100 protein-coding genes and 1 tRNA gene (2 of these 101 running past the window's edge) are annotated in these 115343 nt (G+C 34.5%); 27 read left to right on the top strand and 74 right to left on the bottom strand.

Annotated elements, in window-relative coordinates:
* The 9 genes from ACEN2F_RS02675 to truA form a co-directional block, all read right to left on the bottom strand.
* Positions 1–1020, bottom strand: partial view of a nucleoid-associated protein gene (locus ACEN2F_RS02675; RefSeq protein WP_441735707.1) — the 5' portion only. 39 nt of this gene lie to the left of the window's left edge; the window shows 1020 of its 1059 coding nt (coding positions 1–1020); its start codon is at positions 1018–1020; its stop codon lies off the left edge, out of view.
* 90 nt (positions 1021–1110) lie between these two features.
* Positions 1111–1650, bottom strand: a complete 540-nt coding sequence (locus tag ACEN2F_RS02670) for an IS1096 element passenger TnpR family protein (protein WP_441735705.1) — start codon at positions 1648–1650, stop codon at positions 1111–1113.
* A gap of 140 nt (positions 1651–1790) precedes the next feature.
* The gene (locus ACEN2F_RS02665; protein ID WP_441735702.1) at positions 1791–2399 is read right to left on the bottom strand and encodes an HPP family protein; all 609 of its coding nucleotides are present in this window, start codon (positions 2397–2399) and stop codon (positions 1791–1793) included.
* A 6-nt stretch (positions 2400–2405) separates the two neighbouring features.
* Positions 2406–3686, bottom strand: coding sequence for a chloride channel protein (locus ACEN2F_RS02660; protein ID WP_441735701.1), 1281 nt, complete (start codon positions 3684–3686; stop codon positions 2406–2408).
* A gap of 889 nt (positions 3687–4575) precedes the next feature.
* On the bottom strand, positions 4576–5490 hold the full coding sequence (cysK, locus tag ACEN2F_RS02655) for a cysteine synthase A (protein WP_441735699.1): 915 nt from the start codon (positions 5488–5490) through the stop codon (positions 4576–4578).
* A 5-nt stretch (positions 5491–5495) separates the two neighbouring features.
* Positions 5496–6332: a serine O-acetyltransferase gene (locus tag ACEN2F_RS02650; protein ID WP_441735697.1), complete on the bottom strand. Its 837-nt coding sequence runs from the start codon at positions 6330–6332 to the stop codon at positions 5496–5498.
* Between the two features lie 250 nt (positions 6333–6582).
* Positions 6583–7971, bottom strand: coding sequence for a dihydrolipoyl dehydrogenase (lpdA, locus tag ACEN2F_RS02645; RefSeq protein ID WP_441735695.1), 1389 nt, complete (start codon positions 7969–7971; stop codon positions 6583–6585).
* A 297-nt stretch (positions 7972–8268) separates the two neighbouring features.
* Entirely contained in the window at positions 8269–10023 is a 1755-nt protein-coding gene (locus ACEN2F_RS02640) for an ABC transporter ATP-binding protein (RefSeq protein WP_441735933.1), read from the bottom strand.
* Between the two features lie 84 nt (positions 10024–10107).
* Entirely contained in the window at positions 10108–10863 is a 756-nt protein-coding gene (gene truA, locus ACEN2F_RS02635) for a tRNA pseudouridine(38-40) synthase TruA (RefSeq protein WP_441735692.1), read from the bottom strand.
* Positions 10864–11157: 294 nt separating this feature from the next.
* On the opposite strand from truA, the gene ACEN2F_RS02630 reads away from it, so the two are divergent.
* The gene (locus ACEN2F_RS02630) at positions 11158–11655 is read left to right on the top strand and encodes a metallophosphoesterase family protein (RefSeq protein WP_441735689.1); all 498 of its coding nucleotides are present in this window, start codon (positions 11158–11160) and stop codon (positions 11653–11655) included.
* Here the strand turns inward: ACEN2F_RS02630 and ACEN2F_RS02625 are convergent.
* The 3 genes from ACEN2F_RS02625 to ACEN2F_RS02615 form a co-directional block, all read right to left on the bottom strand.
* Positions 11630–13357, bottom strand: a complete 1728-nt coding sequence (locus ACEN2F_RS02625) for a tetratricopeptide repeat-containing sensor histidine kinase (RefSeq protein ID WP_441735688.1) — start codon at positions 13355–13357, stop codon at positions 11630–11632. The genes ACEN2F_RS02630 and ACEN2F_RS02625 overlap by 26 nt on opposite strands.
* Before the next feature lie 120 nt (positions 13358–13477).
* The gene (locus ACEN2F_RS02620) at positions 13478–14140 is read right to left on the bottom strand and encodes a response regulator (protein WP_441735685.1); all 663 of its coding nucleotides are present in this window, start codon (positions 14138–14140) and stop codon (positions 13478–13480) included.
* A gap of 141 nt (positions 14141–14281) precedes the next feature.
* A complete protein-coding gene (locus ACEN2F_RS02615; RefSeq protein WP_441735683.1) occupies positions 14282–14695 on the bottom strand; it encodes a DUF4293 domain-containing protein in 414 nt (137 codons plus the stop codon).
* Positions 14696–14876: 181 nt separating this feature from the next.
* On the opposite strand from ACEN2F_RS02615, the gene rho reads away from it, so the two are divergent.
* A complete protein-coding gene (gene rho, locus ACEN2F_RS02610) occupies positions 14877–16625 on the top strand; it encodes a transcription termination factor Rho (protein ID WP_441735680.1) in 1749 nt (582 codons plus the stop codon).
* Between the two features lie 124 nt (positions 16626–16749).
* On the opposite strand, the gene ACEN2F_RS02605 is transcribed toward rho, so the two are convergent.
* The 3 genes from ACEN2F_RS02605 to ACEN2F_RS02595 form a co-directional block, all read right to left on the bottom strand.
* Entirely contained in the window at positions 16750–18006 is a 1257-nt protein-coding gene (locus tag ACEN2F_RS02605; protein WP_441735678.1) for an RsmB/NOP family class I SAM-dependent RNA methyltransferase, read from the bottom strand.
* A gap of 138 nt (positions 18007–18144) precedes the next feature.
* Positions 18145–20106, bottom strand: coding sequence for a KUP/HAK/KT family potassium transporter (locus tag ACEN2F_RS02600; RefSeq protein WP_441735675.1), 1962 nt, complete (start codon positions 20104–20106; stop codon positions 18145–18147).
* Between the two features lie 117 nt (positions 20107–20223).
* Positions 20224–21549, bottom strand: coding sequence for a hypothetical protein (locus tag ACEN2F_RS02595; RefSeq protein WP_441735672.1), 1326 nt, complete (start codon positions 21547–21549; stop codon positions 20224–20226).
* Between the two features lie 421 nt (positions 21550–21970).
* On the opposite strand from ACEN2F_RS02595, the gene ACEN2F_RS02590 reads away from it, so the two are divergent.
* Positions 21971–22729: an oxidoreductase gene (locus ACEN2F_RS02590; protein WP_441735670.1), complete on the top strand. Its 759-nt coding sequence runs from the start codon at positions 21971–21973 to the stop codon at positions 22727–22729.
* 69 nt (positions 22730–22798) lie between these two features.
* Here the strand turns inward: ACEN2F_RS02590 and ACEN2F_RS02585 are convergent, their stop codons facing one another.
* From ACEN2F_RS02585 to ACEN2F_RS02565, 5 genes are all read right to left on the bottom strand, one after another.
* Positions 22799–23257, bottom strand: coding sequence for a sensor of ECF-type sigma factor (locus ACEN2F_RS02585; RefSeq protein WP_441735667.1), 459 nt, complete (start codon positions 23255–23257; stop codon positions 22799–22801).
* A gap of 15 nt (positions 23258–23272) precedes the next feature.
* On the bottom strand, positions 23273–23695 hold the full coding sequence (locus ACEN2F_RS02580; protein ID WP_441735665.1) for a hypothetical protein: 423 nt from the start codon (positions 23693–23695) through the stop codon (positions 23273–23275).
* Between the two features lie 33 nt (positions 23696–23728).
* On the bottom strand, positions 23729–24271 hold the full coding sequence (locus tag ACEN2F_RS02575; RefSeq protein ID WP_441735663.1) for an RNA polymerase sigma factor: 543 nt from the start codon (positions 24269–24271) through the stop codon (positions 23729–23731).
* Positions 24272–24335: 64 nt separating this feature from the next.
* A complete protein-coding gene (locus ACEN2F_RS02570) occupies positions 24336–25457 on the bottom strand; it encodes an SRPBCC family protein (protein WP_441735660.1) in 1122 nt (373 codons plus the stop codon).
* Positions 25458–26069: 612 nt separating this feature from the next.
* Entirely contained in the window at positions 26070–27845 is a 1776-nt protein-coding gene (locus ACEN2F_RS02565; protein ID WP_441735657.1) for an AMP-dependent synthetase/ligase, read from the bottom strand.
* A gap of 256 nt (positions 27846–28101) precedes the next feature.
* Here ACEN2F_RS02565 and ACEN2F_RS02560 point away from each other — a divergent pair, with 256 nt between their 5' ends.
* Both ACEN2F_RS02560 and ACEN2F_RS02555 read left to right on the top strand, forming a co-directional pair.
* The gene (locus tag ACEN2F_RS02560) at positions 28102–28401 is read left to right on the top strand and encodes a hypothetical protein (protein WP_441735655.1); all 300 of its coding nucleotides are present in this window, start codon (positions 28102–28104) and stop codon (positions 28399–28401) included.
* Between the two features lie 4 nt (positions 28402–28405).
* A complete protein-coding gene (locus tag ACEN2F_RS02555; RefSeq protein ID WP_441735654.1) occupies positions 28406–28633 on the top strand; it encodes a hypothetical protein in 228 nt (75 codons plus the stop codon).
* Positions 28634–28928: 295 nt separating this feature from the next.
* On the opposite strand, the gene ACEN2F_RS02550 is transcribed toward ACEN2F_RS02555, so the two are convergent.
* The 6 genes from ACEN2F_RS02550 to ACEN2F_RS02525 all read right to left on the bottom strand — a co-directional run bounded on the left by ACEN2F_RS02550 (position 28929) and on the right by ACEN2F_RS02525 (position 39495).
* Positions 28929–29840 carry a sterol desaturase family protein gene (locus ACEN2F_RS02550; protein WP_441735651.1) on the bottom strand — a complete coding sequence of 304 codons (912 nt, stop codon included), beginning with the start codon at positions 29838–29840 and terminating at the stop codon, positions 28929–28931.
* Between the two features lie 546 nt (positions 29841–30386).
* The gene (locus tag ACEN2F_RS02545; RefSeq protein WP_441735648.1) at positions 30387–30995 is read right to left on the bottom strand and encodes an SOUL family heme-binding protein; all 609 of its coding nucleotides are present in this window, start codon (positions 30993–30995) and stop codon (positions 30387–30389) included.
* A 489-nt stretch (positions 30996–31484) separates the two neighbouring features.
* Positions 31485–31970, bottom strand: coding sequence for a hypothetical protein (locus tag ACEN2F_RS02540; protein ID WP_441735645.1), 486 nt, complete (start codon positions 31968–31970; stop codon positions 31485–31487).
* 239 nt (positions 31971–32209) lie between these two features.
* Complete coding sequence (gene purL, locus ACEN2F_RS02535; protein ID WP_441735642.1) at positions 32210–35932, bottom strand: phosphoribosylformylglycinamidine synthase; 3723 nt, start codon at positions 35930–35932, stop codon at positions 32210–32212.
* Positions 35933–36037: 105 nt separating this feature from the next.
* Positions 36038–37807, bottom strand: coding sequence for an endonuclease (locus tag ACEN2F_RS02530; RefSeq protein ID WP_441735640.1), 1770 nt, complete (start codon positions 37805–37807; stop codon positions 36038–36040).
* A gap of 161 nt (positions 37808–37968) precedes the next feature.
* The gene (locus ACEN2F_RS02525) at positions 37969–39495 is read right to left on the bottom strand and encodes a hypothetical protein (protein ID WP_441735637.1); all 1527 of its coding nucleotides are present in this window, start codon (positions 39493–39495) and stop codon (positions 37969–37971) included.
* 115 nt (positions 39496–39610) lie between these two features.
* On the opposite strand from ACEN2F_RS02525, the gene ACEN2F_RS02520 reads away from it, so the two are divergent.
* The 4 genes from ACEN2F_RS02520 (at position 39611) to ACEN2F_RS02505 (ending at position 42042) form a co-directional block, all read left to right on the top strand.
* The gene (locus ACEN2F_RS02520; protein ID WP_441735634.1) at positions 39611–40048 is read left to right on the top strand and encodes a PaaI family thioesterase; all 438 of its coding nucleotides are present in this window, start codon (positions 39611–39613) and stop codon (positions 40046–40048) included.
* Positions 40048–41124, top strand: a complete 1077-nt coding sequence (locus tag ACEN2F_RS02515) for a chorismate-binding protein (protein WP_441735632.1) — start codon at positions 40048–40050, stop codon at positions 41122–41124. Before ACEN2F_RS02520 ends, ACEN2F_RS02515 begins: the two co-directional genes overlap by 1 nt.
* 51 nt (positions 41125–41175) lie before the next feature.
* On the top strand, positions 41176–41892 hold the full coding sequence (gene bshB1 / locus ACEN2F_RS02510; protein ID WP_441735629.1) for a bacillithiol biosynthesis deacetylase BshB1: 717 nt from the start codon (positions 41176–41178) through the stop codon (positions 41890–41892).
* Between the two features lie 74 nt (positions 41893–41966).
* Positions 41967–42042: transfer RNA gene (locus tag ACEN2F_RS02505), tRNA-His, on the top strand.
* 133 nt (positions 42043–42175) lie between these two features.
* Here the strand turns inward: ACEN2F_RS02505 and ACEN2F_RS02500 are convergent.
* Positions 42176–43381: an aminotransferase class I/II-fold pyridoxal phosphate-dependent enzyme gene (locus tag ACEN2F_RS02500; protein ID WP_441735626.1), complete on the bottom strand. Its 1206-nt coding sequence runs from the start codon at positions 43379–43381 to the stop codon at positions 42176–42178.
* Positions 43382–43666: 285 nt separating this feature from the next.
* Between ACEN2F_RS02500 and ACEN2F_RS02495 the strand changes: the two genes are divergently transcribed.
* The 3 genes from ACEN2F_RS02495 (at position 43667) to lpdA (ACEN2F_RS02485) (ending at position 46428) form a co-directional block, all read left to right on the top strand.
* Positions 43667–44125, top strand: a complete 459-nt coding sequence (locus ACEN2F_RS02495) for an Lrp/AsnC family transcriptional regulator (RefSeq protein WP_441735624.1) — start codon at positions 43667–43669, stop codon at positions 44123–44125.
* Positions 44126–44181: 56 nt separating this feature from the next.
* Positions 44182–44346 carry a hypothetical protein gene (locus ACEN2F_RS02490; RefSeq protein WP_441735621.1) on the top strand — a complete coding sequence of 55 codons (165 nt, stop codon included), beginning with the start codon at positions 44182–44184 and terminating at the stop codon, positions 44344–44346.
* Positions 44347–45024: 678 nt separating this feature from the next.
* Positions 45025–46428 carry a dihydrolipoyl dehydrogenase gene (gene lpdA, locus ACEN2F_RS02485; RefSeq protein ID WP_441735619.1) on the top strand — a complete coding sequence of 468 codons (1404 nt, stop codon included), beginning with the start codon at positions 45025–45027 and terminating at the stop codon, positions 46426–46428.
* Between the two features lie 73 nt (positions 46429–46501).
* Here lpdA (ACEN2F_RS02485) and ACEN2F_RS02480 read toward each other — a convergent pair whose 3' ends face one another.
* Both ACEN2F_RS02480 and ACEN2F_RS02475 read right to left on the bottom strand, forming a co-directional pair.
* The gene (locus ACEN2F_RS02480) at positions 46502–46882 is read right to left on the bottom strand and encodes a DoxX family membrane protein (RefSeq protein WP_441735616.1); all 381 of its coding nucleotides are present in this window, start codon (positions 46880–46882) and stop codon (positions 46502–46504) included.
* Between the two features lie 128 nt (positions 46883–47010).
* Positions 47011–47322, bottom strand: a complete 312-nt coding sequence (locus ACEN2F_RS02475) for a hypothetical protein (RefSeq protein ID WP_441735614.1) — start codon at positions 47320–47322, stop codon at positions 47011–47013.
* Between the two features lie 143 nt (positions 47323–47465).
* Here ACEN2F_RS02475 and ACEN2F_RS02470 point away from each other — a divergent pair, with 143 nt between their 5' ends.
* The 3 genes from ACEN2F_RS02470 to ACEN2F_RS02460 are packed head-to-tail and all read left to right on the top strand — an operon-like array spanning position 47466 to position 52126.
* Entirely contained in the window at positions 47466–48752 is a 1287-nt protein-coding gene (locus ACEN2F_RS02470; RefSeq protein ID WP_441735611.1) for an anthranilate synthase component I family protein, read from the top strand.
* Positions 48753–48779: 27 nt separating this feature from the next.
* Positions 48780–50090: a tRNA lysidine(34) synthetase TilS gene (gene tilS, locus ACEN2F_RS02465; RefSeq protein ID WP_441735608.1), complete on the top strand. Its 1311-nt coding sequence runs from the start codon at positions 48780–48782 to the stop codon at positions 50088–50090.
* Positions 50090–52126, top strand: a complete 2037-nt coding sequence (locus tag ACEN2F_RS02460) for a cytochrome c biogenesis protein CcdA (protein ID WP_441735605.1) — start codon at positions 50090–50092, stop codon at positions 52124–52126. Before tilS ends, ACEN2F_RS02460 begins: the two co-directional genes overlap by 1 nt.
* Before the next feature lie 169 nt (positions 52127–52295).
* Here ACEN2F_RS02460 and ACEN2F_RS02455 read toward each other — a convergent pair whose 3' ends face one another.
* The 5 genes from ACEN2F_RS02455 to ACEN2F_RS02435 are packed head-to-tail and all read right to left on the bottom strand — an operon-like array spanning position 52296 to position 57559.
* A complete protein-coding gene (locus ACEN2F_RS02455) occupies positions 52296–53369 on the bottom strand; it encodes an alanine/ornithine racemase family PLP-dependent enzyme (protein WP_441735602.1) in 1074 nt (357 codons plus the stop codon).
* Entirely contained in the window at positions 53369–54520 is a 1152-nt protein-coding gene (gene alr, locus ACEN2F_RS02450) for an alanine racemase (protein WP_441735599.1), read from the bottom strand. The genes ACEN2F_RS02455 and alr overlap by 1 nt, the downstream gene beginning before the upstream one ends.
* Positions 54510–55664, bottom strand: coding sequence for an amidohydrolase (locus ACEN2F_RS02445; RefSeq protein WP_441735596.1), 1155 nt, complete (start codon positions 55662–55664; stop codon positions 54510–54512). Before ACEN2F_RS02445 ends, alr begins: the two co-directional genes overlap by 11 nt.
* Positions 55665–55671: 7 nt before the next feature.
* Entirely contained in the window at positions 55672–56106 is a 435-nt protein-coding gene (locus ACEN2F_RS02440; RefSeq protein ID WP_441735593.1) for a GNAT family N-acetyltransferase, read from the bottom strand.
* Positions 56087–57559: a sodium:solute symporter family protein gene (locus ACEN2F_RS02435; protein WP_441735590.1), complete on the bottom strand. Its 1473-nt coding sequence runs from the start codon at positions 57557–57559 to the stop codon at positions 56087–56089. The genes ACEN2F_RS02440 and ACEN2F_RS02435 overlap by 20 nt, the downstream gene beginning before the upstream one ends.
* A 509-nt stretch (positions 57560–58068) precedes the next feature.
* On the opposite strand from ACEN2F_RS02435, the gene ACEN2F_RS02430 reads away from it, so the two are divergent.
* The gene (locus ACEN2F_RS02430) at positions 58069–59916 is read left to right on the top strand and encodes a CocE/NonD family hydrolase (RefSeq protein ID WP_441735587.1); all 1848 of its coding nucleotides are present in this window, start codon (positions 58069–58071) and stop codon (positions 59914–59916) included.
* Between the two features lie 415 nt (positions 59917–60331).
* On the opposite strand, the gene ACEN2F_RS02425 is transcribed toward ACEN2F_RS02430, so the two are convergent.
* The 4 genes from ACEN2F_RS02425 to ACEN2F_RS02410 all read right to left on the bottom strand — a co-directional run bounded on the left by ACEN2F_RS02425 (position 60332) and on the right by ACEN2F_RS02410 (position 66714).
* On the bottom strand, positions 60332–61648 hold the full coding sequence (locus ACEN2F_RS02425) for an ammonium transporter (RefSeq protein WP_441735584.1): 1317 nt from the start codon (positions 61646–61648) through the stop codon (positions 60332–60334).
* Between the two features lie 331 nt (positions 61649–61979).
* Positions 61980–62357, bottom strand: coding sequence for a PH domain-containing protein (locus ACEN2F_RS02420; protein WP_441735581.1), 378 nt, complete (start codon positions 62355–62357; stop codon positions 61980–61982).
* An 8-nt stretch (positions 62358–62365) separates the two neighbouring features.
* Positions 62366–63670 carry an amidohydrolase family protein gene (locus tag ACEN2F_RS02415; protein ID WP_441735578.1) on the bottom strand — a complete coding sequence of 435 codons (1305 nt, stop codon included), beginning with the start codon at positions 63668–63670 and terminating at the stop codon, positions 62366–62368.
* A 47-nt stretch (positions 63671–63717) separates the two neighbouring features.
* Positions 63718–66714, bottom strand: a complete 2997-nt coding sequence (locus ACEN2F_RS02410; protein ID WP_441735575.1) for an amidohydrolase family protein — start codon at positions 66712–66714, stop codon at positions 63718–63720.
* A 234-nt stretch (positions 66715–66948) separates the two neighbouring features.
* Here ACEN2F_RS02410 and ACEN2F_RS02405 point away from each other — a divergent pair, with 234 nt between their 5' ends.
* Positions 66949–68484 carry a YifB family Mg chelatase-like AAA ATPase gene (locus ACEN2F_RS02405; RefSeq protein ID WP_441735572.1) on the top strand — a complete coding sequence of 512 codons (1536 nt, stop codon included), beginning with the start codon at positions 66949–66951 and terminating at the stop codon, positions 68482–68484.
* Positions 68485–68639: 155 nt separating this feature from the next.
* Positions 68640–69356: a pseudouridine synthase gene (locus ACEN2F_RS02400; RefSeq protein ID WP_441735569.1), complete on the top strand. Its 717-nt coding sequence runs from the start codon at positions 68640–68642 to the stop codon at positions 69354–69356.
* A 156-nt stretch (positions 69357–69512) separates the two neighbouring features.
* Here the strand turns inward: ACEN2F_RS02400 and ACEN2F_RS02395 are convergent, their stop codons facing one another.
* The 12 genes from ACEN2F_RS02395 to panB form a co-directional block, all read right to left on the bottom strand.
* A complete protein-coding gene (locus tag ACEN2F_RS02395; protein WP_441735566.1) occupies positions 69513–70061 on the bottom strand; it encodes a helix-turn-helix domain-containing protein in 549 nt (182 codons plus the stop codon).
* A gap of 216 nt (positions 70062–70277) precedes the next feature.
* The gene (locus ACEN2F_RS02390) at positions 70278–70571 is read right to left on the bottom strand and encodes a hypothetical protein (protein ID WP_441735564.1); all 294 of its coding nucleotides are present in this window, start codon (positions 70569–70571) and stop codon (positions 70278–70280) included.
* A 239-nt stretch (positions 70572–70810) separates the two neighbouring features.
* Positions 70811–71515 (bottom strand): hypothetical protein, encoded by a 705-nt coding sequence (locus tag ACEN2F_RS02385; RefSeq protein ID WP_441735561.1) that lies wholly within the window; start codon positions 71513–71515, stop codon positions 70811–70813.
* Between the two features lie 514 nt (positions 71516–72029).
* Positions 72030–73319, bottom strand: coding sequence for a DEAD/DEAH box helicase (locus ACEN2F_RS02380; RefSeq protein ID WP_441735559.1), 1290 nt, complete (start codon positions 73317–73319; stop codon positions 72030–72032).
* Between the two features lie 220 nt (positions 73320–73539).
* On the bottom strand, positions 73540–74400 hold the full coding sequence (gene ypfJ / locus ACEN2F_RS02375; protein ID WP_441735556.1) for a KPN_02809 family neutral zinc metallopeptidase: 861 nt from the start codon (positions 74398–74400) through the stop codon (positions 73540–73542).
* A 66-nt stretch (positions 74401–74466) separates the two neighbouring features.
* Positions 74467–77808, bottom strand: a complete 3342-nt coding sequence (locus ACEN2F_RS02370) for a PAS domain S-box protein (RefSeq protein WP_441735554.1) — start codon at positions 77806–77808, stop codon at positions 74467–74469.
* A 794-nt stretch (positions 77809–78602) separates the two neighbouring features.
* Positions 78603–79385, bottom strand: a complete 783-nt coding sequence (locus ACEN2F_RS02365) for a hypothetical protein (protein WP_441735552.1) — start codon at positions 79383–79385, stop codon at positions 78603–78605.
* Positions 79386–79417: 32 nt separating this feature from the next.
* Positions 79418–80155, bottom strand: a complete 738-nt coding sequence (locus ACEN2F_RS02360; protein WP_441735550.1) for a nitroreductase family protein — start codon at positions 80153–80155, stop codon at positions 79418–79420.
* Positions 80146–81474 carry an aldehyde dehydrogenase gene (locus ACEN2F_RS02355; protein ID WP_441735547.1) on the bottom strand — a complete coding sequence of 443 codons (1329 nt, stop codon included), beginning with the start codon at positions 81472–81474 and terminating at the stop codon, positions 80146–80148. Before ACEN2F_RS02355 ends, ACEN2F_RS02360 begins: the two co-directional genes overlap by 10 nt.
* 13 nt (positions 81475–81487) lie before the next feature.
* On the bottom strand, positions 81488–82828 hold the full coding sequence (locus tag ACEN2F_RS02350; RefSeq protein WP_441735544.1) for a hypothetical protein: 1341 nt from the start codon (positions 82826–82828) through the stop codon (positions 81488–81490).
* A gap of 55 nt (positions 82829–82883) precedes the next feature.
* On the bottom strand, positions 82884–83573 hold the full coding sequence (locus ACEN2F_RS02345) for an RluA family pseudouridine synthase (protein ID WP_441735541.1): 690 nt from the start codon (positions 83571–83573) through the stop codon (positions 82884–82886).
* 31 nt (positions 83574–83604) lie between these two features.
* The gene (panB, locus tag ACEN2F_RS02340) at positions 83605–84423 is read right to left on the bottom strand and encodes a 3-methyl-2-oxobutanoate hydroxymethyltransferase (protein ID WP_126454705.1); all 819 of its coding nucleotides are present in this window, start codon (positions 84421–84423) and stop codon (positions 83605–83607) included.
* A 102-nt stretch (positions 84424–84525) separates the two neighbouring features.
* Here panB and ACEN2F_RS02335 point away from each other — a divergent pair, with 102 nt between their 5' ends.
* The gene (locus ACEN2F_RS02335; RefSeq protein ID WP_441735538.1) at positions 84526–84957 is read left to right on the top strand and encodes a nuclear transport factor 2 family protein; all 432 of its coding nucleotides are present in this window, start codon (positions 84526–84528) and stop codon (positions 84955–84957) included.
* 166 nt (positions 84958–85123) lie between these two features.
* Positions 85124–86170: a sensor histidine kinase gene (locus ACEN2F_RS02330; protein ID WP_441735535.1), complete on the top strand. Its 1047-nt coding sequence runs from the start codon at positions 85124–85126 to the stop codon at positions 86168–86170.
* Positions 86171–86437: 267 nt separating this feature from the next.
* Here the strand turns inward: ACEN2F_RS02330 and ACEN2F_RS02325 are convergent, their stop codons facing one another.
* The 3 genes from ACEN2F_RS02325 to ACEN2F_RS02315 are packed head-to-tail and all read right to left on the bottom strand — an operon-like array spanning position 86438 to position 87966.
* Positions 86438–86905: a PEGA domain-containing protein gene (locus tag ACEN2F_RS02325; RefSeq protein WP_441735532.1), complete on the bottom strand. Its 468-nt coding sequence runs from the start codon at positions 86903–86905 to the stop codon at positions 86438–86440.
* 13 nt (positions 86906–86918) lie between these two features.
* Entirely contained in the window at positions 86919–87302 is a 384-nt protein-coding gene (locus ACEN2F_RS02320; RefSeq protein ID WP_441735529.1) for a hypothetical protein, read from the bottom strand.
* A 43-nt stretch (positions 87303–87345) separates the two neighbouring features.
* Positions 87346–87966 carry a hypothetical protein gene (locus ACEN2F_RS02315; RefSeq protein ID WP_441735526.1) on the bottom strand — a complete coding sequence of 207 codons (621 nt, stop codon included), beginning with the start codon at positions 87964–87966 and terminating at the stop codon, positions 87346–87348.
* 239 nt (positions 87967–88205) lie between these two features.
* Here ACEN2F_RS02315 and ACEN2F_RS02310 point away from each other — a divergent pair, with 239 nt between their 5' ends.
* The gene (locus ACEN2F_RS02310; RefSeq protein ID WP_441735523.1) at positions 88206–88616 is read left to right on the top strand and encodes an OsmC family peroxiredoxin; all 411 of its coding nucleotides are present in this window, start codon (positions 88206–88208) and stop codon (positions 88614–88616) included.
* A gap of 78 nt (positions 88617–88694) precedes the next feature.
* Here ACEN2F_RS02310 and ACEN2F_RS02305 read toward each other — a convergent pair whose 3' ends face one another.
* Positions 88695–89405 (bottom strand): SGNH/GDSL hydrolase family protein, encoded by a 711-nt coding sequence (locus ACEN2F_RS02305; RefSeq protein WP_441735520.1) that lies wholly within the window; start codon positions 89403–89405, stop codon positions 88695–88697.
* Between the two features lie 99 nt (positions 89406–89504).
* Positions 89505–90392 (bottom strand): cysteine synthase CysM, encoded by an 888-nt coding sequence (gene cysM / locus ACEN2F_RS02300; RefSeq protein WP_441735517.1) that lies wholly within the window; start codon positions 90390–90392, stop codon positions 89505–89507.
* A 386-nt stretch (positions 90393–90778) separates the two neighbouring features.
* On the opposite strand from cysM, the gene ACEN2F_RS02295 reads away from it, so the two are divergent.
* Positions 90779–91477 (top strand): DUF1003 domain-containing protein, encoded by a 699-nt coding sequence (locus ACEN2F_RS02295; RefSeq protein WP_441735514.1) that lies wholly within the window; start codon positions 90779–90781, stop codon positions 91475–91477.
* A gap of 40 nt (positions 91478–91517) precedes the next feature.
* Here the strand turns inward: ACEN2F_RS02295 and ACEN2F_RS02290 are convergent, their stop codons facing one another.
* The gene (locus tag ACEN2F_RS02290; protein ID WP_441735511.1) at positions 91518–91793 is read right to left on the bottom strand and encodes a DUF2752 domain-containing protein; all 276 of its coding nucleotides are present in this window, start codon (positions 91791–91793) and stop codon (positions 91518–91520) included.
* Positions 91794–91893: 100 nt separating this feature from the next.
* Here ACEN2F_RS02290 and ACEN2F_RS02285 point away from each other — a divergent pair, with 100 nt between their 5' ends.
* Both ACEN2F_RS02285 and ACEN2F_RS02280 read left to right on the top strand, forming a co-directional pair.
* Positions 91894–92076: a hypothetical protein gene (locus ACEN2F_RS02285; protein WP_441735508.1), complete on the top strand. Its 183-nt coding sequence runs from the start codon at positions 91894–91896 to the stop codon at positions 92074–92076.
* A complete protein-coding gene (locus ACEN2F_RS02280; protein ID WP_441735506.1) occupies positions 92069–92620 on the top strand; it encodes a Smr/MutS family protein in 552 nt (183 codons plus the stop codon). The genes ACEN2F_RS02285 and ACEN2F_RS02280 overlap by 8 nt, the downstream gene beginning before the upstream one ends.
* A gap of 139 nt (positions 92621–92759) precedes the next feature.
* Here the strand turns inward: ACEN2F_RS02280 and ACEN2F_RS02275 are convergent, their stop codons facing one another.
* Positions 92760–93704, bottom strand: coding sequence for a hypothetical protein (locus tag ACEN2F_RS02275; RefSeq protein WP_441735503.1), 945 nt, complete (start codon positions 93702–93704; stop codon positions 92760–92762).
* Positions 93705–93908: 204 nt separating this feature from the next.
* Here ACEN2F_RS02275 and ACEN2F_RS02270 point away from each other — a divergent pair, with 204 nt between their 5' ends.
* Together ACEN2F_RS02270 and ACEN2F_RS02265 are read left to right on the top strand one after the other, a co-directional pair.
* The gene (locus ACEN2F_RS02270) at positions 93909–94808 is read left to right on the top strand and encodes an EamA family transporter (RefSeq protein WP_441735500.1); all 900 of its coding nucleotides are present in this window, start codon (positions 93909–93911) and stop codon (positions 94806–94808) included.
* A 41-nt stretch (positions 94809–94849) separates the two neighbouring features.
* Positions 94850–95974 (top strand): cysteine desulfurase family protein, encoded by a 1125-nt coding sequence (locus tag ACEN2F_RS02265; protein ID WP_441735497.1) that lies wholly within the window; start codon positions 94850–94852, stop codon positions 95972–95974.
* Positions 95975–95987: 13 nt separating this feature from the next.
* Here ACEN2F_RS02265 and ACEN2F_RS02260 read toward each other — a convergent pair whose 3' ends face one another.
* From ACEN2F_RS02260 to ACEN2F_RS02240, 5 genes are read right to left on the bottom strand one after another with little or no spacing between them, the layout of a single operon-like run.
* Positions 95988–98279, bottom strand: a complete 2292-nt coding sequence (locus ACEN2F_RS02260; RefSeq protein ID WP_441735495.1) for a glycosyltransferase — start codon at positions 98277–98279, stop codon at positions 95988–95990.
* Between the two features lie 11 nt (positions 98280–98290).
* Positions 98291–99328 (bottom strand): pesticidal protein Cry7Aa, encoded by a 1038-nt coding sequence (locus ACEN2F_RS02255; protein WP_441735492.1) that lies wholly within the window; start codon positions 99326–99328, stop codon positions 98291–98293.
* A gap of 44 nt (positions 99329–99372) precedes the next feature.
* Complete coding sequence (locus tag ACEN2F_RS02250) at positions 99373–100356, bottom strand: MlaD family protein (RefSeq protein ID WP_441735489.1); 984 nt, start codon at positions 100354–100356, stop codon at positions 99373–99375.
* Between the two features lie 7 nt (positions 100357–100363).
* The gene (locus ACEN2F_RS02245) at positions 100364–101116 is read right to left on the bottom strand and encodes an ABC transporter ATP-binding protein (RefSeq protein ID WP_441735486.1); all 753 of its coding nucleotides are present in this window, start codon (positions 101114–101116) and stop codon (positions 100364–100366) included.
* A gap of 5 nt (positions 101117–101121) precedes the next feature.
* Positions 101122–101904, bottom strand: coding sequence for an MlaE family ABC transporter permease (locus ACEN2F_RS02240; RefSeq protein WP_441735483.1), 783 nt, complete (start codon positions 101902–101904; stop codon positions 101122–101124).
* 78 nt (positions 101905–101982) lie between these two features.
* Between ACEN2F_RS02240 and ACEN2F_RS02235 the strand changes: the two genes are divergently transcribed.
* A complete protein-coding gene (locus tag ACEN2F_RS02235) occupies positions 101983–102165 on the top strand; it encodes a hypothetical protein (RefSeq protein WP_441735480.1) in 183 nt (60 codons plus the stop codon).
* 152 nt (positions 102166–102317) lie between these two features.
* Here ACEN2F_RS02235 and ACEN2F_RS02230 read toward each other — a convergent pair whose 3' ends face one another.
* The 12 genes from ACEN2F_RS02230 to ACEN2F_RS02175 all read right to left on the bottom strand — a co-directional run.
* Positions 102318–104918, bottom strand: a complete 2601-nt coding sequence (locus tag ACEN2F_RS02230; RefSeq protein ID WP_441735477.1) for a cation-translocating P-type ATPase — start codon at positions 104916–104918, stop codon at positions 102318–102320.
* A 4-nt stretch (positions 104919–104922) separates the two neighbouring features.
* The gene (locus ACEN2F_RS02225; RefSeq protein ID WP_441735474.1) at positions 104923–105921 is read right to left on the bottom strand and encodes a sodium:calcium antiporter; all 999 of its coding nucleotides are present in this window, start codon (positions 105919–105921) and stop codon (positions 104923–104925) included.
* 147 nt (positions 105922–106068) lie between these two features.
* The gene (locus tag ACEN2F_RS02220; protein WP_441735471.1) at positions 106069–106902 is read right to left on the bottom strand and encodes a universal stress protein; all 834 of its coding nucleotides are present in this window, start codon (positions 106900–106902) and stop codon (positions 106069–106071) included.
* Between the two features lie 166 nt (positions 106903–107068).
* Positions 107069–107356, bottom strand: a complete 288-nt coding sequence (locus ACEN2F_RS02215) for a chaperone modulator CbpM (protein WP_441735468.1) — start codon at positions 107354–107356, stop codon at positions 107069–107071.
* A 2-nt stretch (positions 107357–107358) separates the two neighbouring features.
* Positions 107359–108264 (bottom strand): DnaJ C-terminal domain-containing protein, encoded by a 906-nt coding sequence (locus tag ACEN2F_RS02210; RefSeq protein ID WP_441735465.1) that lies wholly within the window; start codon positions 108262–108264, stop codon positions 107359–107361.
* Between the two features lie 75 nt (positions 108265–108339).
* Positions 108340–108912 (bottom strand): YceI family protein, encoded by a 573-nt coding sequence (locus ACEN2F_RS02205; protein ID WP_441735463.1) that lies wholly within the window; start codon positions 108910–108912, stop codon positions 108340–108342.
* A 209-nt stretch (positions 108913–109121) separates the two neighbouring features.
* Positions 109122–110183, bottom strand: coding sequence for a reverse transcriptase domain-containing protein (locus ACEN2F_RS02200; protein ID WP_441735460.1), 1062 nt, complete (start codon positions 110181–110183; stop codon positions 109122–109124).
* A 491-nt stretch (positions 110184–110674) separates the two neighbouring features.
* Positions 110675–111829, bottom strand: coding sequence for a phospholipase D-like domain-containing protein (locus ACEN2F_RS02195; RefSeq protein ID WP_441735457.1), 1155 nt, complete (start codon positions 111827–111829; stop codon positions 110675–110677).
* Positions 111816–112919 (bottom strand): site-2 protease family protein, encoded by a 1104-nt coding sequence (locus ACEN2F_RS02190; RefSeq protein ID WP_441735455.1) that lies wholly within the window; start codon positions 112917–112919, stop codon positions 111816–111818. The genes ACEN2F_RS02195 and ACEN2F_RS02190 overlap by 14 nt, the downstream gene beginning before the upstream one ends.
* A gap of 66 nt (positions 112920–112985) precedes the next feature.
* Entirely contained in the window at positions 112986–113975 is a 990-nt protein-coding gene (locus ACEN2F_RS02185; protein WP_441735453.1) for an NAD(P)-dependent oxidoreductase, read from the bottom strand.
* A 1-nt stretch (position 113976) separates the two neighbouring features.
* The gene (locus tag ACEN2F_RS02180; protein ID WP_441735451.1) at positions 113977–114222 is read right to left on the bottom strand and encodes an acyl carrier protein; all 246 of its coding nucleotides are present in this window, start codon (positions 114220–114222) and stop codon (positions 113977–113979) included.
* Positions 114219–115343 carry the 3' portion of a dihydrolipoamide acetyltransferase family protein gene (locus ACEN2F_RS02175; protein WP_441735448.1) on the bottom strand. Its footprint extends 45 nt past the window's final position, so 1125 of the gene's 1170 nt are visible here — the last part of the coding sequence; its start codon lies off the right edge, out of view; the stop codon is at positions 114219–114221. Before ACEN2F_RS02175 ends, ACEN2F_RS02180 begins: the two co-directional genes overlap by 4 nt.

Here is a 115343-nt window from a genome sequence, read left to right as displayed (position 1 = left end):
ATACATTTGTTTTTCTTCATCCCATCCTTTTTCTACAAATTTCTCCGCACTTTCAGGATTGATAAAATCCATTTTGATTTGGATTCGTGTATCTAAATTAATAACATTTTTTATAGATTTACGAGCATCGGAAACCGCTGCATTTGCTATAGGAAACGAAGTTACGTCCTCAATGCTGTATTTTTCTCCTTTGTCAATTTTGTAATTCTTAAATTCTGGAATTAAATCTGGATTATCTAAAACTTCGTTCAAGAAATTTGTTTCTTCAAATTGATCATTTTTGGCAAAATAGTTCACGGAACGATTCATGAACATCACTTCTTCTTTCTTGTCTTCTGCAGGAAAAACAACATCTTTTGCAAAATTTTGACAGAATTTTAGATATTTTTTAGTGATAAAATTTTCATCCTCAAACGCATCAACAGATAGAAAATATTCTAACCAATATCTGGCATCATAACGATTACTGTCAACTGTAAGTATTTTGTAACCTTCTTCTTTTTTATAATTAAAAATGATGCAACCTTTATCCAGCTTATTCAAACTAACGCCTTGTTGTAAAATCATTTCTAAATGTGTTGCTTTTTCTTCAAATTGCAAAAAATCAGCTTGAATCTCACTTTTGAAAATCCCAATTGCATCTACTACATTATTATCAATGCTAACATTGGTTAAATAAGTAACATATACCTCACCATTTTTGATATGTGGATGATTGGATTGCTCAAATAAGTGTGTTGTTATTTTTTTAGAAACGTCATGAATGCTGGTGGGATTATCAAAAATTTCAGTTGCAAACTTGAACATATCATTGTAATCTAAGTCAATTTCATGGGCAAACTGAAAATAGTTTTCTTCTTTTTCTCTAAAAGGTTTAAAGAAAAATTCTTTCATCAAAGGTACAATCTCATCATTCAGATTAAAAGGCTGTTCAGATAAAAAAAGAGCTTCATTTCTACTTTTATTTCCAACCCTATGAATGGATAAATTTTCGATGTGTGTGTTATATAAGTTGATCATTTTTTATTTTTTTTAGATAAAAGGACTAAGATGAAAGATAGTAAATAAGGTCTTTTTATCTTGGCTCTTGATTTTTAATCGTCTAACTTTTTAATTCCAATTTTCCTCAAATCCATAATCTTCAAAACTGTCATCTCCTTCAAACATATCTAGATCATCTTCGTCCAAACCATCTTCAAATTCGTTATTGTAGTCATCGGCATTCTCGGATTCGAAGTTTTTTTCCATCGCTTCATCTGGCATTTCTCCGTGAGAAAAAATGGTCTCTGGATATAAATTACCCAAGACTTGATCTTCCACAGCAGCAAGTTCAACAAGGAAAGTCCACATATTAATGAAATCATAAACGTATAGAATTTTGGTGTTTTCCTTATCTAATATTGCTGATAATTGGTAATCACTCATGATTTTTTGTTCGCCAAGAACATCACCAGTATCAAATAGTGATATTTCTTCTTCTTGGTTCCAAGTTTCATCGCAAGTATAAAAAGAAGCCACTTCCATGCCGTCAAAACCAAAGGAATTGAAAATAGCATTGTGTAAATCTTCTAAAGTATCGTCTTCAAGTATTGCAATGTCTCTAAAAATATCTTCTTCTGCATCTAGAATTACTCTAAATTTATAAACCATAATCGTTGTTTTGATTGAAAGACCAAAGGTAAAATATAATTTTAGATTTAGATTTTAGATTTTCGATTTGTTGATAAGATTTTTACGTATCGATTTTGGAAGAATCTCAGTTATAAAATATTCTGTGGTGGCGGGTTATTTTACTCTTCTGTTTTGTTTGCAAAATAGGTAACAACTTTTTTTCGAAATTCGTGGTATTTTTTATGATTCGGATATTGTCTGCTGTGGGAAATGTTATTAAAAACTAAAGCAACAGAAAGCAAAATGAGCACACCGCCTAGGACGGGATATAGGACATACCAGTAACCCAAGTTTTTAATCTTTTCTGAGCCAGCAATTGCAATCAAAGCAGTCGCTCCTCCTGGCGGATGCAGTGTTTTGGTAATTTGCATCAATACAATTGACAGTGAAACGGCTAGAGGTGCAGTAATCCACAGTATTTCGGGAAATGTTTTATATATTGTAACCCCAATAATGGCAGAAATCAAATGCCCTCCAATAAGATTTCTGGGTTGAGCCAATGGACTTTGAATGACCCCGTAAACTAACACACTAGATGCGCCAAAGGATCCTATTAGAAATACCACGTCAGACTGCGGAAGCGTTTGAGATTGTAAATAAGCAATTATTCCAATGCCAATAAAAGAGCCTAAGAAAGCCCAAAAATGTTCTTGGAAATCAACTAAAGTTTCTTTGTACAGAATGTATTTAGTTTTCCGATAATTTCTTTTTATTTTTTGAGTTGTCATCGAAAATTATTTTATAAAACTAGGTGAATAAGAATAAACTGTAAATGGATAAATCATTTTAGCAGTATATTTTGAAAGTAGACAAACTCCTAAAATCGGGAGGAATAAGTTGTAATCATTGGTTAAACCACATACTAAAAAAAGCGCAGTAAATGGCGCATGAATACTAGCACTCAAAACGGCGGCCATTCCTAGTATCATAAAGTTGATAGGAATTACAGCAGCATCCAAATACTTATTTAAGAGTACTGCAACTAATAATCCCAAAAAAGCACCAGTAAACAGACTGGGTGCAAAAACACCTCCGTCTCCTCCTGAGGCTAGTGTAACAGAGGTAACAATAGGTTTTAAAATTAGAATTCCAACAAAAGTTAAAACTAGTGCAAAGGAAAACAGTAGTTCGTTTGGATTAATAAAAATTGATTTTATGGCGTGGTATCCGTCGCCATAAAGCTGTGGAAATACAAAAAGTGAAATACTTAAAATTACAGATCCGATAATGATTTTAAAATAAGTTGTTTTTATTTTTGAAAATTGTTCTTTGAAAAATAACACACAGCGTGTCAAATAAATTGAATTTAGTGCCGCAAGAACTCCTAAAAGGATGAAATATGGAATTGCCTTTATGTGCCAAGTGGCAATTTGTACCGTAAATAAAGGCTTTTCATCCAATAAAGTAAGGAGTCCAAAAGCAATTGAAACAGCGATTAGGTTTGTCAATAAAAATGCTCTAGTCACTTTTTTTGAAATTACTTCCAGAGAAAATAGAATTCCTGCGATGGGACTACTGAATAATGCAGTGATTCCAGCAGCAACTCCTGCACAGATTAATTCTGTTTTATATCTTCTAAATACATTTTGTTTCCTTTGTGCAACGGAACCAATTGTTGCTGATGCAACAACTGTAGAAACTTCTATTCCTGTTGAACCGCCAAAAACTACTGTCAGGAAACCATTAATAAAATGGGAGGGAATTTTATAGCTAGGTAAATTATTTGAAATGGAATTGGTACTTTCAAAAACTTCTTTTATACCTTTATTTTCTTTTTTCTTGAAGACATATTCTCGTAGAAAATAAATAATTGACAATCCGAAAACTGGAAAAAACACCAAGAATATTGGATTTATAATTGTTTTGTGAAAAAAGATTTCTTCGTAATATTCGGTTATATTCTTTAAAATGATACCTAAAAAAGCAGAGAGAAGCCCTATCAGAACAGAGACGATAACTAATTTACGAAATTTTATGAAGTGATAATTTTTTTTAATTCGGGACGTAACGTTCATTTTAAGAAATTAAAATCTTTGATTTATGCAGAATATTAATAGAATTGTTTTCTACAAAGCTAAAGAAACAAAATTGGATTGTCAGAAGAAAAACAATTGTGGGACTTTCTTTTATCATTCTGTTATTTTTTTAATTCATTATTGGTATAAAGTATCTTATTTTTCATAAAATTTTGAAAGGTAAACTCTTGATAGCATGTACTCTTTCAAAAAATCTTCAGGTGTTTACATAAAATGAAAGTATTCTAATTTAATATGTTGATCGCGTAGATTATCTTTCGTTTTTTGAAGAGCATCTACTTCAAAAATGAAATACCGTAATTCAAACACTTTAGATTTAAAAAATAGAGTATTGATAATTTTTTGTTTTTAACTTAACCCACTTATTTATGCTTTTTAGAATAAGCTCGATAATGATGAATTTGTGCAAGATATTATAACATAGATTGTCTTGTTTATTCACTTGAAAAGTAAAATTCTTTTTTGAAATATACTCATTATTGTTTTTTAATAATCACAAGTGTCGCTGTACTGGTTCAGGGTGCTACAAATGTTATTTTTATAACTTCGAAAGATAATCACTGATAGCTTGAATATTCAAATTTTAGCGAAATTTTTTCATTTCGAGGAGCTTCTTTAAAAGTACATTCTATTTAACAGAATAATTTTGAAAATACGCTTGATTTTTTCAGGAAATAAATACGCCTAACAATCTTATTAATAGGAGTTCAGTGAACTCTTTTGATACCGCACAACTTGACATTGTTGCTGTACCAAATAAAGTGTTTTGTAAAATAATAGTGCTAAAATGTTAAGCTTAAAAAGTAAACACTAAAAAAAAAACCGATCTGCTTTCACAAATCGGTTTCGGGTTTAAAAGTGTTTTTATTTATACAAACAATCCTTCAATGCTCAAATAATGTTCGCCAGTATCATAACAAAAAGTCAGTACTGTTGCGTTTTCAGGAATTTCGGATAATTTTTTGGCAACAGCAGCAAGCGAAGCTCCAGAAGATATTCCAATAAACATTCCTTCTTCTTTAGCAGCTCTTTGCGTGTAAGCAAATGCCTCATCTTTACTTACCTGGATACTTCCATCAAGTAAATCAGTGTTTAGATTCGCTGGAATAAATCCCGCTCCAATTCCTTGAATAGGGTGAGGTCCTGGTTCGCCACCGCTAATTACAGCTGAAGCTTCTGGCTCTACGGCAAATACTTTGAGATTAGGAAAATGTTGTTTCAATATTTCGGCACAACCAGTGATGTGACCTCCAGTTCCTACACCGGTGATCATATAATCGAGTCCGTCAGGGAATGCTTTTATGATTTCCTGAGCAGTGGCTGTTTTGTGAATTTCAATATTTGCTGGATTCTCAAATTGAAGTGGTGACCAAGAATTTGGCATTTCGGCTACTAATTCTTGTGCTTTTTCTAATGCACCTTTCATGCCCTTTTCACGTGGTGTCAACACAAATTCAGCGCCATAAAGGCTCATGAGTCTGCGTCTTTCTATAGACATCGATTCTGGCATAACTAGTACTAGTTTGTAACCTTTTACAGCAGCAACCATCGCAAGACCAATTCCTGTGTTTCCAGAAGTTGCTTCAATTATAGTACCTCCTGCTTTTAATAATCCGTTTGCTTCGGCATCTTCGATCATTGAAAGTGCAATTCGGTCCTTGATGCTGGCTCCTGGATTAGCACGTTCTAGTTTGATCCATACATTGTGATTGGCGCCAAATAGACGATTAATTCTTACGTGTGGTGTGTTACCTATTGTTTCAAGTATGTTGTTGTATTTCATAATATTTATATAGAGAAAAAATTAATATTTTTTATTTCCTGTTGATTCAAAACCGTGTTTTTGTTGGATTGCATGACAAACGAATACGGATTCATGCTTTTGGTGATAAACGTATTTCCACCTATTATACTGTGGTTTCCTATGATGGTACTGCCTCCCAAAATAGTAGCATTGGCATAAATAATAACGTGATCTTCTACAGTGGGATGACGTTTTTTTTCCTGCATGTTTTTCTCGACTTGCAATGCGCCCAAAGTTACTCCTTGATAGATACTGACATATTTTCCAATAATTGTGGTCTCGCCAATGACAATTCCGGTACCGTGATCAATCATAAATGGAACGTCAATGGTGGCGCTTGGGTGAATATCAATTCCTGTTTTGCTGTGCGCATATTCAGTTAAAATTCGCGGCAGCAGGCAAGCCGTTCGAGAAGCAATTGCATTCGCTATCCGATAGACTTCAATGGCAAAAAACCCCGGATAGGAATTGATTATTTCCTGAATACAATCGGCGGCAGGATCGGTATCTAATATGGCTTGTGCATCTTTTTGCATCGAAATATATAATTCTGGAAGGACGTTGTAAAAAGATTCTGTGTCATCCAGAATTTCATTGGCTGTTTTATCTTTTACAATTTCGGATAGAATAGCAATAAATGTGGCTTTATTTTGGTCCAGAAGCAATTCGATTTGGATGGTTTCTAAAGCTTTTTCAGGAAATAATATTTTGAATAAATCATCAATCCAATTGATTATTTTAGATGAATCTATAGCTCTTACCCAATTGTTACTTTGGTTTTCATGCAGTGTATTAGAAAAACGGTTGGTTTCAGTATTCATTTACGATGGAATAAAATCACGATTAAACGAGTAAAACACTCGGAATACAAAGATAAACCAGAAATGAATAGATTCATAACCCTGCTTTGTAAATTAATGTTAATATGTTAAATTCCCACAAAACATATCGGTATGATCTTGTTTGCTATGTAATAAAAAATCCGATCTGCTTTCACAAATCGGATTTTTTTATCTGTAGAGATGCACTGCAGTGCGTCTCTACTATCTTGAATCTCTACACGTTGATTATTTACAAATGGATTACCTCACCATACGCATCAGCTACCGCTTCCATAACCGCTTCGCTCATGGTTGGGTGCGGATGTATTGATTTTAGGATTTCATGACCTGTTGTTTCTAGTTTACGCGCTACAATTGCCTCTGCAATCATGTCGGTTACTCCAGCTCCAATCATGTGACATCCTAACCATTCTCCATATTTAGCATCAAATATAACTTTTACAAAACCATCTGGAGTTCCGGATGCTTTTGCTTTTCCTGAAGCTGAAAACGGGAATTTACCAATTTTTAATTCGTATCCTTTTTCCTTAGCTTGTTTTTCTGTCAAGCCTACAGATGCAATTTCTGGAGTTGCATACGTACAACCAGGAACGTTTCCGTAATCAATAGGCTCTACATGTAATCCTGCAATTTTCTCCACACAATTGATTCCTTCCGCAGAAGCTACGTGAGCTAATGCTTGTCCTGGTGTAACATCACCAATGGCGTAATAACCCGGAATGTTTGTTTGGTTGTAAGCATTCACTAAAATTTTATCTTTGTCAGTAGCGATCCCTACTTCTTCTAATCCTATGTTTTCAATGTTAGTTTTGATTCCAACAGCCGAAAGTAAGATCTCTGCTTCCAAAACTTCTTCTCCTTTTGCTGTTTTTACAAATGCTTTCACACCAGCTCCTGTTGTATCAATTTTTTCAACAGATGAATTAGTCATTATTTTAACGCCTGCTTTTTTCATAGAGCGTTCCATTTGTTTCGAGATGTCTTCGTCTTCAACAGGAACCACATTTGGCATAAATTCTACTATGGTAACTTCAGTCCCCATGGAATTGTAAAAGTGTGCAAATTCAACTCCAATTGCTCCAGAACCAACGATGATCATTGATTTTGGTTGTTTTGGTAAAGTCATCGCTTGTCTGTAACCAATTACTTTTATACCATCTTGAGGCAAGTTTGGCAATTCACGAGAACGAGCTCCGGTTGCAATAATAATGTGATCTGCATTGTATTCAGTAACTTTATTATCTTTATCGGTAACGTCAATTTTCTTCCCTGGTTTTAGTTTACCAAAGCCATCAATCACATCAATTTTATTTTTTTTCATTAAGAATTGAACTCCTTTGCTCATTCCGTCAGCTACTGAACGACTGCGCTGTACAACAGCAGGAAAGTCTTTGTCAAAAGAAGAAACAGTCAAGCCATAATCAGAAGCGTGTTTCAAATAATCAAAAACCTGAGCTGATTTTAGCAAAGCTTTTGTTGGGATACAACCCCAGTTCAAACATACTCCACCTAAATTTTCTTTTTCTATTATGGCTACTTTAAAGCCTAATTGTGATGCTCTGATTGCTGTAACATAACCGCCTGGACCACTTCCTAAAACTATAATATCGTATTTCATTTTGTGCTTGTTTATTTGTTATTTGTACAAAATGCAGTCGGCAAGGCCTCGTGTCATTTTAAAGTTTTTTATTGGTGAAATGATTTCCTAAAAACTCATTTCGTTTTGTATATTTTACCTATTTATTTTATTGTGCGAATTTAAGGATTTATTCTGTTTTGAGAAAGTTTCAAAGAAATAAAGTGGCAAACTAACACTTTTTCAAAAATTCACGCTTCTCAAACTCTTTAATTAAATTTTTGCTTCCGTTGAGAAAATTTTACCGATCACTAAATAACGTATTAAATGACTCAACCTTTAATTGGCCACCGAAAACTGTGAATCATACAAATTCTTGTAATACCCACTTTCACGATTGATTAATTCCTGATGCGTTCCTTGTTCTACAATCAGTCCTTTATCCATAACTACAATTTTATCTGCATTGACAATCGTTGCTAAACGGTGCGCAATCACAATCGAAGTTCTGCCTTTAGTAATTGTTTCTGTTGCTCGTTGAATCAATTCTTCGGAATAGGAATCAATCGATGAGGTGGCTTCGTCTAAAATTAAAATACTTGGATTGCTTACATACGCTCTCAAGAAAGCAATTAATTGTCGCTGGCCAGAAGAAAGCATAACACCACGTTCTTTTACATCAAAATCATAATTATCAGGTAAACTCATGATGAATTCATGTACACCAATATTTTTGGCTGCAGCCAAAACTTGTTCTCTACTAATTTCTGGATTATTCAAAGTAATATTATTGAAAATCGTATCTGCAAAAAGAAAAACATCTTGCAGTACAACTGCAATTTGTTTTCGCAAAGAGTCTAATGTGTAATTCTCAATATTATGATTGTCAATGTATATAGAACCGCTATTGATTTCATAAAAGCGATTCAGTAAATTGATAATAGTAGATTTTCCAGCACCTGTAGAGCCCACAATTGCAATCGTTTGACCAGCTGTAACTTTTAAATCAATTCCTTTTATTACTTCTTCGTCTGGAATATATCCAAAATGTACTTTTTTAAATTCGATATCTCCCTTAAAAATTGGCGCTTCAATAATGCCGGTATCCTGAATTTGATCTTCGGTATCTAAAATATCAAAAACACGATTCGCCGCAATCATTCCCAATTGCATCTCATTGAATTTATCCGCAATTTGACGCAATGGATTAAACAACATTCCAATAAACATGGTGTACGAAAATAAATCTCCAAAAGTGGTAAAATTATCTCCGTTTAATATTTTGATTCCGCCATACAACACAATGAAACCAAGCGTTAAAGACGAAATAATATCAGCAATAGGGAAGAAGATGGAGTTATATAAAATAGTTTTTATCCACGCTTTTTTATGTTTGTCATTGATATTTTTAAATTTTTCATATTCAATTTTTTCACGATTAAAAAGCTGTACGATCTTCATTCCCGTTACGCGTTCTTGAACAAAAGAGTTCATGTTAGCGATTTGATTTCGTACTTCCTCAAAAGCCACCTGCATTTTGCGCTGAAAAATTCGGGTAAAATAAACCAGAATTGGCATTGCGATAATTACAATCCAGGTCAGTTTCCAGTTCATGTAAAACATAAAAGCCAGTACCACAACCATTTTCATCAAGTCACTGATAATCATAAATAATCCCTGACTGAAAATTCTGGCAATCGATTCAATATCCGAAACCGAACGTGTCACAAGTTGCCCCACGGGAACATGATCAAAATATTTCATTCGGAAACTTAAAATATGTTGAAACAGTTTGGTACGAATGTCTTTTACAATGTCTTGACCCAGCCAATTCGCCCAGTATACAAAGTAAAATTGCGAAAAAACCTCCAGTAAAAGCACAATTCCCATCAGGATTACATAAAGTAACAATCCTTGTTGGTCTTGCGTTGCAATGTAACCATCAACGGTTTGTTTTAGTAAATACGGACGCAATGCCGCAAATACCGATAGTGAAATGGCGAAAACTATCACGCCATTAAAACGCCATTGATAGGGTTTTGTGAATTTTAATATTCGTTTGAATAATCTAGTATCAAATGCTTTTGCTTTCATATTTTTTGGAGCTGTTCCTGCTATTCGTTGCAATCTTTTATGTTTTTAAAGAAAAACATTAAAGGATTTTCACTGCTATCAGGGCTATTGCGTAATGTAATCGTATTCTATTTTGGTTAAATATAAACCATGTGCCGGAACCGAAAAACCTGCTTTATCTCGGTTTTTACTTTCTATAATAGCGTTAAAATCAACGACTGTAATTTTGTGCAATCCCACATTGATTAATGTACCCACGATCGCACGCACCATATTTCGTAAAAAGCGATTGGCCGAAATAGTAAAAATCAAGCGGTTGTTCTCTTGTTCGTTTTCGTCTTGTGTCCACTTAGCTTCAAAAATCTTACAATCAAAAGTGTTTACGTCCGTATTTACCTTAGAAAAACACTGAAAATCCGTGTGATTGAATAGTAATTGTGCCGCTTCATTCATCAAATCAATATCTAATTTTTGATGTAAAAACCAACTTTGCTCTTGCAAAAAAACGTCTTTGAACATATTAATGTGATATTCGTAGGTTCTTTTTGTAGCATCAAAACGAGTATGTGCCTCATCATGAACCGGAATAATGTTATAAATAACAATATCTTTGGGCAAGTAGGAGTTGAGTTTGTGTACTAAACTTGGGATATCAAACGGATTTCCAAAATCAAAATGAGCATACATCTCTTTAGCATGAACGCCAGTATCTGTTCGACCAGCTCCCATTAGACTGATATTTGTATTGAATAACATCGAAAACGCTTTGTTCATTGTTTCCTGGACGGAAGCAGCATTGGGTTGGTATTGCCAGCCGTGATAACGAGTTCCGTTGTATGCCAATTTGATAAAATATCTCAAGTGATTTTTTTTGAAGCCACAAAGATACTTATTAATTTTTTTGTCACGAAGTTGCTTAGGTGCAAAGTTTGTTAACTTTCGATTTGATTTTTTATTTGGAATTTGAATGTTTATTTTTACCATAAAATTCTAGCCCAGATTACTTCACTAAACTTTTATTTTCATAGGAGTTCAGTGAATGTAAACATTTGAAGTGAAAATCTTTTATTGTTTTTATTTAAAAACAATAAAGATTGCAACGGATAGCTGGAAATTGCTCCAGATTACTTCGTACCTCGTAATGACACTTTAAATATGAAAAAAATACTCCTGCTTTCGGATACGCACAGTTATATTGATGACACAATTTTGAAATATGTTGCACAGGCTGATGAGGTTTGGCATGCCGGTGATGTTGGCGATTTAGCGGTAACGGATGCGATTAAAAAGCTAAAACCGCTGCGCTGTGTTTTTGGAAATATTGATGATGCGACGGCACGATTAGAATTTCCGTTGCACAACCGATTTATGTGTGAAGGTGTCGATGTTTGGATTACGCATATTGGCGGTTATCCCGGAAAATATAATCCAAATATTAAAGCAGAAATGGAGTTGAATCCGCCAAAATTGTTCATTTGTGGACATTCGCACATCCTAAAAGTCATCTTTGATAAAAAGCATAATTTGTTGCACATGAATCCAGGAGCTGCAGGGAAAAGCGGTTTTCATCAGGTGCGCACCATGTTGCGATTTGTGATTGAAGGAAACAAAATCAAGGATCTAGAAATTATTGAGATTGAAAAGCGGGTCTGATTATTTTTTTTTGATACGTGATGGGAACTACTATTTTTATGGCTGTCCCAGAATCTATTTTTGATTTTATATCAAAACTTCCCGTAAGATTATTGATACGCGCTTTGATTTGGTTGATTCCAAAACCTTCTAATATATCAAACTTACTGGTGTCAAATCCTTTTCCGTTATCGATAATATTGATGTTTAAAAAAGCATTATTTTCGTGAATGCTTAATTTTGCTAGTGTTCCCTGACTGTGTTTTATTATATTATTTAGAAGTTCAGTGATGATAAAATAAATTTTTATTTCAAAATCTTCATCATACCGTGTTTTTCTATGTACAGAACTTGAATATTCAAAGTGTAGCATCGAATTGGAATTTTTTTCACAGAGATCATCTAAAGCATCAAATAACCCAAATCGTGCCAAAAGGGAGGGCATTAGCTGGTGTGATAAATCCCGAACTTGATCGTGAGCTTCTTCAAGAATAGCTTTAGTTTTTATAATTTCTTGTGATGAAGTTTGATTTTTAGTAGTGTAAGCATAAAGGTGTAATCCTGCCGAAGAAAGCAATGCGCTAATGTTATCGTGCAAAAAAGCCGCAATTTTTTTCCGTTCTAATTCTTGTCCGTTTATAGAGGCATTAATGATGTTTTCCTGCACCTTGCTCTGGATATCTTTAAGTCTGTTTTTTTGTTTTAGTTGCATATTTTGGGAATAGAAGTAAAAAAGAAACGAAAGTAGCAGTAGAATCGCAATTAATACGATAACAACTTTTTTATTTCTAGACTGTTCTTGCAACAAAAAAAACTGTGTTGTTTTGTATTCTGTTTCTATTTTGTCAATTTCTCTTTTGTATTCATCGATTTCAAGATTGATTCCCGCGACATTGGCCTTATTACGTTTTTCTTGGTCGTTTAATTCTTCACTAATTTGATTGTAAAGAACTAAATTTTTGTAGGCATTTTTGTAATCACTATTTTTTAATAAAAATTTGGAATATTCAAAATGGGAATAGGACAAATCAGATTTTTCAGTTCCTTGAATTCCTTTTTCTATTGCCTTTTGAAAAAAATAATCAGCTTTTTTAGTATCATTTTTAAAGCTTTGATACATTCCGTTGAGCATGTTAAGGGCAACAACTGTAGATTCATCGCCATGTTTTTCATGATATTTATTGATGTATTGTAAATAGGGTGCGCCTTCTTTGAACCGATTAATATCAAAATAAGCCCATGTCAAATTGAGTTTTGTAAAAACAATTTGCGCCGAATCTTTTATTTTTGTGCTGTATTGCAGTGATTTTTTGTAATAATAAATTCCTTTTTCATATTCTTTTTTGTCAAAACAATAGATGTTGCCAAGATTATTGTTCAACCAATTTTTTAAGACATCATTATTTGTTTTGTTAGCATATTTAAGTCCCTTATTATAATAAAAAAAAGCTTTGTCATATTCAGATAATTGATCAAAATTTGCTGCTATCGTGTTGTAAGCCCCAGCGATCAGATTGTTGTCTTTGCTCTTGATTGCCTGATTTAAAGCAAGTCTTGATTTTATTAATGACTTCTCGTAATAACCTGATTTCATAAGTTCATTAGCTTCTTTTTCTAATGTTTGGGCGAGTGTTTTTGTGGTTTCTTTGTTTTGAGCATATACAGTACTACCGCTGAGGTTTACCAGCAAAAGAAAAAGTATTACAATTTGTTTCTGGAACATAAATGATTGGTTAGATTAGTTATTTCTAGTATTAAAATTGATCTTCCATATCTTAGGTTTAAATGGGGTGATTTAGTTTTTGGTTCAATAAAAGTTGATTTACAACAAATTTAAATAAACTTAGGACTTGATTAATTTATGTTTAAGAGCATATTTTACCAGGCTAATGGAGTTTTTTGCACTGAGTTTTTTCATTATATTTTTGCGATGGGTTTCTACAGTATTTATACTAATAAACAGTTCATCACTAATTTCCTTGCCACTGTATTCTAATGAGATTAATATAATTATTTCCAACTCTCTCTCAGTCAATAGCGAATTTGACACAAGTGCTCGTTTGTTTAGTTTTGGATTGTCTTTTGTAACAGTATTGAATATTTTTTCTCTTACTGATTTGCTAAAATATTCTTCTCCATTTGCAACTGCGTGAATGGCTTCAACAATATTTTCGCCAGCACATTTTTTGGTCAAATAGCTGCTACAACCCAGTTTCATGACTTCTTTAATGATTCGTAAGTCATCGTAACTAGATAAAATAATGATCTTACAAGGAAATCCTTTTCTAGCAAATTCTTTAAGGACTTCAATGCCGTCTTTTTCTGGCATATTGATGTCTAAAACAAGGATGTCTGCTTTGTTACAGCGCACGGCATCATAAATATCATTTCCGTTTAATGAAAATCCTACTACCTCAAATGTGGGAATGGTATGTAGTAAAGTCCTAATTCCGTCAATAAGAATTTGATGATCATCGGCAAGATGTATTCGAGTCTTTTTTAACATATTGTATTTGTCCTGCTCAAATTTATAAAAAAATACTAGCTAAATTCTAAATTAGGAGGTTTTTGTTTGCGTGGGGATATAAAAAAACCCGAATTGTTACATTCGGGTTTTCTTCGCACTAATAAACTAAATATTATAGGTTTACCTCAATCTGTCCACAGATTTGACAAGATCTTCATCCTTTTTGATTGCTTTATTGGCCAAAACCAATAATACGATAGCAGCTACAGGTAGAAACATCCCAATACCTTTCTCTGAAACAGCAGGTGTTTCTCCAGATAGATTTAGTGAACGATATACAAACAATCCTAATAAAATCAAATTTAATACGATATTCAATCTGCCGATAACAAATTGATTTTGTCTTTTTTTATAGGAAACAATGCTAAAAACAGTTAGAGAAGTACTCAGTCCCAATATTATTGTATAGACTTGGCTTTGCATAAAATAAAATACTTCACCATTATTCATAGTCCAAAGCGGAATAAAAAACAATAAAATGCCTGTGACTACAAATGCAAGTAGTAAATAAATGGTCTGAATTCTTTGTATCATTTGTGTAATTTGTTCTACAAAAATATATTTTCTTTTTTAAAAATACTATTGTATCATTAAATTTTATTCGTATTATTGCATCATAATACCGTAAGCACTTCATACTGCGGTTGATTCAATTTAATGTTTGCTACTCATCTTTTACATTATTTTCAAAATTAATTAAACTCATAGAACATTCATGTTTGATATTTCTGCATTAAAAGAAATGAAGCTTTCTGAGCTCCAAGAAATAGCTAAATCAGCTAAAACCATAAAATTTAACGGCGTAAAAAAGGAGATTCTGATCCATCAGATTCTAGATCATCAAGTAGCTAACGCTGATGCGACATTTGATTTAAAAACAGAAAGTGATCTGGAAGATGATAAACCAAAACGAGCCAGAATAGTACCTGCTAAGAAAGCACCAATTCAAAAAGCAGTAAAAAATTCACTTTTTGAATCGGAAGGAATTACCGTTGAAACTATTGCTCCTGCTGAAAACAGTCCAGTTGAAGTTCTTGTATCATCAAAAGAAGAAGTTTCCTCTTTGGTTCCGGAACCTGAAGCTGGAGACAAAATAGTAGGTAAGGTCATTAAGTTTAATAAATCTGCTTACGAAAAGAAATTAGCTTTAAAAAAAGACAAAGAAGAAGGGAAAGATACTGATGTTGTAGCAGAAATTGCTACTGAAGATAAACCAGATGTTCCGGCAATAGTTAAAAAAATTAATCCTAACCAATTACATAAACAAAATAATAATTTAAGCCAAAATAGTAATCCAAATCCAAATTTAAAAAACAAGAAAAGCAATTTTGCTGCTTCTGATTTTGAGTTCGATGGAATCATAGAAAGCGAAGGCGTTCTAGAAATGATGCCTGATGGATATGGTTTTTTACGATCTTCTGATTACAACTATTTAGCTTCGCCAGATGATATTTATTTGTCAACTTCGCAAATTAGATTGTTTGGTCTTAAAACTGGAGATACCGTAAAAGGTGTGGTTCGACCGCCAAAAGAAGGAGAGAAATTTTTCCCTTTAGTTCGAGTTTTAAAAATAAACGGGCACGATCCTCAAGTCGTACGAGATAGAGTTTCATTCGAACATTTAACGCCTGTTTTTCCATCAGAAAAATTCAAATTAGCAGAAAAGCAAAGCACGATTTCAACAAGAATTATCGATTTGTTTTCGCCAATAGGAAAAGGGCAACGTGGAATGATTGTGGCCCAACCTAAAACTGGTAAAACGATGTTGCTTAAGGAAATTGCTAATGCAATAGCGGCAAATCATCCCGAAGTATATTTGATAGTTTTATTGATTGACGAACGTCCGGAGGAGGTTACAGATATGCAGCGTAGCGTGCGTGGCGAAGTAATCGCTTCCACATTTGATAGAGAACCGCAAGAGCACGTTAAAATTGCAAATATCGTGCTTGAAAAAGCAAAACGATTGGTAGAATGTGGTCATGATGTAGTGATTTTGTTAGATTCTATTACACGTTTGGCCAGAGCGTATAATACGGTACAACCTGCTTCTGGTAAAGTATTAAGTGGTGGTGTGGATGCGAATGCATTGCAAAAGCCAAAACGTTTCTTTGGAGCGGCACGTAATGTAGAAAATGGTGGATCATTAAGTATTATTGCTACTGCTTTGACTGAAACGGGCTCTAAAATGGATGAAGTTATTTTTGAAGAATTTAAAGGTACCGGTAATATGGAATTGCAATTGGATAGAAAAATTGCCAACAAACGTATTTTTCCAGCAATCGATCTTACCTCTTCAAGTACAAGAAGGGATGATATGTTATTAGATCCAAAAACATTACAAAGAATGTGGATTATGAGAAAATATTTGTCTGATATGAATCCAGTGGAAGCAATGGATTTCATTAATGATCGTTTTAAGAAAACCAAAAATAATGAAGAGTTTTTAATCTCAATGAATGATTAATAGAAAGTTTAAAGTTTTTAAGTTTAAGGTTGAAAAAAAGATTAAGCTCAAAAAATTATGATATAAAAAAAGTCCTCGAAATCGAGGACTTTTTTTGTTAAGTTTGGAGCCTAAAATAAATATTCTATTTTATTTCTTTTTGCACTCTTTTTTCTTTTTGCTCTTCACTTTCTTTGCGCTCCAACAAAGCCATGTAGAATCCGTCAAATCCAGATTCTGAAGCTAATATTTTTTGATCTTTTATAAATTTGAATTGTTGTCCAATATCAGTTGTCAGGAAGCGAGCGATTTGTTCTTGATTTTCCGAAGGTAATATAGAGCATGTAGCATAAACTAATTTGCCTCCTGGTTTAACAATTTTAGAATAACTCTCCAAAACTTCCGATTGTACTTTACGGATATTATCTATAAATTCTGGTTTTAATTTCCATTTAGCATCTGGATTTCTTTTTAAAACGCCTAAACCACTGCAAGGTGCATCAATCAAAACACGATCAGCTTTTTCATGTAGTTTTTTGATGATTTTTGTAGAATCTATAATGCGGTATTCAATATTGAAAGCACCGTCTCTTTTGGCTCTAATTTTTAATTGCTTCAATTTACTTTCATACAAATCCATAGCGATTAATTGTCCTTTGTTTTCCATCAAAGAAGCAATATGCAATGTTTTTCCACCAGCACCTGCACAGGTATCAACGATACGCATTCCAGGTTTTACATCAAGAAAAGCAGCTACTAATTGTGAATTGGCATCTTGAACTTCAAAGAAACCTTGTTTGAAAGCGTCAGTCAGGAAAACATTAGCTCTTTCTTTTAGAACCAAAGCATCTGGTTGATTTTTTAGCGTTTCCGTATCAATATTTAAATCCATCAAAATAGCTCGTAGCGCTTCTCTTGTTGTTTTTAATGTATTAACTCTTAAAATTACTTTTGCTGGCTGGTTTTGAGCCGCTATTTCAGTTGCCCAAACTTTCTCTCCTAATTCTTTTACTCCCAATTCATCCATCCAGTCCGGAATAGATTCTTTTAGAGCTCTCACTTTTGAAAGTTCATCAAAACGTCCTTTTATTTTTCGCTCTGGAGTTCCTTCCAGTTGGCGCCAATCTGGAATTGGGTACCCTCTTAAAACGGCCCAAACTGAAAACATTCTCCAAAGATTGTCTCTGTCAAACGGTTCTTTTACTTCGGCTATTTCTGCGTATAATCTTTTCCAACGTACGATTTCGTAGATGGTTTCGGCAACAAATTTTCTGTCAGAACTTCCCCAACGTTTGTCTTTTTTTAAAGATCTTGCAACTACTTTATCCGCATATTCACCTTCGTTAAAAATTGCATTTAAAGCATCTATTGTTGTGTAAACTAAATTTCTGTGTAATCTCATTTTAAATAATTGAGGTGCAAAGGTACTATTAATTGATTAAATGTGATATTTTTAATAATGAATGTTATTTTTATATTTTTAAACAAAAAAAACACTGTATTTCTACAGTGCTTTATTATCTTTTTTAAAGATAAAAATTTATTTCACTCTCGTTAATCCTATGTTTTGAGGAGCATGAAGAACCATTGGGAATTTTTCTACTTTTACGGAACTACTGTCCAAACCAAAAGCTCTTTCTTCAGATAAACTCAGCTTTTTAATGAAGAAATAGGAATTCATAATTATTTTTTCATGCCATATTAAGTCACTATCATTAGAAAGGAATTTTTCGGATAAAACAAATTTAAAATCCCCTATGATGTTATTTTTATTCAAAGATTCATATCGGCTGGTGATATCTACTTCTCCTTTTTTTACCATATCTCGGATAACTTCTCTAAACATTAGATTTATTTTTGTTGGTTCTCTAAAACCTAAATTAAAATCTACACGATACAAATCATCTTTGACAATTTCAGTTACTTTATATTCGGTTTTATAAGGTTCAGTTAAAATATTCACATGAACAAACCAATAAATATCGGCTCTTTTAGGTCGTTTTTGTAAAATTGAATACATTACTTTTTCTTCTATTTCATCAATTCTTCCTGCATTTGTCATGTAAACTAAATGTGTGGCGTATTTTGGTATAGATAAATCAGCACTTAACTCAACAAGTACTTTTTTGTAATCTTCTATTTTTACAATTTTGGTATAACTTTTATTAATTTTTTTAGCTAAATACCAAATAGTCATGATACTGATTAAAGTTATTGCTATAAAAAGCGTTACATAACCACCTTCTGCAAATTTCGTAATATTGGCGGCCAGAAAACTAAATTCAATTAGTAGATAAATGGTGATCAATGGAATAATAAAATATAATTTTACTCTTTTCATGATCAAATAAAAATTCAGTAAAATAGTGGTCATGATCATACATAAAATGATCGCCAATCCATAAGCATGCTCCATGTTACTGGATTCTTCAAAGTGCAATACAATTCCAACGCATCCTATAAATAACAACCAATTTATAGATGGAATGTACAATTGTCCTTTTAATTCTGTTGGGTATTTTATTTTTACTTTTGGCCAAAAATTTAAGCGCATTGCTTCATTTATTAGCGTAAATGATCCACTAATAAGGGCTTGTGAGGCAATAACAGCCGCAAGAGTTGCTATTACAATTCCTATAGGTTGAAACCAATCTGGCATGATTAGATAAAATGGATTTCCATTTTTCCCGCCTAAGCTCTGTAGCGTTTCTCCCTCGTGATGTATCAAATATGCAGCTTGTCCAAAATAATTCAAGACTAATGCAGTTTTAACAAAAATCCAACTAATTCGTATATTTTTTCGTCCACAATGCCCCATATCTGAATACAATGCTTCAGCTCCTGTTGTACATAGAAATACAAATCCTAACACAAAAAAACCTTCGGGATGAATAGTCAACAAATGATAGGCGTAGTAGGGATTTATTGCTTTTAAAACCTCGGTATGTTGCGCAATTTGTACGGTGCCAAGAATGGCTAGCATACCAAACCAAATTAGCATCATGGGAGCAAAAAATTTACCTACTAATTTGGTTCCAAATTGCTGTATAGAAAAAAGTACAAATAGTATTGTTATTACAATAGGAATTGTGTTGATTTCAGGATAATAAGTTCTTATTCCTTCAACAGCTGAAGATACAGAAATGGGGGGCGTAATGATTCCGTCAGCTAACAATGCGCTTCCTCCAATTATTGCAGGTACAATTAACCACTGAATTTTTGTTTTTTTGACTAATGCATACAAGGCAAATATTCCGCCTTCTCCATGATTGTCAGCACTTAACGTTATTAAAACGTATTTGATTGTGGTTTGTAGCGTAAGGGTCCAAAACACGCACGATATTCCGCCTAAAACAATATCTGCATTAATTATATGAGTGCCAAGAATGGCTTTCATTACATATAATGGTGAAGTTCCTATGTCACCGTAAATTATTCCTAACGAAATTAATAAACCTCCTAATGTCCATTTACTATGCAGGTCTTTATGCGATACGCTCATGTGTAATTTTTAAAAAACTTGTCAAATTTACACTTTTAAAATAAATTAGCGCTTTTTATCCCATAAAAAAGAAACACGACCTATGAAGTCGTGTTTCTAATTAGATATTATCTTTTTCTAGGACTTTCGGTCGGTATTTCTTGAAGAAGAATTATTTCTGGATTCCATTCTTTGTGGCGCTGATGCTCTTGATGAATTGCCTCGATTTTGAGATTCCATTCTTTGCGGAGCTGATGTTCTTGATGAATTGCCTCTATTTTGAGATTCCATTCTTTGTGGAGCAGCTTGTCTGGATGGACTGTTTCTATTTTGAGAATAATCTCTGGAAGATTCAGCTCTTTGCGGAGCAGCTTGTCTGGAGGGACTGTTTCTATTTTGAGAATAATCTCTGGAAGATTCAGCTCTTTGCGGAGCAGCTTGTCTGGAAGGACTGTTCCTATTTTGAGAATAATCTCTTGAAGATTCAGCTCTTTGTGGAGCAGCTTGTCTGGAAGGATTGTTTCTATTTTGAGAATAATCTCTGGAAGATTCAGCTCTTTGTGGAGCAGCTTGTCTGGAAGGATTGTTTCTATTTTGAGAATAATCTCTTGAAGATTCAGCTCTTTGCGGAGCAGCTTGTCTTGCAGGACTAGTTCTGTTTTTAGAATTTTCTCTTTGTGCGAGCGCTCTACCATTAGAATAACCATTTTCGTTTCTTGAAACTCTTCTTTGGTCTAATTCGTAGCGGTTATTGACATTAACATTTCTTCTTGAAAAAGAAGCGTTTGGATGTTGTCTTTCATAACCGTTTGAACGTCTAGAATTATGCAATGTCAACGCACGATTACTATGTCGATCATTCACGTAATTATAATTATTGTTGAAATTCAAATTGATATTAATATTATTTCGGTATCTGAAAACAGGAAATGGATTCCATGCGTAATAATAAGAAGGGTAATAACCCCAATTCCAAGTAGAATAATAAGGACGATAATTAGCTGACCAAAAGGAAGCATAAATTACCGGAGTGCTGTAATATACGGGCTCATAAATATAATTTTGACCGTACATAAATTCGTCACCAACTATTTGCACATGAATTCTATTATTTCTGTCTTTCTCAACATCAATGGTAGCAACATCTTGGTACACATCTTGATCAAGAACTGATTGAACAATGATTACGTGGGTTCTGTTTTCGACCGTTTCTATGACCCGTAAATAATCAACTTCGTTGTCATTATTTAGATCTAAGTTTGAAATTTGAAGATCTGGATCATTTAAGCGTCTTTCAAAATCCTGTAAGTCTCTGGAATCACCAAAGATATCAGCAACAGCTCGCAGATCAAGATTATCACTGATTTCGGCATTCATGGCATTTACTGATGATCTGTTTTGCGCTTCTATTTGTGTTGCGAAAACAGAGGTCAATAGGGTCAATAATAGTAGTTTCGTTTTCATAATTAATTGGATTAAGTTTTCCCTCTTTTGATAAGATCCAATTATTGTGCCAATAAATTTTCCGTACCATTTATATTTATTTTATTAATCGTAGATTAGCAATAAAATTATTGAAAAATGAAATATGTTTTTTTGGTTCTACTGATTTTAATTGTTTTAGTATCCTGCAAAACAGTAGTTAATAGTTCTAGAGACCTAAATAGCAGTAGCTTTCAATCGGTTATAATTGATACGTTATTTCAAGATCAAATAACGTATCAGAGCGATTCAAATTGATGGAAACAAAATTTGGTTTGCTGCTGATAATGGGAGGTATGGTTTTTATGATTTGGATACCAATCATAAGACGCAGAACACAATTAGTACGGATTCTTTACAACTTGAATTTAGAAGCATTGCTCAAACAACGGAACATGTTTTTATGTTAAATGTAGCAAATCCTGCATTGTTGTACCAAGTTCCAAAAGATGGCAAGAAGCCAAAATTAGTTTATCAAGAAAATCACAAAAAAGTTTTCTATGATAGTATGCAATTTTGGGATGATGCAGAGGGAATTGCTATGGGAGATCCCATTTTAGATTGTTTGAATATTATTACAACCCGTGATGGTGGCGACTCATGGCAAAAAATTCCGTGTGATCAATTACCAAAAGTTATAGATGGAGAAGCTGCTTTTGCGGCAAGCAACACTAATATTGTGATCAAAGGAAATAATACTTGGATTGTTTCGGGTGGAAAAAAATCAAGAGTTTTTTATTCAGCCGATCGAGGATCTAGTTGGGCTGTTTTTGAAACTCCAATCGTGCAAGGAAAAAAAATGACCGGAATTTTTACAGCGGATTTCTATAATGCCAAAAATGGATTTATAGCAGGAGGAGATTACGAAAACAAAAATCAAAACTTCTCTAATAAAGCTGTCTCATCGGATGGAGGGAAAACATGGAAAGTAATTGCTGAAAATCTTGCTTTTGGATATGCCTCTTGTGTGCAATATATTCCCGAAAGTAATGGTAAAAAGCTGGTCACAGTGGGAACGTCAGGGGTATACTATTCATCGGATGGTGGTGCTTCTTGGAAGCAAATAGCAACAGATACTAATCTTTACACGCTACGCTTTATAGATAAACAAACAGCTGTTGCTGCAGGAAAAAACAAAATGATTAGGATCAGGTTCAAATAATAAAAACACCCTATACTTAAGATTTTACTTGTGTTTAGGGTGTTTTATCGAATTAATAAATGAAAAATTCTATTTTTTATGACCTTTGTTTCGGTACTGTTGCAATAATTTTCTGTTGAAATCTTCCTCTGCTTTTTTAAGTTTTAAAATCTTAACTGAAGAAAAAATTCCTTTTAAATTTTGACCGAATTTTTTTCGCAAATAAAACAATTCTTCTTCGGTTTCTTCTATCTGAACTAAAAAAGATTTAGCTTCTTTCTCCGTGATTTGGTCTAAAGATCCATCATTCATTCTTCTCATAAAACTTTTCATTTTCTGATGTCTTAATTCAAATTGTTTGTCATCAAACAGGTTGTATATAGGCCAGAATTTTTCAGCTTCATAGGTTGTTAAGTCTAGCTCAGCTGTCAAAAAAGATATTTTCAAAGCTTTGATTTGTTCTTTTTTCTCTTTCATATTTTCATGTTGACCATAAAAATTAAAGGAAAGGAGTAACAACAGTATTGGTAATAATTTTTTTATATTCATTTGTTAACGGTGTTATTATCTATTTGATTCTAAAATCAAGTATTCTAGATTAGCGTTTTCGGATAAGTGATTTTCTATAGTTTCGTCTTCTAATACCACTTGCGACTTAATATTATTAATATCCTCAGATTCTAATTCACTTATTAAATCATAAGGGTTCACATTAGATTGATCTGTTAAATAATTTTCTAAAGTCAGAGTGTCTATTTCAGTTAATTTTGTTGTCGACGGATTCAAAAGGGGAATCATCAAGGCTAAAACTAAAATCGCTGCAACCATTAAAATTGTTTTTCTTCTTTTTTGAAAAAACGAAATTACTTTTGGTTCATTCACAGGTGCATGTTCCATCATTTTTTTTGAAAAATTTTCAAAATAGTGATCTGGAATTTTAAATCCCGTTTCAATTTTAGGCTCGTTTTCTAACTTAAATGTTTTCATATTATTTATTAGACGATAGTATTGAAGAAAGGTTTAATTAGTAGACAAAAAAGCTTCTATTTTTTTTACTGCAATATGGTAGGAAGCCTTTAGACCTCCAACTGTGGTTCCTAGTATAGCTGAAATCTCTTCATATTTTAGTTCTTCAAAATATTTCATCTTAAAAACGAGTTGCTGTTTTTCAGGTAAAAGTACAATTGCCTTTTGTAACTTTATTTGAATTTCATTACCATCAAAATAGACATCTGCTTCTAGATTATCGATAGTTTTATTCTGCAAAATTTCAGAAGAAATAGTATTAATTTTAGATTTTTGTTTCAAGAAAGTCAATGCTTCATTTGTGGCAATACGGTACATCCAAGAAAATAGTTTGCTGTCTCCTTTAAAATTTTTTAAATTTTGGAAAATCTTTATAAAAGTGTTTTGCAAGACATCATCGGTATCATCGTGATTTATAACAATGTTACGAATGTGATTGTATAATGGTCTTTGATAATCTTGTAAGAGCTGCTGAAACGCTTGGTTTTGTGTTTTTGAGCTCAACAAGTTATTTATAAATTCCTGTTCTTCTAGCAATGTTCTTGTTTATCAATTTAGAATGTTCTTTATCAAAAAGGTTTAATACTGTCAAAAAACTATTCTAGAATTCAGATTTTTCTTCTTCTTTCTTTGGATCAGATTTAGGTGTTTTAATCGCTTGCGGTACAATAATTGCCGCTGGAGCCAAAACCTTTACTGAAATTACTTTTGGTTGTATTGGAATGTAAATATCAGTGATCCATTTCGAAGGGTTTTTTACTTCTGTTTCTCCAATGGTATAGGTTTCAATATGCGAGAATTTAGGATCAATGCTAATTTTATTTGTTTTGCTATATTCCGTTGCTTTATTCAGTGCTTTTTTGATATGAAAGTAATCGCCGGTCAAGGTTGTTTTTAGAGCTTCAAACGATTCTAATTTGTCAGATAAAATATCACTCCCTGCACTGGTTAGAATTTGTTTTTTTATGGGAATACAAATAGACAATCTACTTACGCTTTTATTCAGATCATAGGTATGATAAATTGTGAATGGTTTTCCATTTAATTCAATGTTGTTTTGTTCACAAAATAAAAGGAGTTTTGGAACAACAATTCGGGCGTTTTTAGTAATATTTGATATCTTGGAGGTAAATGTTTGGTATAAATAAAAAGTTTCCGATTTTTTTACAATGCCCTTTATTTCTATTTTATGCGTATTCATCTCGTAAACAAGCGTTTTGTCTAGATTAGCCAAGCTTTTTTCCTGTACAGTCCCTATCACATTGTCAATACCGCCGTTAAGAGCAGATGAAATTTTCATTCCAAAACTCATTTTACCGGTCGTTTTCCAAGTTACTTTTGTTCCGCCTACAGTGTCTTTAAAAGTTAAAATGACAGAAAATAAATTGCCATTGTAATTCATTTTCTGCGAAATACTTTCATTTTCTTTCACAAGACTTGTTTGTAGACTTCCATTTGCTTTTTCGCCTTCCCAAGCGTAGGAAGCACCAGTTCCACTGGTGGTTTTTGGTAATGTAATTTCAATCTCTGGATCTTCAACAATCCAAGAACCAAAATCCTGCCAATTCTGATAATCATTAACAAACGTAAAAACAGTAGATTTTGGAGAATTAATTATATGGCTTCTTTGTACCGTGAATTCTCCTTTTTGAGTTGCTACAAAAATGGATAAAGCTACGAAACTAAGTAGTAGTAAAAGAAATAGATATTTTATAATCCTCATGGTGTCTAATAGTTTTAATTTTTGTAAAGTTAAAAATTAAATTTACAAGTGTCTAAAAGTGATAAAAAAATGTCTAGCTTTTCAGGTTGTTTTCGCTTTTTCTTAAATTGTTGAGTTGAATTATTTAAATAACACGACAAGTTTATAGAAAGTAGAAAGTATGTCTTGCTAGTAATAGTTCCCATAAAGTTTTTTTTTCAATACATTCAATAGCAGTAATTGAATTATATGGAGAAAGCCATTTTTTTTTGATTTTAAATATTATCTTTTGAATGTAGTTCCGAAACTTTACTTCTGGCATCATTAAATTCTTAAATTGATAGCTGTTCAGATGCATTTTTAAAAACTTTATTTTCTTAATCGAGAAACAAATTTTTGTAATTTTTACCTATACCAAAGATACTTAAAACGATTTGCTACATTTTTATTGCTCAATATTGTCTACTAATTGATGCTAATCATCATTAAAAATACGGAATTTTTATGCGCAAAACAGCTTTGTAAAATAAAAATCGAGCTTAATCAAAAAATTAGGTACCAGCTAATCTTTACCAATTCTTTTTAATGAGTTAGAAAAGATTTTTAATTCCGGATAAGGCTGTTTTGTGGTGGCTAGTTGTAAATTTTATGGAATAAATCAATGTATTTTTCCATTACTATTTTTCGTTTCAGTTTTAGGGTTGGGGTAAGTTGTCCGCCTTCCACGGACCATAAATCAGGTGTTAACTCAAAACGTTTTATTTTTTCCCAATTACCAAACTTATTATTTAAAGTATCAATTTCTAATTGAATTCTTTCGATTACTTTTTCATTGGCAATTATTTCTTCATTGCTTTTCCCAACTTCTATTCCATGGATAACGGCCCACTCTTTAATAAAATCAAAACTTGGCTGAATAAAGGCTCCCGGCATTTTTTGACCGTCACCAATAACCATGATTTGTTCAATGAAACGGGATTGTTTCATCGTGTTTTCAATTATTTGTGGTGCAATGTATTTTCCCCCTGAAGTTTTGAACATTTCTTTTTTACGATCTGTAATTTTCAAGAATCCGTCTTTATCAAAAATTCCAATATCTCCCGTGTGGAAAAAACCGTTTGTTATAACTTCGTTAGTTAATTTTTCATCTTTGAAGTAACCCATCATTACGTTTGGACCTTTGCAAAGAATTTCGCCGTCTTCAGCTATTATAACTTCTACATTATCGATTACTTTACCAACGGTTCCCACTCTGAAACCACCATTTCTAATGTCATTTACGGAAATAACCGGAGAGGTTTCAGTCAATCCGTAGCCTTCCATAACAGGGATTTCGGCAGCGGCAAAAATACGGGCTAGTCTTGGTTGCAAAGCTGCACTTCCGGAAACCATCAAATCTAAATTACCTCCCAAACCTTCTTTCCATTTGCTGAAAATCAATTTGCGGGCAATTTTGAGTTGGAACTCGTACCAAAACCCATTTTTGCCATACGGCTCATAGATTAAACCCAAGTCAATTGCCCAAAAGAACAATTTCTTTTTGATTCCGGTTAACTCGGTTCCTTTCGCATAAATTTTGTCATATACTTTCTCTAGAAGTCTTGGAACAGCTGTAATTACAGTTGGTTTCACTTCCTTGATGTTGTCACTTATTTTTTCAATGGATTCTCCAAAATAAATCGAAACACCATAATATTGGTATAAATACAAAATCATTCTTTCGAAAATATGGCAAATAGGGAGGAAGCTCAAAGCGCGGCTTTTTCCGGCTTCAAATGGAATTCTTGAAGCACTGTCCAAAACATTCGAGACAATATTCTTGTGCGATAGCATAACACCTTTTGGTCTTCCTGTTGTTCCCGATGTGTAAATTATTGTCGCTAAATCCTCATTTTTTACATTGTTTTTGCGTTGTTCCACTTCATCTTGGTTTCCTGTGTCAACGCCAAGAACTAATAAATCATTCCAGTTAGTGCAGCCTTCGATTTCATTAAAGGAGTACACTTCCTTAAGCGTTGGAACTTTATGTTTGATTAGGTTTACTTTTCGAAGCACCTCAGCATCCGACACGAAACAATAAATGGAGCCCGAATGGTTCAGGATGTATTCGTAATCTTCTTCGGAAATGGTAGGGTAAATGGGAACAGTTTGCGCTCCGGTTTGCAGTACACCAATGTCCATAATATTCCACTCGGTTCTATTATTTGACGAAATGATGGCAATTTTATCGTCTTTTTGAACGCCCAATCGCAACATTGCTCTTGAAACAGCGTTGGCTTTTGCTATATATTCTTGGGTAGATGTTTTTATCCAGACACCGTTCTGTTTGCTAACCAAAGCATCCGGAATGTTATTGTATTTTTCTTGCTGATAATAAGGGAAATCAAAGAGGCGGGTTATATTTATCATTTTTAGAATAGCATTAATTTATCTTGCAAATTAGGTAATAAATAATTATTGAACAATTTATCTGAATTTAATTATCAAATAAATAAATTTTAGTGTAATAATTTGTTCAATTTCTGTTAATTACATCATGGTTGGTAGTTGAATTTATTAAAGATTTGATTAGTAAATCGAAATAAATTTACATATACCAATTAATTTTTAATAGTAGAAAACATAAAAAAAGTATCAGATTTATAGTTCTGCTTATCATTTTTTTGTGGGGAAATATATTTGCGATATTCATATCAATAATAATTTTGAAACTATTACCGAAGGAATAGTCTATAAATCGGGTGTAATTCCTCCATACGAATTAGCTGTTTATGTTAGTAAATATAATATTAAATCGATTGTTAATTTACATTTTCCAGATATAACTGATTTAATAGACAATCCTGAAATACCAATTGAACTGAGGGCTGAAAAAGAAGCAATTGCTAAAATGAAAGTTATGAATTATTTTATTAATGGTTCTGATCAGGTTCCAAAGCAAGAGAAATTAGATCGGTTTTTTTAAAATCATGGATAATAAAGAGAATTATCCGGTTTTAATTCATTACTATCACGCAATTGGTCGTGCCGAAATGTATTCGGCTTTGTACCGAATCGAACACGAAAATTTCAGCAATGAAGAAGCCCGAAATGCAGTTGGAGCTTTAATCAAATGGAGTTCTTTTGATGACGGAACCGCCAAAGGAGAATATTTGAAAGCTTATAAAAGCAGAAAGCAATTGGCTGGAAAAGAGTAACAATTTCAGCCATTGAGAAATTGAAATAATAAATTTTTTTCTTACATAAAGTTACTGAGAAGTCGCGAATTTTTTAAGCGAATATACACTTGAAACCACCAGAAAAACATAAAGAGAAAGTTAGAAGTCAATTCAAAAAAGCAGTATTAAATTGTAACAAAAAAATTAGACTGTATTTTTTTAAGACTCCTAACCCATTTAAAATTCAACCTGCAATTTCGAGAGATTTAATAAGGCGTTTTACTAATGCTTTACTCTAGTTTTTATAGGAAGAGGTTCTGCTTGCAAATGAGAATCAGAGGTTTTTTTTATTTTCCTTTAAATTAATAGAACTAAACTCAGCCTTAACAGCTTCTAATTTAGAGGGGCTTGTAAATAGCATGGCATATGCCTCTTTTAATGACCGACTTTTAATTACGTCTTTACTTATGTCCTTCCATTCGTGAAAGTTTAAAGTAATGGGATTGTAGGTATTAAGTGGCTTCGTAATACCATAAACTGTTTGCTCTTCCTCAGCTTCAAAAGTGCCAAACATTCTGTCCCAAATAATGAATGTCGATCCAAAGTTCTTATCCAGATATTGATCATTTGTTGAATGATGCACTCTGTGATGAGATGGAGTAACAAAAATGTATTCAATTGGAGCCGGTAATTTTCTAATATATTCGGTATGAATCCAGAATTGATAGAGTACTTCTATTTGATGGCATATAAAAAAAAGGATAGGGTCAAAGCCAATTAAAACTACTGGAATAAAGAAGATGAATTTAATATGTTGTGTCCAACCCAATCTAAAAGCCACAGACAAGTTGTATTTTTCTGAATTGTGATGCGTTACATGAGTTGCCCACCAAAAACGATTGACATGGGTTAATCGATGTGACCAGTATCTGAAAAAATCTATTGTAATAATGCAAAGAATATAGGCCCACCATTCTCGTGGAATACTCCAAGGAACGACATTATAAAAAAATAGCATAACTCCAAAGATTCCTATTTTTAATAAAGCGGAGATACCCACATTTACAAGACCAATAAACGTGGCCGATGCAGTATCTAAGCTATTATAATAATCTTTTTTTTGAACAATTGTGAGAATCCACTCCAATATAACAAGTAAAATCATTGGAATGGCTGCAAGTTCGATAATGTTCAATCCTATTAGTTGATCTAACAGCATTTCCATAGTTAATGGATTTTCTTTCATGTAGTAAAATTATAATGGAGTTATTTGTGTTGTTGTAAAGTTTCCAAACTTTTTAACGTTTAAAAACGAGAAACTTATGAGGATTATTCGGTTGAATATCCATACAATGGACTTTTTAGTCTTTTGCTGTTTCTCTTGCGATTTTCGCATCAAAGCATCAAAATTGCTCTTATCTAAATAAATAGATTGATTTTCGAAGGTAGTTTTTTAAATTTAGGACAGCGATAATGTTTCGTTAAATAAATGTCAACATTACTCAAGCTTGTCGATTTGACGGGTCTAGTAAAGTTATAAAGAACAGCATTTTCTTCTTCCTAATTCCTATAACTAGTATTTATATAATCTCTTTCCTGAAAAATAATTTCGGACTCAACAGGATTGTGAAATTTGTAATTTCTACTCATTTTTTAAAGTAGTAAGAGTTACAGTAAATATAGAAAGTTTAGTTTTATTAGAATGTACCACACAAAAGGATTTGTGCTGGACCGGGTCACTTTACAGAGCTCGGAAGTAGATCCTCATTGTAAAGGAGACCAGAGTGCACAATCATTTTATCATGCTTGGAGCATCGTTTTCCAACTCGACAATAATTTCATTTTTACGATTAAAAATTTCAAAAGGAGGATTGTATCCTAAAAAGTAAAAGCGGTTTGTATACGTTATTCCTTCGGCATCCAAAGCTGACTTTAATTGCTGTTTGTACTTTTCTATTTTTTCATCATTAGCCCAGCCACCAAAGCTGATCGCAGCTACAGTTTTTGCGGGTTCTTCCCTAAATTTGATCTGCGATTGGTCGGGCTGCGGAAGCGTTTCTTTTTTCAATTTCTTTGGAACCATAAACATCATCGTCATGGAGTCATCTAAAGACATAGCTACAGGCGAAGTCATCGCTATTTTTTCTTTCTTATTATTTCCGCCAAAAATGTATCCCGCTAAAATGGAAAATCCTTTACTGGAAGCATCTTTATATTTATTACCTGATAGTTTTACAGAAGTAAACAAAGTCGCTTCATAGCTTCGTATTTCAAAAGCATTATATTTTTTATTGACCACATAAGGATAGGTTTCAATATTTCTTTGTCCATTTATGGCATAAAGCTGTACAATAATAAAGGCCAAAAGGACTACTGCGACTAAGATTAATATTGTTTTCATTGCTTAATTTTAAGTATAAAACTATTTCATTTTTAATGACAACCAACGCTTCTGCCTCTCAAGCAGTTTGCCACTTATGAAAAGGAGTATAATCGGCTTTACGAAAATACGATAAAAAACGGTAATTCCGATAGTGCGAATTTACAATTGCTCCCCATTCCAATGATCAATTGCATTATGTTTTTATAATCCTTTTTAAACTTGCACTTTATAGATTTCCAATGTCGATGCTTTATGCATGCACGGATTGCAAATGCGCGCTATCGTTGTCCAAAAAAGCATATCCGCGCTATCGGGCTTTGTCAACTTTCTGCGAAAACAAATGTTTATTTTCTAATTGGAGTTACCTGCGTAATTTCGGCGCAAGTCTCCAGTAACGTTATGCCACTTTGAGATGGCTGGAAATTTGTAACCTTTCAGTTTTTGGCTTAACGAAAACGTGATGCGAAATGATAATTCTACTAAATTCCAGCTAGCTCAAAATGGCTGTTACAGGATGGTTTTCTTTTCAGATTTGATTAATTTATACCTTGATTCTTTATTAAATTCTGCTTTTTGCCATTTGTCAAATTCATAATAAAAATATCCAAACCAAATAGTCATTCCTAATGTCAACAAGATAACTCGCTGTTTAAATTTCAAGTTGTAATTTTCTTGTTTTAATTGGTAAAGAACGCTCCATTGTCTGATAAGTATAAAAGGAGAAATAATTACAATTAGAATCATTTCAAAAATATTATACTTTTCAGTTTCGTTTGTTTTTCTTTTTAGTTCTTCATTTTCATGATAATCATCAATTTCTCTAACTTTTTGTTCAAAATAAGCATCTTGCTGCTTTTCTGTAATATTTCTTTTTATTAATTCAGATTTGGCTTGATTAATTGCGTCTTGTTGCCAAATTTCAGTTGACGAGTTTGCAATTTCAATTAGTTCGTCAGTTTGTCTTTTAGCTATTTTTGGACGATATTCAGACATTTTAAATGAAGATATTTTTTGGTTATGATTTCGCTTTTTCGTTTATACTATCCTGTAACTAGTATGTCGGCGAAATAAAACTTTGCCAATCCGCCCTTTTTTGGGTGTACATACGAAGTTTCGTTTTGTCCTATCAAATATATTGAATTTTTTCTTACAAAATTTACAAAAAAAATTAATTCATTCCCACAAAAAAAGCGCTCCTTTTCAGGAACGCTTTTATAAATTGATAAAATTATTTATTTTTTATCCATCCATTTTCTGGCATTGACAAAAGCTTCATGCCAAGGCGAAACTTCATCGTTTCTATCTTTTGGATAATGTGCCCAGTTCCATTGAAATGTAGAACGCTCAATGTGTGGCATCATTACTAAGTGACGTCCTGTTTTATCACACAACATTGCTGTGTTATAATCGGACCCATTTGGATTGGCAGGATAGCCTTCATAGGCATATTTAGAAACAATATTATAATTTTCTTCGCCCATTGGCAAGTTAAATTTTCCTTCTCCATGCGAAACCCAAACTCCCAACGTACTTCCTGCTAATGTAGAAAGCATCACCGAATTATTTTCCTGAACTGTTACCGATGTAAAAATACTTTCGTGTTTATGACTTTCGTTGTGTAACATTTTTCCGTGAACTTCATGCTCTGGATTAATTACTTCCAATTCCATGAACAATTGGCACCCATTGCAGATTCCAACAGACAGCGTATCCTCTCTTTTGAAGAAATTATCTAAAGCTGTTTTTGCTTTTTCATTGTATAAAAATGCTCCGGCCCAACCTTTGGCAGAACCTAAAACATCTGAATTAGAAAATCCACCAACCGCACCGATGAACTGAATGTCTTCCAAAGTTTCACGACCTGAAATCAAATCGGTCATGTGAACATCTTTTACATCAAAACCGGCTAAGTACATCGCGTTTGCCATCTCACGCTCCGAGTTGCTTCCTTTTTCACGGATAATAGCTGCTTTTGGACGTACTTGAGAAGCGTCGATAACAGGTAATTTTCCTGTAAAGTGTGTTGGGAAAGTATACTGTAACGCTTGGTTTTTGTAATTGTCAAAACGCGCTTGAGCCGTTCCGTTCTTCGATTGTTTTTGGTCTAATAAAAACGAAGTCTTGAACCAAATATCTCTATATTTAGCGATGTCGAAAGTCAAATGTTCAACAGAGGAGCTGATTATTTCCAGTTTGGCTCCCTCTCCTTCGGGGAGGGCTGGGGAGGGGATTCCTATTTTATAGAAAGAAACATTATTTTCTTTTAATTTGGATTCCACTTCAGTATCTGATTTCGCTTGAATGACAATTCCAATATTTTCAGAGAACAGAATTTTAACCAAATCTTTTTCTTCGAAAGCAGAGAAATCTATTTTTGCTCCCAAATTCACATCCGCAAAACACATTTCTAATAGAGTAGTAATCAAACCACCGCTTCCAATGTCATGTCCTGCTAGGATATTATTTTCTAAAATTAGTTCTTGAATAGTATTGAAGGCTGTTTTGAAAAATGCAGCGTCCTTAATCGTTGGCACTTCTTTTCCAATAGTATTCAATGTTTGTGCAAACGAAGAACCGCCTAATTTGAAATCATCTTGCGATAAATTGATGTAATAAATAGAACCACCGTCTCTATGTAAAACAGGTTCTACTACTTTTTTAATATCCGTACAATTTCCACCTGCCGAAATAATTACCGTTCCCGGTGCGATTACTTCGTCATTTGGATATTTTTGTTTCATTGAAAGTGAATCTTTTCCGGTTGGAATATTGATTCCCAATTCGATTGCAAAATCAGAACAGGCTTCAACTGCAGCATATAAACGAGCGTCTTCTCCTTCGTTTTTACATGCCCACATCCAGTTTGCCGAAAGTGAAATTCCTTTTAATCCATCTTTTATTGGTGCCCAAACAATGTTTGATAAAGACTCAGCAATAGCAGTTCTTGTTCCTGCCACCGGATCAATTAAGGAAGCAATAGGAGAGTGCCCAATCGAAGTGGCAATTCCTTCTATTCCTTGATAATCTAATGCCATTACACCACAATTGTTCAATGGCAATTGCAAGGGTCCGGCGCATTGTTGTTTGGCTACTTTACCACCTACACAACGGTCTACTTTATTAGTCAACCAGTCTTTACAAGCAACCGCTTCCAGTTGAAGTACTTGCTCTAAGTAGGTTGAAATGTTTTTCTGGTCGTAACTTAAATCGCTGTAGTTTCTATCGATAGTTTTGTCTGTCATGACCACTTTTGGAGAACTTCCAAAAAAGTCTTCCAAAGCAAAATCCATTGGTTTAGCACCAGTTGATTTTGATTGAAAAGTAAAACGGTGATCTCCGGTTACATCTCCAACTTGGTACATTGGAGAACGCTCACGGTCAGCAATTTTTTGCAATAAATCGATATTTTCTTTGGCGATAACCAATCCCATTCTTTCTTGAGATTCGTTACCAATAATTTCTTTTGCCGAAAGGGTAGGATCTCCCACAGGTAATTTATCTAAATCAATTAATCCGCCAGTTTCTTCTACCAATTCTGAAAGACAGTTTAAATGTCCTCCAGCTCCGTGATCGTGAATCGAGACAATTGGATTGATATCGCTTTCCACCAAACCACGAATGGCATTGGCAGCACGTTTTTGCATTTCCGGGTTCGAACGTTGAATCGCATTCAATTCAATTCCTGAACTGAAAGCGCCTGTATCTGCTGAAGAAACTGCAGCTCCACCCATTCCAATTCTATAATTTTCACCACCAAGGATCACAATTTTATCCCCTGTTTGTGGTTTTTTCTTAATCGCTTGGTCTAATTTTCCGTACCCAATTCCACCCGCTTGCATAATCACTTTGTCGAAACCTAGTTTGCGTGCATCTTCTTCGTGTTCGAAAGTCAGGATAGAACCTGTAATCAATGGTTGTCCAAATTTATTCCCAAAATCAGAAGCTCCGTTTGATGCTTTGATCAAAATATCCATTGGGGTTTGATACAACCATTTTCTTTCAGTCATACCGTTTTCCCACGGTCTGCTACCCTGAGCGGAGTCGAATGGGCCTTCTAAACGAGAATATGAAGTCATGTAAACTGCCGTTCCTGCCATTGGTAAAGAACCTTGTCCACCTGCTAAACGATCCCGAATTTCTCCACCAGAACCAGTTGCAGCACCATTGAAAGGTTCTACAGTAGTTGGGAAATTATGAGTTTCTGCTTTTAATGAAATAACCGAATCAAATTCTTTTACTTCATAAAAATCAGGTTTATCTGCACTTTTTGGTGCAAATTGTTGTACCCGTGGCCCTTTTACAAAAGCAACGTTATCTTTATAAGCCGAAACGATATCGTTCGGGTTTTCCTGAGATGTTTTCTTGATTAATTTGAATAAGGAAGACTCTTTTTCTTCTCCGTCAATGATGAATTTTCCGTTGAAAATCTTGTGACGACAGTGTTCTGAATTGGCTTGTGAGAAACCAAAAATTTCAGAATCCGTTAGTTTTCGTCCTAATTTAATCGCTAGATTATCTAAATATTCCACTTCTTCAGGACTTAAAGACAATCCTTCTTGTTTGTTGTACGCAGCAATATCATCGATGTTTAAAATAGCTTCCGGAAGTATGTTGATAGTGAAAATATCTTGATTTAACTCCGCGTATTTTTGCGAAAGCATCGGATCAAAATCAGAAAAATCAGCAGTCGATTCATGAAATTCTTCGATTCTGATGATTCCGGATATTCCCATGTTTTGGGTAATTTCCACAGCATTAGTGCTCCAAGGCGTTATCATTGTGGCGCGAGGACCAACAAAAAAATCCGTCAATACGGATTTTTCTATTTTATTTGAGTCGGCAAAAAGCCAGTTTAGTTTTGAAATGTCTTCAGCCGACATTTTGACTTTGCTTAAGGCGTTTTGCATTTGGACTGCAAATATCGTTTTACTTTGGTTTTCAAAGAAATGGATCATTGTTGTGTAGTTTGTTGTATTGCGGTGCAAATTTAGTCAATTAAGATTAAATTTTAAACAAAAAAAAAGCGACAAATTTGCCGCTTTTAATAATATTTTTAACAATTAGTTGATGATAAGTTTTTTGGTCGCTGATTGGGTTCCGTTTGTTATTTTAACTAAGTAGATTCCTCCTTGAAGATTATTTAAAGTAGCAGACGAACTATTAGTGTATTCTTTTTCAAAAACTTTTTGACCTAAAATTGAAAAAATCTGAACCAAATATTTATCGTTTGAATTTCCCAAATTTATTTTTACACTTCCACTAGATGGATTTGGATAGATATTGAAACTTTGTTCTTCCAATTCGTCAACTCCAAGTGAAGCTGCACAAGTCCATGAAAGATCGTCAAAACGTACACGATTTGCTGCTGTAGTATTTCCTGAAATAGTGACAGTAATATTTCCAGTTATATTTAATCCTGAAATAGTTGTTGTAGTTGCTGTAGCGCTATATGGTATGGCTCCAACTTCGGTTCCATTAACATTCAGTTTAAAAGATCCTGCAGATCCAGAATAAATAAGTTGGGTCGTAACTGTGAAATCCTTGATTCCGTTAGCAACAGACGAAGAGCTAAGAGTGCCATTTCGAATTGTTATCGCTCTTGAATTCAGTGTTTGGTCGGTACGAGAATCAGTAGAAGTCCATGTTATTCCTGCGTTAGTCCATGTATGTGTAGCATAAGAAGTTGCATTTGCAGGAATGGTTTGAAAATCTTCAGAGGCACATGAAGTTGTACCTGCAGGTGAAGCTTTAGTAATTCCCTCAACATTGCTACTTGCAACCGAAGAATTTCTTTCCGCATCTCTGGTTATAATATAAAAGGAATAAGTGGTAGATGCTGCTAAACCGTTTACAGTGGCAGTTAATCCTGTTTCGGTAGATTTTAAGGTACCGTTTACATACACATCATAGCCAGCAACACGAACGTTATCTGTTGCTGCAATCCATGTTAAGGTAGCTGTGTTTGAAGTTGTCTCGGTTACCGTTAAGTTTGTGACAGCAGTGGGGGCTTCCGTATCAACCGCTTCTGTTTTCCAAATTTCTGTTACATAACTTGGATTGTCAATATAAGGATTCCTATTGTTTTGACGTGCATAAATAGCATTGTTACGTGCAACTTCTCTAGTGCTTACCGGATCTTGATTGTGCCAAACCAATAATTGATTTAAAAATGCGGTGGTAAATACTTTATTAGTCGAATTATTAAACATTGGGTAATTATAACCAGCCACGGTGTTTTCATAACGAGTTGCAAAATAGAAATACATTCTGGCAATATCGCCTTTAAATTCATCAATTGGTTCAAAAACAGGACCTGTATATCCTGCCGTTGTGCTGGCTCCAAGTTTACTTCCATTAAGTGTAGTTTGAGTAGCAGTTGCTACTGTAGAATGAGGATAATTAGATCTGATTCCGTTTACTTTTCCATCTGTAGGCGTAATAAAATGTGCATCCGAAACCATTGGTGAAGCTTCGCTAAACACAGATTGTGGAATGATGTGTTCTCTATTATAACAATCTCCTTCATTTGTGTAGTTTCCGCATCGTTGCGTATTTGCAATACTATAAACGTAAGGATCTGTTCCTGCGGAATTTTCTGAATACATATCTAAAACGGAACCGTCTTTTTCAAAGAAATTATCAATATCAGAAGTTTCATAAGTAACATATAAGCCCGCATACGTTTGTACTGTATGATCTTTTATAATGTTGTATAATTGTGTTTTTAAGGTATAGCCCGTTCCTGTAGCATTTGTATAATACCCTGTTGGTGCTTGCGCAAAACCTGCGATAAAAAGGAATAAAAATAGTAGCGAGTAGATTTGTTTCATTGTCTAATATTGGATTAATTTGTTTTTAAAATAGAGTCGATTTATTAAATAAAAATTTTATAAAACTACTATTTTAATTGGTCTACAAGTTTACCAAATAGTTAATTAAACAATGTTTTTTTGGTGATTTCAGATTGTAATGTATTGTCCTTAAGCGTTGTTTATTTTGGAAAAACTTTATTTTGATAGGCACCTAAATCTGGCGGTAAACTCCTAGTGGTTCCTATAATATCAAACGGAATCAGGAACGCCGAATTCCCTTTTGCGAAAGCAGAAGAAGTTTCGTCAATATTAAACTTATTCTTAGCTACTGAAAAGAATTTGGGATCCTTGTTCAATAGTATAGCATTGTAATGTGCCGTGTCCGTATTAAATTGATAGTCAGGATTTGCCGTGATTTGATTGGACATATTATCAAATTTGATTAGGCAATTGTTGAATTGGTATTCAAAAGCAGCTCCCGTTTTTTTGGTTAAACTCATTTCGTTTGAATAAGAACCATAAATAATACAGTTGTTGAAGGTTGCAGCGTTTAAATCTTTCACTTCCGGAATGGCTCCCAAAATATAATTGCTTACCAAAACTGATACTTGTTGCGAACTGTTCCAGCTATTGTTGAAGGTGGAATGGGTAAATGAATAATTTCCGCCATACGTGCAGGCCAAACTGGCTAATCCTGCATTATTGATGACTATATTTTCTCCATTTATTTTAGCGGTCTGCGCCAAAATTCCGTAGGTGCTGCTGTTGTAAATTTGGGTATTTTTGATAGAAACCGTAGTGCCATCGTTGTTTTGAACCAGTAATCCAATAGTTGCATTTTTAATCGTAAGATGATCAAAAGTGTTATTCGTACTGCCATCAGTAAGCCAAATGGTTCCCCATTGTCCTGGGACATCTGAAAAATTAGTTTCTAAACGGTCGCCTTCAAAAATAACTTCGTTTTCTAGTTTATCCGTTGTTGAAAGGGTTCCATTAACTCGAATCGAAGCTTTATTGGCTACAATTAGCCCAGAATTAGCATGAAAATGAACTCGGGTTCCCGCCTCAAAAGTGGCCGTTTTATTCGAAGGAACTGCTGCACATCCATAAATCACATACGGTTTGTCATTGGTAAATTGCAATTCATTTCCGTTTATTGGATCGTTTTCATCCAGATAAAAACCATCTATTTTTTCATTTCCAATGGGCAGTGCTTCAGTGGCTCCATCAGCAAAACGCTTTGGATACAAGAAAACAGCGTCTTGAATCAGCGTAACCAGTTCTACATTTTGCAGGTTTTCGCCGCTGTCAAACTGAATTTGATCGGTATATAAAAAATCGCTTGTATTAGCATCAGCACTATTAGCAGTAGTTTCTATAAAAATATACAAACTGTCTTTGGATAAAAGGTCCACATTGTTGAAAATTTTCCCTTCTGTTCCCTGCATTCCATCAACGGTCATTCGGTATTTAGAACTTAATCCTTTTCCTAATTTAATACTTGGAATGGTAATGTCGTTTTTACTTTTGTTGTACACTTTGAGTCGGTACGTACTGGAACCTATGTTTGAGAAAACAGTGTCGAGATAAATAGTGTCTTTGGAAAACGCTAAATCGCCTGTGCTGGCTACGGTCTCAAAATCAGATCGACAGGAGCAAATAGAAAGTACTATTCCAATAAAAAGTAAGACTATTTTGAGGCGCATCTCGTTGTATTTTTTGTAAAAATAGGAAAAATCTATTTTCGAAATCAGAATAACAATTGTAATTATTGTTTTGTGACTTATCTTTTATTTAATTTTACATTTTTAAAGCAAAAATATGACATTCGACAAAGAAAAAATACTTCAATATTGCAATCACGTTTCTAAAAACACTTTAATGCAAACGTTGAATATTGAATACACGGACGCAGGAGAAGATTTTTTAGTAGCAACAATGCCCGTGAATCCGTCAGTACATCAACCAATGGGATTGTTGCATGGCGGTGCCTCAGTGGCTTTAGCAGAAAGTGTGGGAAGTGCAGCTTCTATGCTTTATGTGAATTCTGAAGTAAGTGAAGTGCGTGGAATCGAGATTTCAGCCAATCATTTGAAAGCAAAACGGGACGGAATTGTAACGGCAACCGCACGAATCGTGCATAAAGGACGAAGCATTCATCTTTGGGAAATACGAATTACGGATGAAAAGAATAGCTTGATATCGCTTTGTAAATTGACAAATATGATTTTGCCAAAAAGAAAAAGCGAGAATAAATAATGGAAGCAATTAGAGCTAAATCCCAAAAACAGTTTCAGGAAAAATTACCTTTTGTTTTGTACTTTAAGCCTGATTCAGCGGAAGTAACTGGTTTTTTTCAGCAGAACGACACCTTGTTTTCAGTTGTTGATTTCTCAGAAAAAGGATTTGTTTTATCTTCTTTTGATGGAACCAAAACGTATCTTATTCCTGAAAATGAATCGGAAGTCTTGCGCTTTACTTTGGAAAGAAAAGAAACGGCAATTGCTGAAAATAATTTTGTAATTGCTGATACCGCAGCTAAAAATGATTTTCAAGCTTTAGTTGCCAAAGGGATTCAGTCTATAAAAAACAATGAATTCAAGAAAGTAGTTCTATCTCGAAAGGAAATGGTCGAAGTAGCGGATTTTGATTTACTTTCTACTTTCGAGAAATTAGTTCAGCTTTATCCTTCCGCTTTTGTGTATTGTTTTTATCATCCAAAAATTGGGATCTGGTTGGGCGCAACGCCCGAGCAATTGCTAAAAGCAACTGATACTGTTTTTGAAACGATTTCGTTGGCGGGAACACAAAAAGATGTGGGTTTGTTGGAAATTATTTGGAACAAAAAAGAAAAAGAAGAACAACAATTTGTAACCGATTATATTGTTTCAAAACTGGAAAGTGTGGCTTCTGAAATCAAAATAACAGCTCCTTACAGTATCAAAGCAGGAACTATCTGGCATATTAGAACGGATATATCAGGACGTTTGAATTCCGATTCCAGCTTGCAAAAAGTAATTCAGTGGTTGCATCCCACACCGGCTGTATGTGGGTTGCCAAAAGAACGTGCAAAAGCTTTTATTTTAGAAAATGAGAAGTGTGACAGGAGTTTTTATACTGGTTTTCTTGGGGAATTGAATAGCAGTTTTACGACCAAGGGTAAAAGTTCTGATTTGTTTGTAAATTTGCGCTGTATGCAAATTGAGGTTGATTCGAATAGCACAGCAGCTAAGGCGTATTTGTATGTGGGTTGCGGAATCACGAAAGACAGTGTTCCTGAAAAAGAGTGGGAGGAAAGCGTTCATAAATCGATGACGATGAAAAAAGGATTGTAAATAATAGGGAAGGCGTCTTAGCCTAACCTTAAATAAATAAAAAACAAAATAATGAAACTAGATATATTGGCTTTTGGTGCGCATCCTGATGATGTAGAGTTGGGTTGTGCAGGAACCATTTTAAAAGAAATTTCTTTAGGGAAAACAGTCGGGATTATTGACTTGACACGCGGTGAATTAGGAACACGTGGTTCGGCTCAAATTAGGGATCAGGAAGCAAATGCTTCTGCAAAAATACTAGGTGTTGCGGTGCGTGAAAATCTAGAAATGCGGGATGGGTTTTTTGTCAATGACGAAAAACACCAATTGGAAATTATAAAAATGATTCGTAAGTACCAGCCGGAAATTATTTTGTGTAATGCTATTGATGATCGCCATATTGACCATGCTAAAGGAAGTAAATTAGTGTCTGATGCATGTTTTTTATCTGGGCTAATTAAGATTGAAACTACCTTAGATGGAGAGAAGCAGTCACCTTGGAGACCTAAAATAGTCTATCATTACATTCAATGGAAAAATATTGAACCAGATTTTGTGGTTGATATTACTGGTTTCACCGATAAAAAAATTGAAGCAATTTTAGCCTACAGTTCTCAGTTTTATGATGCCAACTCAAAGGAGCCAGAATCGCCTATAACTAGCAAAAACTTTTTGGAAAGCCTTAATTATCGCTCCAGAGATTTAGGAAGGATTGCAGGACTCGATCATGCAGAAGGTTTTACTGTTGAAAGATATTTGGCAGTCAATAGCTTAGCAGATTTGATCTAATTTTCATGTATTTTTTTGAAAAAAAAATTTGCAGAAGTAAACTTATGTCGTATATTTGCCACCGCGAAGCAAATGGTGGTTGTAGCTCAGTTGGTTAGAGCATCGGTTTGTGGTACCGAGGGTCGCGGGTTCGAGCCCCGTCTCCCACCCAGAAAGCAAAAGCTTCGAAGAAATTCGAAGCTTTTTTTGTGTTTTCTATTTTTCGTAAAAATTAGGATTCAGCAGCAATGCATTTGCAATCCAGAGGTAAACTAAACTGCAAGTGTTCCACTACAATTACTCCCTATTTCAACACATTCAATTCCATCATACAGGCTTTCATACTTTGATACGTTCTTTCAATATCATTGTCTAATCCTATAGAAAACCGAATCAAACCGTCTGTCAATCCCATTTCAATTTGTTCCTCCATAGGAATTTCGCTGGAAGTTGAGGTTCCAGGCGCGCTGAACAATGTTTTGTAAAATCCTAAACTCACCGCCAGATACCCCAGATTTTTAGCCTGCATCAATTCCATTAAGGCATTGGCTTTTTCCAAAGTTCCAACATCCAGCGTCATCATACCGCCAAAACCATATTCTGGATTAATCATGGTTTTATAGATCTCATGACTCGGATGGCTTTTTAATCCAGGATACACCGTTTTGAGTCCGTCTTTTTCAAAACGTTCCGCCAGATACATCGCATTATGGCTGTGTTGTTTCATCCGGATATGGAGTGTACGCAAGTTTTTCATCACACTGGCTGATCGCAAACTATCCATTGTTGGCCCCAATAACATGCTTGCGCCACTGTTTACATTTTTTAAACTATCAATAAATTCCTGAGAGGCACATGTTACTCCGCCCACCGTATCGCTGCTTCCGTTGATGTATTTCGTTAAACTGTGAATCACAATATCAGCTCCTAATTTAGCAGGAGAAACGGATAGTGGCGAAAAAGTATTATCAATCACAAGCATTAAATTGTGTTTTTTTGCAATTTTTGATAATCCTTCAATATCAGCTACTTCCAGCAAAGGATTACTCACCGTTTCGCAGTACAAAACTTTAGTTTCAGTAGTAATTGCTGCTTCTACAACGGCTAATTTTGTGATGTCAACAAAAGTGGTTTTGATGCCTAATCTTGGCGTGAAATTCTTTAGGAAAGCGTACGTTCCGCCATAAATTGTTCTGCTGGAAACAATATGATCACCGGAACCGCACAATTGCAGTAATGTAGGCGTAATGGCTCCCATTCCAGATGCCGAAACGTTTGCTGTTTCCGTGCCTTCCATCGCTGCCAGGGCTTTGTCTAAGTACAAATTACTCGGCGAGGAATGACGTGAATACAAATAACAGCCTTCCATATTGCCTTCAAAAGTATCGAACATCGTTTTTGCCGATAAGAAAGTGTAGGTTGAGGAATCAGAAATTGATGGATTCACACCACCAAATTCACCAAAGTACTGTAAATCCTGAATGTTGTCTGCGGGATTGAAATTTTTCATAAGCTATTGTTTAATCGTTTGTTTAGGAGCTATTTCCAGCTATTCACTCTATCTTTTACTTTTTAAATAAAAAAGTAAAAGGATGCCGTTACTATCTGGGCTAGGATATTCAGTTACGTCAAGAAATCCTATTCAAAATAAAATATTTTAAGATTCAAAATCAATAGTGTGTCATTATATTAGATTTTAAAACTAGATAATCTTAAATAATTAATTTTTTTTGCTAAATTAGTTCCGTTAACAGGATTTTTATAGATTATCTATCAATTTGAAATTTTCAAGACAATGGCATTAGACGCAACAGATAAAAAATTGCTTTTTTTATTACAATCAAATAGTAAGAAAACAACCAAAGAATTATCCTTAAAACTCAATCTTTCCGTCACTGCCGTTTATGAGCGCATTAAAAAACTAGAACGAGAAGGAATAATTGAAAAGTATGTCGCGCTGATTAATCGCGCCAAAGCCGAAAAAGGATTTGTGGTTTTTTGTCACCTCAAACTCATTCAGCACACCGTCGACTTTATTGCTAAATTCGAGAGTGATGTAACAAAAATAAAGGAAGTAATTGAATGTTATCACGTGAGCGGTGACTATGATTATATACTTAAAATTGTAGTAAAAGATATGGAAGCCTATCGGGAGTTTTTAGTGACAAAACTCACCACATTACAACATATAGGAAGTACGCACAGCACATTTATGATTAGTGAAGTAAAGAGCACGACCGTTGTTGATATATAAATGTTGCTTATTTTAGTACCATTAAATAATTAAATTTAGAATAAATCAACTGTCCCATGAAAACTAAAGAAATTAGAGAAAAGGGTATCGTGAATTTTGGTAAACTGATGCAGAATGATTCAAAATTAGTCGTTTTGGAAGGGATATTTGACGCTATTTTAAACAAAGAAAAATCTTGCTTAGTTTTGAATAATCAGTATCAAAAACTAGAAGAAGCCTGAAACGCATACTTTTCCGAGAATAGCTCATCAACTTCTTGGGAAGATTTGGAGAAGCGATTAAATGCTAAACATAGTTTTTAAAATTGTTATTTCAAAATTAGCAGAAATAGAAATAATTGAGGCTATTGAATTTTATGAAAGTAGAAAAAAGGGATTAGGCAAAGTTTTTTTTGCTTAAGCAATAAGAATAAAACAATGTTGCATTTTTTTACCATATAAGCCATGTAAGTTTAAGTTTCGATTGTTTTAGCCTTATGTAACTATAACAATCATAAGGTCATTTAAGGTTTAATTCTTATATGACTAATATGTTAAATATTATTTCACTCCTTTTTTAGTATGACATTAAATAGTTTCAACTACTTATCTTAAAAGATATTTAAAATATTAAAAATGAATCCTGAACTTTTTCCACTAAATAAAGAGCCATTTTTCAGAGTATTATCCCTTAAAAAATTCCCTTTTGTAATTATTTATGAAGTATTTAATGATAAAATTATTATTTACTTTGTTTTCAATACTTATAGAGATCCTTCTAAAAAGCCATAAATAATTTTTAGATGGATATTTGGTTATGTCATTCTCTTAATAAAAAAACCTTCTGAATTAAACTTCAAACAAAACTTAATTCCTTAATTTTGTGGAACATTTTATAAAAACACAATAAAAAAACATACTATGAGTTCATTTGACGTAGTCATTATAGGTTCTGGACCAGGCGGATATGTATCAGCAATTCGATGTGCACAGCTGGGTTTCAAAACAGCAATTATCGAAAAATATTCTACTCTTGGAGGAACTTGCCTCAATGTAGGGTGTATTCCTTCAAAAGCATTGCTTGCTTCTTCCCATCATTACAGTGAAATTGCACATTTTGCAGATCACGGAATTGAAGTTTCCGGTGAAGTAAAAGTAAACCTTGAAAAAATGATTGCTCGTAAACAAGCGGTCGTAGATCAGACTTGCAGTGGAGTGAAATATTTGATGGACAAAAATAAAATTACAGTTCTGGAAGGATTGGGTTCATTTGTTGATGCTACGCATGTTGCGGTGGCAAAAGCAGACGGAACTTCTGAAACTGTCGAAGCCAAAAACATCATTATTGCTACAGGTTCAAAACCATCTTCTTTGCCTTTTATCAAAATAGATAAAGAAAGAATCATTACTTCAACCGAAGCTTTGAAACTTAAAGAAGTACCAAAACATTTAGTAATTATTGGTGGTGGAGTTATTGGGATCGAATTGGGTCAAGTGTACTTGCGACTGGGAGCACAAGTTTCTGTTGTAGAATATTTGGACAAAATTATTCCTGGAATGGATGCTTCATTGTCTAAAGAATTGACTAAAGTATTAAAAAAACAAGGCATGAAATTCTACGTTTCACATAAAGTGAAATCCGTAGAAAGAAATGGCGAAGGAGTTGTTGTTCAAGCTGAAAATGCAAAAGGAGAAACAATAACACTTGAAGGAGATTATTCCTTAGTTTCTGTGGGACGTCGTCCGTATACTGACGGATTGAATGCTGATAAAGCAGGCGTGAAAATCTCAGATAGAGGAATGGTTGAAGTTAATGATCATTTACAAACTAATATTCCAAATATTTATGCCATTGGGGATGTAGTTCGTGGAGCAATGTTAGCGCACAAAGCAGAAGAAGAAGGTGCAATGGTGGCCGAAATATTAGCAGGTCAAAAACCTCATATCGATTATAATTTGATTCCCGGAGTTGTTTATACTTGGCCAGAAGTGGCTGCAGTAGGTCAAACAGAGGAGCAATTAAAAGCCGCTGGAGTAGAATATAAAGCGGGAAGTTTTCCTTTCAAAGCTTTAGGACGCGCAAGAGCTGGTGGAGATTTAGACGGATTTGTTAAAATTCTGGCTGATGCAAAAACAGATGAAGTGCTGGGTGTTCACATGATTGGAGCTCGTTGTGCGGATTTAATTGCTGAAGCTGTTGTTGCAATGGAATTCAAAGCCTCTGCAGAAGATATTTCAAGAACCTCACACGCACATCCAACATTTGCAGAAGCAATCAAAGAAGCAGCATTAGCCGCAACTGAAAATAGAGCATTGCATGTGTAAATAAAGAATAAATTTTTGATTTGAATAAAACCCGCTTTTGAGCGGGTTTTGTTTTGTTATAAAGCACGCCTAGTTAGTCCTTGGCCACAAATAAACTTTTATAATTGTTCCAGTGGTTGAAAATCAAAAACATATTCCCCAAAAATAAGAAAAGGGCAATTGGGATCCCCGAAGGAGACAAGAAAAAATTAATAAATAAAATGTTGATGGTTATTGGTAAAATTAAAATACTGGCAAGAGTAACGTAACGACCAGTTACAAATGCTAATCCACAGAGTAATTCTATTGATTTGGCTAATGGCAAGATGTAAGTTGAGGCAACTAAACCCACATTGAAAGCTTTGAAATTTCCCGTAGTTTCTGGTTCTGGTGCTAGTTTTAGAAAAAAGCTAATAGAAGCATAGAGCAATAGAAGTCCAATTAAAGTTCGGATAATAATGGTTGCAATTTTCATAGTAGTTTGTTTTAGAGGTTACATATCAGATAATTATTATTTGGAAATACATTTTTCATTTCGGTACATAATTTTCCATTGATGTTCGTCTAAAGTGGATAAACTATGTTCGTACATCGATCCAGAAACTAATGGATCCATATCAATTGAACGGCAGCGCCAACTACAGTTTTGGTAATTTCAGTTGCTTGTTTCTTATTGTCACTATTTGGTGTCTTTGTTACTTTTTGAGTTTTATAAGTGTTACAAATTGCTTTTTGGGTAAAGTTTTGAAAACGTTGCTTAATGAATAGCTTCACAAAAATATTTGGTACAATAATCATTCGAGCGGTTTGATCATCAATAAAATTTAGAAGGAAAGAAAATCCAGAATCAGAAAAAAAAGCAATCCACTTTCTTTGGTTTTTAACAGCTAAAATGAGCATTTTTTTTGAAGCCATAACGAGAATGATTTAATGATTGAAAAAATCTAAAATTGATCACGCACTATCAAATTTACAAAAAAAATAAGCTAATTTTAATAAATTCTGTTATTGAAGGTTTGTTTTTTGTTGTAGTTTTGAATTTTAAACACCACTATTTTTTGAGAACTTCCATTTACAAGTCTATTTCTGATCCAAAACTGTTCAAACAACAACTTTTATTTTGGTCTCAACAGTTTCGAGAAATCATTTATTTGGATAGTAATGATTATCCGCAAAAGTATTCCAGTTATGATTGCGTTCTCGCAGTAGATGCATTTACTTCAATAAAAACAGATTATCACAATGCTTTTGAGGATTTAAAACAATACCAACAAAGTACCAAAGATTGGCTTTTTGGTTATTTGTCTTATGATTTGAAAAATGATATTGAGCAGTTGCAATCTAATAATTTTGACGGATTAGAATTTCCAGATTTATATTTCTTTCAGCCTAAAAAGTTATTTTTATTGAAAGGAAATCAGCTTGAGATTCAATATCTCAATATGTGTGATGATGAAGTGGAGCTGGATTTTGAAGAAATAAGTATTCAGTGTTCAGTGTTCAGTAATCAGAATTCACAAACAGCCATTCAACAACGAATTTCGAAAGAGAGTTATCTTGAGAAGGTTTCAAAAGTCTTGGAACACATTCATCAGGGCGATATTTACGAAGCCAATTTTTGTATGGAGTTTTTTGCTGAAAACGCAACGATTCATCCAATTGATAAATTTATAAAACTCAACGAAATTTCTCAGCCTCCATTCGCAGTTTTTTTTAAAAATAATAACCATTTTTTACTGTCTGCAACACCGGAACGTTATTTAAGGAAAGAGGGAGAACTGATTATTTCGCAACCGATTAAAGGAACGGCGAAGCGATTTTTAGATGCAGTTGAAGATGAGCAATCAAAAACACAATTGGCTTTAGATCCAAAAGAACGATCTGAAAATATTATGATAACGGATTTAGTGCGTAATGATTTATCTCGAACGGCACAAAAAGGATCCGTTGAAGTGCAGGAGTTGTGCAAAATTTATTCTTTTTTACAAGTGCATCAAATGATTTCTACCATAACGTCAAAATTAGAGGCTCAATATTCGGTAATTGATGTCTTAAAAACCACTTTCCCAATGGGAAGTATGACCGGAGCACCAAAGATTTCGGTGATGAAAATCATTGAACAATTGGAAGAAACAAAACGCGGATTGTATAGCGGTGCCGTTGGTTATTTTACACCAAATGGAGATTTCGATTTCAATGTGGTCATCCGCAGTATTTTGTATAATCAACAAAAAAAATATGTTTCTTTTTCAGTTGGTAGTGCCATCACTTCGCTATCCATTCCTGAAAAGGAGTATGAAGAATGTTTGCTTAAAGCTAAAGCTATGCGCGAAGTTTTAAGCTAAATCAAAATGAATTAATTAAATTTGGACATGCTACAGAAATTTCAAAACCATCTTCTTCACAATTTCCAGTTCTTGAGCGGAAAAAAAATCCTCCTTGCTACAAGTGGAGGGAAAGATAGTATGGTAATGGTACATTTATTTCAGCAGTTGGGTTACACAATAGCAATGGCACATTGTAATTTTCAATTGCGCGGTATGGAAAGTTTTGAAGATCAAAATTTTGTTCAGGAATATGCCGTTACAAATAATATTTTAGTGTTTATCACACAATTTGATACTAAGGCTTTTGCGGAAGATTATAAAATTTCTACACAGGTTGCAGCCCGTGAGTTGCGTTACAATTGGTTTTATGAATTATTGGAAACTGAAAATTTCGATTATATTTTAACGGCACATCATGCTGATGATAATTTGGAAACGTTTCTAATCAATCTGGGTCGAGGAACAGGATTGGAGGGTTTGATAGGGATTCCGGTACAAAACGAAAAAGTAATTCGTCCGCTTTTGGCATTTAGCCAAGAAGAAATGAAAGAATATGCTGCGTTAAATAACATTCTGTGGCGTGAAGACAGCAGTAATGCATCCGATAAATACCTTCGGAATAAAATTCGCCATCATCTCGTTCCAATGTTAAAGGAATTGAATCCTAATTTCCTTTCATCGTTTCATAAAACGCAAACGTATTTGCAAGAAGCGCAAGTCATGGTTGAAGATGCTTCGATTATGATTTACCAGCAAGTTGCGAGCCAAGAGCAAGAAACGATCTATTTTGATTTAAAAAAGCTAAAAAAATTACCCAATTACAAATCGTATTTGTACCAATGGCTGAAAGAATTTGAGTTTTCGGCTTGGGATGATATTTATGATTTGGTCGAAAGCCAATCAGGCAAATACGTTTTGTCTCCGGAATTCAGATTATTAAAAGACAGAGATTCTTTAATCCTAAGTCCGATAAATTTCGTAAATGAAAAGGAGGAATATTTTATTGCTGAAAATCAAAAAGAAGTTAATATTCCCTTAAATCTTACGTTTTGCAAAGTAGCCGACATTAGTATCGTTTCAAATAAAACTATCTTTGTGGACGCTGATAAATTAAAATATCCATTGATTTTGCGTCAGTGGAACGAGGGGGATAGTTTTCAACCTTTTGGTATGAATGGCAAAACCAAGAAAGTAAGTAAGCTTTTTAAAGATGAAAAATTATCTTTGTTACAAAAAGAAAATACATGGCTTTTACGTTCGAATGATCAAATTGTTTGGATTGTCGGTATTCGTCAGGATGACCGTTTTAAAATTGGCAAAACAACTAAGAATATACTTAAAATACAATTAGAATAATGAAGAAACTACTATTTATACTTATTGCTTTTTTGGCTTTTGCCAATGGTGACGCTCAAATTCTTGATCCTGCCAAATGGACTACTAAAATAGAAAAAAAATCAGACACTAATTACATTCTTACTTTCAATGTTGTCATAGAAAATGATTGGCATTTGTATTCTCAATTTACTCCCGATGGAGGGCCGTTGCCGCTTGAAATTAATTTTAAAAATCAAAAAGGAAATTTTAATTTAGTTGGCAAAGCCAAAGAAAGCAAAACAAGAACTGCCTTTAATGATATATTTGAAGTGAACGAAACCTTTTTTGAAAAGAAAGGTCAAATCCAGCAGGAAATTACCCTAACAAATTCAAAGCTAACTGAAATTAAAGTTGATTTTAATTATCAGGTATGCAAAGAGGTTTGTATTAATATAGAGAAGAATTTCACGTTGTCGATTCCTGTTATTTCTAAAACTTCGTCAGTAGCAATAGCAGCAGCAAGCAATCTAACAACAACTGACTCTGTAAAAAGCGATACCACAGTATTACAAACAGAAGCTGCTAAGCCGCAAATTGCAACTTCTGATAAAGTTGTGCCTTTAGATTCTGAACCCGCAACTAAAAGAGGGTTATGGTCTATTTTCTTGATCGCTTTTTTGTCTGGATTTGCCGCATTGCTTACGCCTTGTGTCTTCCCGATGATTCCTATGACCGTAAGTTTTTTTACGAAACAAAGTAAAACAAAAGCAAAAGGGATCAGCAATGCCATTATTTATGGAGTTGCCATCATATTTATTTATGTAGTTTTAGGCTTTTTAGTGACATGGATTTTTGGTGCCGATGCGTTGAATGCGTTGTCCACTAATGTTTGGTTTAACATTATTTTCTTTGTTTTATTAGTAACATTTGCGGCTTCATTTTTAGGTGCTTTTGAAATCATGTTGCCTAATTCTTGGGCAAATAAAGTCGATAATCAAGCTGATAGAGGTGGAATAATTGGAATTTTATTCATGGCTTTAGCTTTAGCAATTGTTTCCTTTTCATGTACCGGACCTATAGTTGGAACGCTTTTAGTAGAAGCTGCTTCTAAAGGGGGAATTGCTCCAATCGTAGGTATGTTCGGTTTTTCATTGGCTCTAGCCTTGCCATTTATGTTATTTGCTATGTTCCCGGGTTGGTTGAATTCATTACCAAAATCAGGTGGCTGGTTGAATACCGTTAAAGTAGTTTTAGGCTTTTTAGAATTGGCTTTGGCATTCAAATTTTTGTCCAATGCGGATTTGGTATTGCAATTGCATTTCTTGGAAAGAGAAGTTTTCTTGTCAATTTGGATTGCTATTTTTGGAACATTAGCCTTTTATTTATTCGGCAAAATTTCGTTGCCGCATGATAGTCCAATGGCACATATTTCAGTAGGAAGATTGTCTTTTGGATTAGTAGTTTTGGCTTTTACCATCTATTTGATTCCTGGAATTTGGGGAGCACCATTAAAATTAATTTCTGGTTTCCCGCCTCCAATGACCTATAGTGAAAGTCCGTACGGAGTAGGAAATTCAAAAGGTGGTTCGAATGCATCAGCTCAAATTTTGCCGGAAGGCGCGCATTTAGGTCCACACGATCTTGTTGCTTTTGACGATTATGAAAAAGGATTGGCTTATGCCAAATCAGTAAACAAGCCTATTCTACTTGACTTTACAGGATATGCTTGTGTAAACTGCAGAAAAATGGAAGATTATGTTTGGTCTGATCCTGCGATTTTAAAAATATTACAAGAGGAAGTGGTATTGATTTCTTTGTATGTTGATGACAAAAGAGAATTGCCAGAAAGCGAGCAATATGTGTCTAAGGAAACGGGTAAAGAAATTGTAAGTGTGGGGAATAAATGGAGCGATTTTCAAATCACAAGATACAAAGCCAATGCGCAACCGTATTACATTGTTTTAGATGTAGAAGAAAACATGTTGTCTGATAAACCGGAAAGTTATAACTCAGATATCAATGCCTACAAAGGGTGGCTGAGAGCTGGAATTGATCGCTTTAAAAAAGTTGAATAAATGGTATATCCGGTGAAAAATACTGGATCACATATAAAACACAAATTGCACTACTTTGCACGAATCAGATCGTGGAAAGTAGTGCAATTTGTGTTTAAACCAGACACATAAGCGCTATAAATAATTGTTGAGTGCGTTATTTCATTGAGGTAAAATATACTGCTGTCTTTTATTCAATAATTTTTTCTATGTAATCAGAATTTAAAAGATACAAAGCACCCATATATCGTATTTGAAAAGCAACTAAATCTCCTATTTTGTAAGTCTTTTTAGAATTAGAAATATCGATAACTAACATATCAGAACTGGCATCTACAATACTAATATCTTCATCATCGCATTCGATGTATTGGGGTTGCATGTCTAACAAACCTATATCCAGTATGGCTCTAAGGGAGGTAATTCCCAGATCAGTAACATCATCCATGGAGAAGGAATTTCCGGCTACATTCTCTCCTAATTCACCTGTTGGCGTATTTGGCTTTTCGGTAATTTCGATGATTTCAGCATATAATTTGAAAACATCATGGTGCATTCCTTCGATGGTATTTCCTGTAAATAAATCTTTGCCGAAAAAAAGCGCTTCTCCTATTCGGAAATGATTGACCGCCATTGGTCGGGCATTTTTAAGGAGTAGCGGTACCGTAACAGAGGTTCCTCCTGAAACGAACGGAATACTAATATTGAATTTAGCTTCAATGAGCTGTTTGTATAAACTTAACTGGATTAGCTTGTCCTGCGTTGGCATTACACCACTAAGGCAATTAAAATTAGTGCCAATTCCAGAGATCTCAATATTCGGCATTTTTAAAATAGTACCATAAAAGGCTATTAATTCTTCACCCATAACACCTTCACGAAGATCACCCATTTCAATCATAATGATGATTTTATGCGTTTTATTTTGCTTTACTGCTTCATCCGAAAGTAATTGGATGGTGTAGATTTCAGTGTTGAAACTAATATCAGCATACTTAACAATGCTTTCAATACTTCGTTTTGCTGGGGGTTTTATGTAAACGGTTTGGATTTCCGGATCTAATGCTTTAATTTTTTTCAAATTACTGACTCTGGAATCATGCATTTCCCGTACTCCCAAAGCGATTATTTCTTTGAGATAAATTTTATTTCCACACAATAGTTTAGAAACCACCCCCCATTGGATGTCTCTGGACTTAAAAATAGTATCCAGAAAAGCATAATTTTCTTCTAGTTTTTTGCGATATAATTTTATAAAGGCCATTATTCTATAATTTTTCGTGGGATTGTTTTAGAAATCCGAGTTAATAATTCATAATTGAGTTGGTTGCTAAAGTCACTAAACGAGGCAACTGAAACCGATAGTTCTTTTTGGGTCCCTATCAGGACCACTTCATCTTCTTTTTTTGCTATCTCGATATCAGTAATGTCAACGGTCATCATGTTCATATTTACCGAGCCCACCACAATGCAGCGTTGTCCATGAATAAGGACACGTCCTTGATTGCTTAATGACCTACTGTATCCGTGGCAATAGCCAATAGGGATGACAGCAATTTTCATTTTTCTTTTGGCCATAAAACTGGTTCCATAACCAATGAAATCACCAATATTTACTTTTTTAACGCTCATTATAGTGCTTTTCCAAGTGATAACACGTTGCAGTGGATCTATTTTGTTCTTTTTAGAATTGAGATAGGTAACAAATACTTCGGGACTGGACCACAATCCGTATTGCATTATTCCGATGCGCACCATATCCATTCTGGTTTGCGGAAACATTATTGATGCCGCAGAACAAGCAGAATGTTTTATTTGTGGCTTCAGGTCATTTTTACAAAAAAACGTATAAATTTCTTCAAACTTCTTGATTTGCTGGTCAACTCTATAGTAATTAGTTATACTTTCGGCACCGGCATAATGCGTGCAAAGCCCTTTGAAAGTTAGATGTTGTTTTTCTTTTTTTAATAAAGCCATCACTGCGTTGAGTTCATTTTTATCAAAACCGGTTCGATTCATTCCTGTTTCAACTTCAATGTGTAGAATTGCTTTTTTGCCGAGTTTTTTTGCTGTTTTGACAGCTTGTACAAGTCTACTTTTATCAAAAACATAGAATTCAACATTATTTTTTATGACCCATTCCATATCTTCATCCTGAACGAGTCCCATTATCATAATAGTTGCTTTATTTTGTAATGTGTTTTCCACAACTTTAGCTTCCTGAACATCAAAAACCGAAAAGTGATTTACGCCACATTGAAAAGCCATAGACACAAATTCTTGAACGCCATGACCATAAGCATTTCCTTTTACGACTGAGGAAACCAGTACTTTTTTTCCAAAAGTCTTTTTTAGAAAGTCGATGTTGTTTTGATACGCGGAGCGATTAAGCTCTATAATTGAGTTAGTGTGCATTTGTAATTTGTTTGCTGATGTGATAAAAAACGGAAACTCCAGTTGCAATTATTTCGTCTGGAAAATCATAATCAGGATTGTGCAATGCAGGAGTGTTTACTCCAGATCCTAGTCCAAACATGGCGCCAGGATAGTGTTGTGTGAACAAGCCAAAATCTTCACCCCAAGTAAACGGTTTTTCTTTTTCGAATAGCTCAAAACCATTGATTTTTGCTGCTTTTTTGATAAATGTTACTGCAGTTTTGTCATTTTCATTTGCTTGAAAACTTTGTGTCCAACTGGTTTTACACTTCAGTTGATGCACTTTTGCAATTGATTTGGCTAAATTTTCTAAAGCGAGTTCTATCTTTCTCATTTGCAAATTACTGTCGCTACGTACCGTAAAATGAATTTCTCCTTCACCAGCTGCCACGCCATAGGCTTTACTACCTATTTTAGTATAAATAGGGGTAATCAGACAATAATTTTCTTTGGAAATATCCAATTGATTATTGGCATCAAATTGATTGATAATAGCGGCTATTGCCAAGGCAGGGTTTATTCCTTTTTCGGGCTCACCTGCATGGGCTGTTTTGCCTTTTAATTTTATGATAATGCTGTTTACTGCGCAGGTAAAAGTTTCGTTTTTCACTACAATTTGATTTATGGGAAACCCCGGCAAATTGTGCAGTGCAAAAACATAATCGGGCTGAAATGCAGCAAATTTGGGATCCAATAATACTTTTTGAGCTCCACTACCATCTTCTTCAGCGGGTTGAAACAACAAAATTACAGTTCCTGATTTGGGTTTGTTCGTGTGCAATTCAACAGCTAAACCGCAGAGAATAGCCATATGGCCATCATGACCGCATTTATGCGAAACACCATTAAAAATGGAGCGATGTTCAAAACTATTAGTTTCTTCAATTGGCAGAGCATCCAGTTCGCATCGAAATAACACTGTTTTCCCAGTTTTTTTTCCTTTATAAATAGCAACTACGCCAGTTGTTCCTACTCCGGTAATCAATTCATCAGGAGGATAATTTTCTAGAAAAGAAATGATGCGTTTGGATGTTTCAATTTCTTTTCCGGAAACCTCAGGGTGTTTGTGTAATTCCTTTCGCAACCGCACAAGTGAATCGATATACTGTTTTGAATTTTCCATTTTTGGATTATTTGATGAGGCGCATTTCCAGATATTTATTTGTAAAACCTAGTTTTTCATACAGTTTTTTGGCAGGATTGTCCGGTTCTACATGCAATGCAATATTTCCTTCGGCAATCGATATTGCTTTTTGCATCAATTGTTTTCCAAATCCTTTTCCGCGCTGGCTGTTGTCCACCGCAATGTATACCAAAATATTTTCGGGAATAAAATCTTTCATTCCCGTGTTGTTCAAGATCACAACGCCTACGATTTTTTGTTCTTCGATTCCCACTACAATATTTCCTCCTTTGTCAGGATTCATGACGTAATCAATACATTTTTGAATGTCTTCAATCGTATCGCCATATTGTTCTAAATGCGTATAAAGGAAGAGTGCTATAATTTGATTGGTATAAATTGTATCTTCTGTGGTAGTGGCATTAATTTGTTTGAATTCCATTTTGTCTTTCTTTTTTGTTATGGTAATAGAGTGATATTGTAACGAATAAAATAAGAGAAATACTTATTCCATAAAGGTTTGCGTCTAAATGTTCGGGTAATTTTAATCCTAAAGGTAGTTTATTCTCCGTAATAATTAGTATAATGGTGGTTGCACCTCCAAAGAGCATGCTCCAAAAAGCAGCTGTTGGATGGCTTTTCTTCCAAAACAAAGCACCTATGACCGGAACAAATAATCCCGACACCATAAAAGCATAGGAGTAGAGCATCAGTTCAAGGACATTTTGCATTTGGGAAGCAATTAAAATAGCAAGAAAACCAACTATTAAAGTGACCAATTGTGAGAGCCGCAGCTCTTTTTTATGACTTAATTCTTTTTTTGAAAATTTTGCAATAATATCAGTGACAATATTTCCGGAAGCTGCCATTAAGCAACTGTCCGCTGTCGAAAGTATAGCCGAAAAATAGGAAGAAAGCATCAATCCCATTAATCCTACAGGCAATATGGTTGCCAGTAAAATAGGTAATCCCATTTCGCTGTCCATATTGGCTGCATCAGTAATGCCGTCAAACATTCCTTTGGTAGCAGCTACTTTCGCTAGCATTCCCAGAATCACTCCCATGAATGCCATTATTGGCCATTCAAAGACGCCTGCAATAATCCAGGCTTTTTTAGCTTCTTTTTCACCCTTGCTGGCATAAATTCGCTGGTATAAAGTCATTCCTACAAACCAAATGGGAATAATCGTTATGGACCAGTTTAGAATTTGATACCATCTTACATTGGTCATCGATAAATACTCAGGTGCTAATGTCGCTTTGATCGCCTCAAACCCTCCTACGGCATTGTAAGCAATTGGTATTCCTATAAAAACTAAGCCACCAATCAGGACTAACCATTGGATTGTGTCCGTATAGATAACAGCTTTTAATCCGCCAATGGCGGTATAAATTACAGCTATAAGTCCCATTACAATTAGCGCTGTTTGTAAATCAAGTCCCTTTATGGTCGCCGAAGCTAATTTGGCTCCGGCCAGAACCTGCGAACTCGTAAATCCAACATATCCAATAGCCGATATGATTCCTGCCAGCAGCGCGACTTTAGCGTTATAAAAATGATCAAATATTTGCGGGAAAGTAAAAAACTTATATTTATGTCCTAATGCACTTACTTTTGGAATAAGAAAAACAGCACTTAACCAAGCGCCCAAGAGTCCGGTAAACAGCATCCATGAACCAGAGATTCCCATAGTAAAACCAAGTCCACCTAGTCCTATCGAGAATCCGCCACCAACATCGGTGGCAACAACGGATAAACCAATGTGCCAGCTGCTCATATTTCTGCCACTTACATAAAAATCTTCAGCGGTTTTGTTTTTGTTAAAAAAATAAACGCCAACTCCTAACATAGCCAGCATATAAACAACAAAAATTGCATAATCTATTGTGTGCATACTATTATTTTCGATTATTTAATAGCCTGTTAATGGAATTTTTCCAAAAGGCAAAAAGGTGCGATAAACGCACAAAAAGATGATTTTTTTAGAGTATTTTCTAAAAATAAGGGATCTTAGTTTTGGGTTAAAAGTTCATAAAAAAAGACTTTATTAACCACAAATAATAATTTGGTATTTTACAAATGTAAGGCAAATTATGTGAAAAAACCTGTAAAAATCTAGATATTGTCTTTTGTGTGGCTAATAAAGAGCTTTTTAAGGGGCAAAAACACTTGTTTTTGAAAACTGAAATCAATGCGTTTTTTTATAATAAAACACAAGAATCTGAATTCAAATAAACACTACTTGCAGTTACAAAAAGAAGTATGTAGTCAAAAAATAATCATTGTAATTTTCCAGGTACTATTTGATAATTACAATTCTGTTTTCTCAAAAAAGATGGAATAACGATATTATATTCCGTCAGATTTTTTATCTTTAAAAACTATTTTTAATCCAAAACATTCATGAAAAAATTATTAAGTATTTCTCTTTTTTTTATTGGTGCAGTTCTTTTTGCCCAAGACAATAAAGCTAGTTATGTGTCTGAAAATTACACGAAAAAGGAAGTGCATATCAAGATGCGCGATGGGGCAGAGTTGTTTACATCGATTTATACCCCAAAAGATGTTTCTAAAAAATATCCAATTATAATGCAAAGAACACCCTATAATTCGGGACCATATGGGGAAGGGCAGTTCAAGAAAAGTATTTCACCTAGTGAAACGATGATGAAGGAAGGATATATCGTAGTTTATCAAGATGTTCGAGGCAGGTTCATGAGTGACGGTTTATACGATAACATGCGTGGTTTTATTCCAAATAAAAAAGGCAAGAAAGATACTGATGAAGCTTCGGATACGTATGACACGATAGATTGGCTGGTCAAAAATGTGGCTAATAATAATGGAAATGTAGGAACCTGGGGAATCTCATATCCTGGATTTTATGCGACATATTCTTTGTTGAGCAATCATCCGGCCTTGAAAGCAGTTTCACCTCAGGCGTGTATTGCTGATTTCTTTTTTGATGATTTTCATCATAATGGAGCCTATTTGTTGAGTTATTGGAAGGTAACGCCATTGTTTGGTCCGCAAAAAACAAAACGTACTGCGGAGCCTTGGTACAAATTCACGAATACGGGTACAAATGACGATTACCAGTTTTTCCTGGATGCAGGACCTTTATCTAATTTAGACAAATATTACGGCAAAGAAAATGAATTTTGGCAACAGCTGAAAGATCATTCGAGTTATGATGATTTTTGGCAAAAGCGTGGAATTTTACAGCATTTGAACAATATTAAACCAGCTGTAATGACAGTAGGAGGTTGGTTCGATGCCGAAGATTTATACGGACCTTTAAACACGTACAGCACGATCGAAAAGAGTAGTAAAAACTACAATACAATTGTTATGGGGCCCTGGAGTCATGGCGATTGGGCTAGGAATTCAGCGAAACAAGTGATTGGTAATATTAATTTTGGAGACAGTATTTCTGGATTTTATCAAAAAAATATTGAATCTAATTTCTTCCGTCATTTTTTGAAAAATAATGGAAAAGGAGCCAATAAATTGCCAGAAGCTTATGTTTTTGATACCGGAAGAAAAGAGTGGAAAACCTATGATGCGTGGCCTCCTGAAAACACTGAAAAACAAGATTTCTTTTTGCAGGGAAACCAATTGACAAAAATGGCAAAGCGAAATATTTCTTTTGAAGAATTCATCAGCGATCCGAAGAAACCAGTACCCTATTCAGAAGATATCAAGCAACCAGGGCTTACACCAAGAAAATATATGACCGATGACCAGCGTTTTGCTGCAAGACGTCCTGATGTGATTGTTTTTGAAACAGAAGTATTGAATGATGATACCACATTAGCCGGTGAAATCTTGGCTCAATTACAAGTTTCTACTACAGGAACTGATGCGGATTGGATTGTAAAAGTGATTGATGTTTTCCCGAGCGACGAACCGGAAACAAAAGAAGTTGCTCCTTATCTAAAGATGAGTAATTATCACATGATGGTACGAAGTGAAGTTATGAGAGGACGTTTCAGAAATAGTTTCTCAAAACCGCAACCTTTTGTAGCCAATGAAAAAACACCAGTAAATATTAAATTACAAGATGTTTTTCATACGTTCAAAAAAGGACACAAAATCCAGATTCAGGTTCAAAGTACGTGGTTTCCATTTATTGATTTGAATCCACAGACATTTGTTGACAATATCTTTTATGCCAAACCAGAAGATTTTCAAAAGCAAACTCATAGAATTTATAATGATTCAAAAATTGAGTTTAAAATTTTAAAATAGATAATCCGTTTACTTACAAAAAGCATTCGATTGTATTTGAAACTAAAATCCCAATCTTTTTTAAAGATTGGGATTTTGTTTTTAAGGTATGTAGGTTGAAATTATTATGATTAAGCTATTTACAAAGCCTTTGGTTCATTGTTTAATATGGTTGTTCGTTACTTGTACCAAACTACATTTTACAAATGAATTTTAGCTCTTTTGTCATTTCGACCAAAGGGAGAAATCACATAACGAGAGCAACTGATGTGATTTCTCCTCCGTCGAAATGACAAAATAAAACGCAATGGCATTAGTAACGGATGGTCATATTGTTTAAAATAGGAATTGCTTTTAGATTATAGATATTTAGAACAGATAAGAGCAAAAAAAACGCTCTGAAATTTCAGAGCGTCTCTAGCTTTATACGGAAGATTTATAGAAATTCACCGTGTTGCGAAATATCTAAGCCTAATTCCTCTTTTTCGTCACTCACTCTCAGAGGAGTTATTTTGTTGACAATAAAGAAAAGGAAATAAGACATTGAGAATGCAAATATGGAAACGACAACCATAGCAAATAATTGATTTAAGAATAATGTTGTTTCTCCAAAAATAAGTCCTTGGTTATCACCAACGGCCGCGTTTATTGATTTTGAAGCAAATACACCAGTCAAAAGCATACCAATCATACCGCCTACACCGTGACAGGCAAATACATCTAAAGCATCATCAATTTTACATTTGTGGAAATTTCTAACCACTAGATTACTCACGATACTGGCAAAAATACCTATGAACAAAGCATGAGGAATACTGACAAAACCAGCTGCAGGAGTAATGGCAACTAATCCGACCACTACACCAATACATGCTCCCATTGCCGATAATTTGTGACCAAGAATTTTATCAAGAAATACCCAAGCCATTCCGGCAGCTGCAGCAGCAATAGTTGTTGTTCCCAGCGCTTGTACGGCAAGTCCATTAGCTCCTAAAGCGGAACCTGCGTTGAACCCAAACCATCCAAACCACAACAATCCGGTACCTAACATTACGTATGTTATACGTGCGGGATTTCCTTTTGCTGCTTTTCTTTTACCAAGGAAAATTGCTCCGGCCAGAGCTGCCCAACCTGCACTCATGTGAACGACAGTTCCACCAGCAAAATCCAGTACACCCATTTTAAAGAAAATACCTTCAGGATGCCATGTCATGTGAGCCAGCGGAGTATAAACGAGTAGTATGAATAGAACCATAAATAATAAGTACGCCCAAAAACGAATGCGTTCTGCAAAAGCACCGGTAATTAAAGCGGGTGTAATGATGGCGAATTTTGCTTGAAATAAAGCAAAGAGCATAAATGGAATTGTTGGCGCTAGACTCCAAGCTGTGTTGGTACTTACGCCTTGAAAAAATAAATTTGGAATTGGATTTCCTATTATTCCGCCAATAGTTGGACCAAATGATAATCCGAAAGCGATCACGATCCACAACACGGTAACAATTATCATTGCCATAAAACTTTGAAGCATGGTGCTAATAACATTTTTTTTACCTACCATTCCTCCATAAAAGAACCCTAAACCCGGAGTCATGATTAATACAAGTGCAGTGGCAACAATCATCCAAGCGGTATCACCCGTATCAAATTTTATTTCCTCTGCTGGAGCGGGATATGGTGCTAAGAAATAATTTGAACAAAGGGTTAATACCAAAATCGTGATCAATATCACACTTAAAATAATTTTTCGCATCGTTTTTTAGTTTTAAATTTCGATAAAAATATAAAATTGTTAAACATACCCCTATTATAAAGTGTATTAATGTTTTATTTTTATGATTTTTATAATCTAGCCCCTGTTTTTTTATGGGTATTTTATATTTTGAAGGCGAAATTCGATAATTGTTAAAATCTAGTTAAATAAAATAACCAATTCAACGGAGACTTGAGGTCTTGTGTTAAAAAATTGTACTTCCAATCAGGAGATTTTTTTGCATTTAGCATTAATGCAAAATTTGACATATAAAAAATGCACCAATTGTATAGCTACAAGTGATGCATTTTTTAAAAACTAAAGAATCTTCCTATTTTAACAGATGAAGGCTTAAAAGTTTGTAAACTTCATTGATGTTATTTCCTCCTTTGCCAAATTGTTTTACAATTGGAGTTGCGTCATTGTTTAACCAAATTTTCAGCTCGGCATCCATATCTAATATTCCGGCACTTTCCTTAGAGAACTTTTTGATACTCGAATAGGGAATTGACATGTAATCTACCTTACTGCCAACTAACTGTTTTTCGACCAAAATCAGTCTTTTATTGGTGAAAATAAACATATCCCGAATCAGTTTATATGCTTTTTCGATTGTTTCACCATTAATTAATATTGGTTCAAATTCAGCAGCAACATCTTTAGTGTTTACTTCAGAGGCATTACCCAGGATGGCGTTAAATAGTCCCATTGTATTTGTTATTTTTGATTGTATTTTGTTTTGTAAATATCGTTCATTTTTGTTTGGTGTGTTTCTAGACTAATCATTCTGCCTTGAATAAAAGCATTGGTCAGTTTGTTTGTTCTCATGTCTAAAGCATCACCCTCAGAAATAAATAGTGTGGCATCTTTTCCTTGTTCTAAAGTACCACATTGTTCGTCTATACCTAATAATTTGGCAGTATTGAAGGTTATTAATTGCAGCGCTTTTTCTTTATCAAGTCCGTATGCAACACATGTTCCGGCCAGAAAAGGTAAGTTTCTCGTGTTCATACGTTCCATAGAACCACTATTTTCTAAGCCTACAAGAACGCCTTTATCGGTCAATAGTTTTGCGTTTTTAAATGGTAAATCAATGTCATGGTCGTCATTTTCAGGCATATCGTGTACTCGTTTTAATAATACTCCAATGTTATTTTGTTGTAATAAATCAGCTGTTTTATAGGCCTCGTAACCGCCAACAATTACTATTTTTTGAATCCCATTTTCTTTTGCCATTTGTACGGCATCGATAATTTGTTTTTCTTCGTTCGCATGTATAAACAACGTTTGATTTCCGTCAAACAATCCTTTTGTAGCTTCAAATATCAAATTTCTTTCCTTGGAACTATTTGCTAAGTAAGCTTTGGCATTAGCCAAAAAAGCGGTTATCTCTGAGTTTTGTTTTACATAGTCCTTATTCGCTTCGATTGTTCCGGGTTCAAACCAGGAGCCACTTCTTTTAAAACTAGAAGGGAAATTCAAATGAATCCCATCGTTTTCTTTTATCAGTGCATCCTTCCAGTTCCAGGCATCAAGCTGAACGATGGATGAAGTTCCTGAAATTCTTCCGCCACGTGGTGTGATTTGGGCCATCAAAATTCCGTTGGGTTTAATAGTTTCAATTACTTTTGAATCGGCGTTATAGGCAATAATGCTTCTTACGTGCGGGTTCATGTTTCCTATTTCGCTTTCATCATCAGAAGACTTTATGGCATCTATTTCGACTAAACCTAAAGTAGAATTTGGCGCAATAAATCCCGGATATACGTGTTTTCCGCTGGCATCAATGGTAACGTTATATGCCCCTTCGGCTAGTTTTATCAATCGGGCATCTGCCACTAATGTAATTTTGCCGTCTACAAATCCTATAGCACTGTTTTCGATTATTTCACCATTTCCTAAATGCGCTGTAGCATTGAGAATTAAAATAGATTTCATCTGTTTTGAAGCAGGAGCTTGCTGTGCGTTTGTATGTATTGATATGCTAAATACCAATAGTAAAATATATATATATTTATTCATCCTATTTTGTTGTTTTTTTAGATTTAATAAACGTTGATTTAATGAGCTTAATATTCTAAAGTATCACAATGATATTCTGTTTTTTCCTTCTTTTTGGGCTCTTGAGTGATCATTCCTTTATTCTTTTCTTGCAATAATTGGCCTATTAACTCATTTCTTTCTCTAGTGATTGCGACTCTTTGCTCTTCATCTTTTTGCACATCAAAATAAATGACACCTTCAATTATTGTTTTTTCGGCTTTAGCATAAATAGATAAAGGGTTGTTGTTCCAAAGTACTACATCAGCATCTTTTCCTATTTTTATGCTACCTACTTTATCATCAATATGTAACAATTTTGCAGGATTTAAAGTCACGAATTTCCAAGCTTCTTCTTCTGAAATATTTCCGTATTTCACTGCTTTTGCAGCTTCTTGATTTAATCTTCTTGACATTTCGGCATCATCAGAATTATAGGCTACCACAAGTCCTGCATTGTGCATGATCGGACCGTTGAATGGAATGGCGTCATTTACTTCAAATTTGTATGCCCACCAATCCGAGAATGTTGAGGCTCCTACACCGTGTTTTTTCATTTCATCGGCTACTTTATAGCCTTCAAGGATATGTGTAAAGGTGTTTACTCTAAAGTCAAATTTTTCGGCTACATTCATCAACATCAAAATTTCAGATTGTACATAGGAATGACAGGATATAAAACGTTCTTTGTTTAGGATTTCGGCTAGAGTCTGTAGTTCTAAGTCTACTCTTGGCGCTTTCCCTTTTCCTTTTTTACCCTTTGAATTATAGGTTTTCCAAGCTTGGTCATATTCTTTTGCCCGTTGAAAATAATCTGTAAAAACCTGTTCTACTCCCATTCTTGTTTGAGGAAAACGAGTTGGGTTGGAAATTCCCCAGTTGGCTTGTTTTACATTTTCACCTAAAGCAAATTTTATAAATTTTGGTTGGTCTTTATAAAGCATTTCTTCGGCAGAAGCACCCCATTTCCATTTGACAATAGCCGAGCGTCCTCCTATAGGATTAGCAGAGCCATGCAATAATTGTGAAGTAGTGACACCACCTGCTAAATCTCTATAGATATTAATGTCTTCAGAATTGACCACATCCTCAATTGTAACTTCAGCACTCGAGTTGTGTCCTCCTTCGTTGACACCTCTTGAGATTGCTATATGAGAATGTTCATCGATTATTCCGCTGGTCAAATGTTTTCCTTTTGCATCCAAAACCGTGGCGGAAGCATCAGAAAGGTTTTTGCCGATGGCAGCAATCTTTCCATTTTTGATTAAAACATCTGTTTCTTCTAATACCCCTTCTTTTTCATTGGTCCAAACCGTGGCATTTTTGAATAAAAGTGTTTGTTGTGTTGCTTTTTTTGCCGTCCCGAAAGCAACATTTGGAAATGTTGTTGGGAAGATCATATTATTTTTTTCGATTTTAGAAGAATCAACCGCTTTCATAAAAGGGGCCGTTTTTACAGCGCTCCATTGTACTTCATTGCCGTTGAATAAAACTGCTTTACCAGAAAGTTTTTCAATATCGGCGATTAATCCCGTTACTCTTGTAAAGCTAGTTTTCGTAGAATCATTTGGTTTGATTATAAGTGAAATCCAGTTATTAGCAAGGGTAAGTTTAGACTTTACTTTTTTGGTGTCAACAGTTGTGATTTCAGATTTTGGTGCAGCAATCTCTCCATCAATAGTCCATTTGTATTTGTTGTTATTTACGGTTAAATCATAAGTACCGCGAATATCTTTGGTCATAATATCATTGATAATATACTTGTTTCCTTGAACCCAGTTTTCGAAAACGATGGTTTTTTCTTCAAAAATTTCTCCAGAGGTGATCACAAAATTAGCTAAACTCCCGGTTTTTAAACTTCCAATTTCGTTACTTTTACCTAAAATAGCTGCTGGAATTGTTGTTAGCGCTTCTAATGCTTTGGTTTTATCAAAACCATATTTAATGGCTTTTAGAAGGTTGGTTCTAAAATCTTCGACCTTCTTTAATTTGTCCGTCGTCAAGGCGAAAACGATGCCATTGTCAGATAAAACTTTGAGATTGGTAGGTGCTTGATTCCAGAAACGTAAATCTTTCAATTCCATTTGATTGGCTTGGTAAGGATCAGAGACGTCATAAGCTTCAGGGAAATTGATTGGAATTATAAATTTAGAATTTGTTTTTTTTATTTCTTCAATTCTTTCAAATTCATTTCCCATGCCTTTTAGAACATAGTTCAAACCGAATTCTTTTGCTATTTTAGAAGCTCTTAAACTGTTTAATTTATCCTCTGTAGCAAATATTTGTACTAATTTTTCATTATTTGCTAAGGCTTCTAAAGATAAATCTTTGGTTGTTGCATTCCCTTTTTTGTACCAATCTAAATCAAAGTACATTTGGCGTAATAAGGCCATCATTCCCATTAGGGAGCTGGGGTAGGATTGATTTGTTGTGGCACTTTTTGTAAAGGCAAAATGATTAGTGATTTTGTCAGATAGTAATTGAGTGCTTTTATCAGCGTTGTTCAAAGCGATTAACATTCCGGATCCTCGGGCAATACCATCTGAAACGTGGGTGCCTACTACGCCAAATCCTGCTTTTAACAACTCTTCAGCTTTAGCGGGGTCGTATTTAAAGCTTTCATAACTGTTCACTTCTGAACGAATACTTTCATTCCAATAATAACCTGCTCTTTTGGTATCGTACAAAGGATTTCTTTCTGAGCTTGTTATTCCTTTTGGTTTTTCAATTCCAAAATTGGTGTAAATGTCAATAAAGGAAGGATATATTGATTTTCCTTCGAGATTAATAGTAATGCAATTTTTAGGAATAGCAATCGAATTCCCAACGCCAATTACTTTACCGTTTTGAATCAATAAAGTGCCTTTTTCAATAATTTGTATTGGGGTAACATAAATTTTTGCATTGGTAAAAGCAGTAAAATTGGTGTTTTTATTTTGAACACCTTCGTTGTTAGGAAAGTATTCCTGTGCGTAGATTTTTGGCAGTAAAAAACTAAAAAATAGTAGGAGTAGGATTTTTTTCATAGTGTGGTTTCTAATTATTTTCTAAAAGTAGAAAAATGTTAATGTTATACCTTCACTTTTTTTAATTTTAACATTTGGTTTTTGCGAAAAATGCACTATATCGGACTGTTTGCCAAAGTATTTTGAGTATTTTTTGATCAAATTTTTGCTATTCACTTTTTATTGTAATTTATTGTAAGATTTAGTATAATAATAAGAAAAGTTTTCTCTAATTTTAGAATCAAATAAAAACAGATGCTAGTTAAAGTTTTTGGAAGTGCAGTTTTTGGAGTTGAAGCCACAACAATTACCGTTGAGGTAAATATTGATAAAGGGATTGGTTATCATTTAGTTGGCTTGCCGGATAATGCCATCAAAGAAAGCAGTTATCGGATTGCGGCGGCGCTCAAAAATAATGGGTACGCTATGCCAGGCAAAAAAATCACTATCAATATGGCTCCCGCTGATTTGCGCAAAGAAGGCTCTGCATATGATCTAACTTTAGCTATAGGAATTTTGGTGGCATCTGGACAAATCAAAGCGGAGGATGTTGATAAATACATCATTATGGGGGAACTTTCCCTTGATGGAAGCCTCCAGCCGATACGTGGCGCTTTGCCAATTGCAATTAAAGCCAAAGAAGAAGGCTTTAAAGGTTTTTTTCTTCCAAAGCAAAATGTCAAAGAGGCGGCAATTGTAGCGGGACTAAATGTGTATGGAATAGAAAATATACAGGAAGTAATTGATTTCCTTGAAGGAAAAGGAGCGCTGGAACCTACAACAATTGATACCAGAGCCGAATTTTATAAAACATTAGACTTTCCCGAATTTGATTTTAGTGATGTGAAAGGGCAGGAGTCTATAAAGCGTTGCATGGAAATTGCCGCTGCCGGAGGACATAATATCATCTTGATTGGCCCGCCGGGAGCAGGGAAAACGATGTTAGCCAAACGATTACCCAGTATTTTACCGCCCATGACGTTGCGTGAAGCACTTGAAACTACCAAAATTCATAGCGTTGCCGGAAAATTGAAGGAAGTCGGTTTGATGAATCAGCGTCCGTTTCGTAGTCCGCATCATACTATTTCGAATGTTGCATTAGTTGGCGGAGGAAGTTATCCGCAACCCGGCGAAATTTCTATGGCACACAACGGCGTTTTATTTCTGGATGAATTGCCGGAATTTAAAAGAGACGTTTTGGAAGTAATGCGACAACCTTTAGAAGATCGCGAAGTAACCATTTCCAGAGCTAAGTTTACGGTTACTTATCCCTCCTCATTTATGCTGGTAGCGAGTATGAACCCGAGTCCAAGTGGTTTCTTCAACGACCCGGATTCGCCACAAACCTCTTCGCCACACGAAATGCAGCGGTATTTGAGTAAGATTTCGGGACCTTTATTAGATAGAATTGACATTCATATTGAAGTGACGCCCGTTCCTTTCGAAAAATTATCGGATGATCAAAAAGCAGAAAGCAGTGTTGATATTCGGAAAAGAGTGACTGCGGCTCGAGAAATTCAAACCGAACGTTTTGAGCAAATGGAAAACATCCATTACAATGCCCAAATGAATACCAAACACATTCGGGAATATTGCGCTTTGGACGATGTTTCCAAGCAATTATTAAAAACAGCTATGGAACGATTGAATCTTTCGGCGCGGGCGTATGATCGTATTTTGAAAGTGGCCAGAACTATCGCTGATCTTGATGCTGCTCCAATAGTGGTTTCCAGCCATATTGCTGAAGCCATTCAATATAGAAGTTTGGATCGTGATGGTTGGTTGGGGTAAAATTGATTTCAGATTTTTGATTAACGATTTTTGATTTTAGATGTTTCACTCCTGCAAAATTGAGAATGCGCTTGCGCTAACTAGGAAAAAAGAAAAGACAGAAATAAATACGTCAAAAAAGAGATTTCGAGAGAAATCTCTTTTATTTTTGCCAAATGTTAGAAATTCTGTACCAAGACGAATATATTATTGCAATTAATAAACCAAGTGGATTGTTAGTCCACAAATCGTTTTATGCGCGCGATGCGAAAGTTTATGCGATTCAAGAATTGAGAAATCAAATGGGAGGGCAACACGTTTATCCTATTCATCGGTTAGATCGCAAAACATCTGGTGTCTTGTTATTTGCATTGGACAAGGAAGTTTTAAAAATTATGAATGATCGTTTTGCCACACGCGAAGTCGAAAAAAAATACTTAGCCATTTTGCGTGGATGGTCACCCGAAGAACTAACGATCGATTATGATTTAACCAATGATGATGGCATTATACAAAATGCAATAACCTACTTTCATCGATTGCAAACTACCGAAATTGAGTTAGAATTTAACAATAAACCTACGTCACGATATTGTTTGGTAGAAGCGATTCCTGAAACGGGACGTATGCATCAATTACGAAAACATTTCAAACATATTTTTCATCCCATTTTAGGAAGTCGTCCACATGGTTGTAACAAACAAAATAAATTATGGTTGGAAAATTTTGAACTGAAAGGAATGATGCTTCATGCACATCAGTTAATTTTTAATCATCCCATAACAAATGAACCACTTATCTTGAATGCAAAGATTAATGAAGAGTTTAGCAGAGTAGGTACTATTCTTAATCTAGATTTGAATACGTATAAAGAGAAACAGATTTTTGATTAAAGATTTTTGATTTCAGATATTTAACCTCTGCCATTGCTAGCACGAGCGTTCCGCTCGTGCCTATTACAAATTTATAGTGATTTACTTTTGTTAGTGTTCACGAACGGGACGCTCGCGCTAGTGGGGAATGCTTTTGAAGCCTGTTATATGGCGTTTTTATTTTAAGATTTTATCTCCATAAAACAAGGTTAGTAAGCAAATTGACAAACAAGGAAGCAAACCGCTTACAAGAGCTATTGGAAATCCTACAATTATTATTGACGATATAATGTAAATCAAAAATCCAGATCCGAATTTTAAAAGTCTTTCAGTTCTACTCATGTTCTTTGTAATAAAAACAATGAAAATAGGAATAAAGAAACTTAGTAAAAAACCTCCAAATTTGGAATTTACATTAGCCTCTGAATCTAAAGTTGTCCAACCAATAATCCCCATTAAAGTCAAATTAATAATCGTCAGAAACAAATAGTTGATGATTATTTCTATTTCCTTTGGTTTAGATTTTAATATTTCCGCTTCAGAATTGGGAATGCCAATGTCTAGAATATCACATATTAATTTCAATGTGTGTCCTCTTGGTGTATTTTCATTGTTTTCAATTCTCTGAATTGTTCTCAAATTAACCTTAGACAATTCAGCTAATTGTTCTTGGGTCAAATTTTTACTTTTTCTGGAATTTGCAATTAAATCAGCGATTGAAGTCATACTTTTTTTTGTCAAATTTACATTATCAGTTCGAATTTCACTATGACATTTTAACGACAAATCAACGTCATTTCTTTTGACACATGATTTTCACAAAATGACGCATAACTAGTGCATATGTATGACAAATGAATATAAAGCAACCTAATTTAGGTTATTACTCGTTCCAAACGAGCACAAATAAATATGAATGAACCAATTCGAGTGAGGATATGTTTAAGTCAAGATATAGAACGTAAGAATTAATAAGTCATACAATAATAACAAATAGAAAAATTGAGACGTAACTTTAAACTTATCTTTATACCAATAATAGATGGATGCAAATGGTATTAAAATTATTATGGCCATAATTGGCAACCAAAAAAGTTCAAATATTGCTCCAATAATCGCATATCGATAAACATTTACAGTTTGAGAAGCGATACAAAAAATCAAGGCGATAACATTAAAAAGCAAAATAATTTTAAATAGACTATTTGATTGATTTTTAGTTTGTTTACTTTCCATATTAAAGCTTTAAGTTACTAGAAGTTTTTAGGTTCTTGCTAAATAGCACACAATTAGTATATACTTCTGACATAATCATATATAGCCATCGGCTCGTGCCAATTAAAAATTCATAATTATTTACTTTTGCTAGTGCTCACGAGCGGGACGCTCGCGCCAGCTGGGAGTCAGTTGGCGACTAAAAAATACATACTCAAAGTCGGAGACTTTGCGTAACAGGTCTTCTTTGTACTTAAAAGTCACTTTATATTATTTATAATCTGTTTGATATAAATAATATCACTAACTGAAATAATACCTGAATTTTCGTTATATGACCAAAGCCCTTGTGCAGTTGATATAGTATTCGTTTGAATGTAGTATCCTGAAATTAGGCCCATTAAGCTCCAGTTCCAATTACCTTTTTCATACGACTTTATAAAAATTGGGCCGCCTGAAAAACCTGGAGTATTATTACCATCAAGGAATGGGCTTAAAAGTCCGTTACTTTCCATTTGTCCTGAAAATATTGCTTTCTTTATCAACGGCAATGGATAGCCATCGATTTCGATTGGCGACATCATTGTATGAAGCGAGAGTGGATACCCAAAAAAGAAACAATTATCTCCAAAAACTATATTTCCATCAACATTTAGAAAATCATCATATCTTTTATTATTAAAAAATGAGTATCCTAAATCAATTACAAGTGCATCTAGATTTGCATTTGAATGTAAACGTGCTATACCTTTTATAATTCTCCAACTTTTATTTTGCATAACTTCAAAGTTAATCGAATCATTTTCTCTTACATTTGGAAACAAATGTTTTGCTGTCAGTATTAGTGTTCTACCATCTTTTTCAATGGCAAACGAAGAACCTGTTGATTGATTATTTTTAATATATAATACTCTTTCAAATACAAAGTCAGGTAAAGTATTTTCGCTAACATTTTGTCCGAACATATTTAAGGAATTGATTAAAAAATATAGTAAAATGAAATTTATGAATTTAGCCATTTAATTAAAATTATATGAGAGCCCTCATATTTTTATAAAAGATCTATTAATATATTGGTTATCCAACATATGAAATGTATGTAGCTAAAGTAAGGCTTTTTTATTTGTAAAATATATGTAGGGCAGTTTTTCAGTTTTGGGAGCTTGAGGGGAAAAGGTATATCTTGATTCACCAAACTCAAAAACGCCGAGAATTTGATCCTTACTGCTAGGATTTGGACTAACAAATTAAGTTAGATAGCGCAGTTCTTCTAACTGTGTTCATAAACGAGAGCAACTTTATTTTAAAAGATTTGAATATAGAAGGTCTTTGGAAATAAAAACGCTATCAATAGCCCCGATAGAAATGAAAAACCTTCTTAGAGCTGGTGTTCAGCCCTAAGAAGGTTTGTAATGTATAGCGGGAAATACGTTCTAAAAAAACGAACTCGTTCTGCTCCTAAAAAAGAATAAAAATTAATTATCTATTAGAACGTCTGTCATTATTTTGACTTGGACGTCTTGGACCAAAACTGTTATTGCTGCTTCGGTTTGTAGTGTCTGTTTTTGGTTTTCGCGGCGTTGAATCGCGTTGTTGTCTTCCTTGTCCTTGTTTAATTGGTTCTTTGGAAGCGTTAGGATCGGGTTCGAAACCTTTGATGTTTTCTTTAGGCAAATTCAAACCTACTAATTTTTCGATATCACGCAAAAAGACCGTTTCATCCGGACTGAATAACGAAATAGCTTCACCATTGGCTCCAGCTCTTCCGGTACGACCAATTCGGTGGACGTAATCTTCAGGAATGTTAGGCAATTCAAAATTGACCACATGCGGCAACAATGGAATATCCAGTCCTCTGGCCGCAATATCAGTAGCGACTAAAGCGGTTAGGCTTCCGTCTTTGAAACCCGCCAAGGCTTTGGTTCTTGCTCCCTGACCTTTGTTTCCGTGAATGGCTGCTGCTTTGATTCCGGCACTAATCATACTTTCCGTCAGTTTATTAGCGCCTTGTTTGGTACGGGTGAAAACCAAAATTTGTTTCCAGTTTCCTTCCGTAATCAATTTAATAATCAGTTCAGTTTTTTTCTCTTTGGCAACAGGATAAATTATTTGAGTAATAGCATCTACAGTAGTATTTTCCGGAGTTGCTTCTACATGAACGGGATGGTGCAAAATGCCCATCGCCAATTTCTTGATGTCTTTAGAAAAGGTCGCTGAAAACATAAGATTTTGCCTTTTTGCAGGTAAAACTTTTATAATGCGTTCAATGTCTCGTACGAAACCCATATCCAGCATTCGGTCTGCTTCATCTAAAACTAATATTTCAACTTTCGCAAGTGAAATTAAACCTTGATTTTGTAGATCAATTAATCGACCGGGAGTAGCAACTAATACATCAATACCTTGACGCAACTGAGCAACTTGTGGTTTTTGATTTACACCTCCAAAAATCACAGTACTGCTTAAATCTAAATAGGTACTGTATTCTTTGATATTTACAAATATCTGCGCTGCTAATTCTCGTGTTGGAGTCAAAATTAAGGCGCGAACTGGTCTTTGACTCAAGTGCTTTCCTTGCGATAATAATTGTAATATCGGCAGTGTGAAAGCGGCTGTTTTTCCTGTTCCTGTTTGAGCGGATGCTAATACATCTTTTCCTTCCAGGATTGGCGGAATTGCTTTTTGTTGTATTGGTGAAGGCGATGTGTATCCTTTTTTGCTGATGGCTTTTAATAAAGCATCTGATAAGCCTAATGAATTAAATGACATAAATTATATTTATGAAGTAAAAATTAGTGTTTAATTTACTTCTTTGAGTTGGCGCGAAGGTACTGCTAATTTTTCCGATCTGCTTTTGATTGCTTAATTAAAGAGCGTAGCATATTTAAGTATTGTACACTTCTGCATAAATCATCTTCTGTTAGCGGTTAATCAATATGAATTTGCTGATGAATTTTATTTTAGCCAGTGGGTATTTATCAAACATTTTTTACTCTAACGCTTCAAAAGTATTGCCTTGATTGATGTCTCCCGATTGATATCCTTTCATAAACCAAGCTTTCCGTTGCGCAGAAGTTCCATGTGTAAAAGACCCAGGAACAATATGACCTTGTATTTTAGCTTGGATTGCATCGTCACCAACTGCGTGAGCAGCACTTAAGGCATCGTCTATGTCTCCTTCTTCCAAGAAATTGTTCATTTTTTGGTTATAATGTGTCCAAACGCCAGCATAAAAATCAGCTTGCAATTCAAGAGCTACCGATAGCTTATTGGCTTCAGCCTGGCTTTTTCCTTCTTGCATTTGTCTCATTTTAGCAGAAGTTCCTAGTAAGGTTTGTACATGATGTCCTATTTCATGGGCAATTACATAGGCTGTTGCAAAATCGCCTCCTTGTGCTCCAAATCTGGTTTTTAGTTCTTCAAAAAAAGCTAAATCCATGTATACTTTTTGATCAGCCGGACAGTAGAAAGGTCCCGAGGCAGCCGTAGCATCACCACATTCCGTTTTTACTGCTTCCGCAAAAAGAACTAATTTTGGTCGTTCGTACTGTCTGTTATTTTCTTGAAATATTTTGTCCCAAACATCTTCAGTATCCACTAATATGGATTGTATAAATTTGCCTTCTTCAATTTCTGTTGCGGTTAAGGCTCTTTCTTCTGTAGGAGCGCTATTTCCTTGATTCAGTTGCTCTAGTATTGGCGTAAGCATTTGGGTATTTTCGCCCCCAAAAACATTCAGTAACAATATAATAACTCCAATAATTCCACCTCCAACTATTGTTTTTCCCGTTGAAGACATTCCTCTTCGATCTTCAAAATTTTCGCTTTGACGTCTGCCGCTCCATTTCATAATATATTGTTTTTGTTAAAATTTTCAACAGATAAAATTACGTAAATTAAAATAATAAATAATTGACTACTGAATCCATTTAGAAATTATTTCTTCAATAGTTCCTTTTATGATGGGTTTCGAAATATAATCATTCATTCCTGCAGCAAGACATTTTTCTTTTTCTTCTTTTTCGGTGCCGGCAGTTATTGCAATTATAGGGATATTTTTGCCAGAGCTCAGGCTTCTGATTTTTGCTGTTGCTTGGTATCCGTTCATTTCTGGCATTTGAATATCCATGAAAATAAGATCAGGCTGTAGTATTTCAAATTTTTCAATCGCTTCTTTACCATTTACTAGCTCGAAAATGGTTGGATTTAGAATTAAATTTTTGATAATAGTTTTGAGTAATAACATATTTACTTTATTGTCCTCAACAATCATGATGCTTATTTTGTTAGTCTTTTTTACGGTTGTACTCGGTGTTGTCTTTTCTATAGCTATTTTTGGATCAATACTGATTTCCGTAGTTTCATCACTGGTTTTTAAATCTAAATCAAAATAAAAAGTACTACCTAATTCAATGGCGCTTTCTAGTAGCAAAGAGCTCTTCATGATTCCTAATAACTGATTGGAAATGGTCAGGCCCAATCCTGTTCCTCCGTATTTTCTAGTTGTAGAGCTGTCTTCTTGCGAAAAAGCTTGAAAAATTTTATGTTTGTTTTTTTCTAATATTCCAATTCCAGTATCAGTAACTGCAAATCGAATTGTAGCATTATAATCATCTCTTTTCTCGATAACTGTAACCTCTAACGTGATCGCTCCTTTTTCGGTAAATTTGACTGCATTTGACAATAGGTTAATTAAAATTTGTCTTAATCGAACAATGTCAATCCAAAAAAAACGAGGAATTTCCTTTGAAATATTCAAATCTAGACGAAGCCTTTTTTGGTTGGACTCAAACAATATTAAATCGATAATTTGATCTAGAACTTCTTTTACATTATACTTTTCAATATGTAAGTCTAGTTTTCCGGCTTCAATCTTCGAAAAATCAAGAATATCATTTACTATATCTAACAACGAATAAGCAGATTGTTTGACTGTATTAATATACTTTTCTTGGGTTGAGTCAAGTTGTGTTTTGATCAATAAATCTGTAAATCCGATAATTCCGTTCAAAGGTGTTCGTATTTCATGGCTCATATTAGCTAGAAATTCTGATTTGGCTTTATTAGCTGCTTCAGCAAATTCTTTATCTTTTATGACACTTTCATTTGTTTTTCTTTCTGTAATATCGATAAAAATACCTTCTATAAAGGCAATTTTACCTTCTTTGTAGATCACATCACCAAATTCTTCAATCCACACTAAAGTGCCGTTTTTGTGAATGATTCGGTAGATTAAATGGATCGCTGTGCCGTTTTTTATAGCATTTTGTTGTGCAAAAATTGTTTGTTCTTTGTCCGGCGGATGTATTAAATCGATAAACGATAATTGGGTGTTGAAAAATTCAGATTTAGAATATCCTGTAAGTTTTTCAATTTTATCGTTTATGTATATTTTGGTATTATTTTCATCATAATTTGATAGATATACGGTTCCTGGAATATTATTGGCCAATAATCTGAACTTTTCTTCACTTTCATTTATTGCCGTTTCATTTGTTATTCTTTCGATAGAAGCTGCAATATTTCGGGCTAAAGTTTGTAAAATATTAATTTCGTCTTCTGTCCAGCATCGTTCCTTTTCAGTATCATCAAATCCTAAAAAACCATGAAATTTGTTTTTTATAAAAATGGGGAAAAGTATTATTGAGACTACACCTATGTTAATTAACTTGTTTTTTAAAGATGGATTTTCAATTGCCGGAATGATTGCTTTGTATATTTTATTATCTAAAAGTGGGGTTATTAGTTCCTCTAAATATTCGTGAGGTAGATTTTGAAGCTGCGGATTATTTTTAGTTAATTTTGTGTCATGCACAAACCACCTGTATTTTTGACTTATGGAATTTTGCTTTTCATCATTTTGGTAATAATAAGCTCTATCTGATTTTGACGCTTTTCCCATAATAATTAGAACATCAGAGAAAATATCGTTGATCTCAATACTGTTTAAAAATTTCTCGGTACAAAGTGCCATGGCGGACAAAAGTTCACTCTTATATTCTAATTTCTTTTCAGTTTCATAACGACTGTGGGAAATCATGGTCAACGATAGGATATCTGCAATAGCTCTGGCAAAATTAATATCGTCATTGTCCCAATTTATCTTTAGTTTTGTTGATTCAAGGCATAGAACACCAATGAGTGCTCCGTTGATATAAAAGGGAATGTCCAGCATTGACTTTATATCATATTCTAAAAAATAATTTGCTGTGAATTCTGATAATCCATATTTATTGAATACGTCAGGTGCACAAATTTGTTTTCTACTTTTTAAACTTTCAAAATAAATAGGGAATTTTTCTTTTTCAAGAACGGTACCTTTGCTGAACAAATTTGTTTCTAAATCATATTGATTTTCACATGTAATAATGGTTTCCGTATATTTCCAATAACCTACTCGATTGCATTTAGAAACCTTTGCTGCCAATTCAATTATTTGGCTAATGCTAAGCTCTAGATTTCGATCGTTACTAAAGTTCGTAGTTGACAATTGCTTAATTATCTTGTTGTATTCTTCAACTTTTTCCTGTCGTATTTTGTGTTCGAGTTCAATATTTTTTAATTTAGTAATGTCCCTTGCTATGCAAGAGTATCCTATTATTTTGCCCGACTCATTTCGGCGAATTGTTACTTTTTGAGAAACCCATAATTCCTCACCATTCTTTTTTAACAATGGGAATTCAATCGCTGGAAAATGAGGCTCATTTTCTATTAAATTCTCGTAAAACGCGATTATTTGTTCTTCATAATCTTTTTGTATGAATGCAGAATAATTTTTTGTTAGTATTTCATTTTCCTGATACCCCAAAGACTTGATGATAAATTCATTAACAAATATAAAATTACCCCGATGATCAACTTCAAAAATTAAATCTATAGCATTTTGAATTAAATTTTTATATTGATTTTGAATGTGAATTTCTGAAGTAACATCTTGACCAATACCAATAATCAAATTGTTAGAAAATTTCTTGTCTTTCCACTGAATGTGTTTGAATTCGCCATTTTTACATTTGACTTTTCGCGTAAATAACCGATCATCTTTAAAATTAACATGATAATCTTCTCCATAAAACTCTTTGTCTTCAGTAACCTTCCAGTATCCCATTCCCATAACTTCATTGACTGAATAACCTAAAATAGTCTTGACATTTTCACTGCAAAAAACAATTTCTCCTTTTTTATTTGTAGCAAGAATAAGCGAGTTTCCTTTATTGACAATTTCATTTGTAAAACGTAATTTGTTTGAAATTTTCAATAAAGAGGTGTGGCGTATGTAGTTAATTATAACAACTATTAAAAAAGAATTTGATAAAATAATAGTTGATTCTAAAGGAGTTATCTCAAAAATATATAACATATATAAAAATGCACAAACAGCCACAAGAAAAATCCAATATCGTTTTATAGGTTTAAGAATAGAGTAAGAAAAAAAGAGCGTAACTACAAAAGCAACAATTGGAATAACATCTGAAGGGGAAAGAATCAAATTTCTCGAGATGTGACTAAAACAAATTACAAAGAGAATAATGAAAATTTCGCGCAGGTTTCGGAACACAAAGACTGATTTTTTACTAAGAAAATGAACAATTAGAAAAATAGCACCTACAGTAAGATTGGGAACTAATAAACTCTTAGGTCTTACTTTGAAAACTTCAAATATAATTTCAAGAACAGGTATTAATAGTCCGAAGTATAAAAGATAGCGTTGGTATTCTAAGTTTTTATTCTCCTCAATATTATAGTTTTTTATAAATGAACTGCTTAAAATAGTTTTAGCTTTGAAAATATTATAAAAAAGTAAAAAAAGTAAAATAGGGGTTACGATCCACAAAAAATTATCGATGAAAAATGTATTAAAAATTCTAAAGAAAGTAACCGCTGAGTTAGTGGCGTTTAATAAGCTATAGTATAACACAATAGAAATAGTTATTTAGGTTTAAAGAGTAGTTTTGACTTTTTTCTTTAAAAAAATAAATATAGTATTATTTTTTATTAAAAGCCAAAACTAGAGTATAATTCTATTTTCGCCTTAAAAAAAAACGGTATTGTTTAGGACATTATTTCGGTTTCTGATGTAGTTTCAAAACCAATAATTTCACTATAAATCGCATAATACAAGGAATACATAAATGGAACTGTGAAAACAATACCAATACAGCATCCTATGAGGCCCACTAGAGTAGAAATGGCACCTACAACCAATAATCCCAGCAAAATTAATGGCTGTTTCGCAACAATCCTCACGCTTGATTGTATTGCTTCAATTGCAGTTAAATTTCCAAAGATGATAAGCGGAATAGTAAGTATCGTGAATAATATTATGGTTACTGAGATAATAAACCCCAGGAGCGGTATTTGTGCATAATCAATTAATGACGAAATTAAGGTGCTGAAAATTGATATTAGTAAAGTGGCACTGAAGAGTTCTTTGAAATATGTCAATTTGTAATATTCAAACATGGTTGACACATGAAATTCTTCATCTCTTTCGGCACAATATGCCATTTTTATCAAACCTGCACTTATAGGACTAAACAAACTTGACAATAAAACCGATATACCGGATATAATTAAAATATAGTTCAAGCTTAAATTTTCAGGCTGTAAATTCTCAGGTTTCATTTTTTCAAGTATCATGGCTGAGTCAAAAAAGGAAACCAGAAGCACCGAAACAAAAATAATGAGCGATACAAAAAACACAAAAATAATTAAGCCACCGTAAATTGCAATTTTTTTATAATTTTCAAAAGCGTGGTTAAAAATGATTCCAAAATCTAAAGGATATCCATTTTTTTCTATTTCGTTTATTCGGTTTTGTGTAGTTTTTAACATTTTTTTGTCGTTTTAATGGGTTAATTAGTCAATTATTTCGCAAAATAAACATCTTCAAAAGGTACTCTGAAACGTTCACCGTATATCCCTTTTTCGTCTCTGATACCGCAACCGAGTATCATGTTTATTTCGCAAGATGCTGGTAAATGTAATATTTTTTTTATTCTCAGCGAATCAAAACCTTCCATTGGACACGTATCATAGTTTATGGCAGCCATACTAATCATGAAATTTTGTGCTGCAAGTCCAGCACTTTTATGCGCTACAATGCGCATGTCGCTTTGTCTCGCTTGTCTATAGATGGGTCTGAATAACCCAATGAATTGAAAAATAAGAAATTTCATCATTCCAATAATTCCTGCAATATCAAAATACAGTGATGGGACGATTTTTTGATAGTAGTTTAAAGCAAGTTTTTCTCTTTTTGAATATTCCGCTTCAGGTTTGTTGCCATATTGTGCTTTTAAGAAAGCAATATTAGACGCGGCTCTTTTTTGCCATAAATCTTTTCTGGCCAAGACCACCACCATTTGCTGTGCAGTTTTTGCCGCATTCTGATCAAAACTGGCAGCTGCTATTTCTTTAATTATTTCCGGTGAAACAATATGATAAAATTCCCAAAGCTGCATATTACTGCTTGTAGGAGCAAGTGTGGCTAAGTAAATACACTCTTTCACTTTTTGCACATCAATAGCTTCATTTTTAAAAACCCGAACTGATCGTCGGTATTTTATGGATGCACTAACGGTTTTTTCATTGGTTACAACCATTTTAACATTTTTTGAATGGTTTTTAATTTGTCTTTGTATGGTGCATATCGTAGGGATAAATCCAGCCAGGTTCCTCTTTTTACGATTGCTTTTTTGTGCGAGAACGTGTCAAAACTCAATTTTCCGTGATAGGCTCCCATTCCTGAAGTTCCTACGCCTCCAAAGGGTAGGCGATTATTAACTAAATGGCTTACAGTGTCATTGATGCAACCACCTCCAAAAGAATATTTTTGTAAAATTTCCGCAATAAAAGATTTGTTTTGAGAGAATAAATACAATGCTAATGGTTTTTCGAAACTTAAAACTATTTTTTCAATATCCGCTTCTGATTGGTATGAAAGTATAGGCAGTATGGGGCCAAAAATTTCTTCAGACATTACCGGACTATCCATTTTTGGCTCGTCCAATAGCGTAGGAGCAAGGAATAATGTATCTTTATTATATTGTCCTCCAAAAAGTATTTTTTGATTTTCCAATAGGTGCAATTGCCGCTGCCAGTTTTTTAAATTAATAATTCGGGCGTAATCAGGAGATTCCTCTGGATTTGTACCTAGTGCCTTTTCAATTTCCAGAATTAGGAAAGTAACGAAAGTCGCTTTCATTTTATGGTGCACCAATATATAATCAGGTGCAACACACGTTTGTCCGGCATTTATGATTTTTCCCCAGACAATACGACGGGCACTAAGTTCTAAATTTGCAGTTTCATCAACAATGCAAGGACTTTTTCCACCTAATTCCAGGGTAACTGGAGTTAAGTTTTCGGCTGCTGCTTTTGCTACAATTCTACCAACTGCAACACTTCCTGTAAAAAAAATATAATCCCATCGTTTTTTTAATAATTCCTGGGCAACAGTCGCGTCTCCGGTAATGACGACGACATCTTTTACAGGGAAAGTTTCACTTATGATTTTCGCTATTATATTGGATGTATTGGGAGTGAGCTCAGAGGGCTTCAATGTTACTTTATTCCCGGCAGCAACAGCAGCTACCAATGGGCATAAAGCCAGTTGAAATGGATAATTCCATGGAGAAAGAATCAAAACATTTCCGTAAGGCTCACTATATATATAATCTGAGGAAGGAAAATTCAAAAAAGAAGCGAAAACTTTTTTTGGTTTAGCCCAAGAATCAATGTTTTTGATAGTTTCTTTCAAATCACTAATGACGTAATTTGTTTCTGTTAAAACGGCTTCAAAAGCGGGTTTTTTAAAATCATCGTAGAGCGCTTTAATAATTGCTTGCTCCTGTTTTATGATGGTATGCAATAGTTTTTTTAAAGATTCTTTTCGGTAGTCTACACTATTTTCATTTTTCATAGGTACAGATTTATTATTTTAACCCAAGTCGGTAGCCTACATAAAAATCAGCTTGTTTGCTGTCGCTGGCCAAAGCAGTCACGATAGAACTGGATCCCATATAAAAGCCATACACTCTAAACCCGATACCGCCTGTAATTCCAGAAATTTCGTTTTCCGACCATGAGGAATATATTTCATAATTTTTTAAAGAAAATCGGGGCGTAATCGAGGTTACATTTTGAGTTGTCACTTGATTATCGCTGGTGTCATTGTTTAGTTTTTGTTGTGTGTACAGCGCAACGAAAAATTTAGGAATTACTTTTATATCTGCATAAGCGGAGAAAACCGTAGGTAAGGTAACTTTGAAGTTTTTGCTGGATGCAGTTTTGGTTAAGTATCCCTCGTTTAATAAAATGGCTTCTACTTCCTGTAAATTGTTGGTGTTTTGAAATTGACTTAATGCCAACCCATTTGGATTGGAAAAAGTAGACTGTATGTTTAAAGCATAATTAGCTGAGGAATTTGCATCATCTTTGAAGGTCATTGTTCCAATATTTCGCACAGCTAAACCTGCATTTATTTTATAACTGTCTTTGTCTTTCCATTGGTAGTTTACCCCAAAATCAGCTGCAACTCCGTTTAGTTTTCCAAAAACGGATTCAGAATAATTATTAAAATCAGTAAAACCATCTTTGAAGTTTCCGGAATAGGCAATGTTCATTGTAGCCTGAGTATTATTTAAAAACGCTTCGGCACCAAAAGTATTTATGGTTCCCTGAAATTGATCCAGGCCTAAGTTTGTGTATGATCCAGGAAATAATAATTTTAGGGTAGCACCTGCATTAAATTTGTGGTTTTCATTTTCGAATACGTTTCTGGCTGCTGAGAATCCTAATTCTCCCCAGCTTGTCCCATTTAAACGTTGGTTGTAATCATTACTTATCGATGAAGAACCAATAAGATTTCCAGTATTGATTGCCGCACCAAGTTGCGGGTCAATATCAATTAAATTTAATTTTGCAGCAGCTTTTGTAGTAAAACCAAAAGCCCATTTGTTCATTCTCATAGCAAAACCAGGGCCATAGATTTCAGCATCTACGCGCATGTTTACAGGAGTATTTCCTGTAAATAACAAGTTTTCCAGGTTTTCGCCATTAATAATATCACTAAATCCTATTTTATTATTGGAAGCATTTACGCTCGCCGCAAAAATATTTACTTCATATTTTGAACTTAAATTAGATAGTTCTGCAGGATTTATGCCGGCATTGAGTATTCCGACTCTACTAGACATGTTGATTCCTGAAAAATGGTCCTGAGCGGATATATTTAAAAAAGAGATGAAACAAGTAATAATAAGTAGTTTTTTCATAAAAATTGTTTTGGTAAATTTATTGTCTGTAGAAGTTAAAATTATGATTTTAATGTTAAATAGCGTTCCAGATTACATCATTTGGAGCAGGCGCAATTATTTCTATATTTTCTTTTGAAACAGGATGAATGAATACTAATTTTCGAGCATGCAAATGGATGCCTCCATCCGGATTGCTTCGGTCAAAACCATATTTTAAATCCCCCTTTATGGGAGATCCAATGGCTGAAAGTTGTGCCCTGATTTGGTGGTGCCTTCCCGTATGAAGGTTGACCTCAAGGGCATAGTAGTTGTTGAGTTCTTTGATAATTGTATACTCTAAACTGGCTAATTTACTTTCTGGAACTTCTTTTTCGTGTGCTTTTGAACTATTATTTTTTTCGTTTCTTTTTAAAAAATGAACGAGTTTATCGCTAGCTTTGAATGGTTTGTTTTTGACAATAGCCCAATATGTTTTTTGAGTTTCACGGTTGCTGAATAATTCATTCATCCGAGTTAGTGCTTTGCTGGTTCGTGCAAATACGACTATTCCAGTTGTTGGCCGGTCTAAACGGTGCACCACACCCAGGAAAACTTCCCCAGGTTTATTGTATTTGTCTTTGATGTATTCTTTAACTACATCTGATAACGGTTTATCGCCCGTTTTGTCCCCTTGAACAATATCTCCTACGCGCTTGTTAATTACAATAAGATGATTGTCTTCGTGAAGGATTTGCAGATTAGTTTTATTGGAAATTATTTTCATTTTTCAATTCCCCTTTAGGGGGTTAGTGGGCTTAATATTGTTCATTCGCATTAGGGAAATCACTTGATTTTACATCTGCAACATATTGACCAATGGCCGTTGTCATTCCGTCATATAAATTCATGTACCTTCTTAAGAAACGTGGACTAAATTCGTTGTTCATTCCCAGCATATCATGAATCACTAAAACTTGTCCGTCAACGCCACCACCGGCACCAATACCAATAACTGGAATCGAAATACTTTGTGCCACTTTTTCGGCTAAATGAGCGGGAATTTTTTCTAAAACTAAGGCAAAACAACCTAATCTTTCCAGTAATTTAGCATCTTCTATTAATTTATGTGCTTCTTCCTCTTCTTTGGCACGAACGGTATAGGTTCCAAATTTATAAATAGATTGTGGTGTTAAACCTAAATGTCCCATAACTGGAATTCCGGCGTTTAGTATTTTCTTTATAGAGTCTTTAATTTCTTTACCACCTTCCAGTTTTACGGCATGACCACCGCTTTCTTTCATGATTCGGATAGCAGATCTCAAGGCTTCTTTCGGGTCGGATTGGTAACTTCCAAAGGGTAAATCCACCACCACCAAAGCTCTTTCTATGGCTCTTACCACAGAGGAGGCATGATAAATCATTTGGTCCAGAGTAATCGGTAATGTGGTTTCATGGCCAGCCATAACATTTGAAGCAGAGTCCCCCACTAATATAACATCAACTCCTGCCGTATCAACAATTTTTGCCATGGTGTAATCGTATGCGGTAAGCATCGAAATTTTTTCTCCATTGGCCTTCATTTCAATCAATGACTTTGTAGTAATCCTTTTGTAATCTTTTTTTGCGACAGACATATTTCCTTTTTTTGAGAATGTAAAGGTACTAAAATGTATAATTTTAGGTTAAAAATGTAACACTAATATTGTTTTGGATACAAATTAATTAAAAAAGTAATCATGCGAAAAATTTTAGTACTGACTTTATTGTTCTCCTCGGTATATTCCCAAGCTCAAAATCAAGAAGTACAAAGCGTAATTGAAACTTTTTTTCAAGCTTTTCATGCCAGAGATTCGCTCCAATTGCATCTGCTTTGTGACGATACAATGATCATGCAATCTATTACTGAGAATGAAAAAGGCACGCTACTTTCTCATGAAAAGCCAGAGGCATTTTATAAAGCAATTGCTTCTATTCCAGCGGATTTAAAATTTCAGGAAAAAATCCTCAGTTACTCAATTCAGGTAGATGGCGTTATGGCGCATGTCTGGACGCCTTACGAGTTCTATATAAACGATAAATTAAGCCATAAAGGAGTGAATGCGTTTACCCTTTTCAAAAAAGAAAAACAGTGGCGAATTATTCACCTTATTGACACACGAAGAAAGTAAACCCGGTGGGGGTATGCGATTTTAAACAAAAAAAATCATTTTGTTCTGTTTTCTATTTTAAAATTATCCTTAGAATATTCCTTTCTGTGCTTCAAATATATTATTTATTATTGTAGCATTCTGTCACTTTTACACTTACATTTACACGTTAAAAAAGAATACATTTATGCAGTTATATAAAAAATTGTCCCGCATTGGTTTTCTTAAAAATAGTTATGCTTTCAAATTCTTGTTTGTTGCATTTATAGGGATTCACATTCCATTAATTGGATTGTTATTTTTTGTACTTTATGGAAGTAAAACAATTTCTGCGCATTCTATTTTAATTTTTGCATTAATTATTACTTTAGTAGCTAGTGCAGCTACATTATTTTTTTTAAAAAAACTCATTAAACCAATCGAAGTCGCTTCAAAGGCATTAGATGATTACAGAAACGATAGAACAATACCTTTTTTGCCAACTAATTTTTCAGATGAGGCCGGATTATTAATGAGTAATATCCAAGAATCAATTGCTGATAATGAAAATTTCATCACTGAAAAACAAGATTTAGTTTATTTACTTTCTCACGATCTAAGAAATTTTGTTGCAAATTCAAAATCTGCGGCAATGCTTATTTTAGAAGAAGATTCTTCGGATTATGTAAAAGAACTAGCGTCGTTAATCGATCAGTCCAGTGGGCAACAATTTCACTACATTGAAAATTTCATCAAATTATTAAAAGAACAAGACCAAATTATAAAAAGAAGTACTGAAGAAGCGATTATTCAATTTTCACCTCTTTTTTCCATAGTGGCAAAGCAACTGGATCAGTTACTGGTTTTGAAAAACATTAAATTAATTTTATCCTTTGAGATTCAGGAGGCACTTTTGAAAATTGAAGAAGATTTGTTGATTCGAGTTTTAGTAAACTTAATCGATAACGCGATAAAATTCTCCTATCCCAATAGTGAAATTAATGTGCGTGTTTATCTTGATGGCACCAAAATTTGTTTAGATGTAACGGATACAGGCATTGGTTTTAATCAATCACAGAGTACTGAATTGTTTAAAAAATTCACCAAAATGAGTGCGCTAGGAACTTCAAATGAGCCTTCTACAGGGATTGGATTGTATTTGTGTAAAAAAATAATAGAACGACATGAAGGTGAAATTTCTGCTAAAAGTGAAGGAGCTAGAAAAGGATCAACCTTTTCGATTGTCTTTCATTAATAATACTGAGAATAGTTTTCCGCACTGTATTTTTGTGTTTTTGCCATCTCTTGTGTCTGAAAGCAGCTATTTTAATCCGTGAAACTTATAAATTATCTTCTCTAATAAATAAAAAAGGCTGTACTGTTATTCTTTATTTGAATAGTAGTACAGCTCTTTATTTATAATATTGGAATATAAAACAATATACAAACCAAGAGCCGAAAGGTTTTTGATTACTAACGACACTCTCAGCCCTTGATTCTAATGAAAACTAGCAAAATTGCATTAGTTCATTTTTTCTAATTGCCCTACTTTTTTCCAGTTTGGATCTATGTTTAAAGCGACAGCGATGTACACTTCACTTTTATTTACTTTAAAGGCAGTTCCTTTATTCATTTCAGCATTTATTTCTTTTGGAGTCAAGTTATAAATTGCACCTGTGATAGGATCTACAATGATACCAATCAAGCCACCAAATAAAATATTTCCAATGTACCAAGCATTAAATTTTTTAGTCAAGTTAGTTTCATAAGTTTGATATCCTTCTAATTTGATCATCACATGATGTTCTTTTTTTCGTTCCAGTTTGATTTCAAAAGGCGTTTTTCCTACTTCGATTTCATCAATAAAAATGGAGGCAGCCGCAGGATTACTTCTAAAATTTACTTTTTGTTTAGAACCGGAAACAATTGTAGCACAACTACTCATTAGAAGTGCTAGGGATAATGTAGAAATAAGAATTGTTTTTTTCATTTGAAGAATATAATTAATTAAGTTGTAATTTATATTGCGGAATTGTGGATACATCACCATCATAATAATAGAAATCTACTTTGATACGGTAACACATACTCCATAAATCCGGAGTTTTCTTTTCGGTTACTTTTACAATATTGGCTCCTTTTTCACGGGCTAATTTTCGTGCTTTTATCAGGTGCGAATTAAAATCGCAATCCGTTGTAAAACCACTGTCCTGATATCTGGCATTTCCTATTTTTTTGGCACCGGCAGGAATTGTATGCTGAACATCAAGAAAGGCTACTTGGTCTTCAATTGTTAAGGGCTTTTGTGAAGATTCAAAATTAGAAGTGATTTTTGGACTACAACTAAAAGCTAAAAATACTAAAACGAGAATAGATAATTTTTTCATTGTCAGGATAAGATTGGTTATTATTGTTGTTTTATGGGAAATTTTATTCGACTTTAATTTTAATAGCATCATAATTGTCTGACTGGAAACTAATAAGTCCAAAAGCAGTTTCTCCTTTTTTTATCATCTTGCCATTAATGTTGTAATCGTTCAGCTCGGTTTTGAATTTTTTATTGGCATTACTAGCAACAATCATATGCCCTAAGGCTAGTCCGGGTCCAATAATCAGTCCTATTGGAGTCGAGCTGGTTTGCTCCGTCATTCCGTATGAATTGGTTTTTGTAGTAAAAAATTGAATTGGAGATAGTAATAAATAAAATAAATAGGAGGTTGGGCTTTGTTTTAAAGATTTGAATGTTCTTTCATTCTCCAACAGATACAATTCATTTCCGTTTTCAAAATTTAATCTAATGTCTTTTCCAAAAACCAAATCTTTTTCGGTGTTGTTTTTTACTTTGACAGCCACTAGTCGAATCCCTTTTTTAGTCTCTTTCTTTGCGTATTTCTTATCCAATAAATCATATTTGTATTCTAGCGTAACTCCATTAAGAGTATTATTAGAAATATAATTCAGCGTTGTAGGTTGTATTGATTTGTATCTTGAAGCACAACTATTTAATAAGAAAGGAATCGACAGTAAAAAAATAATTTTGGTTAATTTCATTTGATGGTTGGTTAGTTTTTTTTATTGGTTTTTTGTAAGTAAAGTATACTTTTATTAAAAAGCAAACATAAAGAATTTACTGATATTATTAAAATTAAATAGTATTAATTTTAAATAATTTTCAACCTATTTCTGTTAATTTTTTTGGCTTTAAATTTAAATTTTAGTTAAAAAAGAGTACGTACAGGACTATTTTTTTAAAAAAGAACTAAATTTGAGAAAATAGAAAATTTATAATTATGAAAAGAAATGCAACCGCAGTCTGGAATGGTTCAGTCAAAGAAGGAGCCGGAAAACTGACCACACAAAGTACAACACTAAAAGACACACAATATTCATTCAAGTCCCGTTTTGAAGATGGAGTAGGAACAAATCCTGAAGAGCTGATCGCAGCTGCGCATGCAGGTTGTTTTGCAATGCAACTTTCAGCCTTTATTACGGAAGAAGGTTTTGAAATAGAAAGTATCGAAACCAAGTGCGATATTGAATTAGTAGATGGGTCAATTGTTTCGTCACATTTAACTGTTGCTGCAAAAGTAAAAGCAATTTCAGAGGACACGTTTCAACAATTAGTTACAAAAGCGGAAAAAAATTGTCCTATTTCCAAGGTGTTGAATGCAGCAATTTCAACTGCAGCTACCCTAGTTTAAAATCATATAAAGATCAAAAAAAGCTCGATTTTTTAATAAATCGAGCTTTTTTTTGTGCATAAAAGTATTAATCTTTGTTTACTCCTTTGTATCTAAACTTTTGACTGATAAAACTTCCGCTATAGCCTTTTCAGCAAGCGGCGCCATTACCTGATAGCCCAATTTATTAGGATGCACTCCGTCACCGGAATAAGCGGCTTTCAAGCCGTTGCGCTCATCATTCATAGCCGAAAAGTAATCTAGATATAGAATGCCATTGGCGTCAGCATAATTTTTTATCATTTCATTTAGGGCTACCACTTTTTCAGCAGGATTTTGATTGGGTTTCCAGGGGAAGTCAAAAGCAGGTAGAACAGAACAGAGTATCACTTTGATCTGATTAGCCTGCGCCAATTCAACCATAGAGATAATATTGTTTTCAATCATATTCAACGTTGTAGGACCCGTATTCCCGGCAATATCATTTATTCCTGCTAAAAGAATAACCACCGCTGGCTGTAGTGCAATTACATCAGCTCTGAAACGGATGAGCATTTGCGGCGTTGTTTGACCGCTGATGCCACGGTTAACGTATGCTTTTCCTGTAAAATAGTCAGAATCGGTTGTGCTCCAGAACTCTGTTATAGAGTCGCCCATAAAGACAATTCTTTGTTGTCCTGCTGCCGTCGGTTTCAGCGCAACATTCTGATCTTGGTATTTGTTTAAATTAGGCCAGTCCTGCGCCTGCGCTTGTTGTGCCATAACAATTAATAAAATTAATAGGGTATAAACTAATTGAATATTTTTCATTTGTAATCAAATTTAAAAAAAATGAACTTGCGTCGATAAAATGAAATAACGGTTATTATTTTATTCAAAGCGTAACTAAATAGAGGTGTTTTTCATCATTTAATCAAACAAATCAGAAGACAAGTACCGATCGCCTCGGTCACAAATAATAGCGACAATCACCCCGGATTCCAGTGTATTTGCTATTTTTATTGCAGCAGCTACAGAGCCACCACTGCTCATTCCTGCAAAAATGCCTTCTTCGAGAGCTAAACGTTTGGTCATGGCACGCGCTTCCTGTTCTGAAACTTCAATGATGGTATCTACTTTTGAAGCATCAAAAATTTTAGGTAAATATTCCTGAGGCCATTTTCGGATTCCCGGAATCTGCGAGCCTTCGCTGGGTTGTGCGCCAACGATTTGAATTTCTGGATTCTGCTCTTTCAAATAGGTTGATGTTCCCATAATTGTCCCGGTTGTTCCCATTGCTGCAACGAAATGCGTTACCGCTCCTTCCGTATCATTCCATATTTCCGGACCCGTAGTTTTGTAATGTGCTTTCCAGTTGTCATCATTTGCAAACTGATTGAGCATGATATAACCGCCTCCGGCTACCTTTTTATCAGCGTAGTCTCTAGAACCAATTATTCCAGTTGCTGCAGGAGTCAAAATGACCGTGGCGCCATAAGCACGCATGGTTAGCGTGCGCTCAATGGTGGAATCTTCCGGTAGAATCAATTCGATTTCGATATTGAACAATTGCGCAATCATTGCCAATGCAATTCCGGTATTGCCGCTGGTTGCCTCAATTAACTTATCTCCTTTTTTGATGTCTCCTCTTTCTAATGCTGATTTAATCATGTTGTACGCCGCACGATCCTTCAGGCTTCCGCCGGGATTATTTCCTTCGAGCTTCAGTAAAAGTTTTACTTTTTTATTTTGTATTAAATGGGTAGATTCAACTAAAGGTGTATTGCCTATTAAATCTAATATTGTTTGAGATTTCATGCTGTTGGGTGTGTTGTGTTTGAGTTGTAATAATCCGAGTATTGACTAAATTTGATGAGTATTCGTTTGTAAAAACTATTTTTAAAAAGCGTATGTTAAAAACAACGACAACAATAGCAAAAAGAAATGTTTTTGTAGTTCAATGGCATTTTTATGGTTTTTAAAACGAATGACAAAGATATTGAACAATTTTGGATTATTTGTTTTTAGTAGATAAAGCTATCTTGTTTATTGGGTACTTTTGCTAAGCAGATGAGTCTTAAACAAAGTGATGATTGCAGTTGTTAACTTTTTAGGAAGATTAAAGCGTTTTTGTTTGCAATGTGCTGGAGTCAGTCAGTAGTCTTGATGCGACAGTTAAAAAATTAACCAATAAATAACTAGCTATGAAAAGTAATGCGACATTTATAAGTGATATTTCCAAAAAGGAATTTCCTCTTGTGGATAAAGTAGCTGCTAAAACGATACGAAACCCAATATTAGCACTTATCCAAAATGATTACCCTGATTTTGATGCCGGTAAATGTTTAGCAATAAGCGAACTTAATATGTATCGGGAAAAATACATTTCGAATTATTTATTAGTCGAAATAGGGGAGCTCTCCAATCTGGAAGCTAAGGTTATTGGTTCCTTGAACGAAGATAAATCACTAGTGAGCACAGTAGAGGATGAAATTGGTATTCGAACCGTAGGTCAAAAAGTGGCAGACAAAGTAGCTACTTTTGGCGGAAGCTGGAAATTTATTATTTTCTTCGGAGTATTTATTTTGTTTTGGATTTTGGTTAATATTTATATTCTGCTGAATAAAGGTTTTGATCCATATCCATTTATTTTGTTGAATTTAATTTTGTCCTGTTTGGCTGCACTTCAAGCGCCAATAATTATGATGAGCCAAAACCGTCTGGAAGAAAAAGACCGGGAAAGAGCCAAAAAAGATTATATGATTAATTTAAAATCTGAACTTGAAATCAGAATGCTTCATGAAAAAATGGATCATTTGATTATGCATCAACAAGAAGAATTAATCGAAATTCAGAAAGTACAAATCGAAATGATGAATGATATTTTGACTCGAATCAAATAATTAATATGGTTCTGAAAAAGCAATAAAAAAGAACTCTTTACTAGTGTTTAAAATAATACCCGACAATCATAAAAATACCATTTATGACAGCAGAGCTAATAATCATTTTTTTATAATTCCTGTTTTTGTCGATTACATTAAAACCCAAAATCACAAGAAATAGTAAGGTTGTAAAAATCGCAGGATACATCTCAAAAGCACCTCCAAAATCACCTTGCAAAAGCAATAAAAATCCACGCTGAAAACCACAGCCCAAACACTCTATTCCAAAGAGTGTTTTGCTAAAACAAGGGAGCATGTATTTTTCTAAATCCAAAGTTTTATAATTTTTAGAGAAGCCGTAAAATTAAGAAAATTTTTCAAGAGTAAATAGATAATTTAAAATTCAGTACTTTTGGAATCTGATATTTTAAAAGATGAAAAAATTTATAATTCCCATAATGATTGTCGCGATTACTTTAGCTTTATACGAGCAGGTGAGTGCCGAAAAAAACGTGTACATCATGGTTGTTGCAATTGTAGTTTTTATGATTGGAATGATGCAGTTGAGTGCTAAAACTCCAAGTAAGAATCAAGAAAAAGAAGAGGAAAATGTTTAATAAAGGAGATAAGGTTTCCGTGCTGGATGAAGCGATGAACGGTATAGTGTTATCCGTCAAAGACCAGCAGGTTACGATAGAAACAGAGGATGGTTTTACGATGACATTTTTTGTCAATGAATTACTTAAGATAAACGATTCCAGTAATTTAATGGATTCTATCAGAAGAATAAATGTAAGTGAAGTTGCAAAAGAGAAAGAGATTCCAAAAGCGCGCAGTTTTGTAAAAGAGAGAAAATCTAAACACGAAATTCCAGCTCCGGAATTTGATTTACACATTGAAAAATTGGTACTTAATAAACGCGGAATGTCAAATTATGATATACTGACGCTACAGACTGAAACAGCAAAACGGCACATTGAATTTGCAATTAAAAATCGCATTCCCAAGATCGTTTTTATACACGGTGTTGGTGAAGGAATTTTAAAAGCGGAATTAGATTTCTTATTGGGTCGGTATGACAATATTGCTTTTCAGGAAGGTAATTATCAAAAATACGGTCAAGGCGCAACAGAAGTTTTCATTAAACAAAGTGCTATGTAAGTTCCTTTTTATATTTTCAAATGCGCAAAAAAAAGGTTTTGCTTTAAGTGAATTTCACAATTGAAATTCACTTAAAGCAAAACCTTTTTTTTAGTTTTAAACACCGTTTTTTTGTTCCGAATTATAGGTATTTCGGATGCTAATTAGTAGTTAATAAATCTCCAAAAAGATAAGCATCTCCTAAAATAAAATCGCTGTTTCCTTTTTTCATTTTTACTTTTTTGAGTACTACAGTATGTCTAAAACCGGATCCATTTGTTGTAGTTGTTACCTCTACGATACCACTGGTATTTGCTATTCCTGTCACTGCAATCCACTCTTCACTAAAAGCCGGAGAGGTAGGAAAAGTATCGTTACAAAAATAATCTCCCGTAACTAAGCCAGAAAATAAACGGTAGGTCAGTTTATTTTTTGTGTCGCTTATTAGTCCGACTCTTGGCTCGTTTAGTGGTGTCACGGCATTCACGATCAAATTAGAATCAACATCTAGAATTAAGGCCTCACTACTATTGTAATCATATAATTGTTTAGAGGTGGCGCATTGTTCCAGCGTTTTATTAAAACTAAACGGCAATGGTGTTGCTGCTATTTGATAGTCGCCAAAAGGGAATGTCTCATATACCTGAGTTCCTTTTCCTGTATCAAAAGTTATATTTTTGAAAGTTATATTATGATTATAGCCCGTAATTTTAGTACTATTATCATCTGGATTTAGCGGTTTTACAGCTGTTGTTGTTATTACAATTGTTCCACTAGTAGCAATCCATTGATTAGTAACTGTAGGTGTTGCAGGAGGAATTGTTTCGCATATTGTTGCACTGGTTACTTCTCCGTTATAAAAACGATAATACACTCGGTTTGTAGTACTGATTTCTAATTCTTGGGTAGTTGTTTCTACGGGGAAAGTAACGTTTTTTATCTCAAGAATTAGAGCTTCGCTATCTCTAAGCTTATAAATAATCTCGTTAGTACTACAATTTTGTGTTGTTACATCTTCAAAATTTATAGTCTCTTGAATTAAATCTCCATCATCACATCCGCAGAGGAGTAATACAAAAACCAACAGGCCAATAATTCTTTTCATTTTTTATAATTTGGAACAAAAATAGAATTTTTAATTTGTTCCAAATGTATAACCATTTAAAAATAGATTATTTAACAAGATATTGTGCTTTTGTATGTAAAGGTCAACTGATAAAAAGGATAATTTAGTATTTATAAAAAGGGTCATTTGCGAGAATTTAAAGCCAATTGAAATCAGTATCTTTACCGGAATTATATCAAAAAGATGAGAGTTAACAAATACTATTTGGCTGCGTTTTTAGCTTTTTTTGTCTGGGGTTTTTTTAGTTTTGCGCTAAAACCATTACATAATTATCCTTCGCTGGATATTTTGTTTTACCGCGTTTTTTTTAGTGCCATTACGATGGTTTTGATTAATCTTATTTTTCGTAGAGCGGTACTGCAACAAAACTGGAATCATTTTAAAACTATACCTCCTAAACAACAAAAAAGTGTTATTTTGCTGACCCTTGGCGGAGGTGTTTTTCTATCTTCAAACTGGTTTGTATACATTTACGTGATGAATCATGTAAGTGTCAATGCGGCATCGCTAGCGTATTTGATCTGTCCAATTGTTACTACCGTTTTTGCCTTTTTTATGTTGAAAGAAACACTAAGTAAATGGCAAAGAATTGCCGTTGCAATTAGCGTCTTTAGTTGTGTTTTACTGTCCTTTAATCATTTTCAGGATATATTTTACAGTCTTATTACGGCCGCTACTTATGCACTTTATTTAGTGAGCCAGCGTAAGAATACTGATTTAGATAAATTCCTAAGTCTCACAATTCAATTGATATTTACGGCGCTTGTTCTGCTGCCTTTTTACCCAAAATACAGCGGTGCAGTTCCTGTAGAACCATTGTTTTATGGCTGTATGTTTCTAATTGTAATTTTTTTTACTATAATTCCTTTGTTTTTAAATCTTTATGCACTCAAGGGAATTAATTCCTCTTCGGTGGGAATTATGATTTATATTAATCCAATTATTAATTTCTTGCTAGCTATATTTTATTATAATGAGCAGGTGAGTTCTCTTCAATTGTTTTCTTATTTTTTGATTTTGGTTTCAATTGTTGTTTTTAATGAAAAACTACTTTTTGCCCGAAAATTAAAACTGGCACCATAAGAAATACAAATTTTACAATAATTTTTATACTATTAAAAAAAATGAAAAAAGTATATCTCGATAATGCTTCTACAACCGCTCTTCGTCCCGAAGTAATACAGGAAATGACCAAAATACTCATAGAGGATTATGGAAATCCATCCTCAACACATAGCCTAGGACGTTCAGCAAAAAATATTTTGGAACTTTCCAGAAAATCAATTGCCAAAAACTTGAATGCTACTGCGCAGGAAATTATTTTTACCTCCTGTGGTACCGAAGCCAATAACTGGATCCTTCGGTCCGCCGTTAAAGACTTGAAAGTTAAACGAATTATTACTAGTAAAATAGAGCATCATGCGGTTTTGTACACGGCTTTAGTTTTAGAAAAAGAGTTCGGCATTCAGATTGATTATGTAGCAATAAAACCAAATGGTGCAATTGATGTTACGGATTTAGTAGAATTACTGTCACAGGATAAGAAAACATTAGTCAGCTTGATGCACGTGAATAACGAAACTGGAACTGTTTTAGATTTAGAACGAATAAGCCGTATTTGTGAAGAGCACAGTGCCTTATTTCATTCGGATACGGTACAGTCTATTGGGAAAACAGAAATTGATTTACAAAAATTACCGATTGATTTTATCGTGGCTAGTGCCCATAAATTTCATGGACCTAAAGGCGTTGGTTTTGCATTTATTCGAAAAAATTCAGGTTTGCAACCACTATTTTTTGGTGGCGAACAAGAGAAAGGATTGCGTGCCGGAACTGAAGCTTTGCATCAAATTGCGGGAATGGCAAAAGCGTTGGAACTGTCATACACCAATTTAGAAACAGATCAAAAACACATTTCTGAAGTACGAATGTATTTAATTGCCCAACTTGAAATTGAATTCCCAGCATTTGAAATTAATGGAAGTATCGATGGATTTCACACCGTCCTCAATATCTTACTGCCTTTTGCTGCAGCAAAAACTGCGATGATTTTATTCCATTTAGACATGAAAGGAATTGCGGTTTCCAGAGGAAGTGCTTGCCAATCCGGGAGTATAAAACCGTCACATGTATTAGCAGAAATGCTTTCCAGTGAAGATTTAATGAAACCTAGTTTGCGTATTTCATTCAGCCATTATAATACTAAGGAAGATATAGATTTGCTTATTTCAGCTTTGAAAACAATATAAAAAAAAATCTGCTTTACAGCAGATTTTTTAGTGGTATTAGGGTATTTACGGACTTGTTTTTGTGTGTTTTTAGTTGAATGATTGGTTTTTCTGAATATTTTTCCATGATTAAACGTGCTTTAAAAAAACATAATGTAGATTCAGCACCTTGATTTATATTGACGTGTTTGTCTTCTAATCCATCGTAGGAAGCGCCATTTTCCGGATTATACATGATCTGTTTAAGATGATTATTTCCTAAAAACCAGATGAACGCAAGTTTAAGTTGGTCTTTATATTTTTTATTTCGGGTCACTTCATAAAATAGATCTAGTGCGATAATCGTAGTAGCTACTTCTATAGGTTGTTCGCCGTAAAAAACTCTTTCATTTTGTTTTTTGAACCAACCTCTATTCGAAATTACTTTAAGCTGTCCTTTCATGAAATAATGGGAAAGCAGAAAGTCAAATGTGATTGCCGCTATTTTTTTATATTTTTGATTTTTGGTAACTAAATAGCTGTACATCATTGCCTCGGGCAACACATTATTCGCATAGGTCATGTAGTCTTCATACCAGCACCAATTTTCAGCAGAATTGATGTTATAATGATTTAAAAGCGAATCAGCGAGTTTTTCAATGTGGATTTTTATCTCCTCATCTTCATACATTGAATAGTAAAAATAGAGACCTTTCAAAGCGTATGCGATTGCTCTGGGAGATTTAATATCATCTATCCGTTTCAAGGCTTTATCCCAGCATTTTGCAGCTTGATGAATCATCTCTAAAGGCAAGGAATTCCTATGATAAATAACGGTTCCCAGACTCCATAAAGCTCTGCCATTTGCATCTTCAAGGTTTACTTCTTCATTTTGTTTGGTGAGTTGCTTATCAAAGTTTTTGTAATTATCAAACCATCCATTTTTCTTTTGTATCCCTTCTATAAAATTCAAATAGGTATTCGCTAATTGTATGGTAGTATCGTTTGGGAACGCTTTATTGTACATCACCATGTTGATTAGTGCTCTGGCATTATCATCTAATGTGTATCCTGATTCAGGATCTGGCTGACTGAATTTTGAAAATTGAAGTATACCAAAATCAGTGGTAAGTTTCCGGATATGGTCCAGTTTTATTGGTGGAAAATTAAATCTTAAATCTTCTTCTCTATTGGTTAATTGGTCAAAAAGAAGACGGTATTGAATGGCAATATTTTCCCATGTTGTGGCGTGCGCCAAAGAAAAAGCGTTTTTGCCCATTGCCATTCTTTCATTTTTATTTTCGATCAAGTGCAGAATTGCTTTTTTAAACTCGTCAGAATCATCAAAATTATTCAATAGTATTCCGTTGCCATTGACAAGAGTTTCAACGGCATGCGGTATTGGAGTTGAAATAACGGTGCAGCCGCAACTCATCGCATAAGCAAATGTACCACTAACGGCTTGAGTAGGATCTTTAGAAGAAAATAAATAAATGTCAGATAATGTTAAATATTCCAATAATTGCCACAATTGAAGGTATTCGTTAATAAAAATTACGTTGTTTTCCAGCTGGAGATTCTTAACGGTATTGGTCAGTAAATCGCGATATTTTTCCCCTTCATTTTTGATCACTTCAGGGTGTGTTTTTCCTATGACAAGATAAATTACATCGGGATACAAAGCAATAATAGCAGGCAAAGCATGCAATATGGTTTCGATACCTTTATTTTCACTGATTAAACCAAAGGTGGACATTACTATTTTATTCGAAAAATTATATTCAAACTTTAATTTATCTTTTTGCTCCCAAAGTACGCTGTGATTACCATGCGGAATAACTACTGTCTTTATCAAGGGAACCGCGTAATCTTCAGTTAAAATAGCCTGCGAATTTTTAGTAAGCACCACCACTTTATCTGACAAATCAGCGAGGGCAAATACTACTTTTTTTCTTTTTTCATCAGGATTTGGTAACACGGTATGAAAAACGGTTACAATGGGTTTGTTTAAAGCTAAAATAAAAGACAAGATATGATCACCATACTCGCCTCTAAAAAGGCCAAATTCATGCTGAATACAAATCAATCCTATATCGCTTCGGTCGTTGATTTTTTCAGCCACCATCCTGTAATGTTCTAATGAATCAACGGGTAAGACATAAGTCACCTCGGGATTGTATTTAAAATGTTGGTCACTATTTTGCAAAGCACATACCTCAACAGGAAGTGTTTCACCAAAAACTATTTCAACCGCATTTACAATGTCATTTGTAAATGTAGCAATGCCGCATTCTCTTGGTGTGTAAGAACTGACTAGTAGCATTTTTGTTCCTTTCTCGATTTTCATAGCGTTTGTTTTTAAGGTTGTTTTCTCAATTCGAGAAGCAATTCGGTAATATTTAATTTTGCAACAGCAATGTGTCTGTCAGCTACGCCGTAATAAATATAAAGATCATCCCCAAATAAAGCATGTCCCGTTGGAAAAACTATATTGCTGACTTCACCCTCTATTTCCCATTGTTTTGTGGGCGAAAACAAAGGAAATGGTAACCTGGAAATTTCATTTCTAGGATTATCTAATTGTAATAATGCAGCTTTTGCATGGTAAACTTTTCCTTTTATTGTTTCTTGTACCCCATGATAAATAAGCAACCAACCATATTCAGTTTCAATAGGCGGACCTCCTGCACCGATGTAATTGACTTCAAAAATATCCTTTGGGTCAAGTACAATATGGTCTACAAGATTGGTAAGATATTCGTTCCAAAAAGATACCGTTAAATCCTTGAAATCCTCAAATTCCACAATCTGAATTCCTGGCCAAATCCGATGCAATAACATAAACTTTCCGTTTATTTTTCTTGGAAACAATACCACATCTTTATCCCTAAGCAGCCTGAATTCATCAGCAACCAATCCTATTTGTGCAAAAAGATTATAATATTGATGGTATTTTGGATTTAGTTTATTGCTGTCGCAACAGTTCATGAAATTTTCATATTCCTGATAATTTACTTGTGGCGTTATAATACCGTGTTTTTCAAAATGAATTAAATCCTTAGAAGTTGCCAGCGCTCCCATTGCATTGACGCCATCATAGGCGGTATAGGTGATGTAATAGGTATCCTCAATTTTCACAATTCGGGCATCTTCCACACCGTTTTTTTCATATTCAAAATCTCTTGTAATTAAGGGTTTTTCATGGCGTTCAATGATCTTTACAGGACCATCCATTTTAGCATAACCTATCGTAGAGTAATTCCCAACTTCCACCGCACGGTATAAAATATGAATCGTATTTCCTTCCTGATAAATTCCGGGATTAAACACGCCATTATTTTCAAATTGCTTGTCAGTTGGACCTAAAATTATTCCTAATTTTTCTATTGTAACCATGATTTAATCGACTTTTATGAGGTTCTAAATTCAGCTGCATTTTATTATTCTTCTTTTTTTTCTTCTTTCAATCTGGCTTTTTCCTGCTTTTTAAAATAGCCGCGAAATAAAAAATTGTGCTTCAAGGCTTCCAAGTTTTCATTTAGACGGAAACTAGCTTCATTAACATTAGTCATCGTCGAATCAATTTTCTGAACTAATTTAGTGTCATTTGAAAGGTAATTGATCGCTCCTTTTCCTTCTTTTGCATTCACAATTGTACTATCGAGGTTGCTTATTACTTTGTCTATTTCAATGCTGGTTTGCTTTAAATTGTTGACTATTGTTTTTAAATTATTGGCTACAGCCGTGTCTTTCAAAACACCAATCACATTGTCTTTATTTTCTAAAGAAGAAATAATTCGGTTTATTTTAGTGATTGATTCCGCACTACCTTTTCCTGTAATTTTCAAATAATGCATCGTTTGTTTCAAATCTTTCGCTAACATGGAATCTTTAATCAATAAACCCACAGTTCCTTTTCCTTGATTAATTGCCTTAGTGATTTTAAGTAAATCTGTCGTCAGAAGCGCTGCATTTTTATTGGTTTTGCCAAGTGTATTCAGCATATCATCAGTTCGAATGCGGTTTAATGTGCGAATCTCATCTCCAGGTACTATCGAGGCGGCTGTTTCCTTACCGGGAATAATATTGATAATCATATTGCCCACCAAACCATCAGAACCTATTGTGGCAATAGCATTTTTCCTGATGTGCGGAAAAATGGTCTTGTCAATCAGCATATCGACTCTAATAGCCGTATCGTTAATCATTGCTATACCGCGGACCGTTCCCACATTTATACCGGAATAGCGCACATTATTTCCTAATTGTAAGCCGCTGACATTATTGAAAACCGCTGATAATTGATTGGTTTTTCCAAACATTTGTTGCTTATCGCCAATGAAATACACAGCGAGTATAAACAGCAATAACCCGATTATTACAAAAAGTCCAAGACGCAATTTTTGTGATGTCGTTTTTTCCATTTTATTCTTATTTAAAGAAAGCTTGAACTTTATCATCTGTTGAGATGGATAATTCATCAAAAGTGCCTTCGATATAATTGATGCCATCGACCAATAAAATCATTCGGTTCGAAATCACTCTGGCGCAATCCACATCATGGGTAATGATAATGGCCGAGGTGTTGTATTTTTGTTGGATAGACATCATTAACAGCAAAATTTCTTTTGCAGTAATGGGATCTAATCCCGTTGTAGGTTCATCATACAGAATTATTTTGGGTTGCAGAATCAATGTTCTGGCCAAAGCAATTCGTCGTTTCATTCCACCCGATAATTCTTCGGGCATTAAATTTATTGTATGCGCTAATCCCACGTTTTCCAGAGCTTCCATGACTAATGGCGTGGTGTCTTTGATAACTCCAAACTTTTTTTTATGACGTCGCAACGGGAATTCCAGATTTTCTCTGACTGTCATCGAATCATAGAGCGCGCTTCCCTGAAAAAGGAATCCAACCTCAGTTCGTAAATCGTCCAGTTCCTCCCGGTTGAGTTGGGTAATATCTTTACCCATAACAATGATAGAGCCGCTATCCGGCTGCTCGAGCCCAATTAAGCATTTTATCATCACTGATTTTCCGGAACCTGATTTCCCCATAATCACCAGATTTTCACCTTCGTTCAGCACCATATTAAAACCATCCAAAACATGATTATTTCCATAACTTTTTCGCAAGTCTTTGATTTCTATAATTCGGTTTTGATTGGATATTGGTTTACTCATAATCGTTATAAATCATAAAATATATCGGTGACAAAAACGGCAACAAAATCGATAATAAACAACAACATCGACGTAAAAACCACAGCGGAATTTGCTGCTAAACCCACACCGGCTGTCCCTTTCTTGCAATAATAGCCTTTGAAGCATCCTACTAATCCGATAGCAAATCCAAAAAAGAACGTTTTGATTGTTGCCGGTATCAAGTCTCCAAATTCCAATGCATCAAAAACCTGGTTGTAATACAATAAAAAGGAAACATTTCCTTTAATGTTTTCTACTAAAAAAGAACCGAAAATCGCGATTGCATCTCCAAAAAAAACTAAAACAGGTAACATAAAAGTTGTAGCCAGCACACGGGTTACAACTAAATATTTAAACGGATTTGTACCAGAAACTTCCATGGCGTCAATTTGTTCCGTAACTCGCATGGAACCTAATTCAGCACCAATACCGGAACCAATGCGTCCCGCGCAAATTAGAGCTGTTATAATAGGACCAATTTCCCGAATCAATGAAATGCTAACCATAGAAGGCATCCAAGAAACGGCGCCAAATTCCTGCAATGTAGGCCGTGATTGCAGCGTGAACACCAATCCAATAATAAATCCCGTAACGGCAACCAAAAGCAAGGAACGATTTCCCATATTAAAACACTGCCTCAAAAACTCCTTAAATTCCGTAGGCCGTTTAAAAGTTTCTTGAAAAAAACGACCTGCAAAGTAAGAGAGCTCACCAATTTCGAGTAAAAAAGCTTTGAATAATTCCGTTATTTTTGAAATAGTATTCATAAGCAAATGAATTAGTTTTTAACAGAAAATAGCTACTCAAATATATAGTTATTTATCTGATTATCAGTACTATTAAAAGTGTTGTTTGCCTATTATATTGACGGTTTTGTCGAGAAAATTGCGATTTTAAAAAATAGCGACATTTTTGCAATCGATATTTTCATCCGATCGAATAATTTGAATGCTAAAATTGTAAATGCGGAAGTGATTTTTGATAAAAAAGAGGAGGATCAACAAATGATTTTAATTAAAGAATACTAAATAATTATTAATGCCTAGTAAAAGAATTTAGATTGTAAAAAATTAAAAGAATTTAGATAGAATTACGGAGTAATATCAGAATTAGAAAATCCGTCTAATCAGTAATGATCTAGGCTAAATTATCAGTAACAAAGCAATCGGACTTTTATTTTTTATGTTGCTGATTGTCTTTGTCTTTTGGTATTTTTAATCCACTTTTCTATTTCTACTGCCCAAAATACAATACTGGATATTGCCAAAGTCAGCAGTAATTCAGTTAAAGTGAGTGGCTGTGTCTTGAAAATTTCATTGAAAAAAGGCATGTAAATAATCATAGACTGTAATGTAATAGTAATCAATAATGCACCAACCATAGGTTTATTAGAGAAAAAACCAATTTTAAAAATTGAATCCCGTCCGGAACGAATCACCATTACATGTCCCAATTGACTAAAACAAAGCACCGTAAAAGCCATAGTTTGCCAGTGTGTGTTGGCATAATGTATCGCATAAGCCTGCATTCCTATAGTGACCACGCCCATTAAAAATCCAACCCACAAAATGTGCAGCGCCATACCGTTTGAAAAAATATTTTTGGTTGGATTTCTGGGAGGCCGTTTCATTATATTTGCTTCTGATGGCTCGGAGGCCAATGCTAAACCGGGCAAACCATCAGTCACTAAATTAATCCAAAGAATATGTATGGCCAGTAACGGAATGGGTAAACCGAAAAAAGGTGCCAAGAATATCGCCCAAATCTCGCCTGAATTCCCAGTCATAATGTATTTAATGAATTTCAAGATATTTTCGAATATTTTTCTGCCGTGTTTTACAGCAACTACGATTGTAGCAAAATTATCATCAAGCAAAATCATGTGCGAGGCTTCTTTGGAAACTTCGGTCCCATTGATTCCCATTGCGATTCCTATATCAGCGTTTTTAAGTGCTGGCGCATCATTCACGCCATCACCAGTCATGGCCACAAAATGATTTTTTGATTGCAACGCATTAATAATTCGTAATTTTTGTTCCGGATTGACTCGGGCATAAACCCGAACGCGCTCCACAATTTTCACGAATTCAATTTGTGTTAATTCGGATAGTTCAGTTCCTGTCAGCACAAGATCTTCTTCAGAAGAAATGATTCCCAGTTTTTCGGCGATGGCTTTTGCGGTGAGTTTATGATCGCCGGTAATCATCACCGGAATAATTCCTGCTTCTTTGCATTCTGAAACCGCTTGTCTAGCTTCCTCTCGCGGCGGGTCAATCATCCCAACAAAACCAATAAGTGTTAGTTCTGTTTCAATGGTATTTGGATCTAAATTTTCAGGTAAGGAAGGAAGTGTTCTCATCGCATATCCCAAAACCCGATAGCCTTTCTTCGCCATTTCATTGACCTTGCTTTCAAATGCGGGAACATGGGATTTTTGTTCCGCATTCAGTTTTTCAAACAATACATCAACGGCTCCTTTTGTAATCACCATAATTTCAGCAGTGGCATTTTCGGTTTGATGCAGTGTTGTCATACACTTTCTTTTGGAATCAAAAGGTAATTCTGCTATTCGGGGAAATGTTCGCTCTAAATCAGTGCGGTTTAAATTTTTATCGAAAGCAAATTGTACCAATGCAACTTCAGTAGAATCGCCCATCCAATTTTCGTTTTCTCCTTTTGAGACATCATTATTCAAAGCCATGACGTGAAGCAGCAGGTTTTTTTCTTTAAAAGCAGAATTGTTTTTGGTTTCTGCTGTTTCAAAAATTTCCTGTACCGTCATTTTATTTAATGTAAGAGTTCCCGTTTTATCGGAACAGATGTACGTGACGGAACCCAATGTTTCCACGGCTGGCAATTTGCGAATAAGCGCATTGTTTTTGGCTAATTTCTTGGCGCCAAAAGCCAATGCGATAGTTACTAACGCCGGTAATGCTTCGGGAATTGCTGCTACAGCAAGGGAAATAGAAGTAATTAACATGGTCATTACAGATTCTCCCCGCAACCATCCAATAAAGAATATGATCGTGCAAATAATTAATATGATTACCGACAATCGTTTGCCAAAAGCGGCTAATCTTTTTTGTAACGGCGTTGTGGTCTCATCCGTTTGGATCATTTTGGCAATATGACCCAGTTCCGTTTGCATTCCTGTTGCCACTACATATCCCTGTGCCCGGCCATTCGTAACCGATGTGCCTTTGTAACCCATGTTCGTCTGGTCGCCTAGCGCATAATTTCCTTCTGGAAGTTCTTCGGTACTTTTTTCTACATTATTGGATTCGCCGGTAAGTGCTGATTCGTCCACTTTTGTCTGATGGGTTTCAAAAAACCGAATATCAGCTGGAATAACATTACCCGCTTCGAGTACGACAAGATCACCCGGAACCAAATCCGAAGCTGGAATGTCTATCATTTTTCCTTCACGTAAAATTCGGGCATGGTTTGCCGCCATATTTTTCAGTGCTTCCATTGCTTTTTCGGCTCGGTATTCCTGAATAAATCCTACAGCAGCATTCATAATAATAATGGCAAGAATAATTATCGTATCCGTTACATCGCCTATTATGCCTGAAATTATTGCTGCTGCAATCAAAATCAGAATCATAAAATCAGATAACTGAGACAAAATCATCTGTAAAATAGTTTTCTTCTTAGTGTCTTCAATTTGGTTTTTCCCATGTTCATACAAGCGGTTTGTTGCCGTTACTTCATCAAGACCGCTTGGAGTTGTGTTCAACAACTGGGTAATTTCTGATAGTGGGAGTAAATGCCAGTTCATCGCTTTATTTTTTATAATATAAAAGTCCCATCATGAGTACATAAACTACTGCGATTAAAGCAGTATCTATGGCGAGTTTCCACTTTTTTTCTTCTTTAAAAACAATTCCTATAATTCCTATAGCTGTGATGATAATGGTTCCAAGAACAGGTATAATATGATTGGGACTTGTGTATTGTAGAATCGGGCCTTTGGTATACAACATATCATTAAAAGCGAGTATGGCAATATTAAAAATATTACTTCCAAAAATATTTCCAATGGCAAGGTCTATTGTTCCTATTCGAATTGCTGCTATAGATACGACCACCTCTGGAAGTGAAGTGGAAGCGGCAATAAATAATGTACCAAAAAAACTCTGTCCCAGACCGCTTGCTTCGGCTAGACGCTCACCAAAGTAAGGTAGTAACATCGCAGCCGCCATCAAAACAACAGCATTCAGCGAATAGCGGAGCACTACTTGTTTTAAGGTGAGCGAATAGTCATATTTCTTTTCTTCCCGATGATTATTTTCTTTCTTATCATAAAGAAAAATAACTCGAATAGCAACAAGATAAAATAATAGAAATAAAAGACTGAATTCTCCAATCCATAATATGGTTCCAAAGAAATCAGGCATTAAAATAGCAAAAGCCACCAAGCTTAATAATATGATTCCAAAAGAAGCTGCAATAACATGACCGGTTTGTGCAACGGAAGTCAACGGTTTTTTATGATCGTAAAATAAATCCATTATGGAGATAATAAGAATGTTGAAAGCGCAACTTCCTACAATATCACCAACAGCGAGATCCGGAGCGTCCAGAAATACTACGGAGCTTATTCCATTCATCAATTCAGGCATGGAGGTAACTGATGCCAAGAGAATAATGCCCATAAACATTTTTCCCCAGCCCAGCATATCGGCCATCATATCGCCGTACTTAGAAAGTCTTGAACCGGTTGCTACAATTACTGTTGTTGCAATTAGAAACCCAATACTATTTAGATATAAAGCATTCATATAACTGGAATTTTTTGTTAGCGTCTTTATATTTCCTTTAGGGTTGCATTGGTTAACAATAATTCAGGGACTTAATAGGTTTCTTTGATAAAGTAAATGCTACTTTACAGCTTAAATTAATTGTCATGTGGAGAGGAAAAATCAGTATTATTTAATTGGAATAGTAAGCAACGGAATGGGAATATGACAGGCCGTTTTTTTTGTAACACTTCTGTGAAAAATACGATTCCAAATCCCTTTTCTCTTCAAGGGATTCATTACAATCATGTCTGTTTTATCAAGTAGCGTTTCCTCTAAAATGGTTTTTGAAACATCTTTTCCAACGGTATGATTAAAAGTGAAATCAAAATCTATAAAATGATTTTGAATCATCTTTTTATACCTCTCATAATCGTCATCTGCAGTAAATAACGTTATTCCCCAATCAATATGTAAAATGTTAATTGTAGCATTGAAAGACTGGTTGAATTCTAACAACGATTGAAGCATCTTCTTGTCTTTTTTGGAATAATTAGTTGCGTATGTAATTTTTTCTGGAACTTTAAATTTATACTTATTTGGGACGGCTAATACTGGGCAAGGTGCTTTTGCAATCACTTCGGCAGTAAAACTTCCCATCAGTTTTTCTTTCAAACCACTAGCACCACTAGTCCCCATCACAATTAAGTTAGATTTGCTTTTTTTACAAAATTCAATAATCTTAATATCTTCGGGACCTTGATCTACATGAACAGAAACAGAAAGATTTGGATTTTTCTTTTCAATTGAATGCTTAATTTTAGTTAATCTTTCCGTTAACTTTTTTTCTACTTCATTATTCTCTATTTCACTTAACGAAGCAAGATAAAATCCACTTTCAAAAGGAATAAAACTATGATATAAAATAAGGGAGGCATCCCAAAGTGTTGCTAATTTTATAGCATAATGTATTGCTGAATCTGCTGGAATCGAGAAGTCTGTGGGTACAAGTATTGTTTTCATAGCGATTTGTTATTGATGAAATATTTTTTTACGGATACTGGCTTGTGCCAAATGATGTCACTGACGATTTCATAATTTTAGTTGGAATAAAAAGTACTCAAACTATTCTGTGTTTAAAAATCCCGAAATATAAATGTCACCGGGGCAGATTTAATAACAATATTTGTCAACTTTCGTACAAACGCAATCTGTTTTTAAGAGCGGTCAATTCATTCTGTAACGCATCAATTTTTTGTAACAAATTGAAAACGATATCAATTCCTTCTATATTAACTTCTAATTCCTGATGCATGCGAACCATTTTTTCGATTTCATAAATCGCATCTGAATCAATATATTGGTTGGTTTTGATGGTTTTTATTTCGAACAAACCCATATCGCTGAGGTTCGTAAAAAAAGACAGTTCTACTTCATAATGAGCACATAATACAGGTATCGGGATCAGGTTTTCCATTTTCATGAGGTTCTTAACGTAGCGAGTTCCGTGAATAATTCTTTTTCTTTTTCAGAAAGATTGGTGGGAATTTGTATGTGATAGGTTAGGTATAAATCACCAAATTCTCCTTCTTTTTTATACACCGGAAACCCTTTTCCTTTCAGTTTGACTTTGGTTCCATTTTGGGTTCCAGGTTTTACGGTCAGTTTTACTTTTCCATCAAAGGTATCTGCGGTAATCTCGCCACCCAATAGTGCGGTATACAAATCCAGATCCACTGTTGCATAAAGATTATTTTTATCACGTTTAAATTTTGTATGATTTTTTACTGTGAACGTAATGTACAAATCGCCTTTTGGGCCACCGCCGGAACCTTCGCCACCCATACCGCTTATTTTTATTTGTTGCCCGTTTTCAATGCCGGCAGGAATGGTAATGCGAATGTTTTTCCCGTTAATAGTCAATGTACGTTTGTGCGTCGTGTACACTTCTTTTAATTCTAAATGCAGTTCAGCATTAAAGTCCTGTCCTTTGAATTGCGCACTTCTGCGACCACCGCCGCTTGCAGCACGACCACCAAACATTGATTCAAAAAAATCAGAGAAATCACCACCGCCACCAAATCCTCCCCCGCCAAAACCGCCTTGTTGTCCGTTTCCTTGGTATTGCCTTTGCTGTTTTGATTTTTCAAATTCTTCCGCATGTTGCCAGTTTTCTCCGTAATCATCATATTTCTTCCGATTCTCCGCATGGCTCAAGACTTCATTCGCTTCATTGATTTCCTTGAATTTCCTTTCGGCTTCCTTATCGTTAGGATTCAAGTCGGGATGGTATTTACGCGCAAGTTTGCGATACGCCTTTTTGATCTCGCCTTCGGTTGCTTTTTTGTCCACTTCAAGAATCTTATAATAGTCTATGAATGCCATTGTGATTATTTTTATGTTGTGGTTATTCGGTTAGGTTTGTAATTTCTGGAAATACAAAAAATGGTTATTCGACACTTATTGTTTTATAAATTCACTGTCGGCCTTAATTTTTACTTCATCACTAATCATTGGCGCAGGAAATTTTGGACCTATATTAAAATCAGAACGTTTTATGACAGTACTGAATTTAAAACCAGCAGTTGGTGCTTTAGATTGTGGATTTTCAATAGTTCCTCTGTACCACATAGTGATTATTACCGGTTTAGTTATTCCGTGTAGTGTCAGTTGGCCGGTTAGTTTGTATTTGTTTTTCTCTGTTTTTTGTATTGATGTGCTTTTGAAAGTCATTTTAGGATATTTTTCAACATCAAAAAATTCCTCACTTCGTAAATGTTTGTCACGCATTTCCACTTCAGTATTGATGGATGCGACATCAGTTGAAAGTTCAAAAACAGCATCACTGAAATCAGTTTTGGAAGTGATTGCGCTAATCTCAAATGTTTTGAATAATCCGGCAATATCAGAAATACCATTATGTACCGTACTAAAAGTTAATTTTGAGTGCATCGGATCCGCTTTCCATGTTGTTTGTGCAAACAAAAAAGTGGATAGAAATAATGTGGTGATAATTGTAGCTATTTTTTTCATGGCTTGTTTTTAAATTTAGATACTCAACAAATCAGCTCAGAAGTTTCAAATCGAAATTATTCTGATATTTAGAATTATATTTTCTAAAATGGATGTGTATCAAATTTAATGAATTTTTAGATGATTAAATAATATTAAATTGTTTAATTTCAGTTAGTTATAAAAATTTGAAGCTCCGAAATGGAGCTTCTAAAATGGTTTTTTATTTTTTAAATTGGAAACAATTCGTTTTCTATTGTCTTTAAATCTTGTTTGTGCTTCAATTCAAAAAGTAGCGCTTTGTACTTTATAAATTCTGCATCTTTTGGATTTATTTGCAGCACAAAATTTATTTTTCCTAACAGATGTTCCAGATAATTCTTCTGATTAATTTCTTTGTATTCGCGATGTTCCTCAAAACCAAATTTCTGAATGTAATATAAGTCTTGTCGTAACTGATTGCGCTTTTGGAAAATGACCTGCGGTTTTTGATTAACCACAACACCAGTTACTATTTGGCGCTTATTTGGCGTCATCAGTTTGGTTTTTTTGGCATTGATTCGAAGCCCCATTTTTTCGACAATTTCTGTTACTTTTTGAAGGAGTTTATTTTCATCAAAGTCACCAGAAAAACTCATGTCGTCCGCATAACGGGTATAGCGAATTTTGTGTTCTTTGCAATACGCAGCAATTGTAGCATCTGCCTCTTTAAAAACAAGATTCGAAAGATAGGGACTCGTAGGCGCACCTTGAGGCAAACTTCCATCTTTGGTACACAATCTGGACAAAAGTTTTGATATTATTTTGGAATATCCCAATTTCAGAAATTCATTTTCTACAGTTTCAACACGAATTGACGTAAAGAAATTTTCTAAATCCAGCGTAAAAACTTTGGGCTGATTTTTATGAAATCTCAGGTTTTCTAGCAATGTCACAGTAGGTCTATATGCTTTCGCAAAAGCGCTAATGGGTACTTTATACAGTATGTTTCTAAGAATCCAGATTTGGATTTCTTTCAAACTAGGCAGTGGTTCAGAAATCAGTCGTTTGCTTCCATTTTTTTTAGCGACTTCAAAATCTCTGTAAAAATAGTTGGGAAACAGCGATGCTTTTTTCAAATATTCTTTTTTGTAACCCACAAGAGCCGACAGATGAGCAGGATTATAAATCACCGGTACTTGATGCGAAAATAAAACTTCGGCATAATCCAGACAGCGCTGAATATTAGGGAGCGAAAAGCCCATTTTCCGGGATTCCTTGATAAAAGCTTCTTTGTAATGTGTAAAATCCATAAGGTTAAGTCATTAATGGGATAGGGACTTTAGTGTCCCTAACCCCAATTAAGAAAACCGGTTTAAAAGTTCGGAGCTCTGCGGAGAACCTTTTAAACCTGGTGCTTGAAAGAACATTCAATTACAGAACAGTGACTCACGGCTCCGTCGCTAACCTGGGCTAACAAATTTATTTTAAAAATGAATCAAAAAAATAGTTCCTCCTGACTGGGTACAAATATTTTTTTACAGTCCAATTTCGGGATTTGCCTTTCAAAATCCTTTTGGATCCAATCCTCTTTTTTTTTGGTTTTTATTCGGTATGGTTCCATTTTTATAAATTTATAAAATTACAAATGATTTATAAGTATTTAAAAATCAATTAAATACAATATAAATTTACATAAAATATTTTAAGATAGATACAAAAATATTTAATTTTTTCAATTTTTCTAGTATTTGAAAATCGAATCATTTTTCTCTTTTTTTTGCTTGAATGGAATTGTATTTTATTAATTATAAAATCGTTTATAGGGCGTATAAGTGACAACTAATTCAACTATTCGGGTAATGATATACGCCATCAAGTTGATGAACTTTGTCATTACACTGGTTTTTGTTTTCAGTGATTCGGCAGTAATTCTTTGACATTGCGAAATAATTTCGTTGAGGTGCGCTTGGAAACATGTTGAAAAGGATTCCGAAATGATTTCGACATTCATCTCCAGACTCCCGTACGAGCTCAAATTATTGAGGTTAAAAGAACCAATTGTGGACCAATTCCCATCCACAATAGCTACTTTTCCATGTAAAACGGATTTGTTCCATTCGTACAATTCAATGTTATAACTAAGGAGTTTGCCATACAAAAAGCAAGTTGCCTGTCTAGTCAGTGGAAGATCTGATTTTCCGGAGAGTATCAATTTGATGATTACTTTATTTTTCGATGCTTTTTTCAAGGCTCGAATGATTCGAATTCCGGGAAGAAAATAACTGCCTACAATGATGATTTCCTTTTTTGCATTCCGGATGGATTTTATATAACCGTCACAAATTTCATTTTTCCCTTTCAACCAGTCATTTTGAAGGATGCGAACGCAAGTATCTTCCTGAATATGAAATGCAGATTTTATTTTTTTGTTTCTCAGGTGTCTTTTTTTAAAATAAATATCGTGGCAAAGCTGTTGAAGGGGTTTGGCAATTTCCCCGTTTATTTGAACAGCGTAGTCCAGCCAAGGTTTTTCAGTGGCGGACCCTCGGTATTTGTCCGCGATATTTATGCCGCCCACCAGCGCAACTTTTGCGTCAGCGACAACCACTTTACGATGCAATCTGCGTCCAAGATAAAAAGTGTATGTTGAGAATAAAGGGGCAAAAAAGCGAATGTTAACGCCACTGTATTTCAGTTCTTTTATCGCTTCAGCAGGAAAGGTTAAAGAACCCAAACCATCCAGAAGGACATAAATTTCAACTTTACGGAGCGCGGCTTCTTTTAATGCATTAATGATCCTTTTTCCTGTTGCATCATTTTCAAAAAGATACATTTGGAGCTGTATTTGAGATTGTGCTTCGTGGATAATAGCTTCTAAACGGGCAAAATAATCTTCGCCACTGTACACCAGCTCTAAGTTTTTGGCAACAATAAGGCTGTCTTTAGTTTTTATCATACGCTTTATTTATTGTCACTTCATGAATCAAAATGAACTCCATTAGATTTTCGATATCCAAAGTTCCGGCGACTTCATTGTTTTCCATCACCAGCATTAACCTTGATTTATTGAGTTGTATGAGTTCAAAAACATTTTCAAGAAGTGCATTCGCATCGAGAAAAATCAAATTCCGATCCATAACATTATAAATAAATTCCTCTTCTCCTTTTTTGGAGAGTGCCATTATGATTTGGTCACGGTTCAGTGTTCCGACAGGAGTTCCTTCTTCCATGATTAAAAAATTCTTGTTTTGGCTGTTTAAAACTGATGCAACGGCAGATTTAACGGTGGCATTGGCATCAATCTCAGGAAAGTCTTTCATCACAACATCATGGACTTTAAACCCTTTAAGGATAAATTTCGATTCCGTATAATCCGCTTCAACCTGAGCACCTATGATAACAAAAATACCAATAAAAACTAAAATAGGCGAGGTGAAAAAACCAAAAAGGATAAATCCCAAAGCAAGAAATTGACCAATCCGTGCCGAAATCCGGGTAGCTATATTTCGCTGCATTCTGAAGGATAACAAGGCACGTAAAATTCTACCGCCATCCATGGGAAACGCTGGTATTAAATTAAAGAGTGCCAGCCAAAAATTCACTAAAAAGAAATTCAGAAAGAAATTATTGGCATTTACGCCACTGGATAATTCGGCCATCAGTTGTTCCGAAGTATCAGGAATGGTAATAAAAAATCCGGTAACAACTGCTAAAGTTATGTTGACCAAAGGTCCTGCAATAGCCACGATTAGCTCTTCGATGGGTTTTTCAGGAATTTTTTCGAGTCGCGCTAAACCGCCAATGGGTAACAGTGTGATGTCTTTGGTAATTATATGGTATCTTTTTGCTGCCAAAGCATGGCCTAATTCGTGCATTACGACGGTGATAAAAATACTCAAAATAAACACAACCGACCATACTATCTGAGTCGCATTTTGACCTGATCGGTAATTAATGAAAATGATAAATAGAATCAGCAACGAGAATGTCCAGTGAACAAAAATACCTATATCTGCTATTTTTCCGAGTTTAAAGGAGCCTTTCATTTGGTGTTTTTTTAATAGTTTATTTTGAAAAATAATCAAGCTATAAGGATAAATATTCTGTTTTTATCAACTTATTTCATTTTCAGAAATGCCATTGTACGCCCAAGCATTTAAATTAGCAATCGTCGTATGGGCAATTCCTGCCAGCGTTTCGTTAGTCAAAAAACCTTGATGTCCGGTAATCATGACATTAGGATAGGAGCGGAGTTTCAAAAATAAGGTGTCTGTAATAGGAACTTCGGTATGATCCTGAAAAAATATAGAATCTTCCATTTCATAGACATCTAAACCAACAGCAGAAAGGATTTTATGGTCTATTGCTTCAATTAGGTCTTCGGTATTTACCAATTTTCCATGTGCGGTATTAATGAAAATCATTCCTTTTTTGCATAACGAGAAGTTTGTTTTTTCAAACAAATATTTAGATGAATCATTCCATAAAGTATGTAAAGACAGTATATCTGAAGTGGCACAAACTTGCTCCAGAGTCTTATATGAAATTGGGATTTCATTCATCAGCTCCTTATTTTCTTCGCTATCAAACGCGACAATTTTGCAACCAAAGCCATGCATAATCCGTGCAAAAGCAGCACCTATTTTTCCAGTTCCAATAATCCCCACTGTTTTTCCATGCAAATCAAAACCGACCAAATGATCCATGCGGTAATCTCCAATATGCATTAATCGCTGTCCTAAAATCAGTTTCCTGTTCAGTGCCAATACCAAACCAACAGCATGTTCAGCTACCGAATAAGTAGAATATACGGGAACATTTGCCACCTTCATCGCCAGAGATTTTGCCCTTGGAACATCAATTAAATCGGAGTGTACAGCCCGCAACGCAATATATTTCACACCGCAACTATAGAGTTTTTGTAAAACTGTTTCTGAAGCCACATCTGAAGTAAAAAGCGAGACGGCATCAAATCCTTGGGCTAGATGCGCCGTGTTTTCATTCAAATGCTGCTCCGTAAAAACCAATTCATGATTTCCATGGGCCGCTTTTTCCATAAATGGCTTATCAAAGCCAAAGATGCTGTAGACTAATACTCTCATTTTATGGTTTTTTATTTTTAATGTAAGCTAGCAATGCCTGTAATGTGGCTATTTTACCGTAATCTTCTTCTGGAATTTCGATTCCTGTTTTTTTATTCAATGCAACGATAAATTGCAACGAATCAAACGAATCAATATTGAGTGTTTCCCTGATGTTTTCATCTGGTTTTAATGTTGATGGTTCCGTATCTGGTGCAATTTTTTTCAACAATTGAAAAACAATTTCTTTGATTTCTTCTTCATTCATAACGCTTCAGGATTTTGTAAATGGTTGTTCAAGGCTACTAGAAAGCGGCTGCCGGTTAATCCATCCGTGGCACGATGATCCCCCGCCAAAGTCGCGAAAATTGTAGTTCGGATTCCTAACATACCTTTCTCCGCAAAGGGTTGTTCTGAAATATTTCCGAAACCAATTATCGCAACCTGCGGCGGATAAATCACCCCAAAAATGGTATCGGCGCCACCATCGCCAATGTTGGTTATGGTAATTGTAGCGTCACTCAATTCTGAACTGCGTAGTTTCAAGGCGCGAGCTCTGGGAATAATATCATTTAAATCAGCCATGATTTCATCCAGACTTTTTATATCCGCGTTGTGAATCGCGGGAACTATGATTCCTCCGGGACGCAGCGAAACCACAAAGCCGATATGAATTTCTTTTTTTAGCTGTAAACCATTTTGCCAAACCGCATTCAAAGCCGGGAAAGCGGTCAGCGCTCTGGCGGTTGCTTTGATGAGCAGCACAACTGGAAGCAATCGTTCTTGAACTGATTTCTCTTTGTTTTTGGCTATCAGCCAATCAATTGATTTTGTCACATCTATCTTTTTCTCTAGATAATAGTGCGGAATTTCTCGGTTCGATTTGCTCATTGCTGCCGCTATTGCTGTACGTACTGCCTCAATTTGTGCTAGTGTTTTTGCGTCATCAGGAGGAAATTTTTCCACTTTTAGAAGTTGCTCTTTTTGAGTTGTTAATGCTTGCTCCACATCGTCTTTCGTAATCACGCCATTTTCTCCCGTTCCTTTTATTTGCGAAAGATCGAGATGATTTTCCGCAGCAATTCGCCTTGCCAGTGGGGAAGCTTTGATTGAAAGTACGGTTGTTTTTTCTTCTACAGGTTGTAAGGCAATTGGCTTTTCTGATGTTGCTTTTCCTTTTTTGGTTTCCAATACTGCTGCGCTGGGATCAATCAATGCCATTACCGTTCCCACAGGGACTTTAGTTCCTTCCTGTATCAGTAATTCTCCGATTGTTCCTTCATCAAAAACCTCAATTTCTATCAGCCCTTTTTGCGTTTCCACTTCGGCAATGATATCGCCACGGTGTACCGTATCGCCTGGTTTTTTCTTCCATTCGATGAGAGTTCC

The sequence above is a fragment of the Flavobacterium sp. W20_MBD1_R3 genome (genome assembly GCF_052119725.1).
GTDB lineage: Bacteria > Bacteroidota > Bacteroidia > Flavobacteriales > Flavobacteriaceae > Flavobacterium.
Note: the sequence above shows the minus strand (reverse complement) of the source record. Positions and strands in the feature narration are given on the sequence as shown.

What these genes read in the sequence shown, in the direction of transcription:
- ACEN2F_RS02380 (WP_441735559.1), bottom strand. Translation starts at nt 73,319, where the DNA reads ATGTCATTTAATTCATTAGGCTTATCAGATGCTTTATTAAAAGCCATC.
- ACEN2F_RS02405 (WP_441735572.1), top strand. Translation starts at nt 66,949, where the DNA reads ATGCTAGTTAAAGTTTTTGGAAGTGCAGTTTTTGGAGTTGAAGCCACA.
- ACEN2F_RS02295 (WP_441735514.1), top strand. Translation starts at nt 90,779, where the DNA reads ATGAAAAGTAATGCGACATTTATAAGTGATATTTCCAAAAAGGAATTT.
- ACEN2F_RS02225 (WP_441735474.1), bottom strand. Translation starts at nt 105,921, where the DNA reads ATGAATGCTTTATATCTAAATAGTATTGGGTTTCTAATTGCAACAACA.
- ACEN2F_RS02260 (WP_441735495.1), bottom strand. Translation starts at nt 98,279, where the DNA reads ATGAAAATCGAGAAAGGAACAAAAATGCTACTAGTCAGTTCTTACACA.
- ACEN2F_RS02630 (WP_441735689.1), top strand. Translation starts at nt 11,158, where the DNA reads ATGAAAAAAATACTCCTGCTTTCGGATACGCACAGTTATATTGATGAC.
- ACEN2F_RS02190 (WP_441735455.1), bottom strand. Translation starts at nt 112,919, where the DNA reads ATGAAAGGCTCCTTTAAACTCGGAAAAATAGCAGATATAGGTATTTTT.
- ACEN2F_RS02430 (WP_441735587.1), top strand. Translation starts at nt 58,069, where the DNA reads ATGAAAAAATTATTAAGTATTTCTCTTTTTTTTATTGGTGCAGTTCTT.
- ACEN2F_RS02365 (WP_441735552.1), bottom strand. Translation starts at nt 79,385, where the DNA reads ATGTTAAAAACTACACAAAACCGAATAAACGAAATAGAAAAAAATGGA.
- lpdA (WP_441735619.1), top strand. Translation starts at nt 45,025, where the DNA reads ATGAGTTCATTTGACGTAGTCATTATAGGTTCTGGACCAGGCGGATAT.
- alr (WP_441735599.1), bottom strand. Translation starts at nt 54,520, where the DNA reads ATGCACACTAACTCAATTATAGAGCTTAATCGCTCCGCGTATCAAAAC.
- ACEN2F_RS02660 (WP_441735701.1), bottom strand. Translation starts at nt 3,686, where the DNA reads ATGAACGTTACGTCCCGAATTAAAAAAAATTATCACTTCATAAAATTT.
- ACEN2F_RS02385 (WP_441735561.1), bottom strand. Translation starts at nt 71,515, where the DNA reads ATGTTCGGACAAAATGTTAGCGAAAATACTTTACCTGACTTTGTATTT.
- ACEN2F_RS02605 (WP_441735678.1), bottom strand. Translation starts at nt 18,006, where the DNA reads ATGAGATTACACAGAAATTTAGTTTACACAACAATAGATGCTTTAAAT.
- ACEN2F_RS02595 (WP_441735672.1), bottom strand. Translation starts at nt 21,549, where the DNA reads ATGAAAACGAAACTACTATTATTGACCCTATTGACCTCTGTTTTCGCA.
- ACEN2F_RS02590 (WP_441735670.1), top strand. Translation starts at nt 21,971, where the DNA reads ATGTTAAATGTAGCAAATCCTGCATTGTTGTACCAAGTTCCAAAAGAT.
- ACEN2F_RS02310 (WP_441735523.1), top strand. Translation starts at nt 88,206, where the DNA reads ATGAAAAGAAATGCAACCGCAGTCTGGAATGGTTCAGTCAAAGAAGGA.
- ACEN2F_RS02555 (WP_441735654.1), top strand. Translation starts at nt 28,406, where the DNA reads ATGGATAATAAAGAGAATTATCCGGTTTTAATTCATTACTATCACGCA.
- ACEN2F_RS02460 (WP_441735605.1), top strand. Translation starts at nt 50,090, where the DNA reads ATGAAGAAACTACTATTTATACTTATTGCTTTTTTGGCTTTTGCCAAT.
- ACEN2F_RS02325 (WP_441735532.1), bottom strand. Translation starts at nt 86,905, where the DNA reads ATGAAAAAAACAATTCTTATTTCTACATTATCCCTAGCACTTCTAATG.
- ACEN2F_RS02550 (WP_441735651.1), bottom strand. Translation starts at nt 29,840, where the DNA reads ATGAAAGAAAATCCATTAACTATGGAAATGCTGTTAGATCAACTAATA.
- ACEN2F_RS02220 (WP_441735471.1), bottom strand. Translation starts at nt 106,902, where the DNA reads ATGAAAACAATACTTGTACCCACAGACTTCTCGATTCCAGCAGATTCA.
- ACEN2F_RS02395 (WP_441735566.1), bottom strand. Translation starts at nt 70,061, where the DNA reads ATGACTTCAATCGCTGATTTAATTGCAAATTCCAGAAAAAGTAAAAAT.
- ACEN2F_RS02480 (WP_441735616.1), bottom strand. Translation starts at nt 46,882, where the DNA reads ATGAAAATTGCAACCATTATTATCCGAACTTTAATTGGACTTCTATTG.
- ACEN2F_RS02180 (WP_441735451.1), bottom strand. Translation starts at nt 114,222, where the DNA reads ATGAATGAAGAAGAAATCAAAGAAATTGTTTTTCAATTGTTGAAAAAA.
- ACEN2F_RS02435 (WP_441735590.1), bottom strand. Translation starts at nt 57,559, where the DNA reads ATGCACACAATAGATTATGCAATTTTTGTTGTTTATATGCTGGCTATG.
- ACEN2F_RS02305 (WP_441735520.1), bottom strand. Translation starts at nt 89,405, where the DNA reads ATGAAAAATATTCAATTAGTTTATACCCTATTAATTTTATTAATTGTT.
- ACEN2F_RS02200 (WP_441735460.1), bottom strand. Translation starts at nt 110,183, where the DNA reads ATGGATTTTACACATTACAAAGAAGCTTTTATCAAGGAATCCCGGAAA.
- ACEN2F_RS02355 (WP_441735547.1), bottom strand. Translation starts at nt 81,474, where the DNA reads ATGAAAAATGAAAATAGTGTAGACTACCGAAAAGAATCTTTAAAAAAA.
- ACEN2F_RS02445 (WP_441735596.1), bottom strand. Translation starts at nt 55,664, where the DNA reads ATGGAAAATTCAAAACAGTATATCGATTCACTTGTGCGGTTGCGAAAG.
- ACEN2F_RS02545 (WP_441735648.1), bottom strand. Translation starts at nt 30,995, where the DNA reads ATGAAAACAATATTAATCTTAGTCGCAGTAGTCCTTTTGGCCTTTATT.
- ACEN2F_RS02620 (WP_441735685.1), bottom strand. Translation starts at nt 14,140, where the DNA reads ATGTTAAAAAAGACTCGAATACATCTTGCCGATGATCATCAAATTCTT.
- ACEN2F_RS02330 (WP_441735535.1), top strand. Translation starts at nt 85,124, where the DNA reads ATGCAGTTATATAAAAAATTGTCCCGCATTGGTTTTCTTAAAAATAGT.
- ACEN2F_RS02415 (WP_441735578.1), bottom strand. Translation starts at nt 63,670, where the DNA reads ATGAATAAATATATATATATTTTACTATTGGTATTTAGCATATCAATA.
- ACEN2F_RS02230 (WP_441735477.1), bottom strand. Translation starts at nt 104,918, where the DNA reads ATGAACTGGCATTTACTCCCACTATCAGAAATTACCCAGTTGTTGAAC.
- ACEN2F_RS02540 (WP_441735645.1), bottom strand. Translation starts at nt 31,970, where the DNA reads ATGTCTGAATATCGTCCAAAAATAGCTAAAAGACAAACTGACGAACTA.
- tilS (WP_441735608.1), top strand. Translation starts at nt 48,780, where the DNA reads ATGCTACAGAAATTTCAAAACCATCTTCTTCACAATTTCCAGTTCTTG.
- ACEN2F_RS02670 (WP_441735705.1), bottom strand. Translation starts at nt 1,650, where the DNA reads ATGGTTTATAAATTTAGAGTAATTCTAGATGCAGAAGAAGATATTTTT.
- ACEN2F_RS02425 (WP_441735584.1), bottom strand. Translation starts at nt 61,648, where the DNA reads ATGCGAAAAATTATTTTAAGTGTGATATTGATCACGATTTTGGTATTA.
- ACEN2F_RS02520 (WP_441735634.1), top strand. Translation starts at nt 39,611, where the DNA reads ATGACATTCGACAAAGAAAAAATACTTCAATATTGCAATCACGTTTCT.
- ACEN2F_RS02495 (WP_441735624.1), top strand. Translation starts at nt 43,667, where the DNA reads ATGGCATTAGACGCAACAGATAAAAAATTGCTTTTTTTATTACAATCA.
- ACEN2F_RS02335 (WP_441735538.1), top strand. Translation starts at nt 84,526, where the DNA reads ATGCGAAAAATTTTAGTACTGACTTTATTGTTCTCCTCGGTATATTCC.
- ACEN2F_RS02570 (WP_441735660.1), bottom strand. Translation starts at nt 25,457, where the DNA reads ATGAGGATTATAAAATATCTATTTCTTTTACTACTACTTAGTTTCGTA.
- ACEN2F_RS02255 (WP_441735492.1), bottom strand. Translation starts at nt 99,328, where the DNA reads ATGGTTACAATAGAAAAATTAGGAATAATTTTAGGTCCAACTGACAAG.
- ACEN2F_RS02215 (WP_441735468.1), bottom strand. Translation starts at nt 107,356, where the DNA reads ATGGAAAACCTGATCCCGATACCTGTATTATGTGCTCATTATGAAGTA.
- ACEN2F_RS02320 (WP_441735529.1), bottom strand. Translation starts at nt 87,302, where the DNA reads ATGAAAAAATTATCTATTCTCGTTTTAGTATTTTTAGCTTTTAGTTGT.
- ACEN2F_RS02490 (WP_441735621.1), top strand. Translation starts at nt 44,182, where the DNA reads ATGAAAACTAAAGAAATTAGAGAAAAGGGTATCGTGAATTTTGGTAAA.
- ypfJ (WP_441735556.1), bottom strand. Translation starts at nt 74,400, where the DNA reads ATGAAATGGAGCGGCAGACGTCAAAGCGAAAATTTTGAAGATCGAAGA.
- bshB1 (WP_441735629.1), top strand. Translation starts at nt 41,176, where the DNA reads ATGAAACTAGATATATTGGCTTTTGGTGCGCATCCTGATGATGTAGAG.
- ACEN2F_RS02315 (WP_441735526.1), bottom strand. Translation starts at nt 87,966, where the DNA reads ATGAAATTAACCAAAATTATTTTTTTACTGTCGATTCCTTTCTTATTA.
- ACEN2F_RS02350 (WP_441735544.1), bottom strand. Translation starts at nt 82,828, where the DNA reads ATGAAAAAACTACTTATTATTACTTGTTTCATCTCTTTTTTAAATATA.
- ACEN2F_RS02565 (WP_441735657.1), bottom strand. Translation starts at nt 27,845, where the DNA reads ATGATAAATATAACCCGCCTCTTTGATTTCCCTTATTATCAGCAAGAA.
- rho (WP_441735680.1), top strand. Translation starts at nt 14,877, where the DNA reads ATGTTTGATATTTCTGCATTAAAAGAAATGAAGCTTTCTGAGCTCCAA.
- ACEN2F_RS02185 (WP_441735453.1), bottom strand. Translation starts at nt 113,975, where the DNA reads ATGAGAGTATTAGTCTACAGCATCTTTGGCTTTGATAAGCCATTTATG.
- ACEN2F_RS02600 (WP_441735675.1), bottom strand. Translation starts at nt 20,106, where the DNA reads ATGAGCGTATCGCATAAAGACCTGCATAGTAAATGGACATTAGGAGGT.
- ACEN2F_RS02240 (WP_441735483.1), bottom strand. Translation starts at nt 101,904, where the DNA reads ATGAATACTATTTCAAAAATAACGGAATTATTCAAAGCTTTTTTACTC.
- ACEN2F_RS02360 (WP_441735550.1), bottom strand. Translation starts at nt 80,155, where the DNA reads ATGGTTGTAACCAATGAAAAAACCGTTAGTGCATCCATAAAATACCGA.
- ACEN2F_RS02515 (WP_441735632.1), top strand. Translation starts at nt 40,048, where the DNA reads ATGGAAGCAATTAGAGCTAAATCCCAAAAACAGTTTCAGGAAAAATTA.
- ACEN2F_RS02530 (WP_441735640.1), bottom strand. Translation starts at nt 37,807, where the DNA reads ATGAAACAAATCTACTCGCTACTATTTTTATTCCTTTTTATCGCAGGT.
- cysK (WP_441735699.1), bottom strand. Translation starts at nt 5,490, where the DNA reads ATGAAATACAACAACATACTTGAAACAATAGGTAACACACCACACGTA.
- panB (WP_126454705.1), bottom strand. Translation starts at nt 84,423, where the DNA reads ATGTCTGTCGCAAAAAAAGATTACAAAAGGATTACTACAAAGTCATTG.
- ACEN2F_RS02245 (WP_441735486.1), bottom strand. Translation starts at nt 101,116, where the DNA reads ATGAGTAAACCAATATCCAATCAAAACCGAATTATAGAAATCAAAGAC.
- ACEN2F_RS02390 (WP_441735564.1), bottom strand. Translation starts at nt 70,571, where the DNA reads ATGGAAAGTAAACAAACTAAAAATCAATCAAATAGTCTATTTAAAATT.
- ACEN2F_RS02615 (WP_441735683.1), bottom strand. Translation starts at nt 14,695, where the DNA reads ATGATACAAAGAATTCAGACCATTTATTTACTACTTGCATTTGTAGTC.
- ACEN2F_RS02250 (WP_441735489.1), bottom strand. Translation starts at nt 100,356, where the DNA reads ATGGAAAAAACGACATCACAAAAATTGCGTCTTGGACTTTTTGTAATA.
- ACEN2F_RS02580 (WP_441735665.1), bottom strand. Translation starts at nt 23,695, where the DNA reads ATGAAAACATTTAAGTTAGAAAACGAGCCTAAAATTGAAACGGGATTT.
- ACEN2F_RS02440 (WP_441735593.1), bottom strand. Translation starts at nt 56,106, where the DNA reads ATGGAATTCAAACAAATTAATGCCACTACCACAGAAGATACAATTTAT.
- ACEN2F_RS02650 (WP_441735697.1), bottom strand. Translation starts at nt 6,332, where the DNA reads ATGAATACTGAAACCAACCGTTTTTCTAATACACTGCATGAAAACCAA.
- ACEN2F_RS02285 (WP_441735508.1), top strand. Translation starts at nt 91,894, where the DNA reads ATGAAAAAATTTATAATTCCCATAATGATTGTCGCGATTACTTTAGCT.
- ACEN2F_RS02640 (WP_441735933.1), bottom strand. Translation starts at nt 10,023, where the DNA reads ATGAAAGCAAAAGCATTTGATACTAGATTATTCAAACGAATATTAAAA.
- lpdA (WP_441735695.1), bottom strand. Translation starts at nt 7,971, where the DNA reads ATGAAATACGATATTATAGTTTTAGGAAGTGGTCCAGGCGGTTATGTT.
- ACEN2F_RS02205 (WP_441735463.1), bottom strand. Translation starts at nt 108,912, where the DNA reads ATGAAAAAAATAGCTACAATTATCACCACATTATTTCTATCCACTTTT.
- ACEN2F_RS02585 (WP_441735667.1), bottom strand. Translation starts at nt 23,257, where the DNA reads ATGAATATAAAAAAATTATTACCAATACTGTTGTTACTCCTTTCCTTT.
- ACEN2F_RS02400 (WP_441735569.1), top strand. Translation starts at nt 68,640, where the DNA reads ATGTTAGAAATTCTGTACCAAGACGAATATATTATTGCAATTAATAAA.
- ACEN2F_RS02265 (WP_441735497.1), top strand. Translation starts at nt 94,850, where the DNA reads ATGAAAAAAGTATATCTCGATAATGCTTCTACAACCGCTCTTCGTCCC.
- ACEN2F_RS02195 (WP_441735457.1), bottom strand. Translation starts at nt 111,829, where the DNA reads ATGATAAAAACTAAAGACAGCCTTATTGTTGCCAAAAACTTAGAGCTG.
- ACEN2F_RS02410 (WP_441735575.1), bottom strand. Translation starts at nt 66,714, where the DNA reads ATGAAAAAAATCCTACTCCTACTATTTTTTAGTTTTTTACTGCCAAAA.
- cysM (WP_441735517.1), bottom strand. Translation starts at nt 90,392, where the DNA reads ATGAAATCTCAAACAATATTAGATTTAATAGGCAATACACCTTTAGTT.
- ACEN2F_RS02475 (WP_441735614.1), bottom strand. Translation starts at nt 47,322, where the DNA reads ATGGCTTCAAAAAAAATGCTCATTTTAGCTGTTAAAAACCAAAGAAAG.
- ACEN2F_RS02275 (WP_441735503.1), bottom strand. Translation starts at nt 93,704, where the DNA reads ATGAAAAGAATTATTGGCCTGTTGGTTTTTGTATTACTCCTCTGCGGA.
- ACEN2F_RS02280 (WP_441735506.1), top strand. Translation starts at nt 92,069, where the DNA reads ATGTTTAATAAAGGAGATAAGGTTTCCGTGCTGGATGAAGCGATGAAC.
- ACEN2F_RS02665 (WP_441735702.1), bottom strand. Translation starts at nt 2,399, where the DNA reads ATGACAACTCAAAAAATAAAAAGAAATTATCGGAAAACTAAATACATT.
- ACEN2F_RS02625 (WP_441735688.1), bottom strand. Translation starts at nt 13,357, where the DNA reads ATGTTCCAGAAACAAATTGTAATACTTTTTCTTTTGCTGGTAAACCTC.
- ACEN2F_RS02420 (WP_441735581.1), bottom strand. Translation starts at nt 62,357, where the DNA reads ATGGGACTATTTAACGCCATCCTGGGTAATGCCTCTGAAGTAAACACT.
- ACEN2F_RS02455 (WP_441735602.1), bottom strand. Translation starts at nt 53,369, where the DNA reads ATGGCCTTTATAAAATTATATCGCAAAAAACTAGAAGAAAATTATGCT.
- ACEN2F_RS02210 (WP_441735465.1), bottom strand. Translation starts at nt 108,264, where the DNA reads ATGGCATTCATAGACTATTATAAGATTCTTGAAGTGGACAAAAAAGCA.
- purL (WP_441735642.1), bottom strand. Translation starts at nt 35,932, where the DNA reads ATGATCCATTTCTTTGAAAACCAAAGTAAAACGATATTTGCAGTCCAA.
- ACEN2F_RS02525 (WP_441735637.1), bottom strand. Translation starts at nt 39,495, where the DNA reads ATGCGCCTCAAAATAGTCTTACTTTTTATTGGAATAGTACTTTCTATT.
- ACEN2F_RS02500 (WP_441735626.1), bottom strand. Translation starts at nt 43,381, where the DNA reads ATGAAAAATTTCAATCCCGCAGACAACATTCAGGATTTACAGTACTTT.
- ACEN2F_RS02270 (WP_441735500.1), top strand. Translation starts at nt 93,909, where the DNA reads ATGAGAGTTAACAAATACTATTTGGCTGCGTTTTTAGCTTTTTTTGTC.
- ACEN2F_RS02345 (WP_441735541.1), bottom strand. Translation starts at nt 83,573, where the DNA reads ATGAAAATAATTTCCAATAAAACTAATCTGCAAATCCTTCACGAAGAC.